Consider the following 113,786-nt stretch of genomic DNA (forward strand, 5'->3'; position numbering starts at 1 on the left):
CGCGGAGATCACGCCCTCCTAGCGGTCCCACCCCCGGGTGTGCCGCCGGGTTCCCGACAACGGCGTCGTCACGCCGCCGGGCGGGATCCGGCCTCTTCGGCCGCGGCCTCCTCGGCGGCGACGGCCTGCTCGTAACCACGGACCGCCGACAGTTTCGCGAGCTCGCACACCGCGCGGACCATGATCGCCAGCACGATCCCGAGGAACAGAGCCGTCGGCACCGACACCTTCAGGTTCTCGCCGAGGAGCAGGACGCCGAGCACCATCGCGACGGCCGGCTCGGCCACCGTCATCGACGGGAACGACGTCTGCAGGTCGCCTGCGCCGAAGCCCATCTGCTGAGCGAGGATCGCGCAGACCACGACCAGCACGAACAGGTAGATCTCCGGCTGGGCGAACGTGCGCCACAGGTGATGGGTGATCTGGTAGATCACCGTCTTGACCAGCAACGCCGACACCCCGAACAGGATGCCCGCGACCAGTCCGTAGAAGAGCGCCTTGTAGTGCGGGCTCGACCGGTGCGCGAAGATCACCAGCGCCACCACGATCGCGACCACCGACCCGACGGTCGACCACATCAACAGTGCGTCGGGGCGGCGCATCGACGGCTCGGGACGCGCGACGATCAGGAATGTCACGACGCAGGCGACGAGAACCCCGCCCCAGGCCCACTCGACGCGCGCCGGGTGACGGTGATCGGCCCATGCCTCCAGCGGCAGCGCGAACAGGACCGCGAGGACGACGAGCGGTTGCACCAGCAGGATGGACCCGAGGCCCAGGGCCGATGCCTGCAATCCGAACCCGCACAAAGCGATGGCCGCACCCGCCCACCAGCCGGGGGTGATGGCGCCGTTGACCCGGGAGGCGCGCTGACGCAGCACGGTGCCGGCGGCGATCATCAACGCGGCCAGCACCGCGAGGAGCGCGGGTACCCAGGTGTGCACGATCCCCAGGGTAACGGCGCCGAAGTTGCGTCGCGGCTCGGGCGAGGGTCGTCGAAGGCCGGATCCGCGGTGTCGGAACCACCACTGCCTGCTCCGACGACGTAGATTCGGATTCATGCGTTATCGGTCAGATCTGGAACGACTGGCCACCCTCGACGCCGCCGCGATCGAGGAGGCCTGCACCGACTGCACCACCGTCGACGAGCTCGTCGCGTGTGCCGTCGACGAATACCTGGAGTTCGATGTCGCGGCCGAGGAGGCCGAGGCCCGCGGAGACGACGAACACGCGGCGTTCCTCCACCAGGAGGCGGCCGCGTGGCGTGCGACGGTGCGGGTGCTGCGGCAGATGGCCGCCGACTCGCGCCGCACTGATGCGCGTGACAGGTCGTCGCAGCACGGGGCGGCATGAGCGACACCCGCACGCTGATCCTGATGCGGCACGGCAAGTCCGGATATCCGCCCGCCACCGCCGACCATGATCGCCCGCTCGCCGAGCGCGGAGACCGGCAGGCGGCCCTCGCCGGACGTTGGATGGCCGACGAAGGCCTCAGCGTCGACGCGGTGCTCTGCTCGACGTCGACGCGGACACGTCAGACCCTCCGGCGAACCGGGATCGACGCACCGGTCACGTTCGTCGACGACATCTACGGCGGCGATCCCGACGACGTCCTCGAGTCCATCCGGACGCATGCACCGCCACATGCGCACACCGTCCTCGTGGTGGGACATGAGCCGGGTATGCCGGCCACAGCCCTCACACTCGACCCTTCCGGGCACATCGACCGCTTCCCCACCTCCGCATACGCGGTCGTGACGGTGACGCACCCGTGGGATCGCCTCGGTCTCGAACCCGACCCGGACGCCCACCTGATCGGAGTCCGTGTCCCGCGCGAAGAGTGACCCGCCGAGCGTAGGGGTGGCCGTGACGCCGTCCGCCCGACACACTTGGGTCATGCGTGAGATCCAGCGAGACATCATCGACGCCCTGAGGGTGAAGCCCACCATCGATCCGGCCGACGAGGTGGAGCGCCGGGTGGCGTTCCTCGTCGACTACCTCCGCGCCAGCGGTGCCAAGGGTTATGTCCTCGGCCTCTCGGGCGGCGTGGACTCCACCCTCGCCGGACGGTTGGCTCAGCTGGCGGCCGAGAAGGTCCGCGCCGACGGCGGGGACGCGGTGTTCGTCGGGGTGCGCCTGCCCTACCGGGTACAGCACGACGAGGACGACGCCGCCGCGGCGGTGGACTTCGTGGCGGCCGACGAGGTCCTGACGATCAACGTGGCGCCGGGCGTGGACGCGCTGAACGACGAGATCGCCCAGGCCACCGGCGCCGCACTCACCGATTTCACCAAGGGCAACGCCAAGGCCCGCCACCGCATGGTCGCGCAGTACGCCGTGGCCGGGGATCGCGGGCTGCTGGTGATCGGCGCCGACCACGCGTCGGAGAACGTCACCGGCTTCTTCACCAAGTTCGGCGACGGCGCCGCCGACATCCTGCCGCTGTCGGGTCTGAACAAGCGGCAGGGCCGCTCGCTGCTCCGCCACCTCGGCGCACCCGCGCAGCTCGCCGAGAAGGTCCCGACCGCCGATCTGCTCGACGAGAAGGCGGGCCAGACCGACGAGGACGAACTGGGCCTGCGATACGACGACATCGACGATTACCTCGAGGGCCGCGACGTCCCCGTCGAGGCGGCCGAGAAGATCGAGGCCACGTGGGTCCGCAACCGGCACAAGCGGACGACCCCGGTGGAGGTCTCCGACACCTGGTGGCGTTCGGCCCAGACGCATTCGGCCCAGACACATTAGGCCTAGACACACCTGACGGCCGGCCACCCATGGCCCCGCGCTTCTCCGATCGCGTCGCTAGGGTCTTGGGGGTGTCTGTCTACGCAAACGGATTCGTCCGCGTCGCCGGAGCAGTTCCGGTCCTGACCCTCGCCGAGCCGGCCGTGAACGCCGCGCGCACCATCGATCTGATGACGCGGGCCGCCGAGGACGGCGCCTGCCTGGTCGTCTTCCCCGAACTCGGGCTGTGCGGGTACAGCGTCGACGACCTCTTCCATCAGGACGCCCTGCTCGACGCATGTCTTTCGGCGCTCGGCGACATCGTCGCGGCCAGCTCCGGTCTGGCCCCCGTCATCAGCGTCGGTCTCCCGTTGCTCGTCGGCGACGGCCTCTACAACTGCGCCGCGGTGATCCACGACGGTGCCGTGCTCGGCGTCGTCCCGAAGTCGTATCTGCCCAACTACCGCGAGTTCTACGAGCAACGCTTCTTCGCCGCCGCGCGTGACGCTGTCCCCGACACCGTCACCATCGGCGGAACGGCGGTCCCGTTCGGGGCCGACCTGATCTTCGAGGCCGACGACGTGCCGGGCTTCTCCCTCTTCGTCGAGATCTGCGAGGACGGCTGGGTGGCGATCCCGCCCAGCACGTGGGCGGCGCTGGCCGGGGCAACCGTGCTGGCCAATCTGTCGGGCAGCCCGGTCACCATCGGTAAGGAGGGCTACCGGCGCAACCTCTGCACCGGACACTCCGCCCGGACCATCTCCGCGCACGTGTACGTGGCCGCGGGCTACGGCGAGTCGACGACAGATCTCGCCTGGGACGGCGACGCCCTCATCACCGAGAACGGCTCACTGCTCGCCCGCAGCGAACAGTTCGCGACGACCGACCAGATCATCTCCGCCGACATCGACCTCGATCGGCTCCGCCAGGAACGGATGCGCATGATCAGTCTGCGCGACCAGGTGGGTGATCACGCGGACCGCCTGAAGTCGTTGCGCCGCATCGCGTTCTCGTTCGGACCGCTGTCCGACGACGACGTCGTGCGGCGGGTGATCCCCCGCTTCCCCTACGTCCCCGCCGATTCCGCCGACCGAGACGAACGATGCGCCGAGGTCCGTTCCATCCAGGTCCAGGGACTGGCACAGCGATTGCGGTCGACGGGCATCGAGAAGATCGTCATCGGGGTCTCCGGTGGTCTCGATTCGACCCTCGCCCTGCTTGTCGCGGTCGACACCTTCGATCGCCTCGGTCTCCCGCGCGAGAACATCCTGGGTTACACGATGCCCGGGTTCGCCACCGGCGGCCCGTCGCTGCGCCGGTCGCACGCGCTGATGACCTCCCTGGGGGTGAGCGGCGCGGAGATCGACATCCGGCCGTCGTGCGAACAGATGCTCGCCGACCTCGACCATCCGTATTCGCGGGGCGAGAAGGTCTACGACGTGACCTTCGAGAACGTGCAGGCGGGCGAACGCACCTCCCATCTGTTCCGGCTCGCCAACAACAACGGGGCCATCGTCCTGGGTACCGGCGATCTGTCGGAACTGGCACTCGGATGGTGCACGTACGGCGTCGGCGACCAGATGTCGCACTACAACGTGAACGGCTCGGTCCCCAAAACCCTGATCCAGCACCTCATCCGGTGGATGATCCGCAGCGGCCACCACTCCGCGGACACCACCGAGGTCCTGACCGAGATCCTCGACGACGTCATCTCACCCGAACTCGTGCCCGCCGGGGACGACGGCAAGATCCAGAGCACCGAGGACGCCGTCGGCCCGTACGAACTGCACGACTTCTTCCTCTACTACGTCACCCGTTTCGGCTACCGGCCGAGCAAGGTCGCCTACCTGGCACGTCAGGCCTGGGGCGATCGGTCGCGCGGCCCGTGGTCGGACCTGTTGTCCGAGGACAAGCGCAACGAATACGACGCCGAGACCATCGACCACTGGCTCGGCGTGTTCCTGAAGCGCTTCATGGGCAACCAGTTCAAACGGACCGCGATGCCGAACGGGCCGAAGATCGGCTCCGGCGGCTCGCTGTCACCGCGCGGTGACTGGCGGGCGCCGTCGGATGCATCGGCCCGCCTGTGGCTGGATCAGCTCGCCGGGGGTGGATCCGCAGGCTAGGCCGCAGAGACGTGGTTCCGTCACGTCCCAGGAGACATCAGTCGCAGGCGGCGAGCAGGTGCTTGAGCTCGTCGTCGAAGGCGTCGGCGATGGCCGACGGGTCCGGGGTCTGGTCGGTGCAACCCACGATCCCGATGTTGAGGTTGCCGTCCGCGGAGAAGACCGTGATGTTCAGTCCGAGTCCGTGCATGATCGGGCCGAGCGGGTACACGCCGGTCACACGTGCGCCGAGGAAGTACAGCGGGAAGTCCGGTCCCGCGACGTTGGACACCAGGACGTTGAAGATCGGCGGGTGCGCCGCCGCCCAGTTGCGGTCGCCGTAGATCTTCATCGCGGTGGACAGCGTTGTGCCGGGGGCGAACTGGGCCCAGGACCGCAGGATGTTCGCGTCGATCTCAGCGTGATGCTCCTTCGAGGTACGACTCAGTTCGGCCTGCTTGCGCAGGCGGGCAACAGGATCGGATTCGTCGGAGGAGAGCAGCGTGAACATGCCGGTGACCTTGTTCGTGCCGCTCACGACGAGATTCTTCTCGTCGGCTCCGTGCACGGACACCGGCACCATCCCGACGAGCGGCCGGTCGGGCAGCTCATCGTGGCCTAGGAGATAGGTGCGCAGGGCACCGCCGACCATTGCGAGAACGACGTCGTTGAGTTTGACGTCGAAGTGGTTCTTCACGCGCTTCACGTCGTCGAGCGACAGCTGCGTCACGGCGATGCTCCGGTGCGGCGTGATCGGAGTGTTGAAGCGCGTACGCGGGGCACGGAAGGGTGCCGGCATCGCCGAATCCTGTTGCGCGCGACGGAGCCACCCGATGGGCACGCCGACGGTCCGGGGCAGGAGTTTGGCCATGGCCAGCGGCCGCTGCACGAAGAAGTTGACCGCGCCGCCGGCCGCCATCGCGGCACGCGACGACGGGCCAGCCGACTCGCCGACCTTCTCGGTGTCGAGCTCGGGGGGTTCCGGTGTGAGCGTGCACATCTGGGCCAGCATGTCGGCACCGGTGACACCGTCGGTCCCGGCGTGGTGCATCCGAAGCATCGCGCAGACCCGGCCGTTGTCGAGTCCTTCGATGATCCACAGCTCCCACAGCGGCTTCCCCCGGTCGAGGGTCTGACCGGCCAGATGACCACACAGTTCGGCGACCTCGGCGGCGCCGCCGGGCGCAGGCACCCCGACACGATGCACGTGGCGCTCGATGTCGAAGTCCTCGTCCTCGATCCACACCGGGTGGTCGATGTTGAGCAGCGAATTGTCGAGTTTGCGCCGAAAAGTCGGGATGGCGGCTACGCGTCGTTCCATCTCGGCGCGGAGTTTGTCGAACCGATATCCGTCCGGCATGGTGCTCGGATCGATCTCGAAGAGACCGATGACGTGCATCAGTTGCGCACGCGTCTCGAGGTAGAGAAACGATGCGTCCAGTCCGCTCAAGCGCTGCATGGGTCCAGCCTCTCCTCGAGTGGGCGCCACCCCGGAGGCACCCCAGGCCATCATGCCGCACCCGGTGTCCCTCGCGGAGCAGGTTGCGCCGACCGCCGCAACGGCCGCAGCCGCGAACGGGCCCGGGTCCGAAAGTCGCGGGCGGTCAGAGCGGCAACGAGTCGACCATCTCGAGAATGTCCTGCGACTCCGTCTCGAGGACGACGATCATCGCCAGTTCGCGCGCGGGGTCGTCGGTGATCTTGAAGACGCCACGGCCGTTCTCGTCGATCAACCCGGTGCCGTGCCGCCACTTCACCGGCCGCGACGTGGACGACAACCGCGAATACTCCGCGTTCAGAGCGTCCTTGGAGGCGAACCAGAACACCCCGAACGGACGGTCGACCGCACCGGCGGCGCAGCGGACCACGAACACGGTGCGGACCTCGCCCACGCCGTTCTCCGACGGTCCCACCTCGTCGCGCCCGCCGGAGTAGCGGCGGATGCACTCGGCGTTCATCCACGTCGCGGCGGTGTCCGGCGATTGCGGGAGCATCTCGGGGAACTGCGCCACCAGCGGCGCGAACTCCCCCCAGCTCTCGCCGGTGCGTATCCGCTGTCCGGGTCCCGGCTCCGAGTACACCCCGTCGCGCACCGCGATCACCCGGTACTCGTGTTCTCCGGGAGGAACCCTCGCGTCGATCGCCTCGGTGCCGGCGCCGTCGTACACCACATAGCCGTCGCCGCGGACCAGCTGATACGACGAGGCTCCGGGAACCGGCTGCCAGGTGGCGACGACGTGGCCCGGTCGCGCGGTCAGCGTCAGTCCGCCCGGCGTTTCGGGCGCGTCCGGCGCGGTCACCGAACGGACGAGGAGGAAACTACCGGCCGCGATCACCGCCGCGGACACCACGACGAGCGCGATGACCCAAGGGGCGGAACGGAATCCGCGTGGCGGGGACGGCGGGGACGGCGGGGGCGGCGGAGACGCTGGGCTCTGGTGGCTCATCAGATCGGCAACCTCGCCAGCACGTCCGCAGCCGCGGAAGCCGGCCGCCCGGGTACGACGACCCACACCACGGTCCGGGCGTGATCGCCGGAGCCGAACGTGAGGATCGCCTGGCCCTGTTCTCTCTGCTTGTCCGACAGGTAGAGCGTGCCCGCGTGCCCCTGGGCCGTCGTGTACGGGACTCCTCGCAGGTCGTAGGCGGTCACCTTGGCCGCCGTCACGGCCTCCTCGGGGGTGTCGTAGCTGTCGATGATCACCTGGTATTCCACATTCGGCCCGTCGGATTCCGGACCGTCGCCCGTCGCGTCGTCGTCCTTCGGTGAGTCCCGGGTACACGAGACCGTCCGCTTGGACGACGAGAACGCGAGGTCGCCGTCCTCACCCCAGCACCGCATCGCGTCGAAACCGTTGGTGCTCAACGGGGTGGCCGGGATGACGTCGTGATAGAGGTCCGCGATCGGCTGCAGCTCGCCCCAGGTCATGAAGACGTCGACCGCTTCGGAGTTGCGGGAGAAGTCCGACGTCCGCCCGTCGCGATGGGCCGCGACCTGGTAGGTGTACGTCCCGGGAACCGGTCGGGGCGCGGAGAACTCGGTCGCCGGGCCCGCGTAGATCACCTTCTCGTTCTGCGTCAGAACGTAGTCGGTCGCGCCCCGGACCCCGTTCCACGTCAGCTCCACTGCGGTCGTGGAGACCTCGACGTCCGGCGCGTCCGGAGGCTCGAGGGCGACCGCCGACAGACGGACGAAACCGGCCACGGCGCCGAGGATTCCGGCCAGGAGCACGGCGACGACGCCGATCGCCACGAGACGCCCGGTCCGCCGGGCACCCGGACCCGACGGCCGGTGGACGTCCCCGGACGCCCACGGTTGCAGCCCCTCCGGCGGCCCTGCCCGCGGGGCCGACGGTGGGGCGAACGGCGCGCCGTGTCCGGGTCCGTGTCTGAGCGGAGTGGTGACCGCGGGTGGTGGGGTCACCGGCGGAGCGGGGTTCTGCAGGACCGGGTGCGTCGGGGCCGGAGCGCCCTGCGCCGACGTCGCACGCGGATCGGGATCGGACCGCACCGCCGGGCCGATCAGCGTGGAACGCGAGTCGAAGACGTCGGCGAGCGCGGCGGCGAACTCCCCCGCCGTGGCGAATCTGCGTGCCGGATCCTTCGCGATGGCCCGGGTCAGCACGTCGTCGATCGCCGCCGGCAGTGCGCGGGTGCGGGCGCTCGCCGACGGCGGCTCCGACCGCATGTGCGCGTTCATCAGCCCGTGGAGCGATGGTGAGTCGAACGGCGGTGTGCCGGTGAGCAATTCATAGGCGGTGGCACCGAGCGAGTAGATGTCGCTGCGCCCGTCGACCCGCAACCCCTCGATCTGCTCCGGCGAGGCATACCGCATGGTGCCGATCGTGATCCCGGTGCCGGTCAGATGGGTCACCTCGTCGAGGACCTGCGCGATGCCGAAGTCGGTGAGCTTGATCGCTTCCGGGATTCCCTCGCCGGAGTCGCCTCCCGGCGTGATGAGGATGTTGGCCGGTTTGATGTCGCGGTGCATCACGCCGCCGCGGTGTGCGGCGTCGAGTCCGGCGGCCGCCCCGGAGATGATGGTGCACGCCAGCCCGGGGTCGAGCGGGGCCTCGCGCGCGAGCAGGCGGGCAGCGTCGGTGCCGGGCACGTACTCCATCGCGATCCACAGGAGTCCCTCGAAGACGCCTCGGTCGTAGACGGCGACGATGTTGGGATGGTGCAGCGGCGCGACGATGTCGGCCTCGCGCTCGAAACGGGCGCGGAAGACCGGGTCGGTGGCATGGACCGAGCGCAGGACCTTCAGCGCGTCGGCCCGCGGGAGCCGTGGGTGCGCGGCCTTGTAGACCTCCCCCATGCCCCCGCGTCCGAGCACGTCGAGGACGCGGTATCCCGCGATCAGGTCCCCTACCTGGTACATGACGTCCTCACCGGTCCGTGTGCGGTGGCTTGTAAGGCACGAATGCTACCGAGTGTGGCCAAACCCGGTCGACGACACCATCCGGGACTCTACGATCGCGGCGATGGAGACCACCGAGAACCCGACCCCGATCCCCGACTCCGCGACCACCGACCCCGCGACCTCCGACTCCGCGACCACCGGCATCGACACGCCCCGGTTCACCGCCGACGAACTCGACGAGGCGTTCGGCCGATTCCAGCGCACCGTCGCCGAGATCGCGGTGAGCCGCGACTGGGACCGATTCGCCGAGATGTTCACCCCGGATGCGGAGTACATCGAACACGCGCTGGGCACCATGCACGGTCGCGAGGAGATCCGGGCCTGGATCTGGCGGACCATGTCGTCGTTCCCTGGCAGCCACATGACCGGCTTCCCCTCGCTGTGGCACGTCGTCGACGCCCCGACGGGACGGGTCATCTGCGAGGTCGACAACCCGATGCGCGATCCCGGGGACCAGACGCACATCACGGCCACCAACATCACGATCCTCACCTACGCCGGCGACGGCCTCTGGAGCCGCGAGGAAGACGTCTACAACCCGCTGGAGTTCGGGCGGGCTGCGATGCGGTGGTGTGAGAAAGCACGCGAATCCGGCTCGATCGACGAATCGGCCTCGGCGTGGATGGACACCACAGGCGCGATGTTCGCCTCCAGGCGCCCCGCGCGCTGAGCCTTGTCTTCTACGGATCGACCTGCGCAGATGGGGGCCGCGGCACGCCGAGCCCGGACGTGACAGACACCACCGTCACCCCTCGTAACGGCGGGGCCGCGCGGGAACGACACCCAGACGACGGACTTGGGACACCGATGCTCGTGCCGTACGCTAGAACTTTGACCAGTGGCGACGGGCGCACGGGGGCTCCACCCGGTACACCACGGTGTGGTGGACGGGGTGCGTATCTGTCCACGACGACGTCGCGAATCGCCATCGTGGCCGCCGGCCGCGCACGGGGATCGATCGACCTGACGCACACACAACGACGACACTCAATGACGAGACACGCGGACACCGTTCGGAGGACATCTACATGGCACGCGAGCTGACGCAACTCGAGCTTCTCAAAGAGCTGGCCCCGGTTGCCGAGGACAACGTCAACCGTCACCTCAAGATCGCCAAGGACTGGAACCCGCACGATTACGTGCCGTGGGACGAGGGTCGTAACTTCGCCGCCCTGGGTGGCGTCGACTACGACCCCGAGCAGTCCCAGCTCGACGAGGTGGCCAAGGCCGCGATGATCACCAACCTCCTCACCGAGGACAACCTGCCGTCGTATCACCGCGTCATCGCAGACAACTTCTCGATGGACTCCGCGTGGGGCCACTGGGTCGGTCGCTGGACCGCCGAGGAGAACCGTCACGGCATCGTCATGCGCGACTACCTCGTGGTGACCCGCGGCGTCGATCCCGTGGCCCTCGAAGAGGCGCGGATGATCCACATGACCAACGGTTACGATCCGATGCTGGCCGCGGCCGGACGCGTGGACGAGCTCGAAGAGCACGCCGACGAGCTGGGCCTGCTGCACTCGGTGGCCTACGTGACCTTCCAGGAACTCGCGACCCGCGTCAGCCACCGCAACACCGGCAAGGCGTGCAACGACCCGATCGCCGACAAGATGCTGCAGCGCATCGCGGCCGACGAGAACCTGCACATGATCTTCTACCGCAACATCTGCGGTGCGGGCTTCGACATCTCGCCCGACCAGACGCTGCGTGCGGTCACCGACATCGTGACCAATTTCCAGATGCCCGGCGCCGGCATGCCGAACTTCCGCCGCCACGGCGTCCTGATGGCCAAGCATGGCATCTACGACCTCCGCCAGCACCTCGAAGAGGTCGTCATGCCGGTTCTGCGCAAGTGGAACGTCTTCGAGCGTGACGACTTCACCAGCGAGGGCGAGAAGGTCCGCGAGGAGCTCGCCGCATTCCTCGAGCAGCTCGAGAAGGACACCCTCCGGTTCGAGGAGATGCGCGACCGCTCCCTCGCCCGCGAGGCCAAGAAGCGGGAGCAGCAGGCATCCTGAGCACCACCCTCTCCACGCATCCGGCGCCTTCGATCACCGAAGGCGCCGGTTCTGCGCTGCGCATCGGCTCGATCGAACTGGCCAGCCCGGTCGTCCTCGCACCGATGGCCGGCGTCACCAACGTCGCGTTCCGCACGCTCTGCCGCGAACTCGAACTCGCGCGCACCGGCACAGTCTCCGGCCTGTACGTCTGCGAGATGGTGACCGCTCGTGCGCTCGTCGAGCGGCATCCGGTCACGATGCACATGACGACCTTCGGGCCCGACGAGAACCCGCGGTCGATGCAGCTCTACACCGTCGACCCGGAGTACACCTACCAGGCCGCGAAGATGATCGTCGACGAGAACCTCGCCGACCACATCGACATGAACTTCGGATGCCCGGTGCCCAAGGTGACCCGTAAGGGCGGCGGGTCGGCCATCCCCTACAAGCGCACCTTGTTCCGCAACATCGTCGCGGCGGCCGTCCGCGCCACCGAGGGCACCGACATCCCGGTGACGGTGAAGTTCCGCATCGGCATCGACGACGAGCACCGCACCCACCTCGACGCCGGTCGCATCGCCGCCGAGGAAGGCGCGGCTGCGGTGGCCCTGCACGCGCGCACCGCGTCGCAGCGCTATTCCGGCGAGGCCGACTGGGACGAGATCGCCCGTCTCAAGGAGCACGTCACCTCCGTCCCCGTACTCGGCAACGGCGACATCTTCGAACCCGCCGACGCGGTCGCGATGATGAACCACACGGGTTGCGACGGAGTGGTCATCGGACGCGGTTGTCTCGGCCGCCCGTGGCTGTTCGCCGAACTCGCCGCCGAACTGGGTGGGTTCGAGGCCCCGACCGCGCCGAACCTGGGTGAGGTCGCAGACATCATGGTCCGGCACTGCCAACTCCTCGTGGACCACCACGGCGAGATGAAGGGCTGCCGCGAGATCCGCAAGCATGTCGCCTGGTATCTCCGCGGGTTCCCGGCCGGGTCGGAGATCCGTCGCCGGATGGCCCTGGTGGGAAGTGTCGACGAGCTGCGCGAACTGCTCGCCGAGCTGCCCGCCGACGCACCGTTCCCGTCCGACGGGCACGGTCCGCGGGGTCGCCAGGGTTCGCCGGCGAAGGTCGCGCTGCCCGACGGCTGGCTCGACGATCCCGACGAGGACGTGGTCCCGGCGGGTGCCGAGATCATGCACTCCGGCGGTTGAACCGAACCGCGATTGAACCGAACTGCGAAAACCGTCACATCGCACGCTCGGCTGAGACTGTTTCTCAGGTGCGATCAGTACTATGACGCGGAGGTCCCGGTCCCCCGGGACCCTGTGTTTGTGCGCACCGCGCCGATCGAGCCCCGATCTGCGGTGACTCTGCGAATCAGCTCTCGGGGCATGAGGAACGTGCATTGAGTCGTTGGACATCGGGCCCGGACGACCCGGAGACGGGCGGCGCCGCCGACCGCTCTCGTCGTGGTCGAGCCGGACGCTCCCGCGACGCAAACGACGCCACGGAGAAGTTCGACACACCTCCCGCCCAGGACTCATCCGCACATCCGAGCCTGCGTGAACCCCGCTCGGCCGACCGTTTCGTCCGTGGCCGTACGCGGCTGACGGTTCGCGAACTACTCGAGCAGATGAATGCCGAGGAGTCGACGGGCGCGCCGGCCGCCGAACCGGGCCGGCCGGACTCGCGACGGGCCGCTCGCGCGCGGTCCGACGCCGCCCCTCGTGAGACACCGCCCAGCACGCGCGGACGCTCTCGCCGGTTCGCACCTCCTCCCGCGGGACGACCCGCAGACCAGTCGCCCGCCTCCCCGCCTCGCGGTGCGCCGACGCAGCCCGAGCCGGACGACCGCCCGACCACTGTTCACGACTTCGGCAACGACGTCACCCAGAAGATCCCGACGATCGGCGACTCCGCACCGGATCTGTCCGACCGCGCGACCGCGAAACGTGCGATCGAGGAGTCTCGCGCACAGGAGCTGCACTCCGGCGGCCCGGCCGGCGCTCCCGCAGCGCAACCGCTCGAACGCACTCCCGACCTGACCGGTCCCCTCGCCCTGCGTTCCGGACCCCGCCGCCATCCCGGCCGTGCCGACGACCGGCGCGGCGCGATGCTGCGCAAGACCACGGCGACCGGGCGCATCCTGGTCGCCATCTCCTGTGTGATGGCCCTCGTCGGCACGGGTTTCGTCTGGGGCTACCTACAGTCGTGGAACGGCAACTGGCGCAACGTCACCGCCGTCGACCCCGAAGACGAGAACATCCGCAACAAAGACGCGCAGTACGGCGACGAGACGTATCTGATCGTCGGCACCGACACCCGCGGCGGTAAGAACGCGAAGGTGGGCGCCGGCACCACAGCCGACGCCGACGGTGCCCGGTCGGACACCGTCATCCTGGTGAACGTCCCCGCGAACCGGAGTCGCGTCGTCGCGGTGTCATTTCCGCGCGACCTGCAGGTGGACCAGCCGGCATGCCGAGCCTGGGACAACGCCACCGGCGCCTACGGTGCCGAGATGCCCCCCGCCGACGACGTCAAACTCAACGGCGTCTACGCCGCGGGCGGACCACAGTGCCTCGTGCGCGTGATCACCGCGATGAGCGGTCTGAACATCAACCACTTCATCGGCATGGACTTCTTCGGCTTCGAGAAGGTCGTCCGTGCGATCGGTGGCGTCGAGGTCTGCTCGACGGTGCCCCTCTACGACTACGAGATCGGCCAGATCCTGCGAAAGCCCGGCAAGCAGAAGCTGACCGGACGACGCGCGCTCAACTACGTGCGGGCCCGCAACATCTCCTCCGAGGGCAACGGCGACTACGGACGCATCAAGCGACAGCAGTTGTTCATGTCGTCGCTCCTGCGTTCGTCGCTGTCGGGCAACGTGCTGTCGAACCCCAACAAGCTCAACGGCATCGTCAACACGTTCATCGAGTACAGCTACGTCGACGGGGTGAACACCCAGTCACTGATCAGCCTCGCGGAGTCGATGCAGGGCATCGAGGCCGGTCGGGTGTCGTTCCTGACGATCCCCACCTCGGGCACGTCGACCGACGGCGCCAACAACGAGATCCCCCGGACCGACGACATCGACGCCATCTTCGATGCGATCATCGACGACCTGCCGTTGCCCGGTGAGCAGGCCCGTAAGAAGCCGACGACGTCGAAGGCACCCGCGAGTCCCAGTGGCCCCAGCTCGAGTGCGAGCGCCGATGCCGGCGCACCCGGCCCGGTGACGGCAACCGCTCAGAATCCGGCGAATGTCGGAGTCCGGGTGCTCAACGGCACCGGGCAGACGGGCCTGGCATCGGAGGTCTCCGAGCAGCTGGTCCCCTACGGGTTCGATGTCCGAGGTGTCGCCGACGCCTCGGAGAATCGCGACGACACCGTCGTCCGCTACGGCCCCGGACAACGCGACGCAGCCGCCACACTCGCCGCACTGTTCCCCGGCGCGAGCATTCAGCTCGACCGCACGGTGAAGTCGGGTGTGGAGCTGATCGTCGGCGCCGATTCCACTGGAGCCCTCGAGTCGGTGCCCGCCGCGGGTTCCACGCTCACCGTGGACCAGCTCGCTCCCGCGGAGAACACCGGCAACCTCCCCAACGACCTGGCCATCACGAACGCCGGCGACACCACCTGCACGTGACCTGCATCACCCCACGACGGGTGTGTGTGCGACCCCTCGGAAGACGCGCCGACTCGTGGCCGATAGAGGACGTACCGGACGTTCATCATGCGTTCATCGGTCGGAGTCGGATACGAGCCGCGTCGCACGTATCCTTGATGAATGCGTACCGCCTACCAAGAGCAACTCGAGGCGCTGACCTCGGTACTGGGTGAGATGTGCGAGCTGGCCGGCACCGCGATGTCGCGGGCGACGCAGGCACTGCTGCAGGCCGATCTCGCCATCGCCGAAGAGGTCATCGGCGACACCGAGCGAATGAGCCAGCTCACCGCTCGCGCCGAGGAACAGTCCTTCGCGCTCCTCGCCCTGCAGGCACCCGTCGCGGGTGACCTGCGTGGGGTCGTGAGCGGATTCCAGATCGTCGCGGACGCCGACCGCATGGGTGCCCTGGCCCTGCACGTCGCGAAGGTCGCTCGCCGTCGCCACCCGGCCAAGGCCCTCCCGGAGGAGGTCAACGGGTACTTCGCGGAGATGGGGCGTCTCGCGGTCGCACTGGCCAAGAGCGCGCACGAGGTTCTCGTGACCAGCGACCCCCAAGCGGCCCTGCGTCTGCAGGAAGACGACGACGCGATGGACGACCTGCACCGCCATCTCTTCACCGTTCTGATGGACCGCGAGTGGAAGCACGGCGTCGCCGCCGCCGTCGACGTGACCCTGCTGGGCCGCTACTACGAGCGGTTCGCCGATCACGCCGTGCTCATCGGCCGACGCGTTGTCTTCACCGCGACCGGCAAGACCCCGGAGCAGTTCCAGAGGATCGGGTGATCCTTCTCGCTCGGTCTGCGTGACCGAGCGGGAGACCACACCTCAAGGGGCCGAGAATTCAGTTCATCGAACTGATCTCGGCCTCTTTTCATGTCAGCGAAGATCTCCCCGCGGAGGGATTTCACACTGGCCGGGGTCGTGGCTAGGGTGGCGGACATGGCCCAGCATTATCCGACCGAGCCCGATTTCAATGCGGCGACCGACGAAGACGCCGAGGCTGCCGCCCATCGCCGCAAGATACTCGCCTACCTCGGCGTGACCGCATCCCTGGTGGCGCTGCTGGCGATCCTGTTGCTCAACATGTGACATGGCCCGACAGGCCATCCCAGACACGACAAGGCCCGCTCACCCGAGGGCGAGCGGGCCTGTCCGTGTCGAGGAAGGCTCCCGGTGACGATCAGCCGAAGCGTCCCGAGATGTAGTCCTCGGTCTCCTTCTTCGTCGGGTTCGAGAACATCGCCTCGGTGTCGTTGATCTCGACCAACTGACCCGGCTGGCCGACGGCCTCGAGGTTGAAGAACGCCGTCTGGTCGCTGACTCGCGCCGCCTGCTGCATGTTGTGGGTCACGATGACGATGGTGTACTCCTTCTTGAGTTCACCCATCAGGTCCTCGATCGCCAACGTCGAGATCGGGTCGAGCGCCGAGCACGGCTCGTCCATCAGCAGCACGTCGGGCGACACCGCGATCGCGCGGGCGATGCACAGGCGCTGCTGCTGACCGCCCGAGAGGCCGCCGCCGGGCTTGTCCAGACGGTCCTTGACCTCTTCCCAGAGGTTGGCGCCGCGGAGGCTCTTCTCGGCGACGTCATCGAGTTCGGACCTGTTGCGCATTCCCTGCAGCCGGAGGCCGGCGACCACATTGTCGCGAATGGACATGGTGGGGAACGGGTTCGGACGCTGGAACACCATGCCGATGGTCGCGCGGACGCTGACCGGGTCGACGCTCTTGCCGTAGATGTCCTCGCCGTCGAGCAGCACACTGCCCTTCGCATACGCGCCGGGGGTCACCTCGTGCATGCGATTGAGGGTGCGCAGCACGGTCGACTTGCCGCAACCCGACGGGCCGATGAAGGCGGTGATGCAGCGCGGCGGCACCTCGAGGGTGACGTCCCTGACCGCATGGAAGTCGCCGTAGTAGATGTTCAGGTCTTTGATGTCGAGGCGCTTGGCCATGGGGTTGGTTCCGTTCTGGAGGAGATGACCCGGTGAGGGTGAGGGATCAGGAGGTCTTGGGGGCGAACAACTTCGACACGATCTTCGCGCCGAAATAGACGATCGCCACGAGGATGACCAGAGTCAGCGCCGCTCCCCACACCTGGTCGAAGGCGCCCGGTCCGTTGTTGTACTGCTGCACCATCATCAGCGGCAGTGATTGCTGATTGCCGTCGAAGGGATTGACGTTCATCGCACGCGTCGCACCGACCAGGATCAGCACCGGTGCCGACTCGCCCATCACTCGGGCGATGGCCAGCATCACGCCGGTGACGATGCCCGAGAGTGCCGTCGGCAGGACGATCTTGACGATCGTCTTCCACTTGGGGATGCCGAGGGCGTACGACGCCTCTCGCAGGTCCTGCGGGACGATCTTCAGCATCTCCTCGGTGGCGCGGACCACGAGCGGGACCATCAGCAGCACGAGTGCGATCGCGACCACGAAGCCCGAACGCGGCAGCCCGAGGGTGGTGCGCCAGACCGCGTAGACGAACAGTGCGGCGACGATCGACGGGACGCCCGACAGGATGTCGACCATGAAGGTCGTGACGCGCGCCAGAAGTGACTTCTGGGTGGCGTACTCGACCAGGTAGATGGCGACGAAGATGCCCAGCGGAATCGAGATGACGGCCGCCAGCGCGGTCTGCATGAGCGTTCCGATGATGGCGTTGGCCGCACCGCCGCGGCGCTCGGCCTGCGTCCACCAGTCGATGTCGAGGATCGGCTCGATGCCGCGCGACACGAGCGTGAACACCAGCCACACCAGCGGGACGAGCGCCAGCAGGAGGGCGGCGACGACGGCCACGCGCACCGTCGCGTCGGTGAATTTCCGACGCCCGGACATCGGTGTGAAGCCGGACGGCTTCTTGACGGGGTCGGCCGCGGAACTTGTCGTGGTCACAGACATGGTCACTTCTTTCCGGCGACGACCGCGCGGGCGGCGGCGTTGACGATGAAGGTCAGGACGAACAGGGTCAGGCCGGCCGAGATGTAGGCGCCCGTCTTGGCGGGCGAGTCGAACTCGGCCGCGTTGTTCGCGATCTTGGTCGCGAAGGTCTCGCCGCTCTCCATGAGGTTGAAGTTCATGGGTCCGACCGTCGAGATGATGAGCAGCAGGGCCATCGTCTCGCCGAGCGCGCGACCGAGACCGAGCATCGAACCCGAGATGTACCCCGAGAACCCGAAGGGCAGGACCGCGACCTTGACGACCTCGAACTTGGTGGCGCCCAGGGCGAGCGCGGCCTCACGATGCCCCTTGGGGGTCTGCATGAACACCTCGCGCGTCACCGCGGTGATGATCGGCAGGATCATGACCGCCAGCACGATGCCCGCGGTCAGCAGCGTGCCGCCGGTGCTCATGTTGGCGACCTGGGTGGGCTGCTGGAAGAACGGCAGGAAGCCCAGGTTGCCCACCAGCCACTCGTTGACCGGCACCAGGGCCGGGCCGAGAACCAGGATGCCCCAGAGGCCGTAGACGATGGAGGGCACCGCGGCGAGGAGGTCGACGGTGTAGGTGATCGGACCGACGAGCCGTTTCGGCGCGTACTCGGTCAGGAAGATCGAGATACCCAGCGCGACCGGCATCGCGATCAGCAGCGCGATCACCGACACCACGACGGTCGCATAGAACAGCTGCGGGATACCGAAGGCGAGCTGGGACCCGCTGGTGATCCACTGGCCGGTGTAGGTGAAGAAGTTCTCGTCGTTCTTCGCCAGCGACGGAATCGCCTGCGCGAGGAGGAAGAGCGCGATCAGCGCGATGACGATCGAGACCACGAAACCCGAGCCGACGGCCAGGGTCCGGAACACCCGGTCGGCCACCTGGTGGTGTGCGGCCGCGTGCAGTTTGCCCGACGGTGGTTCGTGCGATGACCCGGAGGCGGTCGGTTCGTCGGTGCCCGGCGGAACCGCGCCACCCTCTTTGCTCAGCGAGGTCATGCGTCCTTCTTGTGATTCGGCTCTGGTCATTGGGGCCACTTCCCGCCGTCTCGTGGACACGCGAAATGTCGTGTCAGTGTGTCAACCGCGTGCGCGGGGCCGCAAACCGAAGCGGCCCCGCGCACTCGATCAGTGTTGGGTTGATCAGGCGTTCCCGGACCCACCGGACAGCGAGTCGATGGTTCCCTGCAGCTTGGTCTTGAAGGCCTCGGGCACCGGCACGTAGCCGATCTCCTCGAGTCCGGCCTGTCCGTCGTTCAGCACGGCGGTGAAGGCGTCCTTCAGCGTCTGGCTGGTGGCCTCGTCCTCGTAGCCCGCCGAGCAGACGATCGAGTACGGGGTGAGCAGCAGCGGGTAGGCACCCGGAGCCTTCGAGGCGAACAGGGCGTCGGTGTCGACGACGAGGTCCTTGCTCGCGGGGTCCTTGAAGGCCAGCGACTCGAGCGCGTTGCCCGCACTCTCCGCGTTCAGCGCGACCGGGCCGGCACCGAAGTCGACCTGGGCGACGCCGAGGTCGTTCTCGGTGGCGAAGCCCCACTCGACGTAGGTGATCGAGCCCGGGGTCTTCTTCACGGTGTCGCCGACGCCGGTCGACTTCGAGGCACCGGAACCGACACCCTTGGGCGCGAACTCCTTGCTGTGCTCATACGGCCAGTCGGCGGGGGCCGAGTTCTCCAGGAAACGCTGGAAGTTGTCGGTGGTGCCCGAGCTGTCCGAGCGGTAGACGGGAACGATGTCGCTGGCCGGCAGCTGCACGCCGGGGTTCAGCGCGGCGACGGCCGGGTCGTTCCACTTGGTGATCTTGCCGTTGAAGATCTTCGCGATGACGCTGGGGTTGAGCTTGAGGTCGTCGACGCCCTCGATGTTGTAGGCGACCGCGACGGGGCCCACGACGAGCGGCAGGTGCCACGGGGCGTTGCCGTTGCAGCGAGCGGTGGCCTCGGTGACCTCGTCGGCCTTGAGCGCCGAGTCCGAGCCCGCGAAGTCGACGTCCCCGGCGATGAACTTCTTGATGCCGTCGCCCGAGCCGCTGCCGGTGTAGTCGAGCACGATGTCGCTGTTGTCGGAGAGGACCTGGCTGAAGTGCTCCATGGCCTTCTGCTGCGCCGTCGAGCCCTCGCCGCTCACCGTCGACGAACTTCCCCCACCACACGCCGTCACGAGAGTCAGTGCCGCGATAGCCGACACGGACGCAAGAGCGCCGTTCCGATTGATTTTCACCGCTGGTGTTGCCTTTCCGTTCGCGTTCTCCGCCCGACGTGGCCGTGGGGCCCGGAGTGTCCGATTGGAAAGCTATGGGGGCGTGGTGGACTGATCCCCTACAAGAGATGAACTGCGGGTGAACTGGCCAAGGCAGACGGGGTGCGATCCGGCTGGCGCGCCACCATTGTGACCTGGCTAACTGCGTGGCGTGTCTGTCCAGGATGCCGAGCAGGGACATGGCCCCGGAAGCGGATGAGACGCCACCCTCGACGAGGCGGGCGATCAGCCGTAGGCGACGTCGACGGCGTAGCGGGTGAAGCCCAGCCGCTCATAGGTGTGCAGGGCAGCGGTGTTGTCGCCCTCCACGTAGAGGTTGATCTCCGAGACGCCGCCCCGGGCGAGGTGATGCAGCCCGGCCAGGGTCAGCAGACGCCCGAGCCCGCGGCCCTGCGCCGCCGGGTCGACGCCGACGATGTAGACCTCACCCAGCTCGGCGTCATGACGTTTGGTCCAGTGGAATCCGAGGAGCCGCCCGGTGTTGTCGGCGTCGAACGCGAGGAACAGTCCTTCGGGATCGAACCAGTCGGCCTCGACCCGCGCACGGATCTGCTCCTCGGACCACCCGCCCTGTTCCGGATGCCAGTCGAAGGCGGCGTTGTTCACCCGCAGGATCTCGGCGTCGTCGGCCGGACCGGCGTAGGTGCGCAGCGAGATGGAGGGACTGACGACGAGTTCGGGGAGTTCATGGCCGGCGCCGACGGGACGGCGGAGCTGCAACAGTTCGCGACGCTTCGTCAGGCCCATGGCGGCGGCGAGTGCCACCGCACCCGGCAGGTCGCCGTGGGCCCAGACCCGCACTCCGGGAGAGTCGCCCGCCGAGGCGTCGGGGGCGGGCGCTGCACCGAAGGCGGCGTCGAGCAGTGCGCGTCCATGGCCGCTCCTGCGCGATGCCGGGTCGACGACCGCCTCGATCATGGAGGGCTCACCGTCGCGCCCCGGCACGATGTTGGCGTACCCGGCCTCCGACCACACGTGCACGACCGGGGACCCGTCCCCGGCGTCGACCGCCGCGACCGCCCCCTCGGACAGCGGCGCGACACCGTCGGCCATCGTCGCCTCCCGGACCAGTCGATGCGCGAAGTCGGCGATCTCCGGCGGAAGAGCGCCGCGTCGCACCTGCAGTTCTTCAGTTCCCGGTGCTGGCACTGAACTCCTCGTCGAAGGGATCGGGTCCGTCGAAGGCTTCCTCGAGATCGTCGGCGACCACTGCATCGTCCTCGGCGACCTCGGCGGGCGCGGCCCGTCCGCGGGTGGGACGCACGGCCTTGTATCCCACGTTGCGCACGGTCCCGATCAGGGACTCGTGCTCGCTGCCGAGTTTGGCGCGCAACCGGCGGACGTGGACGTCCACGGTCCGCGTGCCGCCGAAGAAGTCGTAACCCCACACCTCCTGCAGCAGCTGGGCGCGCGTGAAGACGCGGCCGGCGTTCTGAGCCAAGTACTTCAGGAGCTCGAACTCCTTGTACGTGAGGTCGAGGGGGCGTCCGCGCAACCGCGCGGTGTAGGTCCCCTCGTCGATGACCAATTCCCCCAGCGTGACCTTGCCCGACGCCTCCTCGGCCGTGACACCGCGGGTACGCACCACCAGGAGACGAAGGCGCGCGTCGAGTTCCGCCGGCCCGGTGCCCGGGAGCAGGAACTCGTCGATCCCCCAGTCCGCATTCACCGCGACCAGACCGCCCTCGGTCAGCACCGCGGCGACCGGCACCGACGAACCGGTGCTGCCCAGTAGCCGGCACAGTCCCCGCGCCGCCGCCAGATCGGCGCGCGCGTCGACCAGCGCGACGTCGGCATTACCCGCCTCCATCAGCGAGGACACCTCGGTCGGCGCGGTTCGTACCGTGTGCGCGAGGAGCGACAACGACGGCAGGACCGACTCCGGATTGGGGTCGGCCGTCAACAACAAGAGATCCACCAAACACTCCGATCTCGTTCGTCCCCGTCCCGGACCATCCAGATCGCTCACCACGCCGTGAACGCCACCCGCGCACCGTCGACGATTGTTTACGCTGCCTTACCAACGTGTGCGGGATAGATGACAGAATAGCGTCACCGAGGCGGTCGGCAGTTGACAAGGCACGTCAGACCGCTGCTGGACGACGACGGGGAGGGTGATCGGCCGAGTATGCCGCGCATCCGGAAAGTCCTTGTCATCGCGGTCGCCGTCGTTCTCCTCGCCGGTGGCGTCGCAGTCGGTGTCGACGTGAGTGCCGCGGTCCGCGCCGAGTACCAGCTCTCCCGCGCCATAGCCGAATCCCCCCGGGTGCCTGTCGATCCCGAGGTCACGATCGCAGGATTCCCGTTCACCTCGCAGGCGTCTGCCGGCGAGTTCGCGGGCGCCACCATCGCGGCGCCCGGCGTCGAACTACCCGGATGCGACCCCGTTCGCGGCATCTGCCGGGGCGAACTGGGCGCGTCTCTCGGCCCGTTCAAGGTGGCTGACGGGCGCGGATTCGGCCCGAGTGATGTTCTGCACACGTCGTCGTTGTCGACGTACACGAGGCTCGATGCGGTCACACTGGCCCGCTATCTGCGGATCGTCGACCTCACCGTCAGCACTCCCGGGCCCGATGACCAGGCGGGCGCCGGAGGTCCGCAGGACGGCATCGTCAGTCGGGAGAAGGGGGTGGTGTTCACCGGCACCGTCGCCCTGCCGCCGACCGACGGGCTCGACCCGGCCGACCCGCCGTCGGCCTCTGCCTACGACGGCCCGAAGGTGCGCGTGAGCGTGTCCGTCGACCTCTCCGTGGTCGACGGCGCCCTGGACATCCGCGCCACCGACTTCTACACCGGCCCCGAACGCCACGTGGGCGCCGACATCCCCGGACAGTGGCGGCAGGCGGTCCTCGACCGGTTCAGCATGACGCTGCCCCGTCTGCCGATGGCCTGGGATCTCACCGCCCAGCGGGCGGAGAGTTTCGGCGGGGACGTCCAACTGGTCGGCGAATCCGGTCCGGTCGCGGTCCGCCCCGACCGGTTCTGACAACCACCTGACCGGCTCTGAGCAGTTCAGACGGCTTTCGACGGCGTTCGGGGCAAAGCACCCCGGCCGTTGGGGGCGGGTTCGGCTCTGTTGTACCCTCGTGGGCATGCAGCAGCGCCGTGAGTACTTGCTCACACGACGCCGGGCGATCGACTTCTGTCGTGTCGCCGACTGTTGTTGTCGCACTCGCCGTTGACGGTGTGACCATCCGTGCTGCGTTCGCAGCCGGCCGCCCACACCGTCGATGAGTACGGGGGCGTCTCCACCGAGGTCTCGAATCCTCGATTCCGTGCGCCGTCACCCGCGCTCATCACCTCCGCCGAGATCGCGGAAATCCTTTTCGCGTCTCACCGTTTCCACCATCTCCATCTGATCGACGACCATCACAGATCCACTGGAAAGGACACCTCCATGGCACGTTCCGACGTCCTGGTCAGCACCGAATGGGCTGAGCAGAACCTCAATGCCGACAAGACCGTCTTCGTCGAGGTCGACGAGGACACCTCGGCCTACGACGGCGGCCACATCGCCGGCGCCGTCAAGCTCGACTGGAAGACCGATCTGCAGGATCCGGTCCGCCGCGACTTCGTCGACGCCGAGCAGTTCGGCGCCCTGCTCTCCGAGCGCGGCATCGCCAACGACGACACCGTGATCCTCTACGGCGGCAACAACAACTGGTTCGCCGCCTACGCGTACTGGTACTTCAAGCTGTACGGCCACAACGACGTCAAGCTGCTCGACGGTGGTCGCAAGAAGTGGGAACTCGACGGCCGCCCGCTGTCGTCCGACGCCGTCAGCCGTCCGGCAACGACCTACAAGGCCGGCGAGCCGGACCTGAGCATCCGCGCATTCCGCGACGAGGTCGTCGACGCCATCAACGTCAAGAACCTGGTCGACGTGCGCAGCCCTGATGAGTTCTCCGGCAAGATCCTCGCGCCCGCTCACCTCCCGCAGGAGCAGAGCCAGCGTCCCGGCCACATCCCCGGCGCCATCAGCGTCCCGTGGAGCAAGGCGGCCAACGAGGACGGCACCTTCAAGTCCGACGAGGAGCTCGCCGAGCTCTACGGCGAAGCGGGCCTCGACGGCTCCAAGGACACCATCGCCTACTGCCGCATCGGTGAGCGTTCCAGCCACACCTGGTTCGTGCTGAAGGAACTGCTCGGCCACCAGAACGTCAAGAACTACGACGGCAGCTGGACCGAATACGGCTCGCTGATCGGTGTCCCGATCGAACTCGGAGAAGGAAAGTAAGAGTTATGTGTGCTGCACCCAAGCAGGGACAGAAGTTGCCCGCCGGCGTCGACGTCGAGAAAGAGGTCGTGCTGACCGGACAGGTCACCGACGGCTCGGGATCGCCCGTCGCCGGCGCCTTCGTGCGTCTGCTCGACTCGACCGGTGAGTTCACCGCCGAGGTCGTGGCTTCGCCGACCGGCGACTTCCGCTTCTTCGCCGCCCCCGGTACGTGGACGCTGCGCGCCCTGTCCGCGTTGGGCAACGGCGACGTGACGATCAGCCCTGAGGGCCCCGGTATCCACGAGAAGGACATCACCGTTTCGAAGTGACACCGGAGCAACCATCACGACGATCCCGTCTGACCGACAGCCCGGTCACCGCACCTGCGGTGACCGGGCTGTCTGCTTTCTCACCCCGTCGATCGGCAGCTCCGTGACGGGGTTAGAATTTCTCCCGTGGTCCTCTTCTTCGAAATCCTGCTGATCCTGGCCTCGGTGCTGATCACCTGGTTCGGTGTCTACACCCTCTATCGCCTGGTCACCGACGAGTCGTGACGCCCCCATCCGGAGGCGCACCGGACGACGGGTTGGTGCAGTCCGGCTCGTCGGGTGACGGCGCGTCCAGCGCTGCGTCGTCGGAGCCGCGCCGGTCCGGTGACGAGGCGATCAGTCAGGCCGAGGCCCGCGCCGAGGAGTCCGGAAGTCGCGAGCGCAACGTCCCGACGTGGGACGATCTCCCGCTGGACGCCGACACGGCCAACCTGCGGCTCGGCGCGGATCTACACCCGGGCCTGCTCGCACTTCTACCGCTGGTCGGGGTGTGGCGGGGAGAGGGCGAGGGGCACGACCCCGAGACGGACACCGACTATCACTTCGCCCAGCAGATCGTCGTCTCCCATGACGGCCAGAACTTCCTGAACTGGGAGTCTCGGTCCTGGGTGATCGATGCCGACGCCGCGTTCGTGGGGCCCGATCTGCGGGAGTCCGGGTTCTGGCGGATCGGCGAAGACGACACCATCGAACTACTTCTCGCGCATGCCGAGGGCTGGATCGAACTCTTCTACGGCACGCCGCTCAATCAGACGACCTGGGAACTGGCGACCGATGTCGTCATCAAAGCCGAGTCGGGGCGTCGGGCCGGCGGCGCCAAGCGCCTGTACGGTCTCGTCGCCGATGGTGACCTCGCGTATGTCGAGGAGCGGGTCGACGCCGATGGCGATCTGGTCCCGCGGCTGTCGGCGAAGCTCCGTCGCCACGTCGGCTAGCCGACCGTCAGCTCAGCGGCTAGCCGACCGTCGACTCCGCGGCTGGCCGACCGTCAGCTCAGCGGCTGGCCGACCGTCGACTCAGCGGCTAGCCGACCGTCGACTCCGCGGCTGGCCGACCGTCAGCGCCCCATCTCCCCGGGCCGCAGGTCGAGGCGGCGCAGGAGTTGGGCGTTGAGCGCCACCACGACGGTCGACGCGGACATCAGGATGGCACCGACGCTCATCGGCAGGACGAAACCGATGGGCGCGAGGATTCCGGCGGCCAACGGCACCGACACGAGGTTGTATCCGGCGGCCCACCAGAGGTTCTGCGCCATCTTCCGGTAACCGGCACGCGACAGCTCGATCACCGACAGGACCGAGCGTGGGTCGGAGGATGCGAGGATGACCCCGGCGGAACCGATCGCCACGTCGGTGCCGGCACCGATCGCGATCCCCACGTCGGCCTGCGCCAACGCGGGCGCGTCGTTGACCCCGTCTCCGACCATGGCGACATGCCGCCCCTCGTGTTGCAGCCCGGCGACGATTGCAGCCTTGCCTTCCGGGCGGACTCCGGCGTAGACACGGTCGACGCCGAGCCGGGCGGCGACATCATCGGCGACGGCCTGCGCGTCCCCGGTGATCATCACGACCTCGACACCCCGACCGTGTAGCGCGGCGACGGCCTCCTCGGACTCCGGCCGGATCTCGTCGGCGAGGCGGATGGCGCCCACGATCGCCCCGTCGACGAGAACGTGAAGAATGATCGCGCCCTGCGACTTCCACTCCTCGGCAGCGGCCAGTTCGTCCAGCCCGTACTCGTCGAGCAGGTTGGGTCCGCCCACACGGATGGTCTGACCCCCTACGGTGGCGGTCACACCCACGGCGGGCGACGACGAGAAGTTCTCGACGGCGGGCACGGTCAGTCCGGCGCCGGCCGCAGCATCGACGATGGCTTTGGCGAGTGGATGTTCACTGTCTGTTTCGGCGGCGGCCGCCCACGCCAGCACGCGGTCGCGGTCCTGTCCGGGTGCCGGTTCGACGGCGGTGACCGCCGGTTCGCCCTTGGTCAGGGTCCCGGTCTTGTCGAAGAGCACGGTGTCGACGGTGCGCATCGACTCGAGTGCCAGCCGGTCCTTGACGAGAACACCCGCGCGTGCGGCGCGCTCGGTGGCGATGGACACGACCAGCGGGATGGCGAGCCCCAGGGCGTGGGGGCAGGCGATGACCAGCACGGTGATGACACGGATGACGGACTCGTCGGGCATCCCGATCGCCGTCCAGACGATGGCCGTGACGACCGCCGCGCCGAGTGCGAACCAGAACAGCCAGCCGGCCGCGGTGTCGGCGATGCGCTGCGCACGCGACGAGGACGCCTGCGCGTCGGCGACGAGCCTTCCGATACCCGCCAGCGTCGTGTCATCGCCGGTCGCGGTCACCCGGATACGCAGCCCGGAATCGGTGGCCACGGTACCGGCGACCACGGGGTCGCCGAGATCGCGTCGGACGGAAGCGGATTCTCCGGTGACCATCGACTCGTCCATGCTCGCCGACCCGTCGACGACGGTGCCGTCCGCCGGCACGGCCGCGCCGGGCCGGACGATCACCACGTCCCCCACCTCGAGCTCGGCAGGCGACACCGGGACGACCTGGTCTCCGACGACCTTCTCGGCCTCATCGGGCAGCAGGGCGGCCAGCGAATCGAGCGCAGAGGTGGTGCGGGCGAGTGAGCGCATCTCGATCCAGTGGCCCAGCAGCATGATCACCACCAGAAGCGCGAGCTCCCACCAGAAGTCGAGCTCGTGGTCGAGCAGGTGCAGCGTCGAACCCCAGGACGACACGAAGGCGACGGTGATGGCCAGCGCGATCAACAGCATCATGCCGGGGCGGCGGGTACGGATCTCGTCGACGGCGCCGGCCAGAAACGGCCGGCCGCCCCACGCGTAGATCACGGTCCCGAACAGGGGCGACACCCAGCGCACCCACTCGGCGTCGGGCAGGCCGTACCCGGCGATACCGGCGAACATGTCGTTGAGCGCAACGGTCGGCACCGCGAGCGCGAGCATGACCCAGAACAACCGTCGGAACTGCGCGACATGCCCGGCGTGATCATGGCCGGCGTGATCATGGCCGGCGTGATCATGGCCGGCGTGATCATGGCCGGCGTGATCATGGCCGGCGTGATCATGGCCGGCGTGATCATGGCCGGCGTGATCATGGCCGGCGTGACCGTGTTCGGATCCATGGGACCCGGCGTGCTCATGGTCATGTCCCGCGGGCGACACCACCGTGGACGGATGCTCGTGCTGTGGTTTCATGAGTTCGAGGATATACCCCCATGGGGTATCTACACCAGTACTACTGGTACCCGGTACGGGTATCGTTTCGATAAACCTGGCCGGAACATGGAACGGCCCCCGCACCGCCCTGAAGGGCCTGTGCCGACCGGACCGGGTCGGGATGCGGGGGCCGGGTGACCACCTGGTATTCGCTGCGCCGACCGGCGGTCTCCCGCCTCGGTGCGACACGAATGCCACACGGTCAACTGCTAACGGATGGTCACCTCACATGTCCGATGAGAAATCACTATCAGACCACCTCCTTCCTTGTGTACCCGCGAACGTACGCCCGATCCCGGCGTCGCGCAACGGATTAACCGTTCAGGGAGTGGGTACCGGTGCCTGCGGAGTGCCGGGGACGACCGGGGGTGCCGACGGGGCGGCCGAGCTGGGTGCAGGTACCGGTTTCGCGTCGGGCGGCAGTGACTCCACGACCTCGATCTTGGAGCGGAACGTGTCGTCGGTGATCACCTCGATCAGGTTGATCATCCAGCGGTCCCCGTCGCGCTTCATGTCGAAGGTGAGCCGGGACGGGTTGATGCTGACGAGTTCCTTGTTCCCGCGGGTGACCGACTGGTTCATGAAGATCAGGACCTTGGAGGTGTCCTCGGTGTTGGTCACCACCCCGGCGTCCTGGATGGTCACCTCGGAGACGACCGACTGCTTGCGCACCTCGGCGGCGAGGTTGTTGTCGGTGATGAGCTTGGTGTACTCGGGTTTGGCCGGCCCGGTGAGCACGCTCATCGATTGGTCGATGTGTTCGCTCACGTTCTGGGCGTTGTAGCCGAACATCGTCGTGGCGTAGTCGCGGGCGGCGGCCAGGGACGACTCCCGCGCATCCTCGACGGCCCGGTCCTGTGTGTAGCGGAACCCGAGGAATGCGGTCGTGACGACTGCGGCCAGCACGAGTACACCGAGTGCTATCAAGCCCAGCCGGCATCTGCCGAGCGCGAAGCGCGACCGCGCCGGTGTCGATGTCGGTGCCGGGGTCGATGTCGGTGCCGGGGTCGATGTCGGTGCCGCAGCCGGTGTCTTGGCCATCACGCGACCCACTCGAAGTCGGTCATCTTGAGGTCACCGTTGATCCGGGTCATGTCCACCCGCCAGCGAAAGACCTTCTCCTGCGACGGAACCTCACCGTCGAGCGACTTCTGATGCCACCCGAAGACCATGATCACCGAACCCTCGTCCGGTTCGGCCTTGGTGACGGCCGAGCTGAGGATGATCGAACGGGTTTCCAACTTGCCGTCGCGCACGAGCGCCGCCACCTGCTGGATGTTGTTCTGAACCTCTTGCTTGACCTTGCCGCTCGTGTCCTCCTGGACCGACGTCAGCGTTCGGTCGACATTCTCCGGATTCATGCTCGTGAGATTGACGAGAACCTGCGACGCGAACGACGAGTATTCCGCGCGCAGGTCGTCGAGCCGGTCCTGGCGCGAGATACCCAGGGCGAAGACCACGGATGCGATGGCGCACACGACGATGACGACAAGCGCGACCACGACACCGACGATCGCGCGGGGCGACCGGCGACCGGAGCCGCGGTATCGGATTCCGTGTCGCGACTGCGGTGAGTCGTCAGCGTCGGTACGCGACGCCATCCGCGCGCGACGGCGTTCGCGGTAGCTTACGGTCTTCTCGACCTCGGAGGGGTCGGGTGCGATCGCCGCAGCCGCCCGCGAGTCGGCCTCGGGCACGGCAGGGTCGTCCGCAGTCGGATCGCCGGTTGTCTCCGCACTCGCGGCGCCTGAGGGCTCCGTGTCCGCCCGGTTCGTCTCGACCGGCTTCGTGTCTTCCGACTTCGTGTCGGCCGCCGCCTCGGTCTCGGACGCCGGAGCGACCTTCGACGTCTTCCTCGCTGCCGGGCGGGCGCGCCGGATCGGCGCAGACCGCACCGGCCGCTTGGCATTTCGTCGATCGGCCGGTGCCGGACGATCCGTGCCGGGGAGATCGGTGGACGTGGTGCCGTGGCCGTCCGGCGTCACGGGGCGACCGTCCCGCTGATCATGGTCTGCCATGTACTGCTCTGTCCCTGCTCATCGCTGCCGGTCCCGGCGTTGTAAGTCTTGCCGTCGGGACCGATGAAGTTGCCCGAATCCGGGTCGTACGTCGTCGCGTACACCGCGGGCTCGGCGTCGAAATCCTTCGGTGTGCCCGGTGTCACGGTACCGGAGGACGCCGGCTGCCATTTCAGACCGAACGGCAGTCCGCTCTGGAACGGATCGACCGACCCGGGCTTCGGAACGAACCCCGTCGCGCACTCGGCCGGGGTCGGCGCGCGCCGTCCGGGGAACTCCGCGCACGGGTAGTTACGCGCGCCGCGCACCGCGATGTTGGAGTTCTGCGGAACCCGGCACAGCATGCCCGGCGGCAGTTCACGGGCGGTCTGCACCGACGGCCAGCGCCAGTCCTCCTTCGGCAGGAAGCCGATGTTGCACGGCGGCCGGTCCTGGAAGCCGAGGGAGAAGTTGACGTTCGGACCGAAGCGGTTGGTACCGGTGTTCAGCGCTGTGATCAACGAGTTGACCAGTCGCGGGTACAGCACCAGGACCTGCTTCCAGTTCGGCAGGTAGACCACCTGCGTCTTGGCGATCGTGCCCAGGTTGGACACCAGCAGCGGGTACGAGGCGCCCAGCGACTCGAAGAGGTCCTGGCTCTTCGACGCGGTCGCCGGTCCCTTGCGGAGGATGTCGCCGATCTCCGGACGGTTGGCCCGCAGCTGATCGGTGAACGCGGTGACGTCCCGCGTCCAGGAACGGATGTCATCGGCCGTTCGCGACTGGGTCGCCAGCAGCGGGGCGGCCTCTTCGACGAGTTCGATGGTGGTGTCGGCGTTCTTGTTCGCCTCGTCGACGAACAGCGCCATCGAGTCGAGCAGACGCTGCAATGCCTCGCCGGTGCCGTTGAAGGCCACGAACGCCTCATCCATCAGCGAACGCAGGCGGGTGTCGCCGATCTCCTGAAGCAGACGATCGGCCTGGTCGAGCATCGACGAGATCTCGACCGGAACCTGATCGGTCTCGATCGTCGCACCGTTCTGCAGATACTCCCCGGACTCCTCCGACTCGGGGGTGGGCGTGAACTCGACGAACTGCTCACCGATCGCCGAGACGCTGCGCACCGAGGCGGTCGACGACGCCGGGATGTCGGCGTCGTTCTCGATCGTGAGGGTCGCCTCGACGCCGGTGTCGGTGAGCCGCACCGAGTCGACCTTCCCGACGTACACACCGCGGTAGCTCACGTTGGCGTTCTGGTACAGGCCACCGCTCGTGGGCAGGAGCAATTGCACCTGGTAGCTGCCGACCCCGAACATCGACGGAATCCGGATGTAGAACAAGGCCATCACCGCCATCGCGACCACGGTCACGATGGCGAAGATCATCAGCTGCATACGGACGAAACGTGTGATCTTCATCAGCGGCCACCTCCCGCGGCCGGGACCACTGCCGGGGTGGACGGTGACACCTGCGGGACCATGTTGGCCGGGATCGGTTCGGCCGAATCGGGCAACCGTTCACCACCGGGCTGCAGCGGAGCGATGAACGGGTTGAGTCCCCGAGCCGCCGCCCCGGCCGGCCGGCCGAAGACACCCTCGGGTCCGGTCACGCCGAGACTGGCGAACATCGTCTTGTTCAACCGTTCGAGGGTCAGGTCGAGCACGAGGTCCGAATTCACGTAGTCGCCCTTCACGATTCGTCGGATCGTGGGCTCGTAGAACGGGAACGTCAGCAGGATGTTGAGCGACTGCGTCATCGCCGGACCGGCAGCCTGGAGCTGATCGAGAGCCGGTTCGATGCCCTCGACGATCGTCACGATGTCCTCGGAGTTGGCGTCGAGGATGTCGTTGGCGGTCTTGGACAGCTTCGAGACCGAACCCAGCGTGTCGAGGAACTGCTGACGCTGGTCGACGAGCAGTTGCAGGATCTGCGGGCTGTCGGCGAGTGCCCGCTCGATGGTGCCGGCCTGTTCGTTCATCGTGCGCGAGAGCCGGTCGAGACCCTCGGTGGCACGGATGATGTTGCCGCGCTGCGAGTTCAGATCAGCCACCAGGACGTTGAGACGCGGAATCAGCTTCTTGATCTGCTCTTCGCGGCCACCGAACACGTCACTCATCTCGTGCACGATGTCGCCCAGCTGGGACAGACCGCCGCCGTTGAGCACCACCGACAGCGAGCTGAGCACCTGTTCGGTGCTGGGATAGGTACACGCCGCGACCTGTTGTGCCGCATTGATGTCGGGCACGGACGGGACCGACGGGTCGGTCACGATGTTGGATTGCTCGGGACACTTGGTGAGCGGGATCTCGTCACCGGCCTGCAACCGTCCCCCCTCGGGCTCGGCGGGCTGCACGATCTCCAGGTGGGTGGACCCCAGCACGCTGGTCAGCCCGACCATCACGTGCGATCCGCGCGGCACGATCACCCCGTTGTTGAGTCGGATCGTCACGAGCGCGTTCCAGTCCTGCACCTCGATGTCGCCGATACTGCCGACCGTGGCGTCGTCGATGAGTACCGGTGCGTTGTTGACCAGTCCGGCCGCCGAGGGGATCAGGGCGGTGATCTCATACGATCCGCCGCCGGTGCCCTCCGCGCCGGGGACCGGCAGCGAGTTCGGTCCGTCGAACGAGCATCCGGCCAGCACCAGCGCCAGAGCCGCCGCCCCGGCGACGAGTCCGCCGCGCGCGCGTGTCACCGTTCACCTCCGAACGGCACCAGCAGATCGCGGAGCGGACTGCCGCGGTTGTCTCTGCGCGTCTCGTTGTCCAGGCGCGTGACGCCGGCGTTGGCGCGGGCCTCGACACTCGCGTTCTGATACTCGAGCTGGTTCGGCGTGGCATTCCTGCCCTGCACCGGATTGGTCAGGAACGGCGGGTAGTTCATCGAGATCGACGACAGGACCGGTGCGAGGATCTCCACGCACTTGTCGACGTCGGCCATCGTGGTGCCCGGGCGGGCGGTCGAGTCCATCGCCCCGCACAGCAGTGTGATCAGGTTCGTGCCGTTGCCCAGACCGAACACACCGGACAGCGATCCCGACAGGGGGTTGTAGATGTTGTAGAAGTTGGCGAGCTGGTTGGGCGCGGAGTGCAGCACCCCGCGGACCTGCTCGTCCTTGTCGGCCACGATCTTGGTGGCCGCGGCGAGGCGTTCCACCGACGACGCCAGCGCCGTCTGGTTGGTGTCGATGAAGGTCTGCACGTCTGTCATCGCCGCATCGAGTCCCTTGAGGGCGGCGTCGAGTTCGGTGGTGTTGTCGGCGAGGACCGAACTCACCGAGGCGATCCGGCCGTTGAACTGCATCAGTTGCTCATGACTGCCCGAGAGCGCATCGGTGAGCTTCTGCAGGCTCTGGATGGTCGAGAACAGATCACCGCGACCGGCCGCGAGGGTACCGATCACGTCGGACACCTCTCGGATCGACTGGTTGATGGCCGCGCCGTTGCCCTCGAGGTTCTGGTCGAACACGTTGACGGCCTTGGCCGCCGAGCCCGGATCGGCCCCTTCGGGACCGATGGCCTCGGTGAGCCTGGTGAGCTGGGCCTTGATGTCGTCCCACTCCATCGGGACGGCGGTCCGGTCCATCGGGATGTCGGTCCCGTCGGCCATCACTGCTCCCCCGGAGTACACCGGCGTGAGCTGCACGAAACGACCCGACACGAGGCTCTGGGCGACGATGACTGCTTTCGCGTCCTGCGGGATGTCGACACTCTTGTCCACGCGCAGTTCGACTTTCACGTCGTTGGCGCGCGGGGTGATGGCCGAGACACTGCCGACGTTGACGCCGAGCACCCGGACCGGGTCGCCCTTGTAGAGGCTGGCGACGCCGGCGAAATAGGCGGTGAAGGTGTTCGTCGTCGACTTCGTGAACACCTTCCAGCCCACGAGGACGAGCGCGATGGCGAGCACCACGGCGAGCAGGCCGAACAGCACCTTGCGTCCGATGCTCATACTTCCGGCGGTCATGTCACCTCCCCCTCGTGGTGGGCGCGGGCGTGGGATAGGTCGGGGTGGGCAGCGGACCCCGGGGGATGTCGCTGCCGGCCGGTGGGCCCGGTTTGAAGACATCCGGCAGCAGCGGGAAGCTGGTGTACATCAGCGACTGCCACAACTGTGGGTATCGCCCGCGCAGGGCGTTGAGGAAGACCGCGGTGTAGTCACCGAAGGTGTTGAGCCCGACGAGCGAGTCGAAGTTGGGTCCCGATGCCACCGCCTCGCCGAGGGTGTTGGCGAAGGGCCCGAGACGGTCGATCGTCTCCTTCAGTTCCTTCTCGTTGTCGGTGAGGATCGTGGCGACCCGGTCGAACTTCTCCAGGACCGGCGTCAGCTGGGCGTTGTTCTCGGCGATGAACCCGCGCAGCTGGGCGGTGACGTCGCCGATGCCCTTGATGAGCTGGTTCAACGCGTATCGCCGCATCTCGATCTCGCCGACGAGAGCGTTCGCGTCGATGAGAAGCCGGTTGATCTGCTCGTTCCGGTCTCCCACGATCTTGCTGACCTGGTTGGCCTTGGCGAGCAGTGCGCGCAGTTCGTTGTCGCGATCGGCGACAGCCTTCGACAGGCGTGCGACACCGTTGACGGCACCCTGCACCTGATCCGGGGTCTCGGAGAAGGTGATGGTGAGCGTGTTCAGCGCCTCGTTGAGCTGGTTGGTGTCGGTGCCCGAGATCGTGTCGGTGGCACCTTCGAGTGCGTCCTGCAGCGAGTACGGGGAGATCGTGTTGCCCAACGGGATCGAACCACCGGGCTTGATGCGGTCGCCGCCGTGCGGGATGACGGTGAGGTTGCGGCGTCCGAGAACCGTCTCGGTCCTGATCGCGGCCTGCGACTCCGACCCCATCTCGACGGTGTCGTCCATGCGGAACCCGACCTTCACCTTGGTGCCGGCGTCGGTTCCGGCGAGCTCGATCGACTCCACCGTCCCCACCTGCACCCCGGACACGGCGACGATGTCGCCCTTGGTGAGTCCACCGGCATCGTCGAAGTAGGCACTATAGGTACTGATCGGCGCGAGGTAGGGCAGCTTGTCCATCTGCATCGCGGTGATGACCACGAGACCGACGATCACGATGCCGATGACGCCGACCTGGGCGCGGCTTCGTTGGCCGCGCTTCACCTCGCGAGCGACGTCGGCCTCGTCGGATTCGGCTCTGCGACTGGAGAACAGTCCGCCGAAGGGAACACTCATGAGCCGTCACACCTTCCGCCGGCGCGGGTGGAGTCGCCCATCACGTTGTTCGACGTGTACAGGATCGTCTGTCCACCCGGGGCCGGGAGCATCAACCGGATGCGGCAGAAGTAGATCTGCAGCCACGCGCCATACGAACCGAGGTTCGACAGCGTCTTGTAGTCCTCGGGCAGCCGCGAGATCAGATCGCGGATGAATGGTTCGGCGGCCAGCAGCTCCTCCGAGACGCGGCCGGTGTTGGTGACCATCGACTGCAGGGTCGGGCGGGTGGTGCCGAGCAGGTCGGCCAGACCGTTGGTCACCCGTGAGGTCTGGGTGAGCGCGTTGCCGATCGTGCCCTTCTGCTCGGCGAGACCGGTCACCAGCTGCTGCAACAGGTCGACGCTCGTGTCGAGCCCCTCGCGGTCGCCGTCGAGGGTGGCCAGGGTCGTGTTGAGGTTGTCGATGACATCGCCGATCAGCTGATCGCGATCGGCCAGCGAGTCGGTGAACGACGCGGTGTTCCCGAGCAGTGTGTTCAGTGCACCGCCCTGTCCCTGGAATACAGCGATCAACGAACTGGTGAGCGCGTTGGCGTCGTCGGCGTTGAGGGTGCGGAACAACGGCTTGAAACCACCGACGAGTTTGTCGAGGTCGAGCGCGGGTTCGGTCTGGGTGACCGGGATCTCGGCGCCTTTGGCGAGGAAGGTCGAGGTGTTGCCGGTCCCCTGCTGCAACTCGAGATACCGGTCGCCGGTGAGGTTCTCGTACCTGATCATGGCACGGACCGATTCGGGGAGCGGGTACTGCTCGTCGACGCTGAAGGTGACGACCGCCTCGTTGGCACGGTTCAGCTCGACACCACCGACCGAGCCGACCTCGACCCCGGCGATCTTCACCTTGCTGCCCGACTTCATCGCCGAGGCGCTGGTGAAGACGGCGCTGTACTCGTTGGACGCGCCGGAACGGTAGCGGCTGAACACCACGACCAGCGCCACGAACACCAGGACCATCACGACGGTGAAGGCACCCAGTTTGATCAGGGTCGCGCGGAACGCGCGTGCGCGGTTATCCACGGGGCGGTTCTCCGAACAGGATCTGGAACAGCTTCTGCGAGTTGGCTTTCGGCTTGGTCCTGGGCTGGTAGGGCTGAGGTGCGTTGTTGCCGACGTAGAATGGCGCGGGCACCTTGGTGGAGGGGTCGGACAGACCGCCCGCACACGTGGGAGGCCCTTCGACGCCGACGACGGGCAGATCGTAGGGATAGGCGTACGGATCCTTGCCCGGCAACAGACCGGCATCGAGCATCAGCATGCCGTTGCGCTCCCCCAGGAAGGGGGCCGCGACCTCGGAGGCGATCGCGCTGGACGTGAGGAAGCACTTGATCCCGGGCGCGTTGTAACCGAGCAGGGCGGCAATGGGATTGAGGTCAGAGAGTGCACCGATGAGCGTCTTCTTCGACGGTGCGATGACCCCGTCGATGGTGTTGGCCATCCCCGTCGCGTTGATCAGCAGAGCGTCGAGGTTGGAGGTGTTGTCCACCAGGGTGTTTCCCACGACGGTGAAGTTGTCGACGGTGCGCAGCAGGTTCGGCATCGAGTCGGCGTAGACGTTGGTGACGGTCGCACCCTCGCGGAACAACCGGTTCAACGCCGGCAGGTGCGGATTGGTCTTGCCCAGCAGCGTCGTCAGCTGTTCGAGGGCGTCGCCGATCTCCTCACCCTGACCGGCCAGCGCGGTGTTGATCGCGCCGAGAGTCGCATTGAGCTTCTCCGGCTGCAGTTGAGCGAGGACCGAGACGAGTTGCTGGAACACGGTGTTGAGTTCGACGACCACCCGGTCGGCAGGGATCTCGGCACCGGCCGACAGGGTGCCCTCCGGCTCCCCCGGCACCACGAAGTTCACCGCCTTCGCACCGAAGATGGTGTTGGACTTGATGTCGGCGATGACGTTGCCGGGGATCTTGGCCATGTCGGCGTCGGCTATGTCGAGCGTGAGGATCGCGTTGCCGTTCTGTTCGGCGATCTCCGCGACGCGGCCCACCTCGACCCCGCGCAGCTTCACCTTCGCATCGGGGTTCATCACCAGGCCCGCGCGCGGCGCGACGAGGGTCACCTGTTGCGTGCCCTTGAACGCCCCGAGGAACGACGCGCTCGCACCGATGATGAGTGCCAGCAGCACGGCGACCATGACGACGGCCGCCGCTCGGCGGGTACCCCGTGAACGCTCTTGTCTCTTGCTCATCTCTCAGCCCGCCAGGTTGAACTTGCCATCGGCGCCGTAGATGGCGAGCGAGGTCAGCAGCGTGATCACCACGACGACGACGAGGGACGCGCGGACCGCGTTGCCGACGGCGACGCCCACGCCGACCGGGCCACCCGAGGCGTTGTAACCGTAGTAGGTGTGGATCAACATGACCGCGACCGCCATACAGATGGCCTGCACGAACGACCACAGGATGTCCGACGGTATGAGGAACGTGTCGAAGTAGTGGTCGTACACACCGGGTGACTGTCCATAGAGGAACACCGTCGCCGAACGGCTCGCGAGGAACGACGCGAGCGACGCGAGCGCGTAGAGCGGGATGATCGCGATCAGCCCGGCGATGATCCGAGTGCTGACGAGGTACGGGATGGACGAGATCGCCATGGTCTCGAGCGCGTCGATCTCCTCCGACACCCGCATGGCGCCGAGCTGCGCGGTGGCACCGGCACCGATTGTCGCGGCCAGGGCGATACCCGAGATCACGGGCACCGCGATGCGCACGTTGATGAAGGCCGAGAAGAAGCCCGTCAGGGCCTCGACACCGATGTTGGCGAGCGAACTGTAGCCCTGCACCGCGATCGTGCCGCCGGTGAACAGCGTGAGGAACCCGACGACCACGACGGTGCCGCCGATCATCGCGAGCGCTCCGGTGCCCATGGAGATCTCGGCGATCAGCCGGAGGGTCTCCTTCTTGTAGTGCTTGATCGCGCGGGGGATCGACACGACGCTGTCCCAGTAGAACAGCGCCTGGTCGCCGATCTGATCCCAGTCCTCGCCGGCCCGCTTCACCGCGACGCGGGCGGTACGGAATCGAGTGGTGAACGGAAGTACCATCGCTCAGCCCGCCGTTGCTTTGAGACCGACGGCGGTGACGACGACGTTGACGACGAACAGGGCCATGAACGAGTAGACGACGGTCTCGTTGACGGCGTCGCCGACGCCCTTCGCGCCACCCTTGACGTTGAGTCCCTGGTAGCAGCCGACCATGCCGGCGAACAAGCCGAACAGTGCGGCCTTGACCATCGAGATCATCAACTCGCCGAAACCGGTGAGCAGCGTCAGATTGGCCACGAAGGCACCGGGATTCACGTCCTGGAGATAGACGGAGAAGATGAAGCCGCCGCCGATGCCGATGGTGCAGACGAGACTGTTCAGCAGCAGCGCCACACCGGTCGAGGCCACGATGCGCGGCACCACGAGGCGGTGGATCGGGTTGATGCCGAGCACCTTCATCGCGTCGATCTCTTCGCGGATGGTCCGGGCGCCGAGATCGGCGCAGATGGCGGTGGCACCTGCGCCGGCGACGATCAGCACGGTGACGATCGGACCGATCTGGGTGATGGTGCCGAGTGCGGCACCCGCCCCGGAGAGGTCCTGTGCGCCGATCTCACGCAGCAGGATGTTGAGCGTGAAGCTCACGAGAACCGTGAACGGGATGGCGACCAACAGCGTGGGCACCATGGACACCCGGGCGATCGCCCAGGACTGCTCGACGGTCTCCCGCCACTGGAACGGACGATGGAACAGCTCGCGCGCCGACTCCACACCGAGCGCGACGAAATCCCCGATCCCACTCAGGGGTGTGGCCAACCTGCTCAGCACCAGCGACCCCCCTTCACCCTCGCACCATCGCGAAACCTACCACGCAGAATCCAGCCGAATCGGTCAGTTGACCAGAGCGCTTGCCGAGAAGGTCCGACCCGGATCCCGGTCGGCGAAATGCCCGGTGAGCGTCTTCGCGAGGTCCTCGGCGGCCCACGCGTCACCGTCGGCGACGAAGACCTCGTCGACCGTCGGTGCGGCCATCAGGGTGACCTTGGGCCCGTAGACGACGAACACCTGACCGGTGACGGCATCGGACTCGGGGCCGGCGAGGTAGTTGACCAGACGCACGACGTGTTCGGGGTCGAGCGGGTCCACGCCGTCGGCCGGCGCCTCGCCGAAGACCGCGGCGGTCATCGCCGTCCGGGCCCGTGGGCAGATCGCGTTGGCACGTACGCCGTACCGCTGCAGCGCGCGCGAGGCCGACAGGGTCAGCGCGGTGATACCGGCCTTCGCGGCGCCGTAGTTGGCCTGCCCCTCGGGACCGAGCAGGCCTGCCTCCGACGAGGTGTTGATGATCCGGCCGTACACCGGCCCCCCGGCCGCCTTCGACGCCGCGCGCCAATGTGCCGCGGCGTTGCGGTTGAGCAGGAAGTGGCCGCGCAGATGCACGCGGATCACCAGGTCCCACTCGTCGTCGGTCATGTTGAACAGCATCTTGTCCCGGACCACGCCCGCGTTGTTCACGACGATGTCGAGCGAGCCGAGCTGTTCGGTCGCCGTGGACATGATGGCGCTCGCGGTGGCGGCATCGCCGATGTCACCGGGTACCGCGACGGCGCGGCCGCCCGCGGCGGTGATCGCCTCGACCACGTCGCTCTTCTCGAGCGCCGCAGGGAGGTCGTTCACCACGACCGCGGCGCCCTCGGACGCCAGACCGAGGGCCTCCGCACGACCGAGACCTGCACCTGCACCGGTGACGACCGCGACGCGACCGTCCAACGAGTAACCCACCCGACATCCTCCTGAGCTAAAACTAGAACCTGTTCTAGCATGATTCACGAACGGATGGAACCGCGCCGGGTTTTCGGTGAAGTCAGTCCTCCACCACCGCGAGCGCCGACTTGGGGCAGTTGGCCGCCACCTGGCGCAGCTCCTCGACCCGGTCGGCCGGAATCTCCTCCTGGAGAATGACCAGGTAGTCGTTGTCATCCAGGTCGAAAAAGTCAGGCGCCATCCCCACGCAGATGGCATTGGACTCGCAGAGGTCGAAATCTGCCTTGATACGCATCGGAACCTTCTCCTTGTCGTTGGGTCACCTGTTGACTGGGCTGTGAGAACAGGTTAGAACGTGTTTCAGAAGTGAACGAGCCCTTTCCCTGTCAACTTGACCATAAGCGGGGACCGGACGCTAGCCGATCCAGCCCTTGGAGTGTCGATGCGCATCGCCTATACCGACCAACAAACCGGGCTCCGACGGGAGCTTCGCGACTACTTCTCGCACCTGATGAACGAGGAACGTCGAGCGGCACTCTCGGGCGGCGACGGTGAACTCGGCGAGGGTGATGCCTACCGTGATGTCGTCGCCCAGATGGGTGCCGACGGCTGGCTCGCCCTGGGCTGGCCCACCGAGTTCGGCGGACAGAACCGATCGATGATGGATCAGCTGATCTTCACCGACGAGGCGGCCATCGCCGGCGCGCCGGTTCCGTTCCTCACCATCAACTCGGTGGCGCCGACCATCATGAACTACGGCTCCGACGAGCAGAAGGCCTACTTCCTGCCGCGCATCGCGGCCGGGAAGCTGCACTTCTCGATCGGATACTCCGAGCCCGGCGCGGGAACCGACCTGGCCGCGTTACGGACCACCGCGGTACGCGACGGCGACGACTACGTCATCAACGGCCAGAAGATGTGGACGAGCCTGGTCGCCTATGCCGACTACATCTGGCTGGCCTGCCGCACGGATCCGTCGACCCTGCAAGAGGGCGGGAAGAAGCACAAGGGCATCTCGATGCTCATCGTGCCGACCACCGCCGAGGGGTTCAGTTACACACCGGTGCACACCATGTCGGGTGTCGACACCAGCGCGACCTACTACCAGGACGTTCGCGTCCCGACCTCGTCGATCGTCGGCGAGGAGGGCGGCGGGTGGCCGCTGGTCACCAATCAGCTCAACCACGAGCGCGTCGCCCTGTGTAGCGCGGCCCCCATCCAGACCGCTCTGCGCGAGACGATCGCGTGGGCGCAGGCGACAAAGACCGGCGACGGCCACCGCGTCATCGACGCGCCGTGGGTGCAGCAGAACCTCGCCCGCGTCCATGCCAAGGTCGAGTTCCTCAAGCTGATCAACTGGAAGATCGCCTCGGTCGCCAGCTCGGGCGGCTCACCGAGCCCGGCCGACGCCTCGGCGACCAAGGTGTACGGCACCGAATTCGCCACCGAGGCCTACCGATTGCTGATGGAGGTCGTCGGACCGGCCGCCACGCTGCGCACCGGCAGTGCGGGAGCACACCTCAACGGGCGCCTCGAGCGCTACCAGCGCACGTCACTGATCCTCACCTTCGGCGGCGGCACCAACGAGATCCAGCGCGACATCATCGCGATGCTCGCACTCGGTCTGCCGCATCAGCGTCGCTGATCTCCTCGTTCTCGAAAGGCACTGTCCCCATGGATTTCTCGCTTCCCGAATCCGGCGCCGACGTCCGCGGTCTCGCGCGCGACATCGCGACCTCGGTCAGCACCCCCGAACGGGTCGCCGAGCTGGAGTCCGGCCGCGCCCCGATCGACGCCGACCTCTGGCGCGAGCTGGGCGGCGCCGGTCTGCTGGGCCTGGAGTTGTCCTCCGAGACCGCCGGGGATGCCGGCGGCGACCTGGGGGTCGTCGAGAACACGCTGGTCGCCGTCGAACTCGGCCGTGTCCTCGCCCGTGTCCCGTTCGGACCGCATGCCGTCGCCGCCCTGCCCGTGATCGCCGCCCACGGTTCGGCGGGTGTACGCGAGCGGGTGCTGCGCCCGGGTGCCGCAGGCGAAGTCGTGCTGACCGTCGCCGTCGAAGAGGACCTCTCCGCCGGTCCCGGATCAACCACCGCGACGCTGTCCGGCGACGGGTCCACGCTCACCGGCGTCAAGGTCAACGTGCCCTACGCCGAAGCCGCGGACCTCTTCGTGGTCGACGCGCTCGGAGCCGATGGAGTCGTGGCGGTACTCGTGGCCGCCGATGCCCCGGGCGTGACGGTCACCCCCACCCCGTCCACCGGCTTGATCCCCTGTGCGCAAGTCGAATTCGACGGGGCCGCGGTCGAATCCGACGCGGTCCTCGCGGGTGGCGCCGAGACGGTGGCCGTTCTGACCGGGCGCGCCACTCTCGCATGCTGCGCCGAGCAGTCGGGGGTCGTCGACCGCGCACTGGAACTCACCGCCGAATACGCCCGCGAGCGTGAACAGTTCGGACGCGCCATCGGCTCGTTCCAGGCCGTCGCCCAACGCCTCGCCGACGGATACATCGACGCGCAGGGGCTCGCCCTGACGACGACGCAGGCGTCGTGGTTGCTGGCGAATTCCGGCGGCTGGACCCCCGAACTCCAGAACGCGGTCGCCACCGCGAAGTTCTGGGCGGCCGAAGCGGGACACCGCGTCGCGCACACGACCGTGCACGTGCACGGTGGTGTCGGCCTCGACACCAGTCACCCGGTCCATCGTTACTTCCTGCGCGCCAAGCACAACGAGTTCGCATTCGGTTCCGCGACCGCCTCGGTGCGGGCCATCGGGGCCGAGCTGGCCGCCACGCCGGCGTGAACCGACCGGTCGCGGCGACGCAAGCCTCGACGGTCGCCGATCTGCTCGCTCCGCTGATCGAGGTCGACGACCGCGGGGTCTGGTTCGAAGGCGAATTTCGCTCCTGGACCGATCATCTCGCCGATGCGGCGCTGCTGGCCGGGGTGTTGCGCGGCCGGTTGTCGGATGATCGCCCGCGTCACGTGGGCGTGCTGCTGGCCAACACGCCGGTGTTCAGCGCGCTGTTCGCCGCGGCTGCTCGTCACGGATTCGTGCTGGTCGGCCTGAACACCACCCGCCGCGGCGACGCGCTCGCCGCCGACATCGCCCGTGCCGAATGCCAGATCGTGCTGTGCGGCGAGGACACCCGGCATCTGCTGGACGGCCTCGACCTGGACGGAACCCGGGTCGTCGATGTCGATTCGCCCGAATGGGCGGCCGCGGTGGCCGCGGGTGAGCCGGCACCCCTTGCCGACGCGGCGCCGGACGACCTGCTGATGCTGATCTTCACGTCGGGGACGACCGGCGACCCGAAGGCCGTGCGGTGTACGCACCGGACCTTCGCGACCAGCGGTCCGATGCTGGCCGAGCGCTTCGGTATCGGGCCGGACGATGTCGCGTATCTCTCGATGCCGATGTTCCATTCGAACGCGATGATCGCCGGGTGGTGCGTCGCGGTGGCGGGCGGCTCGTCGATCGCGTTGCGGCGCAGCTTCTCCGCGCGCGGGTTCGTCGAGGACGTCCACCGGTACTGCGTGACGTATGCCAACTACGTCGGCAAACCGATGCACTACATCCTCGCGACCGATCCGCGCCCCGACGACGCCACGAGTTCGCTGCGGATCATGTACGGCAACGAGGCATCCGCCCGCGACCGGCTCCGGTTCGCCGAACGCTTCGGGTGCCGGGTGATCGACGGATTCGGATCCACCGAGGGCGGCGTGGCCATCACGCGCACCCCTGACACACCCGATGATGCCCTGGGCCCACTGCGCGAACCGACCGCGGTCGTCGACGTCGACACCGGCGAGCCCGTTCCGGCCGGCGTGGTCGGTGAGATCGTGAACTCCTCGGGGCCTGGACTTTTCGCCGGTTATCACAACGACCCCGATGCCACCGCCGAACGCATGCGCGACGGGATCTACCACACGGGCGATCTCGCCTGGGTGGACGACGACGGCTACCTGCACTTCGCCGGACGCCTCGGCGACTGGCTTCGCGTCGACGGCGAGAACATCGGCACCGGACCCATCGAGCGAATCCTGCTGCGCCACCCGGCGATCCGGCAGGTCGCCGTGCACGGTGTACCGGTGGAGATCGGTGACGAGATCGAGGCGGTGATCGTCGCCGATTCACTGGATCCCGACGACTTCACCGCGTTCCTCGGCACGCAGGACGATCTCGGCCCCAAACAGTGGCCGTATCGCGTCCGCCTCGTCGACGCGCTGCCCGAGACCGCGACCTTCAAGACGGTGAAACGTCTACTGGCGGACGACCCCAGCCCGCCCACGTGGGTTCGCGACGGTCGGGCCTACCGGTCTACGACGTAGAACCCGCCGCCCCCTGCTCCCTGAGGAGCGAAAGCGACGAGCCTCGAAGGGTTCCCCCGGAGAATCCGTATGACGTTATGTCCGGTTTCCGGACATAATGTCATACGGATCTTCTGCCCCGCCTGTGGATGCCGTTCCCTATTCTCGATCGTCACGCACTACGTTGACAGCGCACAGTTCTGGTATGCGCTGATCGTGTTAGCTTCTACGCACACTCTCGGGGGGAGACGATGGCAGATCTGACCGTAGATCCGGCGGCGCTGGTCACAGCCGCTGTGGAGATCCAACAGTGCGCCTCGAACATCGGGGGGTTGCACCTCAGTGCAGGACTGGGGACCACCTACGCGACCCAGACGTTTAGTGGACTCGCCGGCTCTTTCCGAGGCGCGACCGACGACATGAGCGGTATCGCGAGCTCAGGTGATTCGCAGATCAAGACGTCGATGTCGAATGCTTCGAAGGCAATCTCTGCTTTTGCTGAGTTGGTGATCAACGCCCGCGACACCACCGTCAACACTGATCAATCCGGAGCGAACCGCATTTCGAGCGCGATCGCCTTCCCTTCGAGGACCGGCCCACTGACGGACCACCCAGTTCCGCTCGAAATTCTCCTGGGCGTCACGGAGAGGGGACCGCGGTAGCATACCGCCGAGCTACAACGAAGTCACAGCATGGACGCCTGATCGATTCCGGCTCATCGCCAATGGACTGTTCGCCATGAAGGCTCGTCTGGACGCCGAGGCGCCTAAGGCTGGAAACCCCGTCCTCAACCTGACGGGTGCGGAGTGGACGGGTACGGCCAGAGGACCGGCCGACGACCGAGCGTCGGCCATCACACGCTGGCTCCGCGGCGTCGCGGACGAATACGGCGATCTCGCCGATGCGATGAACCGCGGCGCGTTTTCCATCGAAGGAGCAGTCACTGCGCTGGAGAACGGAAGAAAATCAATCGAGTCCCAGGGTTATGTGTTGAACCGGGGGAGCCGCGAGTACGAGGTGACCTTCGAGGAATCGATGGCGCCGCCAGGAACCGAGTACAGCGAAAACGTCGCCTTTCAACACCAGACCGCCCTGCGCAATCTCGGTAATGCCGCGGACCAGGCTGTGAGCGACACGAGCGCGGCTGTCAGCTCGGCTCTGGCTGCGCTGAGCGGAATAACACCGGCGTCGATCGCCACGTCCAGCGGGTCGATGACGCGTGCGGTGAATCAAGTGGACGCGTTCCGCGAAGTCTACGGTCGAGTTCCGGTCAGCGACAACGACTGGCGGATCGCCGCTGCATTGGACCCGCACAGCTACAACCCCAAAAACGATGGCGTCCCGGCCGTTGTCAGCGTGATCAAGATTAGACCCGTCCCGGGCCAGGGTGTGGTCGCCACAGGTTTGTTCATACCTACCGAAACAGTCGTCGGCGGACTCGACGATCATCTCGGAGACAATCGCGGATTCGATCCCCATTTTTCCCCGGAGGACACCCGCGTCAGCTACTTCATCGACTACGAGAACGGCCTGGTGATCGGGAGACAGAACCCATCAGTCAACGCCGATTCCGGCGAGGTGAAGACAAACACACCGAAAGTCTCGGCGTCCCAGTTACCTGATGGCACAGTCGCAATAGCCTACAACGCTTCCGATCCATTTGCTCCTCCGGGCGCCGCAGAGGTCGCGTGGTCTGTGAACGGCCAGACCATCATCACCCCAGGCACAACAGGAGCACGAGTGTCGGGCGAGGCTACGGACTACCCCTCGATGGAGACGTACCAATACCTACCGGACGGGCAAGTTCGCGAACTGTACCGCGACGACGCCGGAGACCATATCGCATTCGGGCCCTTCTTGAACCTGCCATTTGACCACGACTACGGGAGTTACGAGGATGATCTGGATCGGTTCGAGCAGAAGGTCGTCAACGCGTCTCCCGGTAACGACTGGATTCCGGTCGAGACGGGCGAGATCACGAACATGACCGACCTTGGAGACCCCAGCAGTCCCCCGCGAGCGGAAGGATCGTGACAACGACGATGGCATCGCGCTATCTGCCTCCCATCCAGCCGCAGGTGCGATGCCGATGACTGGCGGTCAACGCGAAACGGACGTAACAGTCGGGCCCGCACCTCAACCCGTGTACTGGGCACAGACCGCAACGGCCATGCTGTTGATGGTGACAGTATTCAGCGCTCCCTATGCGATCGGCGGGGTGTCAATAGTCGCTATAAGGGTAGGTGCGGTGATTGCGGGGCTGCTGGTAGCGGGAGTCATGGCGTGGCTCAATCGCGTGAGCGCTCGGAGTTGGGCGGCCGTCATTGGCGTCGCTGTTTCCGTCGGTGGGCTCATCCCCTTATCGCTAGGAGCTTGATCGTGGACTCGCGCTATTTCGGTCCCGGAACACCGTTTGTCGCGATTGCCGCGGTGTCACTATCGTTCATTGCTTACGCACTCCTGTGGGGTCTCGGTGTGCTGCTCGTGTTGCTCGCCCTGCTCGCAGGTTCGCTATGCATGCTCTTTCCTGGACCGGCGAGACAAACTGGGACTGGGATCGTGGCCGGCGCCATCACGTTCGTCGCGGGTTTCGCCGTGTACGTCCTGACCAATCTCTAGCCACCCGTCTTGAAGTTCTGCATTCAGTGTCTGACGGTGTGCGGTGTGGGGTCTTTGGACAGCAGGTCCTGACCTCCTTATAGGTCTACGAATCTGCGGAACTGGCAGTGGTTCTCGTTCGATAGGCGTTCGTACGTGCGCGTGTTCCAGCCTCGCAAGGACTACGTGTCTGCCCAGGGAACCGCTAGAGATGCCCTTCACTGAGGAGAAGGCTGCAAATCCACCGCTAATTGACACATCAGTCCTCCGAACGGTGGCGGATGCGTCCGTTGGTGGCGGGTGTGCGGGCCGGGTAGGTGACACTGGCACCAGTACGTCCGACGAGAGGCTCGACACCATGACCGGTAAGTACCTGCTCCGCGCACTCGGAGCCGCACTCGGATGCGCAACCGCGGCGATCCTCTCCCCCACGATCGCGAACGCCGCACCGAACGACGTGACGATCACACCTTCGGTATCGGGCAACTCGGTCACCGTGACCGTCACGAACCGGTCCACTGCGGTGATCGGTCGCAAGATGTTCGGGCTCCCGGCCGGGTCCGTGGCCGACAGCGACTCGCGACCACCCTTCGGATACGTCAATCCGGTCGACCCGCGCGCCCTGATCGCGCCGGGCGCCACGCGCACCGTGGCGCTCGAGGTGTTCACCGACGAGGGCCCGAGCGGGTCCACCGTCCTGCCCGACGGCGCCTTCGACCTGTACTGGGGATGCACGACGGTGCCGGGGTTCGACGGCGTCGAACAGTGGGGGACGCTGGGCCCGACCGGAAAGCGGTCGACCGCGCGAACCACGCGGCTGACACTTCCCGCCGAAGTCGGCACCCTGATCGCACCGACCCCCATGCCGCCAGGGCCGTGCCCCGACGCGAGTTGCCTCCCGCCCGACGTCGCCGACATCGTCGACGACCTGTGGGGGCGAGTACACCTCGCCCTAGCCTGAGCGAAGCGGCGAGGCCGTTTCCGTCGTGCTCGGCCCGGCGGCTGCGCTCGGTGCCGGCTCAACCAGCAGCGGTAACGGCCACGTCGAAACGGTAGTGCAGACGCGTTGGTTCCGAGGACGGGTCGATTGGTGACGAATTGCCCGGCGTGGGCGTGCATGTGGTCGGACTCACGTGGCGCCGACGGCCGACTTCCGGTGCTCTGGGAGTAGGGAAATGCTCAATTCGGGCTTCCCCGACGGGACAGACCGCCGATGCCGCCGGGACGCACTCCCCCGTTCGAAAGCCGATCACGACCACAGCCCTACCGACAGGACTGGAGCCGACCGATGACCGTAGCCGAACGCACCGCACCCGACTCCCGCAGACAGTCAACCCGAAAGGAGTTGCTGGGCCCCTTTTACGACGGGCGGGAGATGGTTCTCGCAGCAGTCCTCGCCGCGTTGGCCGGCGCCACCGGCGCAGCGGCGTGGCTGTACTCCTCCGGGTGGTACGTGACCTTCATGACGGGCAACAGCGAACGCTTGGTGCTCGAGCACATCAAGGGGGCGCATCGTCTCGGTCTCACAGCTCTGCTCACCGTGGTGGTGTTCGTTCTCGGCGTGTTCGTGGCCACCCTGGCCAGGATGTACGTGTGGCGCAAGGCCCGGCACGGGGCGACCATGCTGACCGCGGGTTCGACGATCGCGGCGTGGCTGATCGACATCGGGCTGGAGAACGGCAATCGCGACTTCGGCGCCGGCCCGGTCCTCTGCCTGGCGTTCGGTCTCGGCGCACTCAACACCTCGATCAGCCGCAAAGGCGAGGTCGTCATGCCCTTGTCTTATGTGACGGGCACCTTGGTGAAGATCGGCCAGGGCGCCGGGTTGCACGTGGCCGGCGCCAAGCGATGGGGATGGGTCGCTCACCTGAGCACCTATGCGGGATTCCTCGCCGGTGCGGGATTCGGCGGCCTGCTGTTCAACGCCTTCGACGAACGGAACTCGCTGTTGACCCTGGCCGTGGTCGCGGTGGTCGTCGCGACGATCACCTGGCGCCTGGATCATCCGAAGTTCTTGCGTGCCGACGTCCGCTGACCTGACCCTGTCGCGCCGTCGGTCGGGCGCATCAGTTCGCGAGTGCCCCGAAACCCTCAGCCTCCCAGTGTCTTGTTCATCCGGCCGACGGCCTCGTCGTATTCGCTGACGAGATCGGCGATCAGGTCGGCCACCGGTGTGATGGCGTTGCAGCGGCCGACGATCTGGCCGGCGGGCATGGCGACGACGTCGGGGTTGTCGGCCTGCGAGATACGCGCGTGCGCCTCGGCGACAAGCAGATTCTGCAGCGGCATCGGCAGGGGTTCGGGCGCCGACTCGGCGTCCCAGGCATCGGTCCAGGCCGTCTTCAGCAGTCGCGCAGGCTTTCCCGAGTAGATCCGGCGGCGAACCGTGTCGCGCGAGGTCGCCTTGAGCAGCGCCTGCTGGACGGTGGACGGCTGGTCGGAACCCTCCGGCACGCCGAGCTTGTACTCCGCGGCCGTCAGCCAGTAGGTGCCCATCCACACACCCTGGGCACCCAGCGCGATCGCGGCGGCGATCTGACGACCGCTGCCGACGCCGCCGGCCGCGAGCACCGGTGCGGTGTCACCGACAGCGTCGACGAGCTCCGGCCACAGGATCATCGAGGTGACCTCGCCGGTGTGCCCGCCGCCCTCGTAACCCTGCGCGATGACGATGTCCACGCCGGCCTCGACGTGGTGCAGCGCATGGTCTTTCGCGCCGGCCAGCGCGGCCACCAGCACACCGTTGTCGTGCGCGGTCTGGATGACGTCGGGCGGCGGGGACCCCAACGCGTTGGCGATCAGCTTGATCTGCCCGTACTTACGACGATGCTCCATCGAGATGTCGACATGGGACCGCGCGACCGAGTGCAGCCATCCGAGCACGCCTGCATCGACCCGATCACCACCGGGAAGAGGCGGCACACCCAGATCGTCGAGAGTGCGCTCGACGAATGCACGGTGCTCCGGCGGGATCATCGAGTCGAGGTCGACCTTGGAACCCTCCGTCGGGATCTTGGCAGGCATCACCACGTCGACGCCGAAGGGTTTGCCGTCGGTGTTCTCGTGCATCCACTCGAGCACCTCGTCGAGCTCGTCGGCCTCGTTGAAACGGACACATCCCAGCACCCCGAGGCCGCCGGCGCGACTGATCGCCGCAGCCACGTCCTGGCTCGGGGTGAATCCGAAGATCGGATATTCGATGCCGAACTTGTCGGCCAGTTCAGTACGCATTGGTCTCTCTCGTTTCCGGCGCTCTACAGCGCTTCGTCGGCGGGGCGTTCGGCAGCGACCGCCGCACCCCATCGATAGTCGGGTTTTCCTGCGGGAGAACGCTTGATCTCGTCGACGAACCACACACTGCGCGGACATTTGTATCCCGCCAGCTCTTTTCGGACGACGTCGTTGAGACTCGTGAGCGACGGACGCGCCCCGTCCCGCGTGGCGATCACCGCCGCGACACGCTGACCCCACCGGTCGTCGGCCACACCCACCACGACGGTGTCGAACACGTCCGGGTGGGCCTTGAGCGCGCCCTCCACCTCCTCGGGAAACACCTTCTCCCCGCCGGTGTTGATCGACACCGACCCGCGGCCGAGCATGGTGATCGTCCCGTCTGCCTCGAGCACGGCGTTGTCGCCGGGCAGCGAGTACCGCACGCCGTCGAAGACCTTGAACGTCTTGGCCGACTTCTCCGGATCGTTGTGGTAGCGCAGCGGCACGTGCCCGGAGCGCGCGAGCACCCCCACCTCGCCACTCCCCGCCTCGACGGGTGTGCCGTCCTCCCGCAGGACGTGGGTCTCGCTGTCGGCCTTCACCCGCGGACCGCCGGTGTGCGGTGTGCCCTTCTCGACGACACCCATCCCACCGAAACCGGTCTCCGACGATCCGATCGCATCGATGATGACGGCATTCGGGAAGCGGTCGAGGAACTGCTCTTTCACGCTTGGCGAGAAGAGACAGGCCGACGACGCGACCGACAGTACGCTCGAGAGATCTCGTTCGTCGCCGTTCTCCAGCGCCTCGATCATGGGGCGCCCCATCGCGTCTCCGGTGATGAACACGACGTTGACCTTGTGTCGTTCGACGATGTCCCATGCCGTAGACCCGCTGAACTCGGGGTACACCACCGCTTTTCCGCCGGCGAACAAGGACTGGAAGATCGCCCACTGCGAACCGCCGTGGATGAAGGGCGGGATCGGATAACGGACGAGTTGTCCACCCTCGGCACCGGCCTTGGCGAGATGCCATTCGTCGGGCACGGGTTCGCTGGTGTACCAGTCGATTCCGCCGCCGAGGACACGCCACACGTCCACCTGCCGCCACACCACACCCTTCGGCTTTCCGGTGGTGCCGCCCGTGTAGAGCATGTACAGGTCATCGTCGCTGCGCTCTTCGAAGTCGCGTTCGGTCGACGATCCCGCGATCGCGTCCTCGTACCGGATCGCATCGCCGTGTCCATCGCAACACAGGTCCTCGTGCGACCCGTCCTCGATGGCGATGCGGTGTTGCAGTTCGGGTGACTTCGGCAACGTGTTGCAGACACGCGTGGAGAAGCTGCGCTCATGGATGAGCACCTTCATCCCGGAGTCGGTGAAGATGTGCTCGAGCTCGGCTTCGACGTAGCGGTAGTTGACGTTGACCATCACCGCGCGTGCCTTGAAGATGGCGACCATCGCCTCGACGGATTCGATGGTGTTCCTGCTGTACAGCCCCACCCGGTCTCCCGGCTCCACGCCCAGTTCGCGGAGTTTATGGGCGAGGGCGTTCGACCGCGCCTCCAAGTCGGCATAGGAGAGCGCGCGATCGCCGGACTCGAGCGCGATGCGCTCGGGAACCAGGTCGACGGCATGCTCGATGAGGTCGGCGATCGTGTAGGCCATGGGTTCAAAATTAGAACGTGTTATCGTTCTGGGCAAGCGGCAATCCACAGCCGCCGCGATCACCTGAGCACAGCGAGACCGGAGCGCAGCGATGACCACAACAACCCCTGCCGAGTCCGTCACCGACAAGGCGCCCGAGTGCCTCGTCGAGAAGCGCGGGCACATCCTCATCGTGACGATGAACCGCCCGGAGGCGCGCAACGCGTTGTCGACGGAGATGATGCGGATCATGACCGAGGCGTGGGACCAGGTCGATGCCGACCCCGACATCCGCGTGGCCATCCTCACCGGTGCCGGCGGGTACTTCTGTGCGGGCGCCGACCTGAAGAGCATGAACAAGAACGCACCCGGCGACACGGTGGACTCGGGCGCCTGGAATCCGGCGTCACTACCCGCGCTGCTGAAGGGGCGCCGTCTCACCAAGCCGCTGATCGCCGCGGTGGAGGGGCCTGCGATCGCCGGCGGCACCGAGATCCTGCAGGGCACCGACATCCGGATCGCCGGCGAGAGCGCGAAATTCGGTGTCTCCGAAGCCCGTTGGGGGCTCTACCCGATGGGTGGCAGCGCAGTCCGTCTCGTCCGGCAGATCCCGTACACCGTCGCCTGCGACATCCTGCTGACCGGCCGCCACGTCACCGCTCGCGAGGCACTCGAGTACGGCCTCATCGGCCACGTCGTCGACGACGGCACCGCTCTGGACAAGGCCCTCGATCTCGCCGAGAAGATCGCGGCCAACGGCCCACTGGCGGTGCAGGGCATCTTGAAGACCATCCGCGACACCGAGGGCCTGCACGAGCTCGACGCCTTCGAGATCGACGCGAAGATCGGCATCTCGGTCTTCAAGTCCAAGGACGCCAAGGTCGGCCCCCGGGCCTTCGCCGAGAAGCGCACGCCGGAGTTCACCGGCGAGTGATCATGCGACCCGGACTCGCGACCGGCGGCGCGGAGACCGACGGTGGCCACCTGGCTAATCGCCGGCGCCACTGACGAGTTCGTCGCGCAGGGTCGACCCCAGATCTCCCCAGCAGTGGGTGATCTTTCCATCCCGGGTGCTGTACATCGCCAGTTCCTGGACGCTCACGAAACGCCCGGTTGCCGCGATGCCCCGGAACGTCCCGGTGTGGGTCCCAGCGCTGACCAGCCGTGCGGCGAGCCAACTTCCGTCGACAAGCAGGTGCTGGACCTCCCATCGGAAATCAGTGAAGCCGGTGACGACGTCCCGGAGGCCCGCGACATAGGCGTCACGGCCCGCCGCCGTTTCCGACGCGATGACGTCAGCGGCGACGAAATCGGACAGCGCCTCGAACTCGCGTGCGTTGCACACCGCGATGTAGCGCTGGTACTGAGTGCGTAGATCGGTCGAGTTCACGGATCCCAGTGTCGGTGATCGCCGACGATGCCGCCCCGCAAACCGACCAGACCCGACCTGCCCGAATGGCGCAACCGGTACGAGTCTGACGGGCCGATTCCTAGACGAGCGTCGCCAGCTCCCGGATCGTCTCGGTGTCGCGCGCGGTGACCATGAGCATGGTGACCCCGGCCGCCTCCCACTCCTTGATCTGCGCGCGCACCTCGTCGGCCGTGCCGACGAGCATCGTCTCGCGAACCATCTCGTCGGGCACCGCGGCCATCGCCTCGGCCTTCTTCCCGCCCAGGAACAGGCTGACGATCTCGTCGACGGCGTCCCCGTAACCCATCCGCTTGTACAGCTCCGCGTGAAAGTTCTTCTCTTTGGCACCCATTCCGCCGACGTAGAGCGCCGTCGACGGCCGGTACCGGTCGATGGCGGCGGCGACGTCGTCGGTGATGACGACCTGTACGGTCGCAGCCACCTCGAAGTCCTCCCGTGAGCGGCGCGCACCCGGACGCGCGAATCCCTCGTCGAGCCACGCGTTGTACTGATCGGCGAGACCGAGACTGAAGAAGATGGCAAGCCAACCGTCGGCGATCTCGGCGGTCTGCGCGACGTTCTTGGGCCCCTCGGCGCCCAGCCAGATCGGGAGGTCGGCCCGCAGGGGGTGGGTGATCGGCTTGAGCGGCTTGCCGAGGCCGGTGGCGCCGGGCGCGTCGCCCGGATACGGCAACGGATAGTGCGGACCCGTGTTGGTCACCTTGTCCTGGCGGGCGAGCACGTCCCGCACGACGCGCACGTATTCTCTCGTGCGCGCCAACGGTTGTGCGAACGGTTCGCCGTACCAGCCCTCCACCACCTGCGGTCCCGACACCCCGAGTCCGACGATGTGCCGACCGCCGGAGAGATGGTCGAGGGTCAGCGCGTGCATGGCCAGCGAGGTCGGCGGCCGCGCCGACAACTGGGCCACCGCGGTGCCCAGACGCACACGTGATGTGGCGGCGCCCCACCATGCCAGCGGGGTGTATGCATCGGACCCCCACGACTCCGCGGTGAAGACGGCGTCGAACCCGCATTCCTCCGCGGCGGCGATCAGAGCCGGCGCGTTCGGGATGGGATCGGCACCCCAGTACCCCAGTTGCAGACCGAGCTTCACTCCCACTCCCCTCTCGCCCGGCCGCGTCTCACGGCCTGACATGCATCTTGTGTCCAATACTAGAACGTGTTCTACTCGAGATGTGAGCATGAGCGTAACGTCTCCGGCCGCCCCGAGTCCCGTTGCCGAGGTGCCCGAGCCGAAGTCCCCCATCCTGACCGCTCCACTGACCAACTCTTTCGACTACACCAGGTCTCTGGGTCCGGTTCTCAGTCAGTTCGCACTCGCCCTGCGCGACGGCCGGATCATCGGCTCGAGAGGTAGCGACGGCAAGGTCGCGGTCCCTCCGGTCGAGTTCGACCCCGTCACCGGTGCGCAGTCCACGGAGTTCGTCGAGGTGTCGGCCGTCGGCACGGTGACGACGTGGACCTGGAACCCCGAGCCGGTGCCCGGCCAGCCGCTGGACACACCGTTCGCATGGGCGCTCATCCGCCTCGACGGCGCGGACACGACTCTGCTGCACGCGATCTCGGTCGATTCGCCCGACGAGATGTCGACCGGGATGCGGGTCCACGCGGTGTTCGGCGCGGCACGTATCGGCCGCATCGACGACATCGCGTACTTCGCCCCGGGTGAAGAACCCGCCACCGCACCCGCCAACACCGCCGAGGCGCCCCAGGGTGCCGACACCGGGCTCCTCGTCATCCCCACACCGGTCAGTACCGAGATCATCCATTCGGCCAACGAGGAGGAGTCCGTCTACCTCGAAGGCCTGAAGGCGGGCAAGCTGATCGGCACCCGCATCGGTTCGGGTGTCGATGCCGGGCGCGTGTACTTCCCGCCACGCGGCGTGAGCCCGGCCGACGGTTCCCCGGCCGTGGAACGCGTCGAGCTCGCCCACACCGGCATCGTCACCACGTTCTGCATCGTCAACGTCCCCTTCCAGGGCCAGCGGATCAAGCCTCCGTACGTCGCCGCCTACGTGCTCCTCGACGGCGCGGACATCCCGTTCCTGCACCTGATCCTGGACATCGAGGCCGCCGAGGTCCGAATGGGCATGCGCGTCAAGGCCGTCTGGCTCCCCGAGGACGAGTGGGAGCACTCGATCGGCAACATCAGCCACTTCGCGCCGACCGGAGAACCGGACGCCGAGTACGAGACCTACAAGGACCACCTCTGATGACACTGCCTCCGATCGCGATCATCGGTTTCGCGCACAGCCCCAACGTCGCCGGCACCCACGGCACCACCAACGGTGTCGAGATGCTGATCCCGTGCTTCGAGAAGCTCTACGCCGAACTCGGCATCGCCCGCACCGACATCGAGTTCTGGTGCAGCGGATCGTCGGATTACCTTGCCGGACGAGCGTTCTCCTTCATCTCCGCCATCGACTCGATCGGGGCGATGCCACCGATCAACGAGTCGCATGTCGAGATGGACGGCGCATGGGCGCTGTACGAGGCGTGGGTGAAGATCGCCATCGGTGAGGTGGACCTCGCGCTCGCCTACGGTTTCGGCAAGGCCACTGCCGGCAACGCGGATCAGACCCTGACCCTGCAGACCGATCCCTACACGGTCGCTCCCCTGCACCCCGACGCCCGGTCGCTCGGGGCGCTGCAGGCTAGAGCCGGGATCGATGCCGGTGTGTGGACCGAGGAGGACATGGCGGCTGTCGGCGCCCGCACCTTCGGCGGTTCGGTCGACGAATTGCTCAGCCGTGACTACGTCGCGAATCCACTGCGTGCACATGACATCGCGCCGTACACCGACGCCGCCGCCGCGGTGGTCATCGCCAGCGAGCGCAAGGCGCGAGAGCTGGTCGCCAACCCCGCATTCGTCACCGGATGGGACCATCGGATCGACACCCCCAATTTCGGCGCGCGCGACCTCACCCTCTCCCCGTCGACGAAACTGGCCGGCGACACCGCGTTCGGTGATCGCAACCGTGCGGTCGACGTCGCCGAGATCAACGCGTCGTACACGCATCAGGAGATCATCGTCCGAAATGCACTCGGACTCCCGGATTCGGTGCGGATCAACCCGTCCGGCGGCTCCCTGGCGGGCAACTCGCTGTTCTCCGCCGGCCTGCAGCGCATCGGTTACGCCGCGCACGAGATCCTCAGCGGCAACGCGGGCACCGCACTCGCCCACGCGTCGAGCGGCCCGCTCCTGCAGCAGAACATGGTGGTCACACTGAGTGCCCAGAACAACGAGGGGGCCGAGAACTGATGGGACACAACAATCGTGCCGCGGTGCTGGGCACCGGGCAGACACGATACGTCGCCAAGCGATCCGACGTCACGATGGCCGGCATGGTCCGCGAGGCCATCGACGCCGCGCTGATCGATTCCAAGGTCTCGCTCGACGACATCGACGCGATCGTCATCGGCAAGGCGCCTGACCTGTTCGAAGGGTCGATGATGCCCGAGCTCGCGATGGCCGAGGCCATCGGCGCGGTCGGCAAACGACTCATCCGAGTCCACACGGCCGGTTCTGTCGGCGGGTCGACCGCCAACGTGGCCGCGTCGCTGGTGTTCGCAGGCGTACACAAGCGAGTCCTCGCCGTGGCCTGGGAGAAGCAGTCGGAATCCAATGCGATGTGGGCCCTGTCGATCCCGGTGCCGTTCACCAAACCCGTCGGTGCGGGCGCGGGCGGATTCTTCGCCCCGCACGTGCGCGCCTACATCCGGCAGTCCGGTGCCCCCGAACACATCGGTGCGATGGTCGCCGCCAAGGACCGCCGCAACGGTGCGTTGAATCCCCTTGCGCACCTGCATCAGCCGGATCAGACCGTCGAGAAGGTCATGAGCTCACAGATGCTCTGGGACCCGATCCGCTACGACGAGACCTGCCCGTCGTCAGACGGCGCCTGCGCGGTGGTGATCGGCAGCGAGGACGTCGCCGATGCGGCCGTGGCCGCGGGTGATCCGGTGGCCTGGATCCACGCCACCGCCATGCGCACCGAACCGTTGTCCTACGCGCATCGCAACGTCGTGAGCCCACAGGCCGGGCGCGATGCCGCCGCGGCGCTGTGGAAAGCCGGTGGCATCAGCAATCCGCTCGAGGAGATCGACGCCGCCGAGATCTACGTCCCCTTCTCGTGGTTCGAGCCGATGTGGCTCGAGAATCTCGGCTTCGTCGCCGAGGGCGAGGGCTGGAAGCTCACCGAATCAGGTGACACCGAGATCGGCGGCCGCTTGCCGCTCAATGCGTCCGGCGGTGTCCTGTCGTCGAATCCGATCGGCGCATCGGGCATGATCCGCTTCGCCGAGGCCGCCATCCAGGTGATGGGCAAGGCGGGCGACCATCAGGTCGCCGACGCACGGAAGGCACTGGGTCACGCCTACGGTGGCGGCTCGCAGTACTTCTCGATGTGGCTCGTCGGGGCCGACAAGCCTCTCCACTGATCCGGATTTCGTAGCATTCATGCGCGCCATATGCGCATGAATGCTACGAAATGCGTTCGGGGAGCGCGCAGGCGAGGCCGTCGGACATTCCGGTCGGCCGCACCCCGAGTGACTGGTTGAGGCGCGCCCGTTGGTTCTCCCATGCGACGGTCATCGCGAGTTCGACGATCTGGGTCTCCGACAGATGCTCGGCCAGCCGACGCCGCAACTCGGCGAGATCCTCGCCGACGGCCGGGGTCAGGGTCATCGCCTCGGCGTAGGCGATGACGAGTTTCTCCAGTTCCGTGTAGGCCGTGGAGTCCCGGTAGCGCGGCAGGTCACGGATCTGCTGTTCGGTGATGCCCGCACCCGAAGCGAGTGCCGACCCGATGTCGAGGCAGAACTCGCAGCTGACCAGGCCCGCCGTCTTGAGTTCGGCCAGCTCCTTGAGCTTCGGGTCCATCCGATTCGACAGGAGCATCGCGCTCTCCATGCCGACCGTCGCGCCGGCCACCAGCGGTCGTCGTGCAAAATGACCCACCAACTCGGTGCGATGGCGGCGAGCCCGACTCATCGCACGTAGATAGTTCCGGATTCGATGCAGTGCTCTCATACCCGTCCTTCCCTTCTCGCACGGCGGCTGTAACGCCGGGCGAGCAAATATGTGACCGCCAGCACCAGCGCGGCCACACCCACCGCGCCGTGCGCCACCGCACCCCAGGCGAAGACGCCGATCTCGTGAACACCACGACCACCCATGACGAGCCCGAGCGGCACACCCACGATCACCGCGACGGGCAGCCAGCGTCGGCGCGTCGACGCCACGGCGATCGCCGCCCCGAGGGCGATGAACGCCATACCGCCGTCGACCATCGCGTGCTCGTTGTACGGTTCGCCGAGCGACGTCGAGATCCACTCGCCGGCAACCATGTTCCCGATCCCGTGGATGACGAGGATCACGCCGAGCACCGCGGCGGCCACCTGCGCCGCCGTCCAGCGCAGGCGACTCGGCTGCGCGGTCATCGACATCCGGACCCGCCGGTCTACCTCGGCGTAGGTGGCGTCGGGCGGGTCCGGGCGAAACGCCGTGGCCAGCCATCGCAGTTCCGGAGCCGACGATCCCGCCCCCTGCCGTCCGGCGAGGACGGCTGAGATCGCATCGTCGAGCTGCTCGGCAGCCGCGACGTGTGCAGGGTCGAACGCATCCCCGCGCTGTGAGCGCCGATCATCGGGGTCTCGTGATGTCACCGCGACATCACCTCCCTCAGCTTCGCCACACCGCGATGGACCAGCATCCGAGCGGCGGTCGGCGATATACCCATCGCGGCGCCGATCTCCTCCGACGTCAGTTCGGTCGCGAATCGAAGGGTCACCGCCTCACGCTCCCTGTCGGTCAGCAGCCACAACCGGCTGCGGACGTCGTCGACGTCGGCAGCCCGCAGCATCGCCGCCTCGGGGTCGCCGCGCGGCGGGGTGGTGCGGTCGCCGTCGGCGACAATCTCCGCCACCGGCACCTCCCGCGACTGCCGTGACCACCAGTCTGCGACGACGTGGCGGCTGATGCCGATCAGCCATGCGCCGATCGTGCCCCGCCCTGCGTCGAATCGATTCCAGGAACGTACCGCCCTGGCGAACACCTCTCCGGTGACATCGTCGGCGTCGGCAGTCGACGGCACGCGCGTCCGCACGTAGCGCCACACACTCGCAACGTGTTCGCGGTACACCGCGTCGAACTCGTCGATCGCCCCGGTCTTCGAGTTGTCTCACCTCTCGCATCGGCGGGCACAGCAGCGGTCGGCGAACCGCCTCGATACATCTTCCGTCGCCACACCCGGCCTGTAACGGCGGATCACGAAAACGCCGCGGGCGGGACAGGGAGTCATTCCCTGTCCCGCCCGCGGCGGTGATGAACCTGGTGCGCCGATCAGGCCTTGCGCACCGAATTGATCGTCTTCTCGACTTCCCAGAAGGCACGCAGTGCCGCCAGCTTCCCGTCGGCATCGGCGCGGTAGGTGAACACTCCCCGCGCCTCGGAGACGTGACCTGCGATGTGGGTGACGATGCTGCCGATGTAGGCGACCTCGTTCCCGCAGATGATCTCCTCGTCGAAGCGGAACTCGATGTTCTCGGTCGTCCCGATCGACTTGTCCCAGAACTCGGAGATCTGATCGTGTCCGCGGAATCCGACCCCCTCCGGGTCGAACATCGACGGTCCGACCGGGTCCTCGACCGTGGCGTCGACGGCGAAGTTGTCGATCCAGGCCTGCTTGTCCCGCGACTCGACGAACTCACGTGAGCGCCGACCCGCCACGACCGCGGGGTGGTTCTCCCGGTCGATGCCGAGGTAGGCCGGCTTCTCCCCTGTTGCGGTCACTTGGTGCCGTAGTCGACGCGGAGTTCCTTGACCCCGTTGATCCAGCCGTGCCGCAGACGACGCGGCGCGTCGAGCTTGGTGATGTCGGGCACCAGGTCGGCGAGCGCGTTGAACATCAGGTTGATCTCCATCCGCGCGAGGTTCGCGCCGACGCAGAAGTGCGCACCGTTGCCGCCGAACCCGACGTGCGGGTTGGGGTCGCGCATGATGTTGAACGAGAACGGATCGTCGAAGACGTCCTCGTCGTAGTTCGCCGAACCGTAGAACATACCGACACGCTCGCCCTTGGCGATGTCGACGCCGCCGATCTGGGTGTCCCGCTTGGCCGTCCGCTGGAAGCAGTTGACCGGGGTGGCCCACCGGACGATCTCGTCGACCGCGGTTGCCGGACGTTCTTTCTTGAACAGCTCCCACTGGTCGGGGTTGTCCAGGAAGGCATTCATCCCATGGCTGATGGCGTTACGCGTGGTCTCGTTGCCGGCCACGGTCAGCAGGATGAAGAAGAACCCGAACTCGGTCTCGTCGAGCGACTGCCCGTCGATGTCGGCGTTCACCAGCGTGGTGACGATGTCCTCGCCGGGGTTCTTACGCTTCTCCTCGGCCATCGTGTAGCCGTAGCCGAGGATCTCGGCGTTGGCCTGCTGGGGATCCGTGGTGTAGTCCGGATCGTCGGCATTCATCATCGAGTTCGACCAGTCGAATAGCTTCTCCCGATCCGACTCCGGCACACCGAGCAGGTCGGCGATGGCCAGCAGCGGCAGGTCTACGGCGACGTCCTTGACGAAGTCGCCGCTGCCCTTCGCCGCGGCCCGCGTGACGATCTCGCGGGCGGCGTCGTCGAGCTTCTCCTCGAGCGAGTGCACCGCACGCGGTGTGAACAGCTTGGAGACCAGCTTGCGCAGACGCGTGTGCTCCGGCGGATCATGGTTGATCAGCAGGGCCTTGGTGATCTCGATCTGATCGGCGGTCATCTCGTCGTCGAAACGCATGATGACGCCGTTGGCGTTGGTTTCCCAGTCGTCGTTGTTCTTCGAGATCTCCCGGACGTGGGCGTGCTTGGAGATCACCCAGTAGCCACCATCGTGGAAACCGCCGCCCTTTCCGGGCGCCTGGGCATTCCACCAGACGGGTGCGGTCTTGCGCAGCTGCGCGAATTCCTGCACCGGGATTCCCTTTTCGAGCAGATCAGGGTTGGTGAAATCCCACCCCTCCTGCTGCATGAACGGGCACTTCGCGACGACGTCGGAAGGGCTCGCGTGCGCAGAATCCGCCGTGGTCGGCTCGCTGCCGATCGGGGCGCTCTGGGCCTGGGTCACGTCACACCACCTCGCTGTGAGATTTAGAACCTGTTTCAATCACATTGAAGCACACTGTGACCCATTCGACACCCCCAGACGAGAACTTGTTCTAGTTTTGTTCCCGGCTCGTTGCCCCCACCTGCGACGTTGCTCCGCAAACCCGCTCACATCTGCCACCGTGCAGCGCAGACGCACGACGCCGGGTCGCGCCCCGAAGTGTCATCCGGGGACACGTTCAGGACCCACCATAGACGCAAACATAGAACGTGTTCTAGCTTGGATCTCAGCGGCCACGACGCCCCGTCGTCAGGCCTTACTCTGTGCGCAACGGAGTTCACCGAGACCAACGAAGGAGTGACCATGGGCGTTCCGGTCATCGTGGAGGCGGCGCGTACGCCGATCGGCAAGCGTGGCGGATGGCTGTCGGGGCTACACGCCGAGGAGCTCCTCGGCATCACCCAGCGTGGCGTTCTCGAGAAGGCCGGCATCGATCCCGCACTCGTGGAGCAGGTCATAGGCGGCTGCGTCACCCAGGCCGGAGCGCAGGCCGGCAACATCACCCGCAAGGCATGGCTGTCGGCGGGCCTTTCGGAAGCGACGGGCGCCACCACCATCGACGCTCAGTGCGGTTCGGCCCAGCAGGCCAACCATCTGATCGCCGGACTGATCGCCTCAGACGCGATCGAGGTCGGCCTGGCCTGCGGCGTGGAGACAATGTCGGTCGTCCCGCTCGGGGCCAACGTCGGCACCAACGCCGGTCCCTACCACGCGGATTCGTGGGACATCGACATGCCCAACCAGTTCGAGGCCGCCGAGCGCATCGCGAAACGTCGCGGTATCACGCGCGCCGACATCGACGGGCTCGGCGAGCGCAGCCAGCGCCTCGCTCGCCAGGCGTGGGACGAGGGCCGCTTCGATCGGGAGGTGCTGACCCTGAAGGCGCCCGAGCGGACCAAGGAGGGCGAGCTCACCGGGAACATCCTGGACGTCAGCCGCGACCAGGGTCTGCGCGACACCACCCTCGAGTCGTTGGCGGCGCTCAAACCCGTCCTGGAGGGCGGTATCCACACCGCGGGCACCTCGTCGCAGATCTCCGACGGCGCGGCCGCGGTGCTGATCATGGACGAGTCGAAGGCACGCGAGCTGGGCCTGACCCCGCGCGCACGCATCCGGTCGCAGGCACTGGTCGGCGCGGAGCCGCACTTCCACCTCGACGGTCCGGTCCAGGCGACCGAGCGCGTGCTGAAGAAGTCGGGAATGTCGTTGTCCGACATCGACGTCGTCGAGATCAACGAGGCCTTCGCGTCGGTGGTGCTGAGCTGGGCTCAGGTTCACGGCGCGGACATGGACAGGGTGAACGTCAACGGCGGCGCGATCGCCCTCGGCCATCCCGTCGGCAGCACCGGATCCCGGCTCATCACGACCGCGCTGCATGAGCTCGAACGTCGGGACGGCCAGACCGCCCTGATCACCATGTGCGCGGGCGGCGCGATGGCCACCGGCACGATCATCGAGCGGATCTGATGCCGGCCTTCGATCCGAACAACAAACCGGCTCAGCTGGATTCGCCCGTCGTCAGCAAGTTCATCAAGCTGGGCTCGAAGGCGAACACGGCGCTGTACAAGGCGACGGGCGGCCGGATCGGCGGCACCTGGCGCGTCGGCGCAGGTCTCCGAAAGCCGGCACCGGTGTGCCTGCTGACGACGATCGGCCGCAAGTCGGGTCAACCGCGCACGGCCCCGCTCATCTACCTGCGCCGCGGGGAGTCGTTCGTCGTGGTGGCGTCGCAGGGCGGGTCCGCCAAGCACCCGGCGTGGTATTTGAACCTGCGCGACAACCCGCGGGTCACCATCCAGATCGGCAAGGAGAAGCACGACCTCGTCGCACGCACCGCCACCGACGCCGAACGCGCCGAGCTGTGGCCGGATCTGGTCGACACCTATGCCGACTACGACACCTACGCCGCCTGGACGGAGCGCACGATCCCGGTCGTCATCTGCGAGCCCGCCGCCTGAGCGAGCCCGCTCCCGTCCACCGGACCCTTCGTGACGCGCCCTCCGCAGGCTCCGGGCGCTCCTCAGGGAGCGGGTGGGGGTCGCTTCGCTCGCACCTCAGGGAGCACGGGCCGTCGCGCTCGCCCCTCAGGGAGCCGGAGACCATCCCACGGACTCCCGTCCGGTCCAGTTCGCGAGCCGCTCGGTGGGCCCGGCCTCGGGCCGCGGGTCGACGACGGGACCGAACGGGACGCCGGGGTCGGTGCGGATCTGGGCCGGGATGAACTGGCGGGCCACGCCGAGGGTCGTCTCGGCGAGTTCGGCGTCGACCTCCGACGGCCTGCCGGTGGCGACCGCCAGATCCCAACCGTGGACGAGGGTTTCGCTGACATAACCCCAGAGGGCGCCGGCGCCAGAGACCTCTCCCCAGGGCACCTGGACCATCGCGGAGAGCTTGGTGTCATCCGACCACGAGTCGAGCGCCTGACCGATGAGGGCGGCGTAGGTCTGCGCGTCGTACTGTTCGGCGATCGATGCCATCGTGCGGATGTCGACACCTTCGGCCAGGGCGGCCGCACGCTGAGCGACGGCGACGAGGTGCGCCGACAGGGTTCGGACGTCGAAGTCGTCGCAGGGCGTCGGCGAGGCGAGTTGGTCGTCGGACACTCCCTCGAGCAGTTCCACGACCCAGGTGGTGGCGGCGCGGAACGCGGGCCGGGGATCGTCGAGGGCGGGTGTCGGTGCGGATTTCGTGGTCGGTGCGCTCATGGCGGTGTCCTCTCGGTCGTTCGGGTACGAAGACCAGTGAAAACCCGATACACGACACCTTCTGTCATGTATTTCCGGAAGAATCTCCACTGTGCGCGCCGAACGCCTGATCGCCCTGCTCATGGTGCTGAAGAAGCACGACCGGGTCACCGCCGCCGTGCTGGCGGACGAACTCGGTGTCTCCGAGCGCACCGTGCTGCGTGACATCGACGCGTTGTCTCTGTCCGGGGTGCCGGTGTACGCCGAGCGGGGCCGCCACGGTGGTTTCGCACTCCTTCCCGGCTACCGCACCGATCTCACGGGCCTGACGATCGACGAGGCGACTTCCCTCCTGGCCGGGACGGGCCGACTCGACTCCCCCGCGTTCACCAGCGCCATGCGAAAGGTGACCGCGGCGCTGCCGGAGGCGCACCGCGGCCATGCGGTCCGCGCCGCCCAACGGGTACTGGTCCGGCCGGAAGGGTTCGTCCGCGCCCCCGAGCAACTCGAGTCTCTCGATGCCGTGCAGGCCGCCGTTTTCGAGGGGCGGCGACTGCGCATGCGCTACCGCCGGCGAGGCGCGGAGGAGGCTCGCGACCACATCCTCGACCCGATCGGTCTCATCGTGGCCGGTGACACCTGGTATCTCGTCGCCGCCGGTCGACGCCCGAGGACCACCGAGACGGCCGCCTCGGGAACGGACCCCGACGAGCGCATGTACCGCATATCCAGGATGAGCGACGTCGAGATCCTCGACGAGCCGGCACTTCGCGACGACGATGTCGACCTCGCCGCGATCTGGGAACGACGCCGCGACGCCTTCCGCGGCTCGTTCGAACCCGTCGACGTCGTCCTCGACTGCGCCGCCGACGATGCTGATCGCCTCGGGACGATCGCCACGGCCGTCGGCACGACGCCTCGGCCGGGAAACCGATGCCACCTCGAACTCCACTTCGCCGATCATCGACATGCCACGCGCGCCCTGTGGACGTCGATGTTCGATCATGATTTCGTCGTGGTGGAGCCGAGGTGGCTGCGGGACACGCTGTCCGATCGCGCCCGGTCGATCGCAGAGGCGACCGGACCGGGTTGATAGCCACTGCACCGAACGAATGAATCCCCTGGCGACGCCCTCGCCCCTGTGATCTGCTGTGCAGATGTTCGGAGTACTCACTCCTTGTCGCCACGCCCTCGACGACGAATTGATGGATCAGTGGCGCTCGCACCTGTGTGGGGTCTGCTTGTCCCTGCGTGACAATCACGGCCAGACGAGCAGGCTGACGGTGAACACCGATGCGGTGATGGTCTCGATACTCACCGCCGCGCAGTCTTCCGCGGACTGTGCATCGACCGCGGCCGGACGCTGCCCGCTCCGCGGAATGCGCACGGCGACAGTCGTGTCCGCGGACGAACCAGGGGTGCGTCTTGCCGCGACCACGTCACTGACCCTGGCTGCCGCCAAGGCCACCGACGTCAGCAACGAGCAGGACCATGCACTCGCTCCCCGAACACGACTGCGCGCCAGGGTCGCCGGGCGTGCCGGCCGATACCTGGGGCGTCGGGCCGGGACCGACGCCACCGTGGCCGTCGGCCTCGACGTCGACGGTGTGCTCACGACGCTCGCCCGGCAGGCGGAGGTCGAGGCGTCGAGCGCGTCACTCGACGACCTCACGAAAGCCTCGGCAGATGCAGCGGCGCAGGTGTTCTCCGCGTCGGCGATGCTGGCCGGGGTGCCCGGGAACCGAGACGCACTGGAATCGATGGGTTCCGACTTCGGCCGCATCGCGCACCTTCTGGACGCGGTCGACGACTACGACTCCGACGGTCGAGAGGGCCGATTCAACCCGTTGCGCGCGACCGGCACGCCGCCGGCCGCCGCGCTGGACGACTGCCGGCGTCTCGCCGCCGCCATCAGGACACGCTACGCCGAGCTCGCGCTCGTCGACGACCGACTGTTGCGCATCGTGTTGCTCGACGGCCTCCGACACGCGATCCACAAACGCGTGCACCCGCGCGCCGACGCCGCTGTCCCGCAGGCGGATTCACGCACCCAGTGGCCGCCGCACCGGCCGTTCGGTTACCCGACCGGGTGGCCGTATCCGCCGCCCTTCAAGCCGAATCGTTCATTCCACGAACGGCTCCTGCCGTTCATCGGGGTGTCGTGCTTCGGCAAGGCGTGCTGCGTCGACCACTGGAATCACTGCACCGACAAGTACAAGGCCGCTGCATGCGACGACTGCGACTGCTGCGATTGTTGCGACTGCTGCGATCTGTGACCCGTCGGCCAGGCCGGGCCGTCGATGAGACAACCCGTCCTGGCCGCCCCCGTCCGGTCCCGACCGCGGTACGACCGCCTGCTAGCCGACGCCGCGCTCCGAGTCGGCCCAATACTGCGCACGCAGCGCCTTCTTGTCCGGCTTCCCGAGCGCGGTGAGCGGCAGCGCATCGGCGAAGATGACCCGCTTGGGTGACTGCACAGCGCCCTTGCGGTCCTTCACCGATTGTTGTATCTCCGCCGTGATCTGTTCTTTGGCGGAGTCATCGGCGGAGGCGTCGCCGCGCAGTACGACGATCGCCGTGACCGCCTCACCCCACTTCTCGTCCGGGACACCGATCACACCGACCTGACCGACCGCGGGATGTTCGGCGACGACGTCCTCGACCTCGCGCGGGAACACGTTGAACCCGCCGGTGACGATCATGTCCTTGGTGCGGTCGACGATGAACCAGAAGCCGTCCTCGTCCTCGCGGGCCACGTCGCCGGTGCGCAACCAGCCGTCGCGGAAGGTGTCCGCGGTCTGCTCCGGCAGACCGAGGTAGCCACCCGCGAGAAGCGGTCCGGCGACGCAGATCTCACCGGGCTCCCCCTGCGGGACGGGCTTGTCGTCGGGGCCGAGGAGTGCGGTACGCAGGAATGCCGACGGCCGACCGCAACTGCTCAGGCGACGCTGGTCCTCGCCCGGGCCCGGGTGATCGCCCTTGGCGAGGTAGCTGATCACCATCGGCGCCTCGGACTGTCCGTAGTACTGGGCGAAGATCGGCCCGAACCGTTCGATCGCCTCTGCGAGTCGCACCGGATTGATGGGCGACGCACCGTAATACACGGTTTCCAGCGATGACAGGTCGCGTGTCTTCGAGTCGGGGTGATCCATCAGCGCGTACAGCATCGACGGCACGAGCATCGTCGCGGTGATCTTCTGTTCCTCGATGGTGCGCAACACCTCGGCGGGGTCGAATTTGGACAGGACCACCATCGACCCGCCCTTCATCAGGGTCGGCACGAAGAAGGCCGCGCCGGCGTGCGACAGCGGGGTGCACAGCAGGAACCGCGGGTGTTCTGGCCATTCCCATTCCGCGAGCTGGATCTGCGTCATCGTCGACATGGCCCGTGCGGTGCCGATGACGCCCTTGGGCTTGCCCGTCGTCCCACCCGTATAGGTGATGGAGACGACGTGGTCGGGTGAGAGATGCGCCGCCACAAGGGGGTTGGGCTGGAAGTTGTCGGCTTCGGCGATCACGTCGCGAGCATGGGCGGACAGCTGCTCCGGTACCGGACCGAGGGTCAGCACCTGCTTGAGGCCGGGCACGCGCTCGAGCAACGCCGCCGCTCGCTCGACGAACATCGGCACCGGATCGATGATGAGCGTCGAGACACCGGCGTCGGACAGCACGTAGGCGTGGTCGTCGAGCGAACCCAGCGGATGCAGCGCGGTGCGGCGCCACCCCTGGGTCTGGCCGGCTCCGATCACGAACAGAACCTCGGGACGGTTCAGCGCCAGCAGCCCGACCGCGGTACCGGTGCCCGCGCCCAGTCCCTCGAATGCCTGGATGTACCGGCTGATCGACGCGGCCATCTCGCCGCCGGTCATCTCGGTGTCGCCGAGCGAGAGCACGGTGCGATCGGCGTGCCGGCGGAGCGCGGCGACCATGAGGTCACCCATGTGTGTGCCCCCGCGCAGGTGATCGAAGTCGGCCGGGGCTGTCGTCGTACCCTCGTTCGTCATGGACTACAGACTAGGACGTGTTACAGCTCTAGGGAAGAATCTCCAGTGAAATGCCAGTATTCATGAGTAGAACACATTCCATTATCGGCGATCTCGTGGAACCTCTGGCGGGTGAGGTCCGCCACGCGCGGCCCGGGTGTTGACCTAGGATCGGGGCATGACTGATCTGGACCTGGCCACCACCCGCCGCGACATCGCCGACGCCCTGCTGACCGCGCTCGAACGCCGTCACGAGGTGCTCGACGCCATCGTCGACGCGGAGAACCACGACGAGGCCGTCACCGCGATCGTCGACCTGCTCGGCAAGTCACGACTCGGCGCCGAGGCGATCCTGGACATGAAGCTCGACCAACTGACCAAGGACGATCGCCGCAAGAACCAGGCCGAACTCGACGATCTGAACAGCGCTCTGACCTTCACCCTCGCCGAGCGGCCCGCCAGCAGCGGCGACACTCTCGATCTGAGACCATTCGACCCCGCCGCCGACGCCGAACTCTTCTCGGCCCGCACCGACGAGGTCGGCACGGCGGGCGACGGTTCGGGTGCGCCCGCAGGAGATGTCGCGGCCGAGATCAACGCGGCGTCCGATCGTATGGCCGCTGAAGAAGCGGTCTGGCTGGTCGCGGTCGAGGGCGATTCGAAGGTCGGTTTCGTCTTCGGTGAGCTCAAGGACGGCGAGGTCGACCTGCGGATCTGGATTCATCCCCAGTTCCGCAAGGCGGGTTACGGCACCGCGGCACTGCGCAAGTCCCGCTCGGAGATGGCCGCCTACTTCCCCGGCGTGCCGATGGTCGTGCGCGCGCCGGGCGCCTGACCTCGATCGGCTGAGCCGGCCGCCTGACCCGGACTGCCCGAACCGGGTCAGCGCGGCATCGGCCGGGGCACTCCGAAATGCGCGACGATTGCGCGGATCCGGTTCTCCTCGTCGACGACGAACGTCTCCGACACCGTGGCGCCGAGCCGGAGCGGTTTGGGGTGGACGTGCACGACATAGCGGGTCACGACGGTGTGGCCGTCGACTGTCGCGGTGAAGTCCGAGATCCGGTGGATGAGGCGGAACTGCGGGCCGCGTGCGAGACTCCGGGCGATGTGGCCTCCGTTTCGCCCGGTCCGGATACCGAATTCCACACGCGTGCAGTCGGGGTGGAGCCGCACGTCCGACGGGTCATGGCTCACCAGCGCGTCGACGTAGGCACGTGCTGTCGCAACCCGCTCGGCGGAACGATCGGCGGAGTGGTCCGCGGCCGGGGTCACCGCGCTCCGTAGACAGGCATCGGAACCGGCGCCTTGTCCAGGATCTCCGCGACCACGGCACCGAGCTCGGCAACCTCCCACCGAGAACCCTTGTCGCGCTCGATGCTTCGCTGCCAGCCGTCGGCGACCGAGATCTTGCCGCCCTCGACCTCGAAGACCCGGCCGGTCACCGAACCGGCCTCCGGCGATCCCAACCACACGACCAGCGGCGAGATGTTCGCGGGATCCATGGCGTCGAACGAGCCGTCGGCGGGCGCGGCCATCTGCGCGGCCATCGCATCACCGGCCCCCATCGTCATCTGGGTACGCGCGGCGGGCGCGATCGCGTTGACGGTGACGCCGTAGGAGCCGAGCTCGGCCGCCGCCTGGATGGTCAGGGCCGCGATACCGGCTTTGGCCGCCACGTAGTTGCCCTGTCCCACCGAGCCATAGAGGCCGGCACCGGAACTCGTGTTGATGATGCGCGCCTGCGGGGTCTCCCCCGATTTGGCGAGCGCCCGCCAGTGTGCGGCTGCATGCCGCAACCCGACGAAGTGACCCTTGAGGTGCACGCGGACGACCGCATCCCATTCATCCTCGGAGAGCGAGACCAGCATGCGGTCGCGAACGAATCCCGCGTTGTTGACCAGTATGTCGAGACGACCGAACTCGCGGATCGCGGCTTCCACCATCGCGGCCCCGGATTCCCAGTCGGCGACATCGCCTACGGAGGCAACGGCTTCTCCTCCTGCGGCGACGATCTCGTCGACCACCTCGGTGGCCGGATCCTCGGCGTAGTCGTTGACGACGACCTTGGCGCCGTCGGCGGCGAAGGCGAGGGCATGCGCGCGTCCGATGCCCTGGCCCGCTCCCGTCACGATGACGACGCGGCCCTCATTCACTTTGCTGGTCACACTGATTCCTTCCTGAACTGCACGGGCCTGGACTGAACGGGGATTCCGACGGCGGGGCGATGATCGTTCTCAGACTGCGTTACCGGCGGTCGCGGCGTCGAGAAACGCCGGTTTCTCACCCCCGCCGTGGACGGTGAGTGTCGATCCGCTGATGTATCCGGCCAAGGGGGACAGCAGAAATGCCACGGCGTTGCCGACGTCGGCCGGAGTCGCCATCCGGCCCATCGGGATCGTCGCCCCGACGGCCTCGACACCGGCGTCGTCACCGTAGTGAAGATGCGAGAGCTCGGTCACCACCGGGCCGGCCACCACCGAGTTCACCCGCACCCGCGGCGCCCATTCGACGGCGAGCGAGGTCATGAGGTTGTCGAGACCCGCCTTCGCTGCCCCGTAGGCCGAGGTCCCCGGCGACGGACGGTGCCCGCTCACACTCGACACGTTGACGATCGCGCCGCCCTCGGCCTGCGTCTGCATCACGGCGTTGGCCGCGCGGGCCACGGCCAGCGGGGCCAGCAGGTTGAGGTCGACGATCTTGCCGGCGAACCGGGCCGAGGCGTCGGCCGCCAGTGCGAACGGTGAACCGCCGGCGTTGTTGACCACACCGTCGAGCCGTCCGGTCCGGCCGACGATCTCCTCGACCATCGCCTCGACCGCCGCGGCGTCGCGGACGTCACAGGAGACGAAGTCGACCTCACGGAGGTCGTCGGCGAGATTGTCGGCACTGCGACCGCAGATCACCGGGCGAGCACCGAGCGAACCGAGCACACGGGTGATCCCGGCACCCACTCCCCGTCCGCCACCGGTGACCAGGACGACCTTCCCGACCAGGCCCAGCTCGGCCTGTGACTGCGTCTGCATGGGTGCTACCCTACCAAACAACCAAGCACTTGCTTGGTGCGCTTTCCACAGTCCGCGGACTGTCCGAGCCGCCTCTGAGAGGAGCCCGCGTGCCGATCACCACGACACGTTCCGAGACCGGGATCGTGACGGTCACCGTCGACTACCCGCCCGTCAACGCGCTGCCATCGGCCGCGTGGTTCGAGCTCGGCGATGCGATCACCGCAGCCGGCCAGGACCCGACCACCCACGTGGTGGTCCTTCGCGCCGAAGGTCGCGGCTTCAACGCAGGCGTCGACATCAAGGAGATGCAGGCGACCGACGGCTTCGACGCACTCATCGGGGCCAACCGCGGATGCGCGGCGGCGTTCGGCGCCGTGTACGACTGCGCGGTTCCGGTGGTCGTGGCCGTCAACGGATTCTGTGTCGGTGGCGGTATCGGCCTGGTCGGCAACGCCGACGTCATCGTCGCCTCCGACGACGCGGTCTTCGGACTACCGGAAGTCGACCGTGGAGCACTGGGCGCTGCAACGCATCTCGCGCGACTCGTGCCGCAGCACATGATGCGCACGCTCTACTTCACCGCGAAGAACGTGACCGCCCAGCAGCTCGAACACTTCGGTTCGGTCTATCGCGTGGTGCCGCGCGAACAGCTCCTCGACGCCGCGCTCGAGGTCGCCGAGGCCATCGCCGCCAAGGACACCCGGGTGATCCGGGCGGCGAAGGAGGCGATCAACAACATCGATCCCGTCGATGTGAAGGCGAGTTACCGGCTCGAGCAGGGTTACACGTTCGAGCTGAACCTGGCCGGGGTCGCCGACGAGCACCGGGACGCGTTCGTCTCGACCGGAAAGCCGCTCGCCGCCAACACATCCGGCTCGACATCCGATGGAGGACACGCCTGAGATGGCCACCGACAAGACAAGCACCTTCGACGACGTCGTCGCCGAACTGCGCGACGGCATGACCATCGGCATCGGCGGCTGGGGATCTCGGCGCAAGCCGATGGCCCTCGTCCGAGCGATCGCCCGATCCGACGTCAAGGACCTCACCGTGGTGACCTACGGCGGACCGGATCTCGGCTTGCTCTGCGCTGCAGGCAAGGTACGCCGCGCATACTACGGCTTCGTCTCACTCGACTCGGCGCCGTTCTACGACCCGTGGTTCGCGAAGGCCCGCACCAACGGTGAGATCGAGGTGCGCGAGATGGACGAGGGCATGGTCAAGTGCGGTCTCGAGGCGGCGGCCGCACGCCTGCCGTTCCTGCCGATCCGCGCCGGCCTCGGGTCCGACGTGCTCAAGTTCTGGGAGGGCGAACTCAAGACGGTCACCTCCCCCTACCCCGACGCCGACGGCCGCACGCAGACCCTGGTCGCGATGCCGGCGCTGAAGCTCGACGCCGCGTTCGTCCACCTCGATCTCGCCGACGCCCACGGCAACGCCGCATACACCGGCGTCGACCCGTACTTCGACGATCTCTACTGTGCGGCGGCGGAACGTCGCTACCTCGAGACCGACCAGATCGTCTCCACCGAGGTACTCGTGAAAACTGTTCCGCACCAGCGCCTTCTGTTGAATCGCATGGCCGTCGACCGGGTCGTCCACGCGCCCAACGGTGCTCACTTCACCTTCGCCGGTGAGTACGGGCGGGACGAGAAGTTCCAGCAGTTCTATGTGGCCTCGGCCAAAGAACCCGAGACTTGGGACGCGTTCGCGCGCAGATTCCTTCAGGTCGACGAGGAGACCTACCAGCGCGAGGTCACCGCGTGGCAGGCCGAGCAGAAGGAGAGCGAGCAGTGAGCACCACCGAGACCGACAGCCCGTCCACGCCGGGTGAGCTCGTCGAACCCACCCGCGCCGAGTACTGCGTCATCTCGTGCGCCGACATCTTCGCCGGCGCCGGCGAGATCATGGCGTCACCGATGGCACCCGTTCCCCTGCTGGGCGCCCGTCTGGCACGCCTCACCACCGAGCCCGACCTGCTGATCACCGACGGCGAGGCGCTCATCCTCGCCGACACCCCGCCGATCGGCAAGACCGGACCCATCGAGGGCTGGATGCCGTTCCGCAAGGTCTTCGACGTCGTCGCGTCGGGACGTCGGCATGTGGTGATGGGCGCCAACCAGATCGACCGTCACGGCAATCAGAACCTGTCGGCGTTCGGACCGCTGCAGCATCCGACCCGCCAGATGTTCGGTGTACGCGGTGCGCCCGGCAACACCATCAACCACCCGACGAGCTACTGGGTGCCGCGCCACACTGCGCGCGTCTTCGGCGAGTCCGTCGACATCGTCTCGGGTGTCGGTTTCGACAAGGTCGACGCGGACAACCCGGCATTCGACGACCTGAACATTCATCGCGTCGTCACCAACCTCGGCGTCTTCGACTTCGGCGGTGAGGGCCACACGATGCGAGCCCTCTCGCTGCATCCGGGGGTCACCGCCGACGAGGTCGCCGACAACACCGGCTTCGAGATCGCAGGTCTCACCGACGCACCCGAGACACGTCGCCCCACCGACGAGGAGCTCGCACTCATCCGCGACGTCCTCGACCCGAAGGGCGTCCGCAACAAGGAAGTCCGATGAGCGGCCCTACCGCCGCGCAACCGAGCCCGGCACGAGCAGCAGGTTTGTCGACCCCGTTCACCGAACTGGTGGGCATCGAGTATCCGATCGTGCAGACCGGGATGGGCTGGGTGTCCGGGCCGTCGTTGACCTCGGCGACGTCCAACGCCGGCGGGCTGGGAATCCTGGCGTCGGCGACGATGACGTTCGCCGAACTCGAGACGGCGATCGTCAAGACGAAGTCGTTGACCGACAAGCCGTTCGGCGTGAACATGCGCGCCGACGCGACCGACGCCCCGGAGCGGATCGACCTGCTGATCCGCGAGGGGGTCAAGGTCGCGTCCTTCGCGCTGGCTCCCAAACCCGAACTCATCGCCAAGCTGAAGGACAACGGCATCGTCGTCATCCCGTCGATCGGTGCCGCCAAACATGCGGTCAAGGTCGCATCGTGGGGTGCCGACGCGGTGATCGTGCAGGGCGGCGAAGGCGGCGGTCACACCGGACCCGTCGCGACCACACTGCTGTTGCCGTCGGTTCTGGACGCGTTGTCGGCGAAGGGCATCGACATGCCGGTGGTGGCGGCCGGCGGCTTCTTCGACGGTCGCGGCCTCGCCGCCGCGCTGGCGTACGGCGCCCAGGGTGTCGCGATGGGCACGCGATTTCTGCTCACGTCCGACAGTGCCGTGCCAGATTCGGTCAAACAGGAGTACCTGGGCCGCGGGCTCGGGGACACCGTCGTGTCGGTGAAGGTCGACGGTATGCCGCACCGGGTGCTGCGAACCCCGCTCGTCGAGGCCCTCGAAAGCGGAAGCCCGGTACGGGCTCTCGTCGCCGCGGCCCGCAATGCCAACGAGTTCAAGCAGATGACCGGCATGCGCTGGACCACGATGCTCAAAGACGGTCGCACGATGAAGAAGTCGGGCGAGCGCACATGGCAGCAAGTGATCATGGCGGGCAACACCCCGATGCTGCTCAAGGCAGGCCTCGTCGAGGGCGACACGCGCGCCGGGGTACTCGCCTCCGGTCAGGTCGTCGGCATGATCGACGACCTGCCCAGTTGCGACGAGCTGATCCAGTCGATCATGACCCAGGCGCACGAGCGGCTGAAGACACTCGGCTCGCTGGGTTAGGGGTCGTGGCTGACCCGGGGCCTTCGAGGCTCGTCGCCAACGCTCCTCGCACCTCAGGCACCGGAAGGGTGCCAGATTATGCGCAGGCCCCCGCCCCCTGAGGAGGCCCGGAGCTTGCGGAGGGCCGTCACGAAGGGTCCGGTAGGTTCGCACCGTGACCATCCCGGATGTCCTGCGCCTAGATTCGGTCGACTTCGTGCGGCAGTCCCGCGCGATCCTCACCGGCATCAACCTCACGATCCGGGCCGGTGAGCGGTGGGCGCTGATCGGGCCGAACGGGGCGGGCAAGTCGACGATCCTGAGTCTCTGCGGCGCGGAGCAGCACCCGACGCATGGCACGGTCCACGTCCTCGGACACCAGTTGGGTCGCGTCGAGATCCGGAAGCTTCGAGAATCGATCGGTCATGTCAATCCGCGGCATCCGCTGCGGTCGCCGCTGACGATCCGGGAGGTCGTGCTGACCGGAGCGACCGGCACCACCGAGCTGATGGACCACCGGACCCCCACCCCGGAGACACGCGCCCGCGCCGACGAATTGATCGAGATGCTGGGCCTGGGGGCACTCGCGTCGGCGTCGTGGACCAACCTGTCGCAGGGTGAACGCGGGCGGACGCTGATCGCCCGCGCGCTGCTGTCCGATCCTCGACTGCTACTACTCGACGAGCCGTCGACCGGCCTCGATGTGGCCGCGCGCGAGCGACTTCTGCAGACCGTCGACAGCCTGCACCGGACGCATCCCGAACTCGCGACCGTGCTCGTCACACATCACCTCGAGGAACTACCCGAGACCACCACGCACGCAGTACTCGTGACCGGTGGCCGGATCCTCGCCGCCGGCCCGGTCGACGACGTCCTGACCACCGAGCTGGTGACCGAGTGCTTCGATCACCCCATCGAGATCACACACCGTGACGGCCGGTGGTCGGCGCGAGGAGTCGCGACCCCGGCACCCTGAGGTCGACGAGACGGTCCCACTGGCTGTCACGTACCACCGAGGCCGGTGATGACCGCTTTGTCAGAGTCCGTGAACGCAGCAGTAGCTGCGAGGTGCCAGCAGATAGCGTTCTGTGACTGATGTGGTTTCTGTTCACCACAGTCCATCATGGTTCACCGCTGAGGCGTGAGTGATATCAATTGGTGCACAATCAGACTCGAGGATGATCGGGCTGTGGAGAAACTTCGTCGTCGAATGTATTGGCGAGTACCTTGGTGTCATGGCTTCGATCACCGAGCTCCGCGGCACCCTCATCTCTCTGCCATCACCACCCGACGACGGCAGTGGACGCGCAGTGGTCGAGCGCCTCGACGAACTGCGCGTGTTGCGCAACCTTCTCGACCACCAGATCGCCGTCCACATCGCCTTATTGGAGGCCTCGGGCGCGGCCGCGCGGGCAGGCTCGACGACCCGATCATGGCTGATTGACATGGGAATGCCACCGGCGGCCGCGCACCGCGGCACGCGGATCGCCGGTGGGCTAGGGGCGTTGCCGAAGGTTGCCGTGTGTGCCGCCGAGGGTTATCTGTCTGCCGAGTGTGTTGATGCGGTGGTCCGCGGCATCGCATTCATCGTCAGACGTTCCGCGGCTGCGTTGTCCGACAACGACAGGTCGGGGTTCGAGAGCGAATTGCTCACGCAGGCGTTCTCCGGTGCCACCCCGGCCGAGATCGACACCCACGCCCGCGGGATCGCTCTGCGGGTCGCCGATGCCGATCCAGGCACGGTGGTGGCGGCGGCTGATGATGCATCGCTGAACACCGTGCACACCCGGGTGACCGAGGAGGGCAGGGTCGCGATCAGCGGGGATGTGACCGCGGTGATCGGGGAGAAATTTCTGTCGATGATCGACGAACGATCCGGTCCGCGTCCCGAACCCGACGGCGCCGATGATCGCCGCAGTGTCGGAGAACGCCGCGCCGACGGGTTGGAGTTACTGCTGGATCAGGCCGCGATCGGTGCGGCCATGACCCTCGCCGGCGCGCCGCGCACCCAGGTGCTGGTCACCATCCCCGCTGACGGCGCCGGCCCGGCACGGTTGCCGTGGGTGGGGGCGGTGTCGACGCCGACCGCGCGGCGACTGTCGTGTGACGGTGCGGTAGCCGAGATCGTGCTCGACGACGAAGGGGTGCCGTTGCGGATGGGAACCACGAAGCGGTTGTTCCCGCACCATCTGCGGCAGGCGATCATCGTGCGGGATGTGTGTTGCGTGAAATGCGGTGCCCCAGCGGCACATACGCAGGTTCACCACCTGGTGCATTGGGCTGATGGCGGTCCCACCGATCTGGACAACGGATGCCTGCTGTGCCAACGCTGTCACACCCAAGTCCATCACCACGGCTGGCAGGTGGTGATGGGCCCGGACCGGCATCCGTGGTTGATCCCGCCCGTCGACATCGACCCCCGACGCCTACCCCGACCCGCCTACAACCGGCGCACCATGCGACTCGACGACGCCCTCGTCTGACCGCACCCGCCCACCAGACCCTCCGGCGTCGACTCCGATGCCACACGATCTTTGAGAACTCCACAGTGTGAACAAGCCATGGCCCCGCCGGGACTCGGCAGCGAGATACGGCGAACAGTAAGCACTTCCCATACCGGATCCCGGTGGACTCGGGCTCGGCCGACCCGGAATGATGTCGACAGGTCTGACGATGCCACCACAGTCAGCGTCGAGGCAGGTCGGTTATCCGGTCGGCGTCAGCGTCCACCCCGCGGCAGCTGTCCGCTGGTTCCAGAAATCCGTGTAACGGCCACCGCGGGCGAGGAGTTCGTCGTGGGTGCCGATGTCGTCGACGCCGCCCTCGTCGTCGAGGACGACGATCTGGTCGGCGGCGATGACCGTGGACAGCTTGTGCGCGATGACGAGCACGGTGCTGTCGTCGGCCAGCCGGCGGATGGACTCGGCCACATGCGATTCGTTCTCGGGATCGAGCGCGCTCGTCGCCTCGTCGAACAGCACGATCGGAGCGTTCTTCAACAGTGCGCGCGCGATCGAGACCCGTTGGCGTTCACCGCCGGACAGAGCTGAACCACCCTCTCCGACGACAGTGTGCCAGCCGTCGGGCAACCGGCCGACGATCGAGGTGACGCCCGCGGTCTCCGCGGCGGCGCGGATCTCGTCGTCGGACGCCTCGGGACGGCCGAGTCTGATGTTCTCCCACAGGGTGTCGTCGAAGAGGTAGACGTCCTGGAACACCTGTGACAGCTGTCCCATCAGCGCGCCGGTCTCCTGCTCGCGGACATCGACGCCACCGACCTTCACCACGCCGCCGTCGACATCGTAGAACCGGGCGATGAGGCGGAAGATCGTCGACTTGCCCGAACCGGACGGCCCGACGAGGGCCGTCATCGTGCCCGGGCGTGCACGGAGTGAGACGTTGCGCAGAACCGGGGCGTCGGCGTCGTATCCGAAAGCGACAGCGTCGAGTTCGACGGCGCCGGGCTCGGAGATCGGGGCCGGTTGCTCGGGGGCCGGCATGCGCTCGGTGTCGAGCACGCCCGTGATGCGGTTGATCTCGTCGGTCGACATCCGCAGCGTCGAACCGAGTTCCGCGAGCTCGCCGATCGGGCCGAAGAACCGGGCCGCGAGGCCGAACACGGCGACGAGCAGTGCCGGTTCGATGTGGCCCGCCACCGCCAGCCACGCACCGAGTGCCAGCACCGCGCTGAAAACGACCTGCACCGACAGACCGTTGAGCAGGATGCCGAGGATCGAGCGCCACAGCATCGACTTGCCCACCCGTGCCTGCTGTCCCAGCGCCTCGGCGAGTGGTACGTGCGCGGAGTCGGCGTTGCCGAAGGCCCGCAGGACCGCCTGGCAGCGAGCGAACTCCAGCACCCGGTTGTTGACCTTGACGGCCTCGGCACGCTTGCGTCCCTCGGACTTGGCGAGGAAGGAACTCGACAGCTTGCCGACGTACATCAGGAGCAGTGTCCCGGCGACCATGAGAAGGCCGATGCGCCAGTCGAACAGGCAGATGCCGATCACGACCACCACGGAGCTGACCGTGTTGACCACGACGGGTGTGATGTAGTGCGCACCCGTGCTGCCCACGAACATCGTTCCCTTGACCGCGATCTGGGAGACATCACCGATCCGGTCGCGGGTGAACCAGCCCAGCGGGAGCGTGACCATGTGATCACCGAGGCGGTGATGCAGCATCCGCATCGCGTAGAGCGCCATCGTCATGCCCTTGAGGGACTGGACGTAGGCGCTCACCGCACAGACGATCACCAGGAACAGCAACGGCCACAACCACTTGGCCGCAGCCGACAGGTCACCGGTCAGGAGGTGTTCGACGATCGGGACCAACGTGAGCATCGCCAGGCCCTGTGCGATGCCGTAGACGACCACCCAGGTGAGGAAGACGACCATCCGGGCGCGTTCGGAACCCAGGATCGTGTAGAAACCGCGGATCATCGTGCCACCTCGTCGCTCGTGACCGCGCCCCGCGCGATCTCTTCGTCCCGCCGCGTGGACCCGGCCTCGTAGGCGGCCCACATCGTCGCGTACAGACCGCCCTTGGCGACCAGCTCGTCCTGACGACCCTGTTCGACGACTCGCCCGCGATCGAGGACGACGATGTTGTCGGCGTGGGTGATCGAGCCGAGCCGGTGCGCGATGACCAGGACGGTGCGCCCGACCATGAGGGCGCCGATCGCCTGCTGGATCTGGGCTTCGGACTCGGGATCGGCGAACGCGGTCGCCTCGTCGAGAACCAGGATAGGGGTGTCGGCGAGCAGTGCGCGTGCGATCGACACCCGCTGAGCCTCACCGCCCGAGAAGTGTGCGCCGTCGCCGACCACGGTGTCGTAACCGTCCGGGAGCTCGAGGATGCGGTCGTGGATCTGCGCCGCCCGAGCGGCGTCGTGAACCATGTCCTCGGACGCGTCGGGACGTCCCAGACGAATGTTGTCGCGCACCGACATCGTCAGCAGCTGCACGTCCTGCAGCACGAAGCCGACGTGACGGTACAACTCGGTGGTCGCGATGTCGCGGACGTCGACCCCGCCGATCCGCACGGCACCGGAGTCGGGGTCGCCGAAGCGCGGTAGCAGGGTGGCCAGCGTCGACTTACCGCTGCCCGATGGTCCGACCAGCGCCGTGACGGTGCCCTCGGCGAGCGTGACACTGACATCGTCGAGGGCCTTCACGCCTGCGGGCACCCCCGGCCGGGGTGGGTAGGTGAAGTGCACGTTCTCGATCCGGACGTCGTGACCGTCGGGCACCTGCGGGTTCTCCGGAACGGCCAGTTCGGGTTCGGCGAGCAGATCGGCGATGCGCAGTGCCGCGGCCGACGCCTGCTGCCGGGTGTGCACCGCGGTGGAAACCGTGAGCAGGGCGGTGGGCAACACCATCGCGATCAGGGTCGAGCCGACCAGCTCGATGGGCTGCACCCAGCCGCGGTCGACGAACCAGTAGCCCACACCGAGGTTCACGAGCAGGATCAGCGGCGCGCTGATGAGGACCGTGGTCACCGCCTGCACCCGCAGCATCGGGCCCATGTACCCGGCGAAGTCGTCGTTGAACTCGTCGGCGGCGTCGATGAACCGGCGGTGCGCCTTGCCCGTCTGCCCGAACGTCTTCACCACCGCCACACCGGAGATGAACTCGACGATCGTCGCGCTGATGCGGGCGACGCCCTTGTCCATCTTCTCCATCTCGGTCGTGAGGTCACGAGCCATGTACGAGTACGTCAGCGCGTACAGCGGCACCGTCGCGACGGCGAGGAGCCCGAGGCGCCAGTCGAGGACGAAGCAGTAGATGAGCGCGAAGATCGGCGAGAGGACCGCAGCCGTCGCCTCGACGGTCGCATGGGCGACGAGGTAGTGGAGGTCTGCGACATCGTTCTGCACCGATTTGCGGACCGCACCCGAGCTCGTGCGACTGAACCAGCCCAGCGGGAGCCGACCGAGCTTGTCGGCGATGCGGATTCGCAGCTGCGCCTGGAGGTCGAGATCGGCGAAGTGCGTGATGGCGAGGGCGAGGAAGCTGAACGCGGCCCGTGCGGCGAGACCGGCGACCACCAGCCAGACGACCAGCCACACCCGGCTCGAATCGACGGGCCCGGGAGCGAGCAGGGTCCGGCCCAGCTCGACGATGCCGATGAACGGCACCACGGTCGCCGCGGAGGCGATGATCTGGACCAGCTGGGCCACCATGGTCCGCGTCTTCACCGGGGCCAGGACATCGGCGAGGGCCGCGGCCTTGGCTTTGGCCTCGGCTCGCGCGGCGGTCCGGGCGGCCTTCGGATCGTCCGGTACGGCCTCGGTGTCCTGGATTGGTGCGGGCGCGGCCAGATCGGTTCCGCCAATTGTCATACGCGCACAATAACGGCCGAACGGCGGTGAAGGAAAGCTACCCTAACTTCGACGCGGTCTCACCGAGGGAGAATACCGTCCAGTACGACCGAGAGGTACTGCTCGGCGATCGCGTCGACCGACATCGACCCGCCGGGCCGGTACCACCGCACAGCGACCCAAACGGTGTCGCGCATGAAGCGGTAGACGAGTTCGACGTCGAGATCGGCGCGGAACTCGCCGTCGTCGACGCCACGCTGCAGCACCGACTGCCAGAGTCGGCGGAATTCGACGTTGAGTTCGGAGATGTAGGCGAAACGTTCTTGCCCCGACAGCCTTTTCGCCTCGTCCTGATAGATCGCGACCGCGTTGCGCTCGGCGTCGATCGACTCGAAGGAAGCGACCACGAGGCCGCGGAGGGTCTCGGTGGCCGATCGACTCGACGCGGCGATCTGCCGATAGCGGTCGAAGAGATCGTCGAGGAACCGGCGCAGGATCTCGTCGACCATCGACTCTTTGGAGTCGAAGTGGTGATACAGGCTGCCGGACAGGATTCCCGCGGCGTCGGCGATGTCGCGGACCGTCGTCGAACGCAGACCCTGTTCGGCGAACATCCGCCCAGCCGTGGCGAGCAGTTCGTCGCGGCGCGACGACCGTGCGGGCGCATCGGTGCGGCCGTTCGCGGATCTGGCGCCCGTCTCGGCCGGGACACGCGCGTCGGTTCCACCGCTCGCGTCGATCTTGGTCTGACCTCGTGGTGACAAGCGCATCCTCCTGAAGAGCCTGCGCACACCCTAGCAAGCGCTTGGCCGGGACCGTCGGTGGACGATCCCGGCCAAGACAACCGATCTTAAGCGCCCAGGCGCTTGCGCACCTTCTTCATCGCGCGGTTGTTGAAGAACTTCCACAGCTTCAGCTGGTTGTCGGTCAGCTTGGTGTCCTTGGGCAGGAACGGCGGCGACATCATCTCGGCGACACTCACCGGCAGCGTCGAGAAGGCGACGGCCCGGGCGTGGCTGAACGTCTCGAAACCGGTTCGGCCGTGGTAGCCGCCCATTCCGCTGTTACCGACACCCGCGAAGGGCAGCTCGCCACTGAACAGGTGGATGGCGAAGTCGTTGCCGTTGATCGATCCGCTGCGGGTGTTGTCGGCGAGCTTCTGGAACCGCTCGTTCTGATCGCCGCACCAGTACATGGTCAGCGGATGCGGATGCGAGCTGATCTGGCTGATCACCTCGGACAGGTCGCGGTACGGGTACACGGTCAGCACCGGACCGAAGACCTCGTCCTCCTCGATCTTCATGCCCGCTTTGACGCCGGTCAGCAGCGTCGGCGGGATCTTGCGGCGCTCGGCGTCCGGCAGCGGCTCGCCGCCGGGGATCACCTGACGCTTGGTGGCACCGAGCTGCTCGGCGTCGTCGATGAGGCCGAGGATGCGCTCGTAGTTCTTCTGGTTGATGGTCGAGGTGAACTGGTCGTTGTCGAGGATCGTCGGGAAGTTCTTGGTCCACCGTGCGACGACCTTGTCGGTGAACTCGCCGAGCTTGGCCTCCGGAACGAAGACGTAGTCCGGGCACAGGCACACCTGACCGCCGTTGACCATGCGGGCATCGGCGAGCATCGTCGCGGCCTTGTCGATGTCGGCGTCGATGTCGACGACCGCCGGGTTCTTGCCGCCGAGTTCGAGGGTGACCGGGATGAGGTTCTTCGCGGCTTCCTGAGCCACCGAGGCGCCCACCCCGGGCGAGCCGGTGAAGAACATGTGGTCGACCTTCAGCTTGGCGAAGTCCGAACCCGAGCCGTGCTTGGAGGTGGCGACCGCCAGCTCCTCGATGGAGAAGTAGTTCGGCGCGTGCTTGGCGATCACGTCGGTGGTTCGCGACGTCACCGACGAGGGGCGCAGGATGACTCGGTTACCCGCCGCGAAGGCCGACCCGGCCGGGACGATGGTGAGCTGCAGCGGGAAGTTCCAGGGGCCCATGATGCCGACGACACCCAGCGGGTCGTGGCGAATGCTCTGCTTGTAACCGAGCAGGCCCTGGATCTTGGCGACCTTGGACTCGGCCATCCACTCCTTGACGCCGCGACGCTGGTGGGCGAGGTCGATCATGCAGCCGGCGACGTCGGCGGCGAGGGACAGCTCGCGCGGCCGCGACCCGAAGTCCTCGGCGAGCGCGGCGGCGATCTCGTCCGCGTTGTCGAGCAGCAGGGCGGCCAGGCGGGTGATGCGGTCGATGCGGGTGTCGGCGTCCGGGATGCCGTCACGCAGGAACGCGGCGCGCTGGATCTCGACCAGCTCGGTCAACGTGTGCGCTTCGGACGAGACGCCGCGCGCCACGCTCGTCGCCCCGGCGCTGGTGTGCTCAGCAGGCTTGGTCATCGAGATCCCCTCAAGTAGTTCGTGCTGCAGCTAGGGTGTGGACTTTGGAACGAAAATGTCCGCCTGTCCCACACCATAGTATGCGCCAGATCACACCCACATGTGGGCACGTCTGTTGTCAGAAGGGTACGGCCGTTCGGGCCGGACGTCGAGGGGCGTCGCCTGCGCTCCCTGAGGTGCGAGCGAACCGAGCCTCGAAGGGTCGGCGATTGTTGCTCACCAGGCCTTCGAGGTTCGTCGCTTGCGCTCCTCACACCTCAGGCAGCGTGGGCCTCAGCCGAGCCGCTCGATGATGGTGACGTTGGCGGTCCCGCCGCCCTCGCACATCGTCTGGAGACCGTAGCGACCCCCGGTGCGTTCGAGTTCGTTGAGGAGGGTGGCGAACAGCTTGGCACCGGTGGCGCCGAGCGGGTGGCCGAGGGCGATGGCGCCGCCGTTGGGGTTGACCTTGGCCGGGTCCGCCCCGGTCTCCTTCAGCCAGGCGAGCACGACCGGGGCGAAGGCCTCGTTGATCTCGACGACGTCGATGTCGTCGATGGACAGTCCGGTCTTGTCGAGCGCGTACTTGGTGGCGGGGATGGGTGCGGACAGCATCATCACGGGGTCGTCGCCGCGCACCGACATGTGGTGGATGCGGGCGCGCGGGGTGAGGTTGTGCTCCTTCAGCGCACGCTCGGACACGACGAGGGTCGCCGAGGAGCCGTCGGCGATCTGGGAGGCCACGGCGGCGGTGAGGCGTGAACCCTCGGCGAGCACCTGGAGGCCGGCCATCTTCTCCATCGAGGTCTCGCGCGGGCATTCGTCGACGACGCAGTCGCCGAGCGCCACGTTCTCGTTGTCGAACTTCCCGTCGGCGATCGCGGCCCGGGCACGCTCGTGTGACTGCAACGCCCAGCGCTCCATGTCCTCGCGGCTGATGTCCCACTTCTTGGCCATCATGTCCGCGCCGAGGAACTGCGAGATCTGCGAGTCGCCGAAGCGTTCCTGCCATCCGGCGGATTCCGCTGTCGGCGTGGTGAACCCGAACTCCTTGCCGGAGATCATCGCCTGCGAGATCGGGATGGCGCTCATGTTCTGCAGGCCGCCGGCGACGACGATGTCCTGCGTGCCGCTCATGACACCCTGCGCGGCGAAGTGGATGGCCTGCTGGCTGGAGCCGCACTGGCGATCGACGGTGGTGCCGGGCACCTCGAGCGGGAGACCGGCTGCGAGCCAGGCGGTCCGGGCGACGTTGCCGGCCTGCCCGCCGATGGTGTCGAGGCAACCGAACACCACGTCGTCGACGGCTGCCGGGTCGATACCGGTGCGCTCGACGAGCGCGGAGATGATGTGGGCGCCGAGGTCGGCGGGGTGGGTCTTGGCCAGCGAGCCGTTGCGCTTGCCGACCGGGGTCCGGACGGCGTCGACGATGTAGGCCTGCGGTGTGGACATGATCGGTACTCCTTGTTCGATGTCGAAGTGGTTGCGCGTCAGGCGCGCTGGCTGGAGATCGAGACGACCTCGCCGGTCAGGTAGGTGGTGTAGTCGCTGGCCAGCATCGCGACGGTGGCGGCGACCTCCCATACCTCGGCGGCTCGCCCGTAGGCCTCGCGGGAGGCCAGTTCGTCGAGCAGGTCGTCGCTGGTGACCTTCGCCAGGAAGGGGTGTTTGGCGATCGACGGTGCGATCGCGTTGATGCGTACCCCGACGTCGGCTGCCTCGAGTGCCGAACATCGGGTCAGGGCCATCACCCCGGCCTTGGCCGCGGCGTAGTGCGCCTGACCGCGCTGCGCCCGCCACCCGAGCACCGATGCGTTGTTGACGATGACGCCGTTGTGCTCGACCGAGCCGAAGTACCGCAGGGCCGCCCTGGTGGCCCGGAAGGTCCCGGTGAGCGTGATGTCGAGAACGCGATCCCACTCCTCGTCGGACATCTCGGCGACGGGTGTCTCGCCGCCGAGCCCGGCGTTGTTCACCAGCACGTCGATGCGGCCGAGTTCGGTTGCGGCGTCGGCGATCAGCGCGTCGACCTCGGCGGTGACCTGGACGTTGCACGTGCGCTGGGAGACCGTGCGTTCGGGGAACTCGGCGGTCAGCTTCTCGGCGGCCTCACCGAGGCGTCGTTCGTGCCAGTCGCTGATGAGCACATCCGCACCTTCGAGCAGTGCGCGCCGAGCCGATGCGAACCCGATTCCCGTTCCGGCGGCCGCGGTCACCACGACCTTCTTGCCGAGAAGTAGTCCGTGCCCGGGGATCTCGGCGGGCGGGGTCGCCAGCGGGGAGATGCGTGTGTCTGCCTGCGTCACGTCAGCGTGCCTCTCGGGGTAGGCCGAGCACCCGCTCGGCGATGATGTTGCGCTGCACCTCGTTCGAGCCGCCGTAGATGGTGTCGGCACGGGTGAACAGATACAGCCGCTGCCATTCGTCGAGTTCGACGTGCTCGGGGTCTGCGATGTTGTTGGCCCTGCCCTCGGCAGTCGCCGCCGGGCCGATCAGTGCGGGCGGACCGACGACGTCCATGGCGAGTTCGCCGAGATCGCGATGCCAGTTGGCCCACAACAGCTTCGACACCGAGGCGGCGCCCGCTTGCGAGGTCACGTCCCCGTCCAGCGTTCGATGCGCGTGCGCCCGCATCACCGTCAGGCCGATGTCGGCGCGCGCCAACCGGCTCGCGAGTTCGGGATCGTTCATCGCACCGGTGGTCCGGGCGACCTCGGTCAGGTTGTCGAGCTCGCGGGCGAAACCCACCTGCTGCCCGAGCGTCGACACTCCCCGCTCGAACTGGAGCAGGCCCATCGCGACCTTCCACCCCTCGCCGGGCTCACCGACGATCAGGTCCGCGTCGGTCTCGGCGTCGTCGAAGAACACCTCGTTGAATTCCGATGTCCCGGTGAGCTGTTGGATGGGGCGCACGGTGATCCCCGGCTGGTCGAGCGGAACCAGCAGGAAGCTGAGCCCGGCATGCCGTGCGGAGCCCTTCTCGGTGCGGGCGATCACGAACACCCACTGGGCGACATGCGCGAGGGACGTCCAGATCTTCTGCCCGTTGATGATCCACTTGCCGGCACCGTCGTCGTCGAGGCGGGCAGACGTGGAGACGCCGGCGAGGTCGGAACCCGCTCCGGGTTCGGAGTAGCCCTGGGACCACAGTTCGGTGACGTCGACGATGCCGGGCAGGAAGCGCTTCTTCTGCTCCTCGGTACCGAACGCGATGAGGGTCGGACCGAGCAGCTCCTCGCCGAGATGGTTCACCCGCGCCGGAGCGTTGGCACGCGCGTACTCGCGGTGGAAGATGATCCGCTGTTCGAGAGTCGCGCCGCGGCCGCCGTATTCGGTCGGCCACCCGATGCAGGTCCATCCGTGCAGAGCCAGGTGTCGGTCCCATTCGAGCCGCTCGGCGAAGAACTCGTGCTCGCTCCCCGGCCCGCCTCGGCCCTTCAGGTCGCCGAAGTCGCCGGTGAGGTTCTCCTCGAGCCAGGTTCGCACCGCGGTGGCGAACTCGGCGGCGGCGTCCGGCGTCGACTTCGCCCATTCACCCAGGTCGACGGCACGATCGGCGAGATTGATCGAGGTCATGCGCGCTAGCATAACCTACCAAGCACTTGCTAGGTTTAGCTCTATGGCGCAGACCCCCCAGCCCGGGCCACTCCCCACTCCGACCACCCCGGCCGCGTTGCGGCATGCCGCGCACGCGTGGCCCGACCGTATCGCCCTCGTCGACGGGCAGTGGCAGAGTTCGTCGCATCCGCCGGTGCAGCTGACGTGGGCCCAACTGCACGACGCCGTCCGTGCGTTCGCCGGCGCACTCGGGGCGTCGGGGGTCCGGCCCGGAGATCGGGTCGCGATCTGGGCGCCCAACAGCCACCACTGGCCGGTCGCCGCGCTCGGCGTTCACCACGCCGGAGCAGTCCTGGTGCCGCTGAACACCCGCTACACCGCAAGCGAGGCGATCGAGATCATCGAACGCTCGGGTGCACGGGGGGTCGTCGTGTCCGGTGAGTTCCTCGGCGTCGACCATGCGGCCGAACTCCTCCGCGACCACCGCGGTGCGATGCCCGAACTCGTCGTCCGGGTGCCTCTCACGCAGGATGCGGAGGTCCCCGACGGCGCCGTGGACTGGGACGACTTCCTCGAACGCGCGACCAGCGAATCGCTGATGGAGGCGGATCGTCGAGCAGAGGCGCTCTCACCCGACGACCTCTCCGACATCCTGTTCACCTCCGGCACCACCGGAAAGTCCAAGGGCGTGTTGGCCACTCACCGGCAGACCCTGGCCGGCTCACACGGTTGGGGGGCCAACGCCGGCCTGAATCCCGACGATCGCTACCTGATGGCCAATCCCTACTTCCACACCTTCGGGTACAAGGCGGGCATTCTGCCCTGCGTCCTGTTCGGGGTGACCATGCTCCCCCTCGCGGTCTACTCACCGCAGCAGGCCATGCAGCTCGTGTCCGACCAGCGGGCGACCGTCTTCCCCGGCGCACCGACCATCTTCCAGACCATCCTGGACGACCCCCGGCGGACCGACCACGACCTGTCGAGCCTGCGCATCGTCGTGACCGGCGCCGCGATCGTGCCCGTCGTCCTCGTCGAACGGTTGCAGCACGAACTCGGGATCGACACCGTCATCACCGCCTACGGGCTGACCGAAGCGAGCGGTTTCGTCTCCACCTGCACCCCTGAGGACGACGACGAGACCGTCGCCAACACCTGCGGTCGCGCATTCCCCGGCATGGAGATCAGGCTCTCCGACGAGGGCGAGGTGCTGGCTCGCGGCGACATGGTGATGGTCGGCTACCTCGACGACCCGGAGGCCACCGCCGCCACCATCGACGCCGACGGCTGGCTGCACACCGGCGACATCGGCACGCTCGACGACCGCGGCAACCTCAAGATCACCGACCGGCTCAAGGACATGTACATCTGCGGCGGCTTCAACGTCTATCCCGCCGAGATCGAGCAGACCCTGGCCCGGCTCGACGGCGTCACCGAATCGGCGGTCATCGGCGTCCCCGACGAGCGCCTCGGTGAGGTCGGCCGCGCCTACCTGACCGTGCGGAAGGACGCCGACCTCGACGAGGACCGCGTCATCGCCTATGCCAAACAGCACCTCGCGAACTTCAAGGTCCCCCGTTCGGTGGTGTTCGTCGACGAGTTCCCGCGCAACGCGTCCGGGAAGATCCTCAAGCGCAACCTGACCTAGTCCCCTCCCCGCGTTTCGTAGCAGCAATGCGCGCTATTTGCGTATTGTCGCTACGAATTTCGGGGTGGGAACCAGGCCGGGCGGTTGTGCGTCGAAAGTCGCATGACCGAAGCCCTGCGCGCGATGATCGCGGCCCACGACGGCGTGTTCACCACTCGACAGTTGCTCGACGAAGGAGTGTCCGCCGACGCCATCCGGCACCGCGTGCGTAGCGGCGAGTGGATACGAGTCGCCCGAGGCGTCTTCCGGGTGGCCGATCGCACCGTCGACGACCGCATGAGGATGCGGCTCGCGGTGCTCCGCTCCGGACCGGGAGCATCCCTCGCAGGCGCGGCCGCCGCGTGGTGGCATGGGCTCACCGCGCAGGCTCCCGCCACCGCCGTGGTGGTTGCACCGCACGGTCGCCACGGAATGCCGGTAGAGGGTGCTCGGGTATGGCATCGCACCCTGGACCTCCGGGATCTGACCGAGATGGACGGCCTGACGGTGACCGCGCTGGAGCTGACTGTCCTCGACGCCTCGGTCGAGATCGGCGTCAGGGTGATGGATTCGGCCCTGCTGAACAAGAAGGTGACGGTCACAGCACTCGACGCCGTTCAGCGCCGCAATGCGGGGCGTCGTGGATCGCCGCGAGCGCGGGCGATGCTGGAAGCAATGTCGTCCGGTGCGAGATCGGAGGCCGAACGCCTCACCGCGCACATCCTGCGCGGGTCCGAACTCACGGGGTGGTCGGTGAACACACCCGCGTGCGGTTACGTCCTCGACTTCGCATTCGAGACCGCGAAGGTCGCGATCGAGATCGACGGCATGGCGTTCCACAGCGATGCCCTCGCGTTCCAGCGGGACCGGACGCGTCAGAACGACCTCGTCGCGAACGGCTGGACCGTGCTGCGGTTCACCTGGCACGACGTCACGGCGCGCCCGGCCTGGGTGCTGGCTCAGATCCGAGCGGCCCTACGCCGGAAATCCGTAGCGTGAATGCGGACATAGCGCGCATTGACGCTACGAAATCCCGCGCGGGGGTCAGGCGCGAGGCTTCACCAGCGGGAACAGGATCGTCTCGCGGATGCCGAGGCCGGTGAGGGCCATCAGCAGCCGGTCGATGCCCATGCCGGTACCGGTGGTCGGGGGCATGCCGTACTCCATCGCGGTGAGGAAGTCCTCGTCGAGGACCATCGCCTCGTCGTCACCGGCGGCGGCCAGGCGGGCCTGGTCGACGAAGCGTTCGCGCTGGATGACCGGGTCGACGAGCTCCGAGTAGCCGGTGGCCAACTCGAATCCGCGGACGTAGAGGTCCCACTTCTCCACGACGCCCGTCACCGACCGATGCGCGCGTACCAACGGTGAGGTCTCGACCGGGAAGTCGCGGACGAAGACCGGCCGGTCCAGCTTCTCCCCGACCATGTGCTCCCACAGCTCCTCGACGAGCTTGCCGTGCCCGTATCCCTTGTCCTTCGGGATCTCCAGGCCGACACGCGCCGCGATGGCGAGCAGTTCCTCGACGCTGGTCTCGCCGTCGGCCCCGGCCGGCACGATCTCCTCGCCGAGGGCCTCCGACAGGGACGGGTACATCTCGAGCGCCGTCCACTCGCCCGACAGGTCGTAGGTCGATCCGTCGGGCATCGTCGGGGTCTGGGTGCCCAGTGCGGCCTGCGCGACCTCCTGGACCAGTTCGCGGGTCATCACCGCGGAGTCGTCGTAGGTGCCATACGCCTGGTAGGTCTCGAGCATCGCGAACTCGGGCGAGTGCGTGGAGTCGGCGCCCTCGTTGCGGAAATTGCGGTTGATCTCGAAGACGCGCTCGATCCCGCCGACGACGCAGCGCTTGAGGAAGAGTTCGGGTGCGATCCGTAGGAACAGGTCCATGTCGAACGCGTTGGAGTGCGTCACGAACGGACGCGCCGCGGCCCCGCCGTGCAGTGTCTGCAGCATCGGGGTCTCGACCTCGAGGAAGCCCCGACGACCGAGTGCCGCACGGAGTTCGGCCATCACCGAGATCCGGGTGCGGGCGATGCTACGCGCCTCGGGACGCATGATGAGGTCGACATAGCGCTGCCGGACCCGCGTCTCCTCGTTCAAGTCCTTGTGCGCAACCGGCAAGGGGCGCAACGACTTCGACGCCATCTGCCAGCCGTCGGCCATGACCGACAGTTCGCCGGTGCGGGAGCTGATGACCTCACCGGAGATGAACACGATGTCGCCGAGGTCGACCTCGGCCTTCCAGCGTCCCAGCTCTTCTTCCCCGACGCCGTTGAAGCTGACCATCGCCTGCAGCTGGGTCCCGTCGCCCTCCTGCAGGGTCGCGAAACACAGTTTACCCTTGTTGCGCAGGAAGATCACGCGGCCGGTGACGCCGACGTGCTGCCCGGTCTCGGTGCCGGCCTCGAGTTCGGGGTAGGCGGCACGGATTTCGCCGAGGCTGTGGGTGCGGGGGATCGAGACCGGATACGGCTCGCGACCCTCGGCCAGGATGCGCTCGCGCTTCTCGCGGCGGATGCGCAGCTGCTCGGGAGTCTGCTCGTCGAAGATGTCGGTCGTCGAACCGGAAACGTCGGCCGGGGCGGTGCTGGTCGGGCTGTCACTCACCCCACGCACCCTATCGGGGCCGGTCACCGACTCCCAACTCACCGCAGGCTCGCTCCGGCGCGCGCGTCGGGACCCGACGCGTCAGGTCAGCTCTCGTGCGCGGAGATGATGGCGAGGTCATCGGGGCGGATCCGGCCGTTCACACGCGCCGAACGCATCCGGCGATGACCGCCGACCACGAACACCGCACCGTGGACGCCGCGCGCCTGCAGGTGCCAGGCGAGCCATTCGGCTTCGTGGCCGTCCTCGCTCACCAGAATCCACCGGGAGTCGAATCGCGCGGATCGTAGCGACTCCGGCGAGTTCGGAGTGAGGCGATCGAGGACCTCGACGGCGTCGATGGCCAGCGCGCCGAGGAGTGCGCCGTCGATCTCACGTCGGCGATGGGAGCGCACATCGACGGGGACGGCGCCTGCGGCCACCGCGGCGGAATAGTCGCTGACCTGCACCGACAGCGGGGCCGATGGAGCCGGGGCGACGATCGGGGAAGCCAGGGCGAGCACCGAGCTGTGAGCGGTGCGTGCGGCGGGAACAGCAGAAGGGGCAACCGAAGCGGTCATGAGAGGGAGTCCTCAGGTGTGATCGAGACGAGCGGGGAGCGCGAAGTGGGCAGCCGCAGATGCGGTACTAGCCCCGACAACACTCCTGACAGCTCTGGATCACGGCGACGAGTATGCCACAAGCAGCCGGGCCCGGCCAGGGTTCGACGACGGTGGCCCTGCTCACGCCCGGGGCGGGTGCCAGTCCTGCAGGCGGCGCATCCGTGCGTCGAGTACCGCGTCGGGCGTCATCCGCAGCACCAGGTCGCGGGCCCAGGCAGCGGGGCGGGCGTGTATCTGTCCGACCCGGCCGACCATCGACGCCTGCCGCGCGATCTGCTGGGTGCGCGGCCGTCGGAGCCTGTCGTAGGTGACCAGCGCATCGCCGACCCCCTCGCGGCCGGCACGGCACACGAGGGCGCTCAGCGTTGCCGCGTCCTCCATCGCCAGATTGGCCCCCTGGCCGAGGTTGGGCGTCATCGCGTGCGCGGCATCGCCGACGAGAACACCTCGAGCCCTCACGAAAGTCAGCAACGGTCGCGCGAGCTCCTCGATCGGCAGGTGCCCGACATCGGCCGTGTCGGTGGCGTCGAGCAGTTCGGTGATCGGCCGGTGCCACCCCGAGAAACGTTGCCGCACATCGTCGAGTCCGCCGCCGGCGCGCGTTCCGTCGTCCGAGACCGAGGCGAACCAGTACACGTGCCCGTCGGGCAGGGGCGCGATCCCGAACCGTTGCCCTCGGCCCATCGTCTCGCCCGCCGCATCGAGGGCGACCGGCGTCGACGTGATGGCCCGCCACGCGGAGTACCCACACGGGACGACGCCAGGGTCGCCGACGACCGCGGCCCGCACGCGGCTCCGAAGGCCGTCGGCGCCGACGATCAGGTCGCAGTCCGCGAGCTCGGTGCCGTCGGACAGCCGTACCCATCCGTCGACGACATCGCAGTCGACGACGCCGGCGCCGGTTCGGAGGTCGACCCTGCCCGACACGGCATCGAGCAGCGCCGCGTGCAATTCGGTGCGGCGCACCACCCGCATGTCGGCGAGAGACCCGGGATCGAATTTGCTGAGCCACCGGCCGTCGGGCCGGCGCGTTCCGCTGACCGGCGGCGCCATCGAGTCCGGTACCGCGGGGATGACCGCAGACAATCCGAGCGACCCGAGGGCTCGTCGACCGTTGCCGAAGATGCTCAGCCCCGCGCCTCCCCCACGCACCTCTGGTGCCCGCTCGACAAGTGTCACGTCCGCACCGGTCGATGCCATCCCGGCGGCGGTACACAGTCCCGCGATCCCGGCGCCCACGATCACGACCTTCATCGACTTCTTCTCCACATGGAGAAGAAGTTAGCAGATAATCTTCTCCGTGTGGAGAAATCGCCGAACCCTTCGACGCGTGACGTCCTGCTCGACACCGGAATCGCCCTCATCGGGACCGTGGGGATCCGGCGGGCCTCCGCCCGCGCCGTCGAAGACGCGGCGGGGGTGCCGCACGGGAGTGTCCGGCACCATTTCGGCGGGCAGAGCGGGCTCCTCGCCGCCCTGGTCGAGCACGTCTTCGCCGGCGATCAGGCCGCCGACGGGGAGTCGACACGGGAGGTGATCGCTCGCTGGCTGGGCGCCGACCGTGTCCGGACGAAAGCGCGGTACGAGCTCATGCTGCTCGCCACCCGCGACGACGCGCTACGGCGCTCCATGGTCGCGCACCGGGACCGGTACGTCGCGGGCCTCGTCGACGGGGGGATGTCCCGTACCGACGCCCGCCAACTCGTCGCCGCCCTCGACGGGCTGGTCCTCGACGCCCTGCTGCGCGATGCCGACGGCACCGATGCCGGTCACGATCCGAGCCGTCTGCTGCGCGCATTCCGTTGACTCTCGGCCGTGGGTGTCACGGCGCCCCCACGAGATCGGCCACCAGCGCGCGTAGGTGGTCGGCCAGCGCGTCGACGCCGGGTTGTTCGACCGGGAAGTGACCGCATCCGCTCAGCAGCCGGACCTCGGTGGGTGCGGCTATCCGTCGGGCGAAACGCACGCTGACCTCCGGCGGCGTCCAGGTGTCGGAGGCGGGGTGGACGAGCAGCACCCGCGGACCCCCGTAGCTTTCCGGGCGGGGCGACCGATGGGTCATCAGATCCGCCAGAAAGCCCAGCGACACAGACGATCCCCCGCCGAGTGGGTCGTCGGCGCAGGCCCTCGACAACGCCGGGTCGAGGCTCATCGCGGACATCGGCGCGACCCAGCGGATCGGGAACCGCACCCGCCCCACGGCTCCGATTCGCGCGAGCACCTGCACCAGTGGGATCAGTCGCGCGAGCGCGGGCGTGCGCGCGACTGCTCGCCGCGCATCCGGATCGCCGGCCAGATCGAGCAGGCAGGTCGCGACGACCGCGGCCACGCGTCCTGTCCGGTCGGCGACCTCGTAGGCGAGCATGCCGCCGAGGCTCGCGCCCAGCACCACGAGGGGGCGCGGGTCGTCCTCGGTCTCGGCCATCACGAGGTCGCTCACCAGATCGACCCAGTCGTCATAACGGACGCGCCCGGGATCGGGCACACGCGTAAGGCCGTACTGGGGCAGATCGGGGGCGAGCACGTCGACACCCTGCTCCGCGAGGATCGCGGCGAGCGGCCAGACCAGCCCGCTGTGACCACCGCCGCCGTGCAGCAGAAGTGCACGCACGGGTGCGGCATCCCGGGATGCGCGCCGGACGTGCACGTCCACCTGACCGCAGGGGCGGGTCGTACTCGCCGGCCACGCCCACCATGTCGACTCGGCGACGACCCCGGCGGCGGCCGACCGCCACGGCTCGGGTAGGAAGCGGTAGTAGGATTCGATGCTCACCCATCCATCGTCGATCCGACGGAAGGGCCGGACAACTCGCGTTCTCGCAGGATCGAGCTCATGCGCAAAACCCCACGGCAACAACGCTCGTCGTTCACCGTCGAGACGATCCTCGAAGCGGCGGCTCAGCTTCTCGACACCGAGGGCGCCGCGATGACGACCAACGGCATCGCCGAGCGGGCCGGGGTGTCGGTGGGTTCGATCTACCAGTACTTCGGAGACAAACAGGCCATCTTCGACGAACTCGCACGACGACACCTCGAGTCCGCCGACCTGACGCTGATGACGATCCTCGACGACCATCCCGTCGGCTCCCGACCGTGGCCGGAGATCCTACGGCTGGTGATCGGCGCCGCGGTGCACGAGAACTCCACCCACGGCCGCGCGCATGGGCGCCTGCGCGAGCTGGCCGATCCGGTGCAGCTGGCTTCCGGATACACCGCCCTCATCGACAAACTGATCGATCGGCTTCGCCCCTACCTCGAGGGCGACGGGTGGTCGGCGGAGTCCGCGGACGCCGATCTGCGCCTCGCGTTCGCCGCCGTCGACGCCCAAGTCCATCAGCTGGCGGGATCGGGGTTCACCGAGTCCGAACTCGCCGAACGCATCACGACCTACACACTGAACGGGCTGCGCAGCTGAGACCGGTCGCGGTGCCGTGAGATCACTTACCGCGGCGGGGATTGGCCTTGGCGCGTTCGTGGACCAGCCGGAGTCCGTCCAGGGTCAGGTGCGGGTGGTGGTCGGTGAGTGACCGGCATTCGTCGAACATGAGCGGAGCGAGATAGCCGGTGGCGACGACGGTCACGTCGTCGCCGTCGAAACCGGGGACGGTGTCACAGACCCGATCGACGAGGCCGTCGACCTGCCCCGCGAAGCCGTAGAGGATGCCCGACTGCAACGCCTCGACGGTGTTCTTGCCGAGCACGCTGCGCGGTGGCATCAACTCGACCTTCCGCACGGTGACGGTGTGTTCGGAGAGGGCCTCGACGGCCAGGTTGACCCCGGGCGCGATGGCGCCGCCGAGGAACTCACCCTTCGCCGACACCGCGTCGACGACCGTCGCGGTACCGAATGCCACCACGATGCAGGGACCACCGAATTCATGATGCGCGGCAAGACAGTTCGACACCCGGTCGGTCCCGACCTCCTTCGGGTTGTCGACCAGCAGCGGAACGCCGGTGCGCACACCGGGTTCGAGCAGCACGTGCGGACCGTTCCCGAAGTAGCGCGGGACCATCACGCGTAACTCGCGCAGGAGCGACGGCACGGTCGACAACGCACTGACCCCGGTGACCTGCTCGATGTCGTCGCCGAGCATTCCGCGGAACGCCCACGCCAGCTCGTCCGCGGTGTAGTGGGGATCTGTGTGAATCCGCCAATCACGCACCAGGCGTGCATGATCCCCGGACCCGGCGTAGACGCCGAGGTGGATGTTGGTGTTGCCGATGTCGACGGTGAGAAGCATGGTCGGGGACGGGTCGTGGGACGGTCGCGTCGACGTCAGATCGACGCGTCGGCGAAGACCGGGCTGTCGAGGTGCCGGGGATCGAGGAGTCCTGATCCCTCGGGGACGTCCGCCGGGTCGTCACCGGTGGTCTCGATGCGGTTGCGGTCGTCGACGAAGACGACGTTGGGCGAGTATTCGCGCAGTTCGGCCTCGTCGAGCATGCCGTAGGCGATGATGATCACCAGATCGCCTGGGTGAACGAGATGCGCTGCGGCACCGTTGATCCCGATGACCCCGCTGCCACGCTCGCCGGCGATGGCGTACGTCACCAGCCGCGCACCGTTGTTGATGTCGACGATGGTGACCTGCTCGCCTTCGAGGAGCCCGGCGGCGTCGAGCAGGTCCGAGTCGATGGTCACCGAGCCGACATAGTGCAGGTCGGCCTGGGTCACGGTGGCCCGGTGGATCTTCGAGGTCATCATGGTGCGCAGCATGGTCATCGTCCCTCTGTGGTGGTTGTGGTGGCGTTGTTCCAGGCGATTTCTTCTTCGAGTGCGGCGAGTCCGCCGATGCTCACCCCGACGTTGTCGATCAACCGGGCCGGGCCCAGGCGAGCGGCGACGAGGAGTCGTCCGGCGCCCGACTCGGGCGGGTCCTCGAGTTGCCGGCCGCGCAACTCCAGGTAGTCGACCTCGATCTCGGGCACCGTGGCCAGCACCGACCGCGCGGTGTCCACGATCGCCTCCCGGCCACCTGCGGCGGCATGGGCCCCGGCGACGAGGGCCGCCGACAGGGCCGTCGCGAGTTCGCGCTGTTCCGGGGTCAGGTAGCGGTTGCGCGAGGACATCGCGAGTCCGTCCGACTCGCGCACGGTCGGGACCCCGACGATGTCGACGTCGAGGTTCAGGTCGGTGACCATCTGCTTGATCAGCACGAGCTGCTGGTAGTCCTTCTCACCGAAGAACGCGGCGTTCGGTCCGACGATGTTCAGCAGTTTGAGCACCACCGTGAGCATCCCGGCGAAATGGGTGGGCCGTGAGAGTCCGTCGAGGATTCCACCGGCCTCGCCCGGGTGCACCATCGTGCGGCGGCCGTTCGGATACATCGACGCCGCGCTGGGCGCGAAGACCAGCTCGACGCCCAGCGGCTCGAGGAGCGCGAGGTCGGCATCCAGGGTGCGCGGATAGGCGTCGAGGTCCTCGCCCGCCCCGAACTGCAGGGGGTTGACGAAGATGGAGACCACCACGACCGTGTTGCCCTTCGCCTTCGCCGCGCGCACCAGCTGGAGGTGCCCGGCGTGCAGGGCGCCCATGGTCGGGACCAGCACGACCCGCTTGCCCGCCGCGCGCAGGGTGCGGGTGACACGCGAGAGGGTCGCGGGCTCGCGATGCACGGTCATCGCGCCGGCGGAGAATGTCGGTTCGGTCTCGCCGGTGGCGCTCACGGGGTCTCCTTCGATCGGGGAGGTCATCGGTCCTCCAGGACGTCGAGTAGTGCTGCCGGCGCATCGGTGCGGTCGGCCGCGCGCCGCGCGAGCGTGCGGTAGGCGTCGGCGATGCCGTGGGGGCCCGGGCCGCCGGGGACGGCTCGCAGAGCGGCGAGGTGCCGGGCGACCGCGGCGGCGTCGCCGCGCGCAACCGGTCCCGTGAGCGCCGACGGACCGAGTTCGAGGACATTGCGCAGGGATGCGGTGACCAGCGGACCGAGGATCCGCTCGGCCAGACGATCTCCCGAGCCATCGACCGTCGCGGTGTCGCGGCCGGAGTGATCGATGGCGGCGTTCAAGGCGGTGACCGCATCGGAGATGAGCGCGATGAGGTGGTTGGCGCCGTGCGCGAGCGCGGCGTGATAGAGCGTCCGGTCCTCCTCGGCGATCCGCACCGGGTCGCCGCCCATCTCCAGGACGAGTGACGAGGCGATGGCCTCCCCGATCGGATCGGCCGCCGTGATGGCGAAACAGGCGTTCGTCAGACGGGCGGTGTCCTCTTCCGAGCCCACGAAGGTCATGGCCGGATGCAGTGCGATGCCGAGCGCCCCACGGTCCGTCAGCGGTCGGAGCACACCGACGCCCTGGGCGCCGGCGGTGTGCGCGACGATCGTGCCGGGTCGTAGCGCTCCGCCGGCCGCGATCTGGTCCACCACCGCCTCCAGCGAGGCATCCGGAACGCTCAGCAGCAACAACTCGCTGCGGGCGACGACCGAGTCGAGTGCAAGCATCTCCGTGTCGGGAAGGCGCCGGGCCGCTCGACGTCGGGACTCGGGGGATCGGGCGACCACTGCTCCGACCACGTGTCCGGCCTTTTCCAGCGCCTCACCCAAGGCCGTGCCGACGCGGCCAGCGGACACGATGCCGACGGTGAGCCGGGCGGGAGCAGGAAGATTCGACATACCGGGGAAGGGATCGGATGCCTCGGAATACGGGTACGTGTGATCACCGAAGGCGTCATCGCCACCGGGCTGCCGTGCCGACGGCACACCGGATTCACCGCTCGGTGAGGTCACCGCTGTCCTCCAGAAGTCGTTCCAGTCCCGCCTCTGCCGAAACGACCGCAGCGGGAGCGAACTTCCGCGTGGGCGTCGGCACGGGTACCAGACGTTGCAGAGCAAGGTTAGGTCCAGCGAGCGGGCCGGGGCCAATGTCTGTGACAGGTGTCACCCCTCCGCTGCACGCCGCTCACCCTCGCCGCCATCGATCGCATCACCGACACCGGCTGTGACCTGCGGCTGACCGGCGTAGTCTGAGGCGGACCAGCCTTCTCGTCACCGCAGCCCTCCTCGAAGGGAGTCCCGCAGATGAGCCTGGAACCGGGTACCCAGTTCGCCGGGTACACGATTGTGGGCAAGATCGGTGCCGGGGGCATGGGCGAGGTGTACCTGGCGCGCCACCCGCGCCTCCCCCGCCACGACGTCATCAAGGTGCTGGCCGAGCACGTCTCGAACGACCCGACCTTTCGCGCCCGGTTCACCCGGGAGGCCGACCTGGCCGCCCAGCTCGACCACCCGTGCATCGTCAGCGTCTACGACCGCGGCGAGGTGGACGGCCGACTGTGGATATCGATGCAGTACGTCGCAGGCACCGACGCGGCAGCACTGATCGCCGCGACACCCGGAGGGCTACCGCTCGCCGATGTCGGCGCGGTGGGTGACGCCATCGGTGCCGCTCTGGACCACGCGCACCGGCACGGACTCCTGCACCGCGACGTCAAACCGGCGAACATCCTCCTCAGTGCCGAAGACGGCGAACCGGGACGACCGGATGCGCCGGAACGACGACGGATCAGGCTGGCGGACTTCGGGATCGCTCGTCAGACCGACGGTGGCACGGCGCTCACCTCGGCCAACCTCGTCATCGGCTCGTTCCCGTACTCCTCTCCGGAGCAACTGTCGGGACAGACCCTCGACGCCCGCAGCGACGTGTATTCGCTCGCGTGCACTGTCTTCGAACTCCTCACTGGCACAGTGCCGTTCACTGGACCTACGCCGGCGATGCTGATCCATCATCACCTCGTCACGCCACCGCCCGCGGCCTCCGATCTGCGCCGGGATGTGCCCCGGGCGGTGTCCGACGCCGTCCGCCACGGCATGGCCAAGAATCCCGCCGACCGGCCACCCTCTGCGGGTTCCCTTGCGGCCGAGCTACGTTCGGCGATCGACACCACAGGTTTCTTTCCGGTGATCACGCGCACCGGACCCGCCATGCGGGCGCGCACCCAGGTCGCACCGACCCAGCACGCCCCCACCGCCGCCATCCCGACGGCACAAGGGGCATCGCGCCTCCCGCGGACACCACCCACGCCGTCACCCGTGCACGGATTCCCCACCGTGACAGCATATTCGGAGTTGCCGGACCAGACCGTCGGCGGACCGGACCCAGGCGCCGCCACCGTTCGCGCATCCCGTGACCTCCCTGTGCTGGACGCCCTGCCGAACGGTCCTGCCGCCACACGCCGTACGACCGCGTCGCTGGCCTGCGGTGTCGCCGCCTTGCCGCTGAGCGTCGTCGGCGGGCTCGGACTCCCGGTGGGCGTGGCCGGCTGGTATCTCGCCGGGCGCGGAGTGCCATCGTCGGCAGGCAGGCTCGCGAGAACGCTGTGCGTCGTCGGGATCGTCCTCAGCGTCGCGTTCATCGTGTTCACCGTCGGCCACGCGATGACGATCCAGTTCTGACGGTGAATACCGTTGTGCCCAACAGGGTTTGGTCAGTGACTACCCACGGGCGTGTAGGGACTGGCGGACGCGCGGCCCTGTCGTGAGAGCACGCCGAACATCGTATCGACCACCCACAGCGTCAGAACGCCGGCGATGATGTCGACGACGTCGTCGAACGGTGACCGGAACCTGGGCGAGAACGGGTCGAGGACCTTCGAGACCGGTACGTCGAGCAACTTGCCGGTGCCGTCGACGACGGCATCCACCGGATTCGACGCCCAGCCCTCGTAGGCGTTGATCGCCAGCAACGCGATGACGGGGATCGCCAGAACCCACCAGAATCCGCGCCGGCGCGCCACCGACCAGGCCACGATCAGCATGAGGACGAAAGCCGGCGTGTTCTCCGAACAGAACGTCAGCACGGGGTACTCCCCCGACCGGACGAGTACCGGAACCTGGCCTCCCCAGAAGCCGAGGGCCCCCACCGCACCGATCACCACAGCGAGCCCCGACCGGAGCGGACTGCGCGACCAGATGCCCAGCACGAGCACCATGTACAACGGCATCAGCGCGGTCAGCGCCCAGATCAGGATCAGACTCGTCTCCGGGCCGTTCGTCTTCAGGTTCGCGTAGTACTCGGGGAAGGGCGTGCCGTCATGGGTGTCGAACCCGAAGAGCCACAACACCGTCGGCCACCAGGCGATGACGGGAAGGAACAACGCCGCGCTCACCAGGGACTGGCGCACCGCACCACCGCGCTCGGTGTACCGGATCGGAACCCCGGCCGCGTCGGACCGGCCGTTCCGACCAGACTCCCCACCTGCGAGCGCGTCGCTCATGGAGGAATTCTAGGGCGATCGTCCAAGTCGCACGGGCGATTCGACGGGCCCGGTCACGGAAGTGAACCGAACAGATGACGAACCAGTACGCCGCCGCGGGGGTTTGCGCTCAGCCGTCGCGGCGGCGACGGCCTCCACCGGTCGACTCCGTCTGCTGACGCAGCTGATTGAGCAGCTCGGAAACCGGCAATCCCGCGGAGTGCGCCGATTCGGCGTCATCCTCGGGGGCGCGCCGCCGGCGTCCGCCACCGTAGGAGTCGGCGGGGCGGCCGGCGTTGCCCTCGTGTCGGCCCGCGGCACCGAGGAACGGCGGCGGTTCCACGGCGTCGGCCGTGGTGTCGTCCTCGCCGGACGGGGCGCCGGCGTCATGCTGGGCCGCCTCGGCGTTCTCGGCGTCTGCCGGGGACGCGACTCGATCGGCGCCGGTCGACCATTCGTCGGTCGGGGTGTCGTCGGTGTACAGGGGCTGATCGGCCGGAACCGATGCCGACTCACCCTCACCCTCCGACGGGTTCGGTGATGTCGCGTCGGCCTCGTTGCCGAGGTAGAAACCCCCCGAGAACGGCAGCGACGACGACTCCGCGGACTCCGTTCGCGCTCCCGTCACAGGAGACGCGGGAGATGGGTGACCGGACTGCCCGGCCTCGACGACCTCGGCGTCGGACACCTCCTCACCGCCGGTTGCCGCGCCCGCCGAGCGGTCGTCACCTCCGAACGACGGGAACGTCACCCGGCTGCCCGCGGACGGACCCGACGTCTGTCCCTGCATCTCGTCGTCGGGGACCTCGGTCGCGATACGACCCGAGATGGGGTCGTCGGTGATGACCGGGATCACCTCGGTCATCTCGTTGGGGTCGCCCTGACCGGAGTGGCGGCCGTCGTCGGCGGTCGGCGCGGTCGCCGCGAAGTCGCGGGCCGCGAGGACACCGTCGTCGGCGTAGGCCGATCCGTACGCCCCGACACCCGCGAAGTCGCCGCCGAACGACGAACCGCCGTGGCGGCGGCGCGTGCGGGAGTCATCATCGAGCCCGGACGCGAGCTCGCGCATCTTCTCGCTCGAGAGCGCCGCCCGCTGGTCCGGCAGCGGCTCGCCGAGCAGCATCTCGAGGCTCGACCGCAGCGCGAGGACCTGTGCCTTGAGTTCGGAGAGCTCCTCGTTGGACTCCGCCGTGACCTCTTTGCGGATCGTGGTCTCGACATCGAGCTCGTACTGACGGCGCGCAGCGATCTCGCGCTCGAGCTGCAATTCGTACACAAGACGCAGGTCGCGACTCTTGGCTTCGGCGGTCTCGGCCTGTCGCCGGAACTTCGTGACCAGGATGGCGCCGATGACCGCTGCCCACAGCGCCGCGATGACGGCAAGGGACCCCGTGATCGACAACCGGTCGGTGAAGACCATCAGAATGCTGGCCGCCAGTGCGAGCACGATCAACAGACCGAGCAACCACTGAGCCGGCGAGCGACTCGAGCGGCGCGAGTCGGCGGAACGGCCGTTCGAGGTCGTCATGATCGTGAATTTACCCGCTGTGAGTGCATTCAGACGTCAAGCGGGTGCGGAGTTTCTCAGATGGCAGCCATGTTAAGGAACCATTCGGCACATCACCGGGCTTCGACGCGCGTGTCACGAATCGCCCACTGCGGGCGGATCGTCGGGAGCCCGGCAGCAGTACTCCAGCCACAACGCCGCGGCCGCGAGGAGCACTCCCCCGATCAGCCCCACGATCGCACCGGGCCGGTCGTGGTCGGCGGCCGCGAGATCGTGCTGGCCCAGCAGGAACGCGAGCAGCCCGAGCCACACCCCCACCGCGATCGCCCCGAGGATCGCAGAAGCCTTGGCCAGAGCCAGCACTCGCGCGGCGGTCAGCGGATGCAGTTGTCCGCGCGCGCGACCCACGTCCCGGGACTCCACCCGTGACCGGACGACGAAGGCGATGACGATCTCGAGCGCCGCAAGCACATACAGCACCAGGCCGGCGAGCAACGGCAGAGGCGGGAAATCGGAATAGTTGTAGCGCACCAGAATCCAGGCGGCGATTGCCGTGACCGCGGCGATCGTCACGAGATCGCGGGCGCGGGTGGGACCGAGTCCGGACTCGTCGTCGTCCTGCTCCGGCCGACGCGGATCGGGCGAGTTCATCGCATCCCGCCCGTCAACCGGTCGACGACCCGGACCGCGTCGCGTTCGGCCGCGTCGAGTTCGTCGACGAGGTCGTCGACCCGACGTTCACCGCCGGGCGTCCACAGCGTGGCGTCCGGTTCGATCTCGAGCCAGGGAACGAGGACGAAAGCGCGTTCCGCCGCACGCGGATGAGGCAGGGTGAGGGCCGGATCGTCGCTGACGACGACACCCGCCGCATCCGTCACCGAGATCACGTCGACGTCGAGTGTTCTCGGACCCCAACGGATGTCGCGGGTTCGCCGGGCAGCGTGCTCGAGTTCGAAGCCACGGTCGAGCCACTCGCGGGCATCGGCTTCGCCCTCGACGACGAGCGTGATGTTGAGAAAGTCGTCCTGGTCGACCCCACCCCACGGCGGTGTCGCGTACACCGCGGACACCGCGACCAGGTCGGCTGCGAAACCGTCGACAACGGACCGCAGGTGGGCCAACGGATCACCGACGTTGGAGCCCGCCGACAGGACCGCGCGGCTCATCGGGTGCCCTTGCGTGATCGGCGGGTCACCACCGCGACGTCGTCGAAGGTCAGCGGGATGGGCGCCGACGGCTTGTGCACGGTGACCTCGCACGCGCTGATCCGCTCATCGGTCATGATGGAGTCCGCCACCTCCCCGCCGACCGTCTCGATGAGGTTGCGTGGTTCACCCCCGACGATGCCGGCGACCTGCTGTGCCAATGCTCCGTAGTCGACGGTCTCGTTCAGGTCGTCGGTGGCGGCCGCGGCCTGCAGATCGAGCCAGAGCACGACGTCGATGAAGAAGTCCTGGCCGTCCGCGCGCTCGTGATCGAACACGCCGTGGTTCCCGCGGACCTTGAGGCCGCGCAGTTCGATCCGGTCAGCCATTCGTTTCTCCTACCGGTGACGAGGTACGCGAGCCCCCGGCTCGCCAGGCGGCCGCGACGGCGACCGCGTCGCGACTGCTCGAGACATCATGGACACGTACACCCCACGCGCCCGCCGCGGCCGTCAGCGCCGAGATCGAGGCGGTCGCGACGTCACGTCCGGCAGGTGGCCGGTCGACGCCGTCGCGATTCAGCAGTGTGCCGAGGAACCGCTTGCGGGACGCGCCGACCAGGATCGGGAAACCCAGACCCGTGAACGTGGGCAGCGCATGAAGCAACGCCCAGTTGTGTTCGGCGGTCTTGGCGAACCCGAGCCCGGGGTCGAGGATCAGCCGATCGGGGTCGACGCCGGCCGACACCGCAGCGTCGACCTGGGCCAGTAGTTCGCCGCTGACCTCGGCGACGACGTCGCGGTAGCCCCCGACGTCGCCACTGCGATGGGTGAAGCGGCGATCAGCGCTGTCACCGGCCGGCCGCCAGTGCATGAGAATCCACGGCAGGCCCGCGTTCGCGACGACGCGCGCCATGTCGGCGTCGGCACGACCACCCGACACGTCGTTGATGATCGCCGCGCCTGCGGCGATGGCGGCGTCGGCGACGGGTGCGCGCATCGTGTCGACGGAGACCGTCACGCCGTGCGCGGCGAGTTGGGTGATGACCGGGACGACACGGTCCGCCTCGAGGTCCGGGTCGACCCGGATGGCGCCGGGCCGGGTCGACTCCCCGCCGACGTCGATGAGGTCGGCGCCCTCATCGATCAACTCCAGCCCGTGCGCCACCGCCGCATCGGCATCGAGGTAACGGCCGCCGTCGGAGAACGAGTCCGCGGTCACGTTGAGGACGCCCATCACCAGCGTCCGGTGGTCACCACCGCCGTCGGGGACTGCGCGCGCGGTCACCGGGTGATCAGGTCGAGGGCTTCGCCGCGGGACACCGCACTGGTCTTGAAGATGCCCCGGACCGCAGAGGTCGTGGTGGTCGCGCCCGGCTTGCGGATACCCCGCATCGCCATGCAGAGGTGTTCGGCCTCGATGACGACGATGACGCCGCGGGGTTCGAGCCTGCGCATCATCGCGTCGGCGATCTGGCTGGTCAGCCGCTCCTGGACCTGGGGACGCTTGGCGTACAGATCGACGAGTCGGGCGAGCTTCGACAGTCCGGTGACGCGTCCCGACGCTCCCGGGATGTACCCCACGTGCGCGACACCGTGGAAGGAGACCAGGTGGTGTTCGCAGGTCGAGTACATCGGGATGTCCTTGACCAGCACCATCTCGTCATGGTCCTCGTCGAATGTCGTCGCGAGGACCTCGTCGGGCTCGGTGTACAGACCGGCGAACATCTCGCGGTAGGCGTTCGCCACCCGGGTGGGCGTGCGAATGAGACCCTCGCGATCGGGATCCTCGCCGACCGCGAGCAACAACTCGCGCACCGCGGCTTCGGCACGCGCCTGGTCGAAGTCGGGTCGGGATCCTTCGAGAACGGAGTCAGGGCGCTCGCTGATGCTCATCAGGTCACCTTACGAACTCGGCCGCTGGTCGTCGTCATCGGCGCGGCGTCCCCAGCCGTTGGTGCCGTTGTGTCCGGCACCCGAATCGGGCCCCTCGGGCGGCCATCCGGGCGCCGACCAGTCGCGCGGAGCGCCGTAGTCGGGCCGTGTACCCCCCGAGTACGGTCCGCCCGGACCGGGCGCCGAGCGGCCCGCCCCCGGATTCGGATAACCCGGGTTGGGATACCTCGAGTCGGGGCCCGGGTACTGGGGACTCGGGTACTGGGGGTTCGGGTACTGGGGATTCGGATACTGGGGGTCCGGGTACCGGGGCTCGGGGTGCTGCTGCGCCGGTGGTGTCGGTCCGCCCGACGTCCCCGGTTCGGGGTACATCGGCGGGTAGTTCGGCACCTGGCCCGGGATCGACTGGCCTCCCGGGTAGCCGGCACCCACCGGCTCCGGGATCTTCGCCTGCTCCGGCGGCGGCCACGGCTCGCCGCGTTCGATCGCCAGTTCTCCCGGCGTCTTCACCGGCGGCTTGTCGCTCGGGGTGCGCTCGCCGAAGTCGTTGAAGGCGGTGATCCGCGGCCGCTTGTCCACGTCCTCGAAGATCTTCTCCAGATCCTTGCGGGTCAGCGTCTCCTTCTCCAGGAGCTGCGTCGCGAGCACGTCGAGGGTGTCGCGGTACTCGGTGAGGATCGCCCAGGCCTCGGTGTGGGCAGCCTCGATGAGACGGCGAACCTCGTCGTCGATCTCGCTGGCGATCTCCGCGGAGTAGTCGGTGTGCGAGCCCATCGACCGGCCCAGGAACGGGTCGCCCTGGTCCTGCCCGTAGCGGACGGCGCCCAGCTTGGCGCTCATGCCGTACTCGGTGACCATCGCCCGGGCGATCTTGGTCGCCTGGTCGATGTCGGACGATGCACCCGTCGTCGGCTCGTGGAACACCAGTTCCTCGGCGGCGCGACCACCCATGGCCATGACCAGCCGCGCGATCATCTCCGACCGCGTCATCAGGTCCTTGTCCTGCTCCGGCACAGCGAGGGCGTGACCGCCCGTGCGTCCGCGCGCGAGGATCGTGACCTTGTAGATCGGGTCCAGGTCGGGCATCGCCCACGCGGCCAGGGTGTGACCACCCTCGTGATAGGCGACGACCTTGCGCTCGTGCTCGCTGATGATGCGGCTCTTGCGACGCGGTCCGCCGATCACACGGTCGACGGCTTCCTCGAGCGCCTCGGCGGTGATCGTCTGCTTGTTCTCGCGTGCGGTGAGCAGCGCCGCCTCGTTGACGACGTTGGCCAGATCGGCACCGGACATGCCCGGGGTCCGCTTCGCGAGACCGTCGAGATCGGCATCGGCATCGATCGGCTTGCCCTTGGCGTGCACCTTCAGGATCGCCCGCCGGCCGGCCATGTCGGGGTTGCCGACCGGGATCTGACGGTCGAAGCGACCCGGGCGCAGAAGCGCGGGGTCGAGGATGTCGGGGCGGTTGGTGGCGGCGATCAGGATGACACCCGACCGGTCGCCGAAGCCGTCCATCTCGACCAGGAGCTGGTTCAGGGTCTGTTCGCGCTCGTCGTGACCACCGCCGAGACCGGCGCCGCGCTGGCGGCCGACGGCGTCGATCTCGTCGACGAAGATGATGCAGGGGCTGTTGTTCTTGGCCTGCTCGAACAGGTCACGGACGCGGGACGCGCCGACGCCGACGAACATCTCGACGAAGTCCGAGCCGGAGATCGTGAAGAACGGCACCCCGGCCTCACCTGCGACCGCGCGCGCGAGCAGCGTCTTACCGGTTCCGGGCGGTCCGAACAACAGGACACCGCGCGGGATCTTGGCACCCAGCGCCTGATAGCGCGTCGGGTTCTGGAGGAAGTCCTTGATCTCGTACAGCTCTTCGACGGCCTCGTCGGCGCCTGCCACGTCGGCGAACGTCGTCTTCGGCATGTCCTTGGACAGCTGCTTGGCCTTCGACTTGCCGAAGCCCATGACACCGCCGCGACCGCCGCCCTGCATGCGGCTCATCACGAAGAAGAACAGGCCGAACAGCAGGATCATCGGCAGCACGAAGATGAGGATCTGCCACAGCACCGACTGCTCGTTGACGTTGGTGGTGTACTGCGCGCCGGTGGCCTCGACAGCGTCGAAGACCTGCTCGCCGGCCTGCGCCGGATACTTCGCGCTGATCTTGTCCGTGTCGGCGTCGTTCACCTTGACCGGAGTCTTGAGCTCGATGCGGAGCTGCTGCTCACGGTCGTCGATGCTGATGAACTTGGTGTTCTTCTTGTCCAGCTGCTCGAGTGCGACGGACGTGTCGACGCCCCGGTACTCCCGGCCGGAATCGCTCATCACGCTCCAGCCCCACAGGGCGAGCAGGATGAGCGCCAGGATGGCGAGGTTGCGGAAGACTGTCTTACGGTTCATGCCAGTTGGTGGGGGTCGGGCTGGCTCGCGGGATCGTGTCCCGGCGCCGACGCCTCTCCCATGTCCTTCCCATCGACGTACACATTGAGGCTACCGGTCAACGATCGCGCTGGTGGATCCGTTCCCGTGCAGGTAGAACACGGTGCGCCCACCGGATGCGACGCGTCCGGCCGCCCGGCGGGTTCAGAGCGCGTAGACCGAGGGTTTCAGCCGGCCGATGTACGGGAGGTCGCGATACCGCTCGGCGTAGTCGAGGCCGTACCCGACGACGAACTCGTTCGGGATGTCGAAGCCGATGTCGGCGACGCGTACCGGCGAACGGACGGCCTCCGGTTTACGCAGGAGCGTGCACACCTCGAGGCTGCGCGGTGACCGGGTCGCGAGGTTCTTCATCAGCCACGACAGGGTCAGCCCGGAGTCGATGATGTCCTCGACGATCAGCACGTCACGGCCCTCGATGTCACGGTCGAGATCCTTGAGGATCCGGACCACGCCCGACGAGGACGTCGACGACCCGTAGCTCGACACCGCCATGAACTCCATCTGCGACGGGATCGGCAACGCGCGGGCGAAATCGGTCATGAACATGATCGCGCCCTTGAGCACGCCGATGAGGACCAGGTCCTCCTCGATGTCGGCATACCGGGAGGCGACGGAGTGGGCGAGTTCGGCGGTGCGCTGTTTGATCTGCTCCTCGGTGATCAGAACAGCGTCGATGTCAGCGGCATACGGATCGGCAAACTGCACCTGTCCAGCTTGTCATGTTTTACCGATCACGCGGCGTCGGGGTCGGGACGGGTTCGACGAAAATGGTCCGATGCGGGCGCAGCGCGCTCACCTGGGCCTTTGCAAAAACGCTTCCGGATGGGTCATTCGACGAATTCACACCCAGATTTCCGAGAATCGCCCTTCTCATAACATTCACATAACATGTCATCACACGTGCACCATTCCGGACCGATCAGTTTCGATATCGAAGAAGTGTCTGCCATTCTCGAAATCGAAGGTCTAAGCGTCAGGCTTCACATTATCCCCTCCCTTCTCACGCCCTGTCCCAAGCGGACAAGAAGGAGCCCCCGTGTTCCCCACTTCGCGTACTTCTCTGCGCACATTTCGTCTGAGCACGATATTGTGCCTGCTGACCGCGGTCGTCACTGTGTTCGCATCGACCGCTCAGGCTGCGCCTCAACAGAATCGGGCCGCTACCTACGACGCCTCGTGGAACGCGTCTTCGCTCAGTCTGACTCTGCACAACGCCTCGGTCAGCACTGACGGCGGAGTCTTGTCGATTCGGGATCACGCCGGCGCCGATCTCTTCCGGATGCCCCTGAGTTACCGCAAGGAATATCAGCAGTTCCCGATCGATGTCCGCACCGCGGGAAACAAGGTGACGCTGATCCCGGCTCAGGACGCAGCACGCTCGGTGCCGCTTAATCGTGCCGAGGTCGACGATCTACGCGCGATCGGCCGAAATCAGGTCGCAGCACCGCAGACACGACAGGAGCGCGACGATCAGGCGCTCGAACGTTTCCAGTCGCAGTTGCGTGCCGGTATGACCGTGTCCTCGCTCGTCGGAACCGTCATCGGCGGAATCGTCGGCGGCGTCGTGGGATGCGCGATCGGACTGGCCGCCGCGGTGGTCGGATGCCTGGTCGGTGTGGCGCCGGCAGCCGCAGTGGGAGGCATCGCGGGCCTCGCGATCGGCGGTGGAGGCACGCTGATCGGCGCCGGCATCCACTACTTCCAGACGATCAACTCGCCGTTCGTTCCGCCCCGGCGCTGACCGCGAGTTCTTCCACGACGGTCCGTCTCACCTCGCGGTGAGGCGGACCGTCAGTGTTTCTCCGGTCCGCACGACGACGCGACGCGCTTCCGGATCGCCGCCGACGGCGACCTGCGCGCGGGGACTGCCCGTCGCGGTCAGGAGGTCATCGACCGCCGAGATGACTCGATGGGTCGGTTCGGTGGCACCGACCTCCTGCAACCACCGACGGACGACGCGTGTCCGGATCGCGACGGGTAGATCGCGCAGCGGCCCGACGTCCAAGACGTCGCCGTCACGCATCGCGAGCACCTCGACCTGTCCGGCCCAGTCGTCGAGAGCATCGTTGTCGGCTCGCAGGGCGTCGGCGGTGCGGCCCAGCGCTTCCACGACACCGCCCCGCAGGACTTCGTCGAGCAGCGGCAGCACCTCGGTTCGCACACGTACCCGGGTGAAGCGCGGGTCCCGGTTGTGCGGGTCATGGTGGACAGCGAGCCCGAGTTCGGTGCATGTCGCCAGTGTCTGTGCCCTCCGCACGTGCAGGAGCGGACGGCCCCACGGCCGGTTCCAGGCGCGCATGCCGGAGATCGAGCGCGGCCCCGACCCGCGTGCCAGGCCCAGCAGGACCGTCTCCGCCTGGTCGTCCGCCGTATGGGCGAGCAGGACCGGTCTCCCCTCGCGCGCGGCGTCGAGGGCTCCGTATCGGGCGTCACGGGCAGCAGCCTCCAGACCCCCATGTGTGCCCACCTGCACCGGCAGGACACGCGCGTCGGCGCCGAGGTCCCGCGCGAGATCGGCCGCCCCGGCTGCGACCTCCGCGGACCCCGGTTGCAGCCCGTGGTCGACGACCAGCGCCGTGACGTCGAGCCCGGCTCCGAGAGCCGCGGCGGTGAGTGCGAGGGAGTCGGCTCCCCCGGAGAGTGCGACGCAGACCCGGGGTCCGTCGAGGTGTACGGCCGCGAACTCCGCGACCGCCCGTGTTACAGCACTCGCCGAATCCATGCCTGCGGATCGTCGATCTCGTCGGGCAACGGCATCGTGTCCGGTGAGCTCCAGACGGTGTTGAAGCGCTGCATCCCGACCGTCGCGACCACCTCGTCGACGAAGGCCTTGCCCCGGATGTATTGCGCGAGTTTGGCATCCATCCCGATGAGCGCGCGGATGATGCGCTGGACGGGATTCTGCGGGGCGGTGCGTCGCTTGTCGAAGGCGGTGCGGATGCGCGCGACGGATGGCACGTGGGCCGGCCCGACCGCGTCCATGACGTGATCGGCGTGGCCCTCGAGCAGCGTGCCGAGGACCATCATTCGCTGGAACGCCGCGTACTGTTCGGGGCTCTGCAGCAGTTGCATCGCCCCGATGACACCCTTTTCCCGTGTACCGCCGGAGCCTCTGAGCGCCTTGGTCATCCGCGTCACGATCTCGGTGGTCGACTCACCGGTCTCCGAGGTCAGCACGGCGACGTTGTCCTGCATGTAGTCGCGTAGCCACGGGTTGGCCGAGAACTGCACGCGGTGGGTGACCTCGTGCAGGCAGACCCAGAGGCGAAAGTCCGTCGGGATCACCTTCAGCTGACGTTCGACGTTGATGATGTTCGGCGTCACCACCATCAGGACGCCGGGCTCACCCGTGTCGGGATCCGGAGTGAACGGGTCGTACTGCCCGAGGATGGCCGTGGAGAGGAACGCCAGCAGCCCACCGGCCTGGAGGCCGCCGAAGCGCGCGGCCAGCCCGGGTGAACCCGCATCGATGTCGTCGTCCGCGCCCAGCATCGACCTCATGGACACCGAGGCGGCGTCGATCCACCCGGCCCGGTCGAGGACTCGGGTGGTCGGGACACGGAGGCCGTCGGCCAGCCCGGTCACCTCGCGGACCGGCGCTTCGGCGCGGGTCGCAGCGTCGGCCAGTTCCGCTCGCGCGGCCTCATAGGTGTACGTGGTCGTCTTGGGTCCGGGTCGCGCGAGACGTTTCGCGGTCGTGGCGGCCAGCGACCAGTCGATCTGCGACCCGATGCTGGGACGGAGCTCGTCGGAGGCGGTCGGGTCGACTCGGCCGGGCTCGGCATGGTCCGGCTCGGCGGGTTCCGGCCCGGCGTGCTCGGGTCCCGGGGCGACTACTGGTCTGGTCATCGGCATCCGCACTCTCTCAGTTGACCCACCACGGCGTCGAGGGCGGGACGGGCGTCCGCCGGCGACGTACCGCCGGACATCAGGGCGAACGACAGCACGCGGCCGTCGACTGTCTGCACTATGCCGGTCAACGAACTCACCCCGGTGAGTGTTCCGGTCTTCGCCCGCACCCAGCCTGCGCCGGGTGTGGTGGCCGGGAAGCGATCGGCGAGCGTGCCGGTCCCCGCGGCGATCGGCAGGCCGTCGAGCATCGGCCGCAGGGCGGGCCGACTCGGTCCGCTCGCCGCGGTCATCACCGCGTCGAGTAGCTCCGGGGTCGTGCGGTTGGCGTAGGAGATCCCGGAGGCATCCTGCAGGGTTGTCCCCGCCCACTGCTCGGGAAACATCGAGGAGAGGACCTGCTCCACGGCATCGACGCCGCCGGCGTGGGTCGGCGGTCCGCCGCGATGCACCGACAGCTCGATGGCCAGCGTCTCGGCGAGCACGTTGTCGCTGTACCGGAGCATGTCGTTGACCCGCGTGACCAGCGGCGCCGACTCGACCTTCGCGATCACCCGGTCGCCCGCGGGCGCGCTCGCCTCGGTGACGGGCCCCTCGACCCCGAGCGCCGCGGCGAGAGCCTCGCCGGCCATCCTCCCGGGCGTCGGGCTGCGCGGCGAGTACTCGTCGAGGGGTTCGATGCGGGCGCCGTCGACCATCACCGATTCGATGGGCGCGATGTCGCCGCCCTGGATGTCGCGCCGGTCCCAGGTGGTGTCCATGGCCGGACCGGAGAACGCACTCAGATCCACCGCCACCGACGTGACCGGGAGACCGGCCCGTTCGATCTGCGCGGCGAGGTCGGCGATGCGGGCCGGGTCGGTGTAGAACGTGTCGGCGTCCGCCGGCTGGGCGGACAGCGTCGGATCACCCGCACCCTTGAGGATGACCTGCCCGTTGTCACCGGCCACGACCGTCGTCGTCAGCCGCTGGTCGTGGGGCATCGCCTCCAGGAACGCCGCCGCCGAGAGGACCTTGTCGTTCGACGCGGGGATCCGGGGCTGCCCCGGATCGCGGGTCCACAGCACCTGCCCGGTGAGCGAGTCGCTGATCATGCCGGTCAGCTCACCGAGTGCGGGATCGCGCAGTGCCGGGGCGATCGACCGCGAGATGCCCGACGGTGTCGGTTCGGGCGCGGTCGCGACCACCGGATCGATCCGCGGGTCGACGGCGATCGCCGCCGGCTGCGGTGGCACGCCGGGCGGCAGTTCGGGTTCGCGGTCGAGACGCAGGGCCACGACGACCGCCGCGGTCGACACCAGGGCCAGGATCACCACGGCGGAGACCGTCCACCACAGGAGCCTCCGGCGCCGACGGCCGCCGGTACTGGTGGATGCGCCCACAAAGCCTCCGGTCTCTCGCGGTGCGTCCGGCGATCACCCGGCCGGACGAACATGCAGGGGTACGAACATCGAGGTCGTCGGACTAACAGTATCGTTGGAGCCGCGCGCGGCCGTCTCGGCCCGGCGCAGCATCCCCGATCCAGACTGCCAGGAGGAACAGTGGAATTCGATGTGACCATCGAGATCCCCAAGGGTGGCCGCAACAAGTACGAGGTCGACCACGAGACGGGGAAGGTCTACCTCGACCGCTACCTGTACACCTCGATGGGATACCCGGCCGACTACGGCTACATCGACGGCACCCTCGGTGAAGACGGCGACCCGCTCGACGCGATGGTCCTGCTGCCCGAGTCGGTGTTCCCCGGCATCATCGTGCGCTCGCGCGTCGTCGGTATGTACACGATGACCGACGAGGCCGGCGGCGACGACAAGCTCCTCTGTGTGCCCGCGGGCGACGTGCGCTGGGACCACATCAAGGACATCTCCGACGTCTCGGAGTATGAACTGGGCCCCATCGCCCACTTCTTCGAGCACTACAAGGACTTGGAGCCCGGCAAGGAGGTCCAGCCCGGTGGCTGGGTCGGGCGCGAGCAGGCCGAGAAGATCGCCCAGGAGGCCATCGACCGGCTGGCCGCACATCCCCACGACGCGAACGAGCCTTCACGAGGCTGACGCTCGTCACCAGAACTCACGAGACCGCCGACCGACGTACAAGACGTCGG

Annotated in this window: 110 protein-coding genes (1 of these 110 cut by a window edge); 46 read left to right on the forward strand and 64 right to left on the reverse strand. The window is 67.6% G+C overall.

Annotated features, from left to right (window positions below):
• Positions 1–22, forward strand: the end of a protein-coding gene (locus tag ACSUZC_RS18340) for a flavodoxin domain-containing protein (RefSeq protein WP_439029892.1). 428 nt of this gene lie to the left of the window's left edge; 22 of the gene's 450 nt are visible here — the last part of the coding sequence; the start codon falls outside the window, past its left edge; the stop codon is at positions 20–22.
• Positions 23–68: 46 nt separating this feature from the next.
• Here ACSUZC_RS18340 and ACSUZC_RS18345 read toward each other — a convergent pair whose 3' ends face one another.
• On the reverse strand, positions 69–944 hold the full coding sequence (locus ACSUZC_RS18345; RefSeq protein WP_439029893.1) for a DMT family transporter: 876 nt from the start codon (positions 942–944) through the stop codon (positions 69–71).
• Between the two features lie 115 nt (positions 945–1,059).
• On the opposite strand from ACSUZC_RS18345, the gene ACSUZC_RS18350 reads away from it, so the two are divergent.
• The 4 genes from ACSUZC_RS18350 to ACSUZC_RS18365 all read left to right on the forward strand — a co-directional run bounded on the left by ACSUZC_RS18350 (position 1,060) and on the right by ACSUZC_RS18365 (position 4,853).
• Positions 1,060–1,353, forward strand: a complete 294-nt coding sequence (locus ACSUZC_RS18350; RefSeq protein WP_439029894.1) for a hypothetical protein — start codon at positions 1,060–1,062, stop codon at positions 1,351–1,353.
• Positions 1,350–1,844 carry a SixA phosphatase family protein gene (locus ACSUZC_RS18355; protein WP_439029895.1) on the forward strand — a complete coding sequence of 165 codons (495 nt, stop codon included), beginning with the start codon at positions 1,350–1,352 and terminating at the stop codon, positions 1,842–1,844. Before ACSUZC_RS18350 ends, ACSUZC_RS18355 begins: the two co-directional genes overlap by 4 nt.
• Before the next feature lie 52 nt (positions 1,845–1,896).
• Entirely contained in the window at positions 1,897–2,748 is an 852-nt protein-coding gene (gene nadE / locus ACSUZC_RS18360) for an ammonia-dependent NAD(+) synthetase (protein ID WP_439029896.1), read from the forward strand.
• Positions 2,749–2,819: 71 nt separating this feature from the next.
• The gene (locus ACSUZC_RS18365; protein WP_439029897.1) at positions 2,820–4,853 is read left to right on the forward strand and encodes an NAD(+) synthase; all 2,034 of its coding nucleotides are present in this window, start codon (positions 2,820–2,822) and stop codon (positions 4,851–4,853) included.
• Positions 4,854–4,890: 37 nt separating this feature from the next.
• Here the strand turns inward: ACSUZC_RS18365 and ACSUZC_RS18370 are convergent, their stop codons facing one another.
• The 3 genes from ACSUZC_RS18370 to ACSUZC_RS18380 all read right to left on the reverse strand — a co-directional run bounded on the left by ACSUZC_RS18370 (position 4,891) and on the right by ACSUZC_RS18380 (position 9,213).
• Complete coding sequence (locus ACSUZC_RS18370) at positions 4,891–6,291, reverse strand: WS/DGAT/MGAT family O-acyltransferase (RefSeq protein WP_439029898.1); 1,401 nt, start codon at positions 6,289–6,291, stop codon at positions 4,891–4,893.
• Positions 6,292–6,436: 145 nt separating this feature from the next.
• Positions 6,437–7,279: a fibronectin type III domain-containing protein gene (locus ACSUZC_RS18375; RefSeq protein WP_439029899.1), complete on the reverse strand. Its 843-nt coding sequence runs from the start codon at positions 7,277–7,279 to the stop codon at positions 6,437–6,439.
• Positions 7,279–9,213, reverse strand: coding sequence for a protein kinase domain-containing protein (locus tag ACSUZC_RS18380; RefSeq protein WP_439029900.1), 1,935 nt, complete (start codon positions 9,211–9,213; stop codon positions 7,279–7,281). The genes ACSUZC_RS18375 and ACSUZC_RS18380 overlap by 1 nt, the downstream gene beginning before the upstream one ends.
• Positions 9,214–9,316: 103 nt before the next feature.
• Here ACSUZC_RS18380 and ACSUZC_RS18385 point away from each other — a divergent pair, with 103 nt between their 5' ends.
• From ACSUZC_RS18385 to ACSUZC_RS18410, 6 genes are all read left to right on the forward strand, one after another.
• Positions 9,317–9,925, forward strand: a complete 609-nt coding sequence (locus ACSUZC_RS18385) for a nuclear transport factor 2 family protein (RefSeq protein ID WP_439029901.1) — start codon at positions 9,317–9,319, stop codon at positions 9,923–9,925.
• A 358-nt stretch (positions 9,926–10,283) separates the two neighbouring features.
• Positions 10,284–11,276 carry an acyl-ACP desaturase gene (locus ACSUZC_RS18390; protein ID WP_238423377.1) on the forward strand — a complete coding sequence of 331 codons (993 nt, stop codon included), beginning with the start codon at positions 10,284–10,286 and terminating at the stop codon, positions 11,274–11,276.
• Positions 11,277–11,308: 32 nt separating this feature from the next.
• Entirely contained in the window at positions 11,309–12,466 is a 1,158-nt protein-coding gene (gene dusB, locus ACSUZC_RS18395; RefSeq protein ID WP_439033174.1) for a tRNA dihydrouridine synthase DusB, read from the forward strand.
• A gap of 194 nt (positions 12,467–12,660) precedes the next feature.
• Positions 12,661–14,901 carry an LCP family glycopolymer transferase gene (locus ACSUZC_RS18400; protein ID WP_439029902.1) on the forward strand — a complete coding sequence of 747 codons (2,241 nt, stop codon included), beginning with the start codon at positions 12,661–12,663 and terminating at the stop codon, positions 14,899–14,901.
• Positions 14,902–15,042: 141 nt separating this feature from the next.
• On the forward strand, positions 15,043–15,705 hold the full coding sequence (gene phoU, locus ACSUZC_RS18405) for a phosphate signaling complex protein PhoU (protein ID WP_439029903.1): 663 nt from the start codon (positions 15,043–15,045) through the stop codon (positions 15,703–15,705).
• Between the two features lie 156 nt (positions 15,706–15,861).
• Complete coding sequence (locus ACSUZC_RS18410) at positions 15,862–16,011, forward strand: hypothetical protein (protein WP_238423373.1); 150 nt, start codon at positions 15,862–15,864, stop codon at positions 16,009–16,011.
• 91 nt (positions 16,012–16,102) lie between these two features.
• Here ACSUZC_RS18410 and pstB read toward each other — a convergent pair whose 3' ends face one another.
• The 6 genes from pstB to ACSUZC_RS18440 all read right to left on the reverse strand — a co-directional run bounded on the left by pstB (position 16,103) and on the right by ACSUZC_RS18440 (position 22,034).
• Positions 16,103–16,879 (reverse strand): phosphate ABC transporter ATP-binding protein PstB, encoded by a 777-nt coding sequence (gene pstB, locus ACSUZC_RS18415; protein WP_439029904.1) that lies wholly within the window; start codon positions 16,877–16,879, stop codon positions 16,103–16,105.
• 46 nt (positions 16,880–16,925) lie between these two features.
• Positions 16,926–17,825, reverse strand: a complete 900-nt coding sequence (gene pstA / locus ACSUZC_RS18420) for a phosphate ABC transporter permease PstA (protein ID WP_439029905.1) — start codon at positions 17,823–17,825, stop codon at positions 16,926–16,928.
• A gap of 2 nt (positions 17,826–17,827) precedes the next feature.
• Complete coding sequence (pstC, locus tag ACSUZC_RS18425) at positions 17,828–18,856, reverse strand: phosphate ABC transporter permease subunit PstC (protein WP_439029906.1); 1,029 nt, start codon at positions 18,854–18,856, stop codon at positions 17,828–17,830.
• Positions 18,857–19,000: 144 nt separating this feature from the next.
• Positions 19,001–20,077: a phosphate ABC transporter substrate-binding protein PstS gene (gene pstS / locus ACSUZC_RS18430; protein ID WP_439029907.1), complete on the reverse strand. Its 1,077-nt coding sequence runs from the start codon at positions 20,075–20,077 to the stop codon at positions 19,001–19,003.
• A 264-nt stretch (positions 20,078–20,341) separates the two neighbouring features.
• Positions 20,342–21,265, reverse strand: a complete 924-nt coding sequence (mshD, locus tag ACSUZC_RS18435; protein WP_439029908.1) for a mycothiol synthase — start codon at positions 21,263–21,265, stop codon at positions 20,342–20,344.
• The gene (locus ACSUZC_RS18440) at positions 21,246–22,034 is read right to left on the reverse strand and encodes a winged helix-turn-helix domain-containing protein (protein ID WP_439029909.1); all 789 of its coding nucleotides are present in this window, start codon (positions 22,032–22,034) and stop codon (positions 21,246–21,248) included. Before ACSUZC_RS18440 ends, mshD begins: the two co-directional genes overlap by 20 nt.
• 210 nt (positions 22,035–22,244) lie before the next feature.
• On the opposite strand from ACSUZC_RS18440, the gene ACSUZC_RS18445 reads away from it, so the two are divergent.
• The 4 genes from ACSUZC_RS18445 to ACSUZC_RS18460 all read left to right on the forward strand — a co-directional run bounded on the left by ACSUZC_RS18445 (position 22,245) and on the right by ACSUZC_RS18460 (position 25,599).
• The gene (locus tag ACSUZC_RS18445; RefSeq protein ID WP_439029910.1) at positions 22,245–23,102 is read left to right on the forward strand and encodes an LmeA family phospholipid-binding protein; all 858 of its coding nucleotides are present in this window, start codon (positions 22,245–22,247) and stop codon (positions 23,100–23,102) included.
• A gap of 411 nt (positions 23,103–23,513) precedes the next feature.
• Positions 23,514–24,353, forward strand: a complete 840-nt coding sequence (locus ACSUZC_RS18450) for a sulfurtransferase (protein WP_238423365.1) — start codon at positions 23,514–23,516, stop codon at positions 24,351–24,353.
• A 5-nt stretch (positions 24,354–24,358) separates the two neighbouring features.
• Positions 24,359–24,664: a DUF1416 domain-containing protein gene (locus tag ACSUZC_RS18455; protein WP_238423364.1), complete on the forward strand. Its 306-nt coding sequence runs from the start codon at positions 24,359–24,361 to the stop codon at positions 24,662–24,664.
• Between the two features lie 221 nt (positions 24,665–24,885).
• Complete coding sequence (locus ACSUZC_RS18460; RefSeq protein ID WP_439029911.1) at positions 24,886–25,599, forward strand: FABP family protein; 714 nt, start codon at positions 24,886–24,888, stop codon at positions 25,597–25,599.
• A gap of 122 nt (positions 25,600–25,721) precedes the next feature.
• Here the strand turns inward: ACSUZC_RS18460 and ACSUZC_RS18465 are convergent, their stop codons facing one another.
• Positions 25,722–27,647, reverse strand: coding sequence for a heavy metal translocating P-type ATPase (locus ACSUZC_RS18465; RefSeq protein WP_439029912.1), 1,926 nt, complete (start codon positions 27,645–27,647; stop codon positions 25,722–25,724).
• A gap of 30 nt (positions 27,648–27,677) precedes the next feature.
• On the opposite strand from ACSUZC_RS18465, the gene ACSUZC_RS18470 reads away from it, so the two are divergent.
• Complete coding sequence (locus tag ACSUZC_RS18470; RefSeq protein WP_439029913.1) at positions 27,678–28,058, forward strand: hypothetical protein; 381 nt, start codon at positions 27,678–27,680, stop codon at positions 28,056–28,058.
• A 183-nt stretch (positions 28,059–28,241) separates the two neighbouring features.
• On the opposite strand, the gene ACSUZC_RS18475 is transcribed toward ACSUZC_RS18470, so the two are convergent.
• The 12 genes from ACSUZC_RS18475 to ACSUZC_RS18530 form a co-directional block, all read right to left on the reverse strand.
• Positions 28,242–28,961, reverse strand: coding sequence for a hypothetical protein (locus ACSUZC_RS18475; protein WP_439029914.1), 720 nt, complete (start codon positions 28,959–28,961; stop codon positions 28,242–28,244).
• Positions 28,961–29,938 carry a hypothetical protein gene (locus tag ACSUZC_RS18480; protein WP_439029915.1) on the reverse strand — a complete coding sequence of 326 codons (978 nt, stop codon included), beginning with the start codon at positions 29,936–29,938 and terminating at the stop codon, positions 28,961–28,963. The genes ACSUZC_RS18475 and ACSUZC_RS18480 overlap by 1 nt, the downstream gene beginning before the upstream one ends.
• Positions 29,902–31,335 carry an MCE family protein gene (locus ACSUZC_RS18485; RefSeq protein ID WP_439029916.1) on the reverse strand — a complete coding sequence of 478 codons (1,434 nt, stop codon included), beginning with the start codon at positions 31,333–31,335 and terminating at the stop codon, positions 29,902–29,904. Before ACSUZC_RS18485 ends, ACSUZC_RS18480 begins: the two co-directional genes overlap by 37 nt.
• Positions 31,335–32,612 carry an MCE family protein gene (locus ACSUZC_RS18490; RefSeq protein WP_439029917.1) on the reverse strand — a complete coding sequence of 426 codons (1,278 nt, stop codon included), beginning with the start codon at positions 32,610–32,612 and terminating at the stop codon, positions 31,335–31,337. The genes ACSUZC_RS18485 and ACSUZC_RS18490 overlap by 1 nt, the downstream gene beginning before the upstream one ends.
• Entirely contained in the window at positions 32,609–33,883 is a 1,275-nt protein-coding gene (locus ACSUZC_RS18495; RefSeq protein WP_439029918.1) for an MCE family protein, read from the reverse strand. The genes ACSUZC_RS18490 and ACSUZC_RS18495 overlap by 4 nt, the downstream gene beginning before the upstream one ends.
• A 1-nt stretch (position 33,884) precedes the next feature.
• Positions 33,885–35,105: an MCE family protein gene (locus ACSUZC_RS18500; RefSeq protein ID WP_439029919.1), complete on the reverse strand. Its 1,221-nt coding sequence runs from the start codon at positions 35,103–35,105 to the stop codon at positions 33,885–33,887.
• Positions 35,102–36,160, reverse strand: a complete 1,059-nt coding sequence (locus ACSUZC_RS18505) for an MCE family protein (protein ID WP_439029920.1) — start codon at positions 36,158–36,160, stop codon at positions 35,102–35,104. Before ACSUZC_RS18505 ends, ACSUZC_RS18500 begins: the two co-directional genes overlap by 4 nt.
• Positions 36,153–37,328, reverse strand: a complete 1,176-nt coding sequence (locus ACSUZC_RS18510; protein ID WP_439029921.1) for an MCE family protein — start codon at positions 37,326–37,328, stop codon at positions 36,153–36,155. Before ACSUZC_RS18510 ends, ACSUZC_RS18505 begins: the two co-directional genes overlap by 8 nt.
• A 3-nt stretch (positions 37,329–37,331) precedes the next feature.
• Positions 37,332–38,183, reverse strand: coding sequence for an MlaE family ABC transporter permease (locus ACSUZC_RS18515; protein ID WP_004022039.1), 852 nt, complete (start codon positions 38,181–38,183; stop codon positions 37,332–37,334).
• A gap of 3 nt (positions 38,184–38,186) precedes the next feature.
• A complete protein-coding gene (locus ACSUZC_RS18520) occupies positions 38,187–38,951 on the reverse strand; it encodes an MlaE family ABC transporter permease (RefSeq protein ID WP_238418589.1) in 765 nt (254 codons plus the stop codon).
• Positions 38,952–39,014: 63 nt separating this feature from the next.
• A complete protein-coding gene (locus tag ACSUZC_RS18525; protein ID WP_439029922.1) occupies positions 39,015–39,905 on the reverse strand; it encodes a 3-oxoacyl-ACP reductase in 891 nt (296 codons plus the stop codon).
• Positions 39,906–39,987: 82 nt separating this feature from the next.
• Positions 39,988–40,182: a ferredoxin gene (locus ACSUZC_RS18530; protein ID WP_439029923.1), complete on the reverse strand. Its 195-nt coding sequence runs from the start codon at positions 40,180–40,182 to the stop codon at positions 39,988–39,990.
• A 147-nt stretch (positions 40,183–40,329) separates the two neighbouring features.
• Between ACSUZC_RS18530 and ACSUZC_RS18535 the strand changes: the two genes are divergently transcribed.
• The 8 genes from ACSUZC_RS18535 to ACSUZC_RS18570 all read left to right on the forward strand — a co-directional run bounded on the left by ACSUZC_RS18535 (position 40,330) and on the right by ACSUZC_RS18570 (position 48,830).
• The gene (locus ACSUZC_RS18535; RefSeq protein WP_439029924.1) at positions 40,330–41,532 is read left to right on the forward strand and encodes an acyl-CoA dehydrogenase family protein; all 1,203 of its coding nucleotides are present in this window, start codon (positions 40,330–40,332) and stop codon (positions 41,530–41,532) included.
• Positions 41,533–41,561: 29 nt separating this feature from the next.
• Positions 41,562–42,689: an acyl-CoA dehydrogenase family protein gene (locus ACSUZC_RS18540; protein WP_439029925.1), complete on the forward strand. Its 1,128-nt coding sequence runs from the start codon at positions 41,562–41,564 to the stop codon at positions 42,687–42,689.
• Positions 42,686–44,218: a long-chain-fatty-acid--CoA ligase gene (locus ACSUZC_RS18545; RefSeq protein WP_439029926.1), complete on the forward strand. Its 1,533-nt coding sequence runs from the start codon at positions 42,686–42,688 to the stop codon at positions 44,216–44,218. The genes ACSUZC_RS18540 and ACSUZC_RS18545 overlap by 4 nt, the downstream gene beginning before the upstream one ends.
• Positions 44,219–44,448: 230 nt before the next feature.
• Positions 44,449–44,859: a hypothetical protein gene (locus tag ACSUZC_RS18550; protein ID WP_439029927.1), complete on the forward strand. Its 411-nt coding sequence runs from the start codon at positions 44,449–44,451 to the stop codon at positions 44,857–44,859.
• A 76-nt stretch (positions 44,860–44,935) separates the two neighbouring features.
• On the forward strand, positions 44,936–46,231 hold the full coding sequence (locus ACSUZC_RS18555) for a hypothetical protein (protein WP_439029928.1): 1,296 nt from the start codon (positions 44,936–44,938) through the stop codon (positions 46,229–46,231).
• Positions 46,232–46,576: 345 nt separating this feature from the next.
• Positions 46,577–46,816 carry a hypothetical protein gene (locus ACSUZC_RS18560; protein ID WP_439029929.1) on the forward strand — a complete coding sequence of 80 codons (240 nt, stop codon included), beginning with the start codon at positions 46,577–46,579 and terminating at the stop codon, positions 46,814–46,816.
• 337 nt (positions 46,817–47,153) lie between these two features.
• Complete coding sequence (locus ACSUZC_RS18565; protein WP_439029930.1) at positions 47,154–47,756, forward strand: hypothetical protein; 603 nt, start codon at positions 47,154–47,156, stop codon at positions 47,754–47,756.
• A gap of 327 nt (positions 47,757–48,083) precedes the next feature.
• Entirely contained in the window at positions 48,084–48,830 is a 747-nt protein-coding gene (locus ACSUZC_RS18570; RefSeq protein WP_439029931.1) for a DUF1275 family protein, read from the forward strand.
• A gap of 56 nt (positions 48,831–48,886) precedes the next feature.
• On the opposite strand, the gene ACSUZC_RS18575 is transcribed toward ACSUZC_RS18570, so the two are convergent.
• Both ACSUZC_RS18575 and ACSUZC_RS18580 read right to left on the reverse strand, forming a co-directional pair.
• Positions 48,887–50,026, reverse strand: coding sequence for an NAD(P)H-dependent flavin oxidoreductase (locus ACSUZC_RS18575; protein WP_439029932.1), 1,140 nt, complete (start codon positions 50,024–50,026; stop codon positions 48,887–48,889).
• Positions 50,027–50,049: 23 nt separating this feature from the next.
• Entirely contained in the window at positions 50,050–51,675 is a 1,626-nt protein-coding gene (locus ACSUZC_RS18580; RefSeq protein WP_439029933.1) for an acyl-CoA synthetase, read from the reverse strand.
• Between the two features lie 91 nt (positions 51,676–51,766).
• On the opposite strand from ACSUZC_RS18580, the gene ACSUZC_RS18585 reads away from it, so the two are divergent.
• Positions 51,767–52,588, forward strand: coding sequence for a crotonase/enoyl-CoA hydratase family protein (locus ACSUZC_RS18585; protein WP_439029934.1), 822 nt, complete (start codon positions 51,767–51,769; stop codon positions 52,586–52,588).
• A gap of 54 nt (positions 52,589–52,642) precedes the next feature.
• Here the strand turns inward: ACSUZC_RS18585 and ACSUZC_RS18590 are convergent, their stop codons facing one another.
• Complete coding sequence (locus ACSUZC_RS18590) at positions 52,643–53,044, reverse strand: ester cyclase (protein WP_439029935.1); 402 nt, start codon at positions 53,042–53,044, stop codon at positions 52,643–52,645.
• A gap of 100 nt (positions 53,045–53,144) precedes the next feature.
• Complete coding sequence (locus tag ACSUZC_RS18595; protein ID WP_439029936.1) at positions 53,145–54,182, reverse strand: LLM class F420-dependent oxidoreductase; 1,038 nt, start codon at positions 54,180–54,182, stop codon at positions 53,145–53,147.
• Positions 54,183–54,270: 88 nt separating this feature from the next.
• Between ACSUZC_RS18595 and ACSUZC_RS18600 the strand changes: the two genes are divergently transcribed.
• The 3 genes from ACSUZC_RS18600 to ACSUZC_RS18610 are packed head-to-tail and all read left to right on the forward strand — an operon-like array spanning position 54,271 to position 57,529.
• Complete coding sequence (locus ACSUZC_RS18600) at positions 54,271–55,302, forward strand: Zn-ribbon domain-containing OB-fold protein (RefSeq protein ID WP_439029937.1); 1,032 nt, start codon at positions 54,271–54,273, stop codon at positions 55,300–55,302.
• Positions 55,302–56,351, forward strand: a complete 1,050-nt coding sequence (locus tag ACSUZC_RS18605) for a thiolase domain-containing protein (protein WP_439029938.1) — start codon at positions 55,302–55,304, stop codon at positions 56,349–56,351. Before ACSUZC_RS18600 ends, ACSUZC_RS18605 begins: the two co-directional genes overlap by 1 nt.
• Complete coding sequence (locus ACSUZC_RS18610; protein ID WP_439029939.1) at positions 56,351–57,529, forward strand: thiolase domain-containing protein; 1,179 nt, start codon at positions 56,351–56,353, stop codon at positions 57,527–57,529. Before ACSUZC_RS18605 ends, ACSUZC_RS18610 begins: the two co-directional genes overlap by 1 nt.
• A gap of 43 nt (positions 57,530–57,572) precedes the next feature.
• Here ACSUZC_RS18610 and ACSUZC_RS18615 read toward each other — a convergent pair whose 3' ends face one another.
• The 5 genes from ACSUZC_RS18615 to ACSUZC_RS18635 form a co-directional block, all read right to left on the reverse strand.
• Positions 57,573–58,121, reverse strand: a complete 549-nt coding sequence (locus ACSUZC_RS18615; RefSeq protein WP_439029940.1) for a carboxymuconolactone decarboxylase family protein — start codon at positions 58,119–58,121, stop codon at positions 57,573–57,575.
• On the reverse strand, positions 58,118–58,756 hold the full coding sequence (locus ACSUZC_RS18620) for a hypothetical protein (RefSeq protein WP_439029941.1): 639 nt from the start codon (positions 58,754–58,756) through the stop codon (positions 58,118–58,120). Before ACSUZC_RS18620 ends, ACSUZC_RS18615 begins: the two co-directional genes overlap by 4 nt.
• Complete coding sequence (locus tag ACSUZC_RS18625; RefSeq protein ID WP_439029942.1) at positions 58,753–59,184, reverse strand: RNA polymerase sigma factor; 432 nt, start codon at positions 59,182–59,184, stop codon at positions 58,753–58,755. Before ACSUZC_RS18625 ends, ACSUZC_RS18620 begins: the two co-directional genes overlap by 4 nt.
• 248 nt (positions 59,185–59,432) lie before the next feature.
• Positions 59,433–59,882 (reverse strand): nuclear transport factor 2 family protein, encoded by a 450-nt coding sequence (locus tag ACSUZC_RS18630; protein ID WP_439029943.1) that lies wholly within the window; start codon positions 59,880–59,882, stop codon positions 59,433–59,435.
• Positions 59,879–61,198, reverse strand: a complete 1,320-nt coding sequence (locus ACSUZC_RS18635) for a cytochrome P450 (protein WP_439029944.1) — start codon at positions 61,196–61,198, stop codon at positions 59,879–59,881. The genes ACSUZC_RS18630 and ACSUZC_RS18635 overlap by 4 nt, the downstream gene beginning before the upstream one ends.
• 342 nt (positions 61,199–61,540) lie before the next feature.
• Between ACSUZC_RS18635 and ACSUZC_RS18640 the strand changes: the two genes are divergently transcribed.
• Together ACSUZC_RS18640 and ACSUZC_RS18645 are read left to right on the forward strand one after the other, a co-directional pair.
• Positions 61,541–62,704 carry a steroid 3-ketoacyl-CoA thiolase gene (locus tag ACSUZC_RS18640; protein ID WP_439029945.1) on the forward strand — a complete coding sequence of 388 codons (1,164 nt, stop codon included), beginning with the start codon at positions 61,541–61,543 and terminating at the stop codon, positions 62,702–62,704.
• A complete protein-coding gene (locus ACSUZC_RS18645; protein WP_439029946.1) occupies positions 62,704–63,195 on the forward strand; it encodes a nitroreductase family deazaflavin-dependent oxidoreductase in 492 nt (163 codons plus the stop codon). Before ACSUZC_RS18640 ends, ACSUZC_RS18645 begins: the two co-directional genes overlap by 1 nt.
• 126 nt (positions 63,196–63,321) lie before the next feature.
• On the opposite strand, the gene ACSUZC_RS18650 is transcribed toward ACSUZC_RS18645, so the two are convergent.
• A complete protein-coding gene (locus ACSUZC_RS18650) occupies positions 63,322–63,942 on the reverse strand; it encodes a TIGR03086 family metal-binding protein (protein ID WP_439029947.1) in 621 nt (206 codons plus the stop codon).
• 91 nt (positions 63,943–64,033) lie between these two features.
• Between ACSUZC_RS18650 and ACSUZC_RS18655 the strand changes: the two genes are divergently transcribed.
• Together ACSUZC_RS18655 and ACSUZC_RS18660 are read left to right on the forward strand one after the other, a co-directional pair.
• A complete protein-coding gene (locus ACSUZC_RS18655) occupies positions 64,034–65,014 on the forward strand; it encodes a helix-turn-helix transcriptional regulator (protein WP_439029948.1) in 981 nt (326 codons plus the stop codon).
• Positions 65,015–65,078: 64 nt separating this feature from the next.
• Positions 65,079–66,197 carry a DUF5685 family protein gene (locus ACSUZC_RS18660; RefSeq protein WP_439029949.1) on the forward strand — a complete coding sequence of 373 codons (1,119 nt, stop codon included), beginning with the start codon at positions 65,079–65,081 and terminating at the stop codon, positions 66,195–66,197.
• 81 nt (positions 66,198–66,278) lie between these two features.
• On the opposite strand, the gene fadD8 is transcribed toward ACSUZC_RS18660, so the two are convergent.
• On the reverse strand, positions 66,279–67,925 hold the full coding sequence (gene fadD8, locus ACSUZC_RS18665) for a fatty-acid--CoA ligase FadD8 (RefSeq protein WP_439029950.1): 1,647 nt from the start codon (positions 67,923–67,925) through the stop codon (positions 66,279–66,281).
• A 157-nt stretch (positions 67,926–68,082) separates the two neighbouring features.
• Between fadD8 and ACSUZC_RS18670 the strand changes: the two genes are divergently transcribed.
• On the forward strand, positions 68,083–68,739 hold the full coding sequence (locus tag ACSUZC_RS18670) for a GNAT family N-acetyltransferase (protein ID WP_439029951.1): 657 nt from the start codon (positions 68,083–68,085) through the stop codon (positions 68,737–68,739).
• A gap of 47 nt (positions 68,740–68,786) precedes the next feature.
• Here ACSUZC_RS18670 and ACSUZC_RS18675 read toward each other — a convergent pair whose 3' ends face one another.
• The 3 genes from ACSUZC_RS18675 to ACSUZC_RS18685 form a co-directional block, all read right to left on the reverse strand.
• Positions 68,787–69,179, reverse strand: a complete 393-nt coding sequence (locus ACSUZC_RS18675; RefSeq protein ID WP_439029952.1) for a hypothetical protein — start codon at positions 69,177–69,179, stop codon at positions 68,787–68,789.
• Positions 69,176–70,072: an SDR family oxidoreductase gene (locus ACSUZC_RS18680; RefSeq protein ID WP_439029953.1), complete on the reverse strand. Its 897-nt coding sequence runs from the start codon at positions 70,070–70,072 to the stop codon at positions 69,176–69,178. The genes ACSUZC_RS18675 and ACSUZC_RS18680 overlap by 4 nt, the downstream gene beginning before the upstream one ends.
• Positions 70,073–70,141: 69 nt before the next feature.
• Positions 70,142–70,930, reverse strand: a complete 789-nt coding sequence (locus tag ACSUZC_RS18685; protein WP_439029954.1) for an SDR family oxidoreductase — start codon at positions 70,928–70,930, stop codon at positions 70,142–70,144.
• 89 nt (positions 70,931–71,019) lie between these two features.
• Between ACSUZC_RS18685 and echA20 the strand changes: the two genes are divergently transcribed.
• The 6 genes from echA20 (at position 71,020) to ACSUZC_RS18715 (ending at position 77,065) form a co-directional block, all read left to right on the forward strand.
• Positions 71,020–71,814, forward strand: a complete 795-nt coding sequence (gene echA20 / locus ACSUZC_RS18690; protein WP_439029955.1) for a (7aS)-7a-methyl-1,5-dioxo-2,3,5,6,7,7a-hexahydro-1H-indene-carboxyl-CoA hydrolase — start codon at positions 71,020–71,022, stop codon at positions 71,812–71,814.
• A 1-nt stretch (position 71,815) separates the two neighbouring features.
• Positions 71,816–72,709, forward strand: coding sequence for a CoA transferase subunit A (locus ACSUZC_RS18695; protein ID WP_439029956.1), 894 nt, complete (start codon positions 71,816–71,818; stop codon positions 72,707–72,709).
• A complete protein-coding gene (locus tag ACSUZC_RS18700) occupies positions 72,706–73,494 on the forward strand; it encodes a CoA-transferase subunit beta (protein ID WP_439029957.1) in 789 nt (262 codons plus the stop codon). The genes ACSUZC_RS18695 and ACSUZC_RS18700 overlap by 4 nt, the downstream gene beginning before the upstream one ends.
• Positions 73,491–74,603, forward strand: a complete 1,113-nt coding sequence (locus tag ACSUZC_RS18705) for an NAD(P)H-dependent flavin oxidoreductase (protein ID WP_439029958.1) — start codon at positions 73,491–73,493, stop codon at positions 74,601–74,603. Before ACSUZC_RS18700 ends, ACSUZC_RS18705 begins: the two co-directional genes overlap by 4 nt.
• 154 nt (positions 74,604–74,757) lie before the next feature.
• Positions 74,758–75,558, forward strand: a complete 801-nt coding sequence (locus ACSUZC_RS18710) for an ABC transporter ATP-binding protein (RefSeq protein WP_439029959.1) — start codon at positions 74,758–74,760, stop codon at positions 75,556–75,558.
• A gap of 259 nt (positions 75,559–75,817) precedes the next feature.
• Entirely contained in the window at positions 75,818–77,065 is a 1,248-nt protein-coding gene (locus ACSUZC_RS18715; RefSeq protein ID WP_439029960.1) for a DUF222 domain-containing protein, read from the forward strand.
• Positions 77,066–77,287: 222 nt separating this feature from the next.
• On the opposite strand, the gene ACSUZC_RS18720 is transcribed toward ACSUZC_RS18715, so the two are convergent.
• The 7 genes from ACSUZC_RS18720 to ACSUZC_RS18750 all read right to left on the reverse strand — a co-directional run bounded on the left by ACSUZC_RS18720 (position 77,288) and on the right by ACSUZC_RS18750 (position 86,839).
• Complete coding sequence (locus tag ACSUZC_RS18720; RefSeq protein ID WP_439029961.1) at positions 77,288–79,024, reverse strand: ABC transporter ATP-binding protein; 1,737 nt, start codon at positions 79,022–79,024, stop codon at positions 77,288–77,290.
• A complete protein-coding gene (locus ACSUZC_RS18725) occupies positions 79,021–80,925 on the reverse strand; it encodes an ABC transporter ATP-binding protein (RefSeq protein ID WP_439029962.1) in 1,905 nt (634 codons plus the stop codon). The genes ACSUZC_RS18720 and ACSUZC_RS18725 overlap by 4 nt, the downstream gene beginning before the upstream one ends.
• Positions 80,926–80,984: 59 nt before the next feature.
• Entirely contained in the window at positions 80,985–81,668 is a 684-nt protein-coding gene (locus ACSUZC_RS18730; RefSeq protein ID WP_439029963.1) for a TetR/AcrR family transcriptional regulator, read from the reverse strand.
• An 86-nt stretch (positions 81,669–81,754) separates the two neighbouring features.
• Positions 81,755–83,284, reverse strand: a complete 1,530-nt coding sequence (locus ACSUZC_RS18735; protein WP_439029964.1) for an aldehyde dehydrogenase family protein — start codon at positions 83,282–83,284, stop codon at positions 81,755–81,757.
• A 273-nt stretch (positions 83,285–83,557) separates the two neighbouring features.
• Positions 83,558–84,715: an acetyl-CoA C-acetyltransferase gene (locus tag ACSUZC_RS18740; protein ID WP_439029965.1), complete on the reverse strand. Its 1,158-nt coding sequence runs from the start codon at positions 84,713–84,715 to the stop codon at positions 83,558–83,560.
• Between the two features lie 38 nt (positions 84,716–84,753).
• Positions 84,754–85,569, reverse strand: a complete 816-nt coding sequence (locus tag ACSUZC_RS18745) for an SDR family oxidoreductase (RefSeq protein ID WP_439029966.1) — start codon at positions 85,567–85,569, stop codon at positions 84,754–84,756.
• Position 85,570: 1 nt separating this feature from the next.
• Positions 85,571–86,839, reverse strand: coding sequence for an acyl-CoA dehydrogenase family protein (locus ACSUZC_RS18750; protein WP_439029967.1), 1,269 nt, complete (start codon positions 86,837–86,839; stop codon positions 85,571–85,573).
• Positions 86,840–86,882: 43 nt separating this feature from the next.
• Between ACSUZC_RS18750 and ACSUZC_RS18755 the strand changes: the two genes are divergently transcribed.
• Positions 86,883–88,466: a FadD3 family acyl-CoA ligase gene (locus ACSUZC_RS18755; RefSeq protein ID WP_439029968.1), complete on the forward strand. Its 1,584-nt coding sequence runs from the start codon at positions 86,883–86,885 to the stop codon at positions 88,464–88,466.
• A 102-nt stretch (positions 88,467–88,568) separates the two neighbouring features.
• The gene (locus ACSUZC_RS18760) at positions 88,569–89,444 is read left to right on the forward strand and encodes a DUF559 domain-containing protein (protein WP_439029969.1); all 876 of its coding nucleotides are present in this window, start codon (positions 88,569–88,571) and stop codon (positions 89,442–89,444) included.
• Positions 89,445–89,489: 45 nt separating this feature from the next.
• Here the strand turns inward: ACSUZC_RS18760 and lysS are convergent, their stop codons facing one another.
• The 3 genes from lysS to ACSUZC_RS18775 all read right to left on the reverse strand — a co-directional run bounded on the left by lysS (position 89,490) and on the right by ACSUZC_RS18775 (position 92,908).
• Positions 89,490–91,052 (reverse strand): lysine--tRNA ligase, encoded by a 1,563-nt coding sequence (gene lysS, locus ACSUZC_RS18765; protein ID WP_439029970.1) that lies wholly within the window; start codon positions 91,050–91,052, stop codon positions 89,490–89,492.
• 86 nt (positions 91,053–91,138) lie between these two features.
• Complete coding sequence (locus tag ACSUZC_RS18770) at positions 91,139–91,612, reverse strand: rhodanese-like domain-containing protein (protein WP_439029971.1); 474 nt, start codon at positions 91,610–91,612, stop codon at positions 91,139–91,141.
• A gap of 162 nt (positions 91,613–91,774) precedes the next feature.
• Complete coding sequence (locus ACSUZC_RS18775; protein WP_439029972.1) at positions 91,775–92,908, reverse strand: FAD-dependent monooxygenase; 1,134 nt, start codon at positions 92,906–92,908, stop codon at positions 91,775–91,777.
• A 48-nt stretch (positions 92,909–92,956) separates the two neighbouring features.
• Here ACSUZC_RS18775 and ACSUZC_RS18780 point away from each other — a divergent pair, with 48 nt between their 5' ends.
• Positions 92,957–93,460, forward strand: a complete 504-nt coding sequence (locus ACSUZC_RS18780; protein WP_439029973.1) for a TetR/AcrR family transcriptional regulator — start codon at positions 92,957–92,959, stop codon at positions 93,458–93,460.
• Positions 93,461–93,476: 16 nt separating this feature from the next.
• Here ACSUZC_RS18780 and ACSUZC_RS18785 read toward each other — a convergent pair whose 3' ends face one another.
• A complete protein-coding gene (locus tag ACSUZC_RS18785) occupies positions 93,477–94,427 on the reverse strand; it encodes an alpha/beta hydrolase (protein ID WP_439029974.1) in 951 nt (316 codons plus the stop codon).
• A gap of 60 nt (positions 94,428–94,487) precedes the next feature.
• On the opposite strand from ACSUZC_RS18785, the gene ACSUZC_RS18790 reads away from it, so the two are divergent.
• Entirely contained in the window at positions 94,488–95,069 is a 582-nt protein-coding gene (locus tag ACSUZC_RS18790) for a TetR/AcrR family transcriptional regulator (RefSeq protein ID WP_439029975.1), read from the forward strand.
• Positions 95,070–95,091: 22 nt separating this feature from the next.
• On the opposite strand, the gene ACSUZC_RS18795 is transcribed toward ACSUZC_RS18790, so the two are convergent.
• Genes ACSUZC_RS18795 through ACSUZC_RS18810 form a run of 4 tightly spaced genes read right to left on the reverse strand, consistent with a single transcriptional unit; the run spans position 95,092 to position 98,379 of the window.
• A complete protein-coding gene (locus ACSUZC_RS18795; protein WP_439029976.1) occupies positions 95,092–95,895 on the reverse strand; it encodes a type III pantothenate kinase in 804 nt (267 codons plus the stop codon).
• Between the two features lie 35 nt (positions 95,896–95,930).
• On the reverse strand, positions 95,931–96,371 hold the full coding sequence (gene panD / locus ACSUZC_RS18800) for an aspartate 1-decarboxylase (protein WP_439029977.1): 441 nt from the start codon (positions 96,369–96,371) through the stop codon (positions 95,931–95,933).
• Between the two features lie 2 nt (positions 96,372–96,373).
• Positions 96,374–97,348 carry a pantoate--beta-alanine ligase gene (gene panC / locus ACSUZC_RS18805; protein ID WP_439029978.1) on the reverse strand — a complete coding sequence of 325 codons (975 nt, stop codon included), beginning with the start codon at positions 97,346–97,348 and terminating at the stop codon, positions 96,374–96,376.
• On the reverse strand, positions 97,345–98,379 hold the full coding sequence (locus ACSUZC_RS18810; protein ID WP_439029979.1) for a Rossmann-like and DUF2520 domain-containing protein: 1,035 nt from the start codon (positions 98,377–98,379) through the stop codon (positions 97,345–97,347). The genes panC and ACSUZC_RS18810 overlap by 4 nt, the downstream gene beginning before the upstream one ends.
• A 291-nt stretch (positions 98,380–98,670) precedes the next feature.
• On the opposite strand from ACSUZC_RS18810, the gene ACSUZC_RS18815 reads away from it, so the two are divergent.
• Positions 98,671–100,044 carry a protein kinase domain-containing protein gene (locus ACSUZC_RS18815; protein WP_439029980.1) on the forward strand — a complete coding sequence of 458 codons (1,374 nt, stop codon included), beginning with the start codon at positions 98,671–98,673 and terminating at the stop codon, positions 100,042–100,044.
• Positions 100,045–100,076: 32 nt separating this feature from the next.
• Here ACSUZC_RS18815 and ACSUZC_RS18820 read toward each other — a convergent pair whose 3' ends face one another.
• The 9 genes from ACSUZC_RS18820 to hpt form a co-directional block, all read right to left on the reverse strand.
• The gene (locus tag ACSUZC_RS18820) at positions 100,077–100,865 is read right to left on the reverse strand and encodes a hypothetical protein (RefSeq protein WP_439029981.1); all 789 of its coding nucleotides are present in this window, start codon (positions 100,863–100,865) and stop codon (positions 100,077–100,079) included.
• Between the two features lie 109 nt (positions 100,866–100,974).
• Positions 100,975–102,372, reverse strand: a complete 1,398-nt coding sequence (locus ACSUZC_RS18825; RefSeq protein WP_439029982.1) for a DUF6779 domain-containing protein — start codon at positions 102,370–102,372, stop codon at positions 100,975–100,977.
• A 114-nt stretch (positions 102,373–102,486) separates the two neighbouring features.
• Positions 102,487–103,002: a DUF3180 domain-containing protein gene (locus tag ACSUZC_RS18830; protein WP_439029983.1), complete on the reverse strand. Its 516-nt coding sequence runs from the start codon at positions 103,000–103,002 to the stop codon at positions 102,487–102,489.
• Positions 102,999–103,517 (reverse strand): 2-amino-4-hydroxy-6-hydroxymethyldihydropteridine diphosphokinase, encoded by a 519-nt coding sequence (folK, locus tag ACSUZC_RS18835; protein ID WP_439029984.1) that lies wholly within the window; start codon positions 103,515–103,517, stop codon positions 102,999–103,001. Before folK ends, ACSUZC_RS18830 begins: the two co-directional genes overlap by 4 nt.
• On the reverse strand, positions 103,514–103,885 hold the full coding sequence (gene folB, locus ACSUZC_RS18840) for a dihydroneopterin aldolase (protein ID WP_439029985.1): 372 nt from the start codon (positions 103,883–103,885) through the stop codon (positions 103,514–103,516). The genes folK and folB overlap by 4 nt, the downstream gene beginning before the upstream one ends.
• Complete coding sequence (folP, locus tag ACSUZC_RS18845) at positions 103,878–104,732, reverse strand: dihydropteroate synthase (RefSeq protein ID WP_439033175.1); 855 nt, start codon at positions 104,730–104,732, stop codon at positions 103,878–103,880. Before folP ends, folB begins: the two co-directional genes overlap by 8 nt.
• Positions 104,733–104,779: 47 nt before the next feature.
• Complete coding sequence (gene folE / locus ACSUZC_RS18850) at positions 104,780–105,391, reverse strand: GTP cyclohydrolase I FolE (RefSeq protein WP_439029986.1); 612 nt, start codon at positions 105,389–105,391, stop codon at positions 104,780–104,782.
• Between the two features lie 9 nt (positions 105,392–105,400).
• A complete protein-coding gene (ftsH, locus tag ACSUZC_RS18855; RefSeq protein ID WP_439029987.1) occupies positions 105,401–107,791 on the reverse strand; it encodes an ATP-dependent zinc metalloprotease FtsH in 2,391 nt (796 codons plus the stop codon).
• Positions 107,792–107,974: 183 nt separating this feature from the next.
• Positions 107,975–108,538: a hypoxanthine phosphoribosyltransferase gene (hpt, locus tag ACSUZC_RS18860; protein ID WP_439029988.1), complete on the reverse strand. Its 564-nt coding sequence runs from the start codon at positions 108,536–108,538 to the stop codon at positions 107,975–107,977.
• 331 nt (positions 108,539–108,869) lie between these two features.
• On the opposite strand from hpt, the gene ACSUZC_RS18865 reads away from it, so the two are divergent.
• Positions 108,870–109,574 (forward strand): glycine zipper family protein, encoded by a 705-nt coding sequence (locus tag ACSUZC_RS18865; protein WP_439029989.1) that lies wholly within the window; start codon positions 108,870–108,872, stop codon positions 109,572–109,574.
• 27 nt (positions 109,575–109,601) lie between these two features.
• On the opposite strand, the gene tilS is transcribed toward ACSUZC_RS18865, so the two are convergent.
• The 3 genes from tilS to dacB are packed head-to-tail and all read right to left on the reverse strand — an operon-like array spanning position 109,602 to position 112,995.
• Positions 109,602–110,555, reverse strand: coding sequence for a tRNA lysidine(34) synthetase TilS (gene tilS / locus ACSUZC_RS18870; RefSeq protein ID WP_439029990.1), 954 nt, complete (start codon positions 110,553–110,555; stop codon positions 109,602–109,604).
• Positions 110,534–111,682 (reverse strand): zinc-dependent metalloprotease, encoded by a 1,149-nt coding sequence (locus tag ACSUZC_RS18875; RefSeq protein WP_439029991.1) that lies wholly within the window; start codon positions 111,680–111,682, stop codon positions 110,534–110,536. The genes tilS and ACSUZC_RS18875 overlap by 22 nt, the downstream gene beginning before the upstream one ends.
• The gene (gene dacB, locus ACSUZC_RS18880; RefSeq protein WP_439033176.1) at positions 111,679–112,995 is read right to left on the reverse strand and encodes a D-alanyl-D-alanine carboxypeptidase/D-alanyl-D-alanine endopeptidase; all 1,317 of its coding nucleotides are present in this window, start codon (positions 112,993–112,995) and stop codon (positions 111,679–111,681) included. Before dacB ends, ACSUZC_RS18875 begins: the two co-directional genes overlap by 4 nt.
• Positions 112,996–113,223: 228 nt before the next feature.
• Here dacB and ACSUZC_RS18885 point away from each other — a divergent pair, with 228 nt between their 5' ends.
• Positions 113,224–113,736, forward strand: coding sequence for an inorganic diphosphatase (locus ACSUZC_RS18885; protein WP_439029992.1), 513 nt, complete (start codon positions 113,224–113,226; stop codon positions 113,734–113,736).
• Positions 113,737–113,786 lie beyond the last annotated feature (50 nt).

Origin of the sequence: Gordonia terrae, from assembly GCF_051789125.1 — a bacterium.
GTDB classification, from domain to species: Bacteria; Actinomycetota; Actinomycetes; order Mycobacteriales; family Mycobacteriaceae; genus Gordonia; species Gordonia terrae_A.

What these genes read in the sequence shown, in the direction of transcription:
- tilS (WP_439029990.1), bottom strand. Translation starts at nt 110,555, where the DNA reads ATGGATTCGGCGAGTGCTGTAACACGGGCGGTCGCGGAGTTCGCGGCC.
- ACSUZC_RS18725 (WP_439029962.1), bottom strand. Translation starts at nt 80,925, where the DNA reads ATGACAATTGGCGGAACCGATCTGGCCGCGCCCGCACCAATCCAGGAC.
- ACSUZC_RS18695 (WP_439029956.1), top strand. Translation starts at nt 71,816, where the DNA reads ATGGCCACCGACAAGACAAGCACCTTCGACGACGTCGTCGCCGAACTG.
- ACSUZC_RS18585 (WP_439029934.1), top strand. Translation starts at nt 51,767, where the DNA reads ATGACCACAACAACCCCTGCCGAGTCCGTCACCGACAAGGCGCCCGAG.
- ACSUZC_RS18500 (WP_439029919.1), bottom strand. Translation starts at nt 35,105, where the DNA reads ATGAGTGTTCCCTTCGGCGGACTGTTCTCCAGTCGCAGAGCCGAATCC.
- ACSUZC_RS18750 (WP_439029967.1), bottom strand. Translation starts at nt 86,839, where the DNA reads ATGACCTCGATCAATCTCGCCGATCGTGCCGTCGACCTGGGTGAATGG.
- ACSUZC_RS18735 (WP_439029964.1), bottom strand. Translation starts at nt 83,284, where the DNA reads ATGACCAAGCCTGCTGAGCACACCAGCGCCGGGGCGACGAGCGTGGCG.
- ACSUZC_RS18515 (WP_004022039.1), bottom strand. Translation starts at nt 38,183, where the DNA reads ATGGTACTTCCGTTCACCACTCGATTCCGTACCGCCCGCGTCGCGGTG.
- ftsH (WP_439029987.1), bottom strand. Translation starts at nt 107,791, where the DNA reads ATGAACCGTAAGACAGTCTTCCGCAACCTCGCCATCCTGGCGCTCATC.
- pstA (WP_439029905.1), bottom strand. Translation starts at nt 17,825, where the DNA reads ATGTCTGTGACCACGACAAGTTCCGCGGCCGACCCCGTCAAGAAGCCG.
- ACSUZC_RS18720 (WP_439029961.1), bottom strand. Translation starts at nt 79,024, where the DNA reads ATGATCCGCGGTTTCTACACGATCCTGGGTTCCGAACGCGCCCGGATG.
- ACSUZC_RS18755 (WP_439029968.1), top strand. Translation starts at nt 86,883, where the DNA reads ATGGCGCAGACCCCCCAGCCCGGGCCACTCCCCACTCCGACCACCCCG.
- ACSUZC_RS18600 (WP_439029937.1), top strand. Translation starts at nt 54,271, where the DNA reads ATGAGCGTAACGTCTCCGGCCGCCCCGAGTCCCGTTGCCGAGGTGCCC.
- pstB (WP_439029904.1), bottom strand. Translation starts at nt 16,879, where the DNA reads ATGGCCAAGCGCCTCGACATCAAAGACCTGAACATCTACTACGGCGAC.
- ACSUZC_RS18495 (WP_439029918.1), bottom strand. Translation starts at nt 33,883, where the DNA reads ATGACCGCCGGAAGTATGAGCATCGGACGCAAGGTGCTGTTCGGCCTG.
- ACSUZC_RS18375 (WP_439029899.1), bottom strand. Translation starts at nt 7,279, where the DNA reads ATGAGCCACCAGAGCCCAGCGTCTCCGCCGCCCCCGCCGTCCCCGCCG.
- ACSUZC_RS18615 (WP_439029940.1), bottom strand. Translation starts at nt 58,121, where the DNA reads ATGAGAGCACTGCATCGAATCCGGAACTATCTACGTGCGATGAGTCGG.
- phoU (WP_439029903.1), top strand. Translation starts at nt 15,043, where the DNA reads ATGCGTACCGCCTACCAAGAGCAACTCGAGGCGCTGACCTCGGTACTG.
- ACSUZC_RS18485 (WP_439029916.1), bottom strand. Translation starts at nt 31,335, where the DNA reads ATGAAGATCACACGTTTCGTCCGTATGCAGCTGATGATCTTCGCCATC.
- ACSUZC_RS18770 (WP_439029971.1), bottom strand. Translation starts at nt 91,612, where the DNA reads ATGACCGCTTCGGTTGCCCCTTCTGCTGTTCCCGCCGCACGCACCGCT.
- ACSUZC_RS18670 (WP_439029951.1), top strand. Translation starts at nt 68,083, where the DNA reads ATGACTGATCTGGACCTGGCCACCACCCGCCGCGACATCGCCGACGCC.
- ACSUZC_RS18660 (WP_439029949.1), top strand. Translation starts at nt 65,079, where the DNA reads ATGTTCGGAGTACTCACTCCTTGTCGCCACGCCCTCGACGACGAATTG.
- ACSUZC_RS18825 (WP_439029982.1), bottom strand. Translation starts at nt 102,372, where the DNA reads ATGACGACCTCGAACGGCCGTTCCGCCGACTCGCGCCGCTCGAGTCGC.
- folB (WP_439029985.1), bottom strand. Translation starts at nt 103,885, where the DNA reads ATGGCTGACCGGATCGAACTGCGCGGCCTCAAGGTCCGCGGGAACCAC.
- folK (WP_439029984.1), bottom strand. Translation starts at nt 103,517, where the DNA reads ATGAGCCGCGCGGTCCTGTCGGCGGGCTCCAACGTCGGTGATCCGTTG.
- ACSUZC_RS18760 (WP_439029969.1), top strand. Translation starts at nt 88,569, where the DNA reads ATGACCGAAGCCCTGCGCGCGATGATCGCGGCCCACGACGGCGTGTTC.
- ACSUZC_RS18580 (WP_439029933.1), bottom strand. Translation starts at nt 51,675, where the DNA reads ATGGCCTACACGATCGCCGACCTCATCGAGCATGCCGTCGACCTGGTT.
- ACSUZC_RS18530 (WP_439029923.1), bottom strand. Translation starts at nt 40,182, where the DNA reads ATGCGTATCAAGGCAGATTTCGACCTCTGCGAGTCCAATGCCATCTGC.
- ACSUZC_RS18685 (WP_439029954.1), bottom strand. Translation starts at nt 70,930, where the DNA reads ATGCAGACGCAGTCACAGGCCGAGCTGGGCCTGGTCGGGAAGGTCGTC.
- ACSUZC_RS18380 (WP_439029900.1), bottom strand. Translation starts at nt 9,213, where the DNA reads ATGTACCAGGTAGGGGACCTGATCGCGGGATACCGCGTCCTCGACGTG.
- ACSUZC_RS18390 (WP_238423377.1), top strand. Translation starts at nt 10,284, where the DNA reads ATGGCACGCGAGCTGACGCAACTCGAGCTTCTCAAAGAGCTGGCCCCG.
- ACSUZC_RS18565 (WP_439029930.1), top strand. Translation starts at nt 47,154, where the DNA reads ATGACCGGTAAGTACCTGCTCCGCGCACTCGGAGCCGCACTCGGATGC.
- ACSUZC_RS18570 (WP_439029931.1), top strand. Translation starts at nt 48,084, where the DNA reads ATGACCGTAGCCGAACGCACCGCACCCGACTCCCGCAGACAGTCAACC.
- panC (WP_439029978.1), bottom strand. Translation starts at nt 97,348, where the DNA reads ATGACCTCCCCGATCGAAGGAGACCCCGTGAGCGCCACCGGCGAGACC.
- ACSUZC_RS18820 (WP_439029981.1), bottom strand. Translation starts at nt 100,865, where the DNA reads ATGAGCGACGCGCTCGCAGGTGGGGAGTCTGGTCGGAACGGCCGGTCC.
- ACSUZC_RS18450 (WP_238423365.1), top strand. Translation starts at nt 23,514, where the DNA reads ATGGCACGTTCCGACGTCCTGGTCAGCACCGAATGGGCTGAGCAGAAC.
- ACSUZC_RS18575 (WP_439029932.1), bottom strand. Translation starts at nt 50,026, where the DNA reads ATGCGTACTGAACTGGCCGACAAGTTCGGCATCGAATATCCGATCTTC.
- ACSUZC_RS18350 (WP_439029894.1), top strand. Translation starts at nt 1,060, where the DNA reads ATGCGTTATCGGTCAGATCTGGAACGACTGGCCACCCTCGACGCCGCC.
- ACSUZC_RS18640 (WP_439029945.1), top strand. Translation starts at nt 61,541, where the DNA reads ATGGGCGTTCCGGTCATCGTGGAGGCGGCGCGTACGCCGATCGGCAAG.
- fadD8 (WP_439029950.1), bottom strand. Translation starts at nt 67,925, where the DNA reads ATGACGAACGAGGGTACGACGACAGCCCCGGCCGACTTCGATCACCTG.
- ACSUZC_RS18650 (WP_439029947.1), bottom strand. Translation starts at nt 63,942, where the DNA reads ATGAGCGCACCGACCACGAAATCCGCACCGACACCCGCCCTCGACGAT.
- panD (WP_439029977.1), bottom strand. Translation starts at nt 96,371, where the DNA reads ATGCTGCGCACCATGATGACCTCGAAGATCCACCGGGCCACCGTGACC.
- ACSUZC_RS18540 (WP_439029925.1), top strand. Translation starts at nt 41,562, where the DNA reads ATGGATTTCTCGCTTCCCGAATCCGGCGCCGACGTCCGCGGTCTCGCG.
- ACSUZC_RS18370 (WP_439029898.1), bottom strand. Translation starts at nt 6,291, where the DNA reads ATGCAGCGCTTGAGCGGACTGGACGCATCGTTTCTCTACCTCGAGACG.
- ACSUZC_RS18535 (WP_439029924.1), top strand. Translation starts at nt 40,330, where the DNA reads ATGCGCATCGCCTATACCGACCAACAAACCGGGCTCCGACGGGAGCTT.
- pstC (WP_439029906.1), bottom strand. Translation starts at nt 18,856, where the DNA reads ATGACCTCGCTGAGCAAAGAGGGTGGCGCGGTTCCGCCGGGCACCGAC.
- ACSUZC_RS18875 (WP_439029991.1), bottom strand. Translation starts at nt 111,682, where the DNA reads ATGACCAGACCAGTAGTCGCCCCGGGACCCGAGCACGCCGGGCCGGAA.
- ACSUZC_RS18550 (WP_439029927.1), top strand. Translation starts at nt 44,449, where the DNA reads ATGGCAGATCTGACCGTAGATCCGGCGGCGCTGGTCACAGCCGCTGTG.
- ACSUZC_RS18385 (WP_439029901.1), top strand. Translation starts at nt 9,317, where the DNA reads ATGGAGACCACCGAGAACCCGACCCCGATCCCCGACTCCGCGACCACC.
- ACSUZC_RS18775 (WP_439029972.1), bottom strand. Translation starts at nt 92,908, where the DNA reads ATGAAGGTCGTGATCGTGGGCGCCGGGATCGCGGGACTGTGTACCGCC.
- ACSUZC_RS18455 (WP_238423364.1), top strand. Translation starts at nt 24,359, where the DNA reads ATGTGTGCTGCACCCAAGCAGGGACAGAAGTTGCCCGCCGGCGTCGAC.
- ACSUZC_RS18470 (WP_439029913.1), top strand. Translation starts at nt 27,678, where the DNA reads ATGCCCGGCGTGATCATGGCCGGCGTGATCATGGCCGGCGTGATCATG.
- ACSUZC_RS18610 (WP_439029939.1), top strand. Translation starts at nt 56,351, where the DNA reads ATGGGACACAACAATCGTGCCGCGGTGCTGGGCACCGGGCAGACACGA.
- ACSUZC_RS18465 (WP_439029912.1), bottom strand. Translation starts at nt 27,647, where the DNA reads ATGCTCGCGCTCGCGGTGCCGACCGTTGCGCTCAACGACATGTTCGCC.
- ACSUZC_RS18355 (WP_439029895.1), top strand. Translation starts at nt 1,350, where the DNA reads ATGAGCGACACCCGCACGCTGATCCTGATGCGGCACGGCAAGTCCGGA.
- ACSUZC_RS18715 (WP_439029960.1), top strand. Translation starts at nt 75,818, where the DNA reads ATGGCTTCGATCACCGAGCTCCGCGGCACCCTCATCTCTCTGCCATCA.
- ACSUZC_RS18605 (WP_439029938.1), top strand. Translation starts at nt 55,302, where the DNA reads ATGACACTGCCTCCGATCGCGATCATCGGTTTCGCGCACAGCCCCAAC.
- ACSUZC_RS18510 (WP_439029921.1), bottom strand. Translation starts at nt 37,328, where the DNA reads ATGAGCAAGAGACAAGAGCGTTCACGGGGTACCCGCCGAGCGGCGGCC.
- ACSUZC_RS18445 (WP_439029910.1), top strand. Translation starts at nt 22,245, where the DNA reads ATGCCGCGCATCCGGAAAGTCCTTGTCATCGCGGTCGCCGTCGTTCTC.
- folE (WP_439029986.1), bottom strand. Translation starts at nt 105,391, where the DNA reads ATGAGCATCAGCGAGCGCCCTGACTCCGTTCTCGAAGGATCCCGACCC.
- ACSUZC_RS18790 (WP_439029975.1), top strand. Translation starts at nt 94,488, where the DNA reads ATGCGCAAAACCCCACGGCAACAACGCTCGTCGTTCACCGTCGAGACG.
- folP (WP_439033175.1), bottom strand. Translation starts at nt 104,732, where the DNA reads ATGGGCGTCCTCAACGTGACCGCGGACTCGTTCTCCGACGGCGGCCGT.
- ACSUZC_RS18815 (WP_439029980.1), top strand. Translation starts at nt 98,671, where the DNA reads ATGAGCCTGGAACCGGGTACCCAGTTCGCCGGGTACACGATTGTGGGC.
- ACSUZC_RS18795 (WP_439029976.1), bottom strand. Translation starts at nt 95,895, where the DNA reads ATGCTTCTCACCGTCGACATCGGCAACACCAACATCCACCTCGGCGTC.
- ACSUZC_RS18645 (WP_439029946.1), top strand. Translation starts at nt 62,704, where the DNA reads ATGCCGGCCTTCGATCCGAACAACAAACCGGCTCAGCTGGATTCGCCC.
- ACSUZC_RS18475 (WP_439029914.1), bottom strand. Translation starts at nt 28,961, where the DNA reads ATGGCCAAGACACCGGCTGCGGCACCGACATCGACCCCGGCACCGACA.
- nadE (WP_439029896.1), top strand. Translation starts at nt 1,897, where the DNA reads ATGCGTGAGATCCAGCGAGACATCATCGACGCCCTGAGGGTGAAGCCC.
- ACSUZC_RS18480 (WP_439029915.1), bottom strand. Translation starts at nt 29,938, where the DNA reads ATGGCAGACCATGATCAGCGGGACGGTCGCCCCGTGACGCCGGACGGC.
- ACSUZC_RS18830 (WP_439029983.1), bottom strand. Translation starts at nt 103,002, where the DNA reads ATGAACTCGCCCGATCCGCGTCGGCCGGAGCAGGACGACGACGAGTCC.
- ACSUZC_RS18705 (WP_439029958.1), top strand. Translation starts at nt 73,491, where the DNA reads ATGAGCGGCCCTACCGCCGCGCAACCGAGCCCGGCACGAGCAGCAGGT.
- ACSUZC_RS18410 (WP_238423373.1), top strand. Translation starts at nt 15,862, where the DNA reads ATGGCCCAGCATTATCCGACCGAGCCCGATTTCAATGCGGCGACCGAC.
- ACSUZC_RS18555 (WP_439029928.1), top strand. Translation starts at nt 44,936, where the DNA reads ATGAAGGCTCGTCTGGACGCCGAGGCGCCTAAGGCTGGAAACCCCGTC.
- ACSUZC_RS18740 (WP_439029965.1), bottom strand. Translation starts at nt 84,715, where the DNA reads ATGTCCACACCGCAGGCCTACATCGTCGACGCCGTCCGGACCCCGGTC.